Here is a 115343-nt window from a genome sequence, read left to right on the forward strand (position 1 = left end):
AGGCACTCTTGTTTTACATTGATCATCTTTTTCATAAAGAAAACATGATTCCCTTTTCAACATGCCATCAAAGGTATAGGTGTTAAAATCTTTTGTTTTAATATTTACTTTCCCGCCATTCTCAATGGGACCTGGATCCGGCAGATAGGGTTTGATCTTATTCAGGTCACTCAACTGGATGGAGGTTTCATTGCTCTCATTGGTAAGTTTCATAGAGAGCTTGGGTATCTTGATATGGATATTTTTCTCATAGTTGAGTGTAAAAGGCAGTGTTTTATTCTCTAAGTTAAAAAATGTCTCTTTTTCATCTCCAAGCGTGATACGCTTGGCATCAAAGATGAAATCTGCTTTTTTCTTTTGCATATCCAACGTACCATCGAGCTTGCCTTCATAGAACGTATCTTCCAAATAGATATTTTTAAATGTGATCAGGCCTTTGTGATACTGTACATTCCCTCTTACGATAGGAAGTTTGACTTTTTCCAGTAATACATCGCCTCTATCAAAATCCACATTGACAAAATAATCCTGATAACTGTTCTTCAAGGCCAGATCTGCCATGAACAACACATTGACTTTCCCGCTTTGCTGATCCAGGGGCAACACAATATCATAGGCTTTAAGTAAGTTCTGCATGGTGACGTCAAACCGGTGATCGGCTTTTATTTTCAGTTTTAGGTTCGTGTCTGCATTAAGTAGATTGAGTATGCTTACCTTGCTGCCATCTAAACTGATGCCTTCATAGGTCGGCTCCTTCAGGTCAAAATAGAGTCCGCCATTGTGATAGGTCAATAGTAAACTTGGGGCTAAAACCGGCGGCAGGTTCTCTTTAAAATGTATGTGCGTATCTGAAAAGAGCACTTCGCCGTTCAGTGCATCAAAGTCCATTTTAAAGGTGCCGTTTTCCAAGCTTCCTTTACCCGTCAAGGAGCGCAGTGTATAATGGTCTGCTTTGACCTTATCGACGATCCAGCTTCGCACACTTTCCCTAAGATCAAACATATCAACGATACTTTTCAGATCACGGAAACTGTCACTCTCCAGTCCAAAATCGATCTTATTGCCATCTTTGATCGCGTGAAATCTTCCCAATGCATCATAAAGTTTAAAAAAGCCTTCTGTTGACAATATCTTTTCATGCAGATCGTAGGTCAGTTTTCCACTCATCGTTACATTATGTTTTTTCAAAAAAAGCAGAGGGATCGTTGCTTTTAACATCTTCCCTTCACGTTTTGCTGAGCCTATGATCTCATACTCTTTACTTGAAAGCCCTAAGAAATCATCCTTAAATCTAATACTCATGGTGTTATTATTGAAGGTGATATTTTTCACTACGATGGATTCGAAAAAGGTTAGTAGATATTTGATACGCTCAAATGTCTCATGTACACTGCTAAAAGAAGGTTTGGCTTTACTCTGGGGGAGAATGACATGATCCGCTTTTACTATAAGCTTTTTATCGAGTTTAATGTATAATCCCTCTACATTGTAACCAGCGACTTTAATGGTATCCAATTTGATACCTACCATTAGCCACATAAAAAAAGCGATAAAAAGGACCACCAGGAAGATGAGTGTATTACGTAAAAGCACATGGATAGCATGGGCAGAAAACATTATACTGGTTTTGATCATCTCTTTCGCCTTTTATACAACACTGCCCATTCAAACAACGCGGACACTTTTAGTACCGCAGGGATCTATTACGCACATTATATCACAGCTGACACAAAAAGGGTATGCCTTAAGCCCTATAGATACATATATTTTGGTCTTTCTGGGGAAACCTCAAAGCGGTTGGGTCGATATAGGTGCAACCCGTTTGAACCGTATCGATTTTTTATATAGACTGACCACGGCCAAAGCCAAAATGGAAGAGATCACACTGATCCCGGGTGAAACCACGGAACTCTTCTTCACTTCCGTAGCGGCTGACCTGAATCTTGATAAAACAAAACTGGACGCCTATTATCAAGAGTTTTCGCACTACCCTGAAGCGGGTATCTATGCAGATACCTATTATGTACCTTACGGTATCAGTGAAAAACATTTTATCCATTTTCTTCTTTCTGCCTCTGAAAAAAAATATAAAGAGATCTCTGAAAAGATCTATGGAACCTATAATAAAAAACAGTGGTTAAATGTACTCATTGTTGCGTCTATCATCCAAAAAGAAGCGGCCAATACAGAAGAGATGCCCGTCGTTTCATCTGTGATCTATAACCGTCTTAAGAAAGGTATGCCTCTGCAAATGGACGGGACACTGAATTACGGTAAATATTCTCATGTCAAAGTCACTCCGGAACGCATTAAAAATGACACAAGCAGATTTAACACGTACAAATATAAAGGGCTGCCTCACATGCCTATAGGTGCCGTCTCTTTTAATGCGATCATCGCAGCGATCAAGCCGGCAAAGACCGACTACCTTTACTTTATGAAAAATGACAAAGGGGTACACGACTTTACGCACAGCTATAAAACGCATCGTAAAAATATTCAAAAAGCACGCTGATCTAGAACCACAGAAACTGAACGATATTCAACACGATCATGCCTATAAATCCTATACGGCATACAAGAAGCGGATTTCTCTCCAGAATAGATGTACTTTTATCAAAGTAGGGTTTGACTTTCAAGGGATTACTGACTTCGTACTGCATTTCTGAGTAGTTTCTGTAACGTTGATCCGTATCGGTATCCAGCGCTCTCAGGATCACACTCTCAAACCATGCAGGGATTTTAGGGTTGAGTTTACCTGGTGCTTTGATACGCTTTTCAAAAGAGGGATTTTGAAAAGGCTCTATCTCTCCGAACGGAAACTTGTGTGTCAGTACTTCATACAGTGTCACACCTATGGCATAGATCTCTGTCTGTTCATTGACCGGTGCTTGTTTAAAACGCTCCGGTGCCAGGTATGAAGGTGTACCTGCCCGTGTCACATTGGAGTAGGCTTCAGTGATACTTCCAAAGTCCACCATTTTAAATACCAATTTGCCTTTACGTTCTGTCACAATGATATTTTCAGGCTTGATATCCCCATGGACCAGGTCGTATTTCATAAGGAAATTCGACATCTTGAGCAAAAAGATGGCCAATGCAACACTCAAATCCACTGAGAGCGGTTTTTTGGCACTGTACGCTTTAAGTGTCTGACCTTCTATGAAACTCATAATGTAGTAACGGTGTGTACGATTTTTAGGGATCACTGCTTTTGGGAAAAAACCTGCTTTGAGTCTCTTTGCCATCCAAGCTTCTTTTACAAACAGGTCGAGTATCATCTCATCATCCATCGCTTCATACGGTATGAACTTGATCACATACTTGAATCCCCGTTTTTCACAAAGCCAGGTACGTTCGTTTTGGATCAATGGCTTGATGAGTGTGTAGCCATCGATCACTTCACCCGCTTTATAATGCTCACGTACCATAAGGTCACTTTGTTTCAGTCTGAACCGGGGATCCACCTCTTTGATCTCAAGTACAATGGCTGTAGTATCGTCAGGAAGATCATCATGATAGAGTTTACTTGCTTTTTTTACCAAAAAAGAGGCACCCATTTTCATATCTGCTCTCAGTTCATCTTCCGAAAGTTCATGATAGAGTCCATCACTGCAAAGCAGTATCATATCGCCTGCTAAAAGGTTATTTTCAAAATAGTAGGGTGAAACACTCTCCTCCAGTCCCATCGCTGCCATCAGTACATTTTCCATACCCTCTTCATCCATGATATGATCTTCAGAGAGTTGGGTCAGTTGCGCATCACCATCAATATTTCTATGTAAATAGATACGGCTGTCCCCAACATTTGCACCGTAGAGTCTGTCACCCTCTATTACGACAAGTGCGAGTGTCGTAACAAGTTCTTCACGGTCATATTCTGCCATCGAATCAAGATAGAGTACTCTGTTGATATTTTCTATAAAGTGTTTAATGGACTTTTCCATCGTCCAGCTTTTGGGTCTGTTCTTCAGCGCATTGATCAAAAAATTGGTCGTGTGTTTGGCTGCCTGTGCTCCCTGCAGCGCAGACCCCACACCATCACAGACCACGGCGACAGTAATGTTCTCCATTACTTTCACTTCAAAGAAATCATCCCCTTTGAGCTGTGTACCTTTAGCAAGTGTGAGTCCCGATGTTTCGATGCTTTGTTTTGACATAGGCTGCCTTTATGATTATTCTAAATTATATAATAGAAGTTATGACATAATTTAAAATAATATCGAAGAAAAAATAATCTCACTTGATGTGATAGATGCATGAACGTAATGTTCATGCTTGAGTTTAGAGTGTTTGCTAAAAATTTGAGGTTAGCTATAAGCTAATCAATGATTTTTTGTAAATGCCCTAGACTCAATGATGTATATTAATTTTATGATTTCTATTACATCAATTGAGATTCAGATCATACCGCCTGCTTTCAATCCCCACGTCGTTCTCCATCTGGTCTTCACAAGTGAGATGCCTGCGATCGCGACTAGAACCACTGCTGCAAATATCATAAATCCTGCAGTATACCCGTCAAAAGCACCTTTTGACCAACCCAGGGTCTTGATCAGTGCAGTACCGCCGAGACCGCCGGCTGCACCGATGATCCCAGTCATAATACCGATATCTTTACCAAACCTTTGCGGGACCAGCTGGAAGACTGCTCCATTTGCCATACCCAAGTTTGCCATGATAAGAAAAAGCACCACGATGGCCAAGCCAAACGGCAATGCAATGGTAGCATTTACCACAGCCAGTGCTGCAACCGTACCAAAGAAGATATAGAGTGATTTTACTCCACCCATTTTATCTGCAATGGCACCGCCTACTGGCCGAAGTACGGCACCTGAAAAAATACACAATGCACCAAAATAACCTGCAACGACTTTCACATTGTCCTCATCCAATATATCCAGTCCAAATGCGCTCATCTCTACCTGATAGGTGTTCATCAAATAGACTTTCATGTACCCTGCAAAACCTACAAACCCGCCAAAACTCACTGCATAGAAAAGATTGAACCACCAGGTATCCTTATCTTTAAGCAGTTTCCCGTAATCAGAGAGTTTTTTAGGTCTGGCTTTATAGACAGATTCCGGTGCATTTTTAGCTATGAATGCATAGGCTATCCATACTACGATAGCCATAACCGCACCCACCAGAAATACGGATTCCCAACCCCATTTTTCTGCGATCTTAGGCGCAAATAAGAAGTCAATGACCACACCGATGTTACCCGCTCCGGCAAGCCCAAGTACAACGCCTTGTAACTTAGGCGGATACCACTGACCCGCCTGAGGAAGTGCCACAGCAAATGATGCTCCCGCAAAACCAAGCCCCAACGCTACGATAAGCAGGGCATTGTACGTAATGGTCTCACCCATAAAATATGCCATGAGAAGTGCTGCGATCACTACAGACTGTGCCATGAGCGCTGTCAGTTTTGCACCGAGCTTATCCACCCCGAAACCAAGTAGGATCCTTAACAGTGCACCAGATAAAATAGGAAGTGAAAGCAGTGTGGCTTTTTCGCCCGCTGTTATCATATAACCTGTCGCAGCCAATGCCTCACTGATCTCTGTAGAGAGCGGACCTAACATGGTCCAAACCATAAAACTCATATCAAAATATAAAAAAGCCATGAACAACGTAGGTGTATGTCCCTGCCCTTTCAACGCCTTAAATCCTGCCATTTTTTCTCCTCTCAGATGAATGATTCGTGAAGTATACAATGATAAGAGAGTCATATTTATTGATTTATGATTAATTTTTAACCATTTATTTTTTACATAAATATGGGCCAAAACCTACATTAAAATTATATATTCAAAACATATTGATTAAAAAATATACAATTATATGAATATGTAACCATCTTTTCAGAGATATAATGACATCAATTACAGCGAGGATGATCATAAAGATGAAACAGAGACAAACTTTACCCATATTACTGAAAGAACAGCATATTCTTTTGATCGGTGGTGGGAATGTAGCATTGCAAAAAGCAGAAGTACTGGCAGAGAACCATATCTCTTTTTCTGTGATATCCCAAGAAGTGCACCCTAAGATACAAACATTGTGTTCTGACATACAGATCAAAAAATTCAAAACGAAAGATATTCAAAAGCATCTCATTGTGATAGATGCTACTGGGAATGAAAAAGTCACACAAAAACTTTTAAAGTATAAACAGAAACACCCTCTTTTACTCAATGTGGTAGATCAACCTAAAGTCTGTGATTTCTACTTTATGGCACTGACAAAAAATGCACCGCTTCAGATAGCCGTGTCAAGTTCCGGTGCAAGTCCTACTGTGGCTAAATACTTCAGAGATAAGTGTCAGGCACTCATGCCCGATAATATGGAAACATTTTTGGAAGCGTTGCAGTCACAAAGGGACAAAGGGATCATAAAGATAGAAAAAACGCTTGAAAAGATCGAACAAATGACAGCCAAGGCGTATCTGGTAGGCTGCGGTCTGGGAGATCCTGAACTGCTTACACTCAAAGCCTATAACATTATCAAAGAGGTGGATGTCGTCCTCTATGATCACCTCATCAGTGACGAGATCATGGCTATCGTACCAAAACGTACAAAGAAGGTCTTTGTAGGTAAAGAAAAAGGATTTCATACTAAACCCCAAGAAGAGATCAATAAACTCATACGCACATATATTAAAAAAGGGTACTCCGTTGCACGATTGAAAAGCGGTGACCCCTTCATCTTTGGCCGTGGTGCCGAAGAGTTACTTTACCTTTCACAAAAAGGTATCAGAACTGAAGTGATACCGGGTATCTCTTCAGCAGTATCAGGACCGCTGATGGCAAATATCCCTGTCACAGCAAGGGATTACAGTAATGCCTTTACTGTCGTCTCAGCCCACTTAAAAGGGAATGCCATCAATCTCAACTGGGTACCGATGTTGGAAAACAGAGATCATACGGTCGTCGTATTGATGGGGCTTACACGGATCAAAGAGATCGTACAGCAGGCAAAAGCATTACATATAGAGTTGGACACACCTTGTGCCATTGTCTCCAATGCAAGCCGGAAGAACCAGACCGTACTTACCACGACACTTGAGAACCTTGAAGAGGTTTCCCTTGGGGCATCAAGACCTTCTATTTTGGTCTTTGGAGACGTCATACACTATACAAACACACTGAAAGAGAGTCTAACATGAGCATTTTAGAAAAAGCCTCACAGGCAAGAAATACCAAACTCAACAAAGTCGAGACAACCAAAGCACTGAAGATGCCGATGGATGTATATACCAAGTTAGAAGAGATCGCTGCAGCCGGATATGAAGGTCTAGCCAAAGAGGACAGTGCCTATTTTTTAAAATGTTTTGGACTCTTTGACAAAGGGGAAGACTTTATGCTTCGCGTGCGTATACCTGCTGGACAATTGAACTATGAACAAGCGTTACGTATCGGTGAAGTGGCGCAAAAGTACGGGAATGACTATATCGATCTGACGACACGTATGCAGGTCGAACTGCGTTACTTGCAGATAGCAGACATTGCCAAAGTGTTACAGGAACTCAAAGAGGTCGGTATCTCTACGTTTCAGACCGGTGTGGACAACCCTCGGAATATCGTGACCGATCCACTCGACGGCATCGCATACGATAACATCATTGAGACCAAACCCATCATTGATGCACTCCAAACTATCTTTGGAGAAGATCCGGACTGGATCTCCGTATTGCCACGTAAATTCAATACAGGTATCTTAGGTTCTCTTTCGAACTCCTGTAACATCTTTGGACATGACTGCTGTTTTGTCTTAGCCCAAAAAGATGGGGTATTTGGATTTAACATCTATTTGGGTGCGTGTGTAGGTGTACAGGCACAAGATGCCAACCTTTTTGTGCAGATAGACGAAGTGGGTCTCTTCTACAAATCACTTCTGACTGTATTTAAAACGTACGGATACCGTGATAACCGTAACAAAAACCGTTTGGTGTTCCTTATCAATGATGTCGGTATAGAAAACCTTGTCAATGCGATCAAAGAAGAGGCCGATGCCCAATTTGCTCCTGCAGGTACGACGATGGTACAGTCTCAAAATATCGCACTGGGGTCCAACAAAGTACTGGGACGTAATGGTAAATATAATTACAAGATCATCGTACCCTCTGGTATATTCAGCGGTACAGACATGATCGCTGCGGCCCAGGCAGCAAAAGTATTTGGTACAGGGGATATAAGATTGACCTATGACCAGAATGTCTATATCGTAAATATTGCAAAAGATCTACTGGAAGATTTTGAGGCGACAGAACTGATCACGAACTATGCGAAGTTCAATAATCTCTACTTTAATGACATGATAGCCTGTGCCGGGACAGCTACCTGTAGCTTTGGTGTCATACCGAACAAGCCTGATGCCATAGAAATGGCACATTTCCTGAGCTCTGAAGTAGCCATTACAAATGCCAATGTACGTATGAACTGGTCTGCCTGTCCTAAAGGATGTGGCGTACATGGTATCGCTGATATAGGATTTGAAGGGTGTAAAGCCAAAGATGAAGAAGGTAACCGTGTGGACGGTGTACACATTTTCGTCGGTGGTAAGATCACGCGTATGGCAAAAGAAGCACATACCTTACATAAAGCCCTGCCGTTAACAGAAGCCAAACATCATGTGAAATATCTGCTTAAGACCTATGCAGCGTATAAACAAAGAGGTGAAACCTATGAAACTTTTGATGACAGGTTTTTATCGGCAAACTACTCTTTTCAAGCCCTTGGTTTTTACACAAAGATAAACTATATCCTCAATGAAAAACTGGGATTGGATCTTTGGTTTGAACTTGAGAGTGCACCAAAAACATTTAAAAAAGAAGAGTTTGAGATTTTTGCTTTTGGATTGAAACTCTTTAAACTGCTTACGGGTGAAAAACGTTATGAGTCGGTTGAAAACTTTGAACCTGTACTGGCCAAACCCAGAAACATTACAAGAGATGAAGTCACCAAACTCAATCCGAAAGTCCCCCCAAAGCTCTCAGAGGTCATCTACACTATGACCCATCAAGAAAAAAGAGAACGTGCACAGGTCTTCTCTGAGCTGATCGTAGCACTTAAAGAAGTTCACTAGATGAGTCAAACAGTGTGTGCATACTGTGGTGTGGGATGCAAATTAGAACATATCAATGATACACTTAAAGGCGTAAAGGAGTATCCTTCAAACCAGGGGATGTCATGTGCCAAAGGTATCTCACAATCAAAAACCGTCCATACCAATAGACTATTGGAGGTACACTGTAGAGATTCTATACAAGAGAGTTACAGACCTTCCACTTATGCGGATAGCTTCCAATTGATTGCTGAAAAAATCAAACAGACTGCCAACCCTGACAGAATCGGATTTTATCTTTCCGGGCAAATGCTCAATGAAGACTATTATGTAGCCAATAAACTTGCAAAAGGTTTTGTCGGAACGGCCAATTGTGATACCAATTCAAGAACATGCATGGCAAGTGCTGTCGTGGGATATAAAAAATCTTTCGGAATGGATTATGTTCCCGTAAGAATGGAAGATATCGAACATTGTAATTTAATGATACTCATTGGTGCCAATACTGCTGAAGCACATGTTGTATTGCACAACAAGATCAAAAAAGCACAAAAAAAAGGCTTAAAAGTTGTCGTCATTGATCCAAGATTTACACTGACTGCTAAAAATGCTGACCTCTACATACCCCTTAAAGTCGGTACAGATATCGATCTTTTGAATCTACTTGCTATAAAATTGATAAAAGACGACCATATTGCGTATGATTTTATAAAGGAGCACAGTAACAATTTCAATAGCTACAAAGAGAAGCTCTTGGCACTTGATGAAAAAATGCTCTTAGAGCGCACACAACTTTCAGAAGATATTTTTGAAGCTTTGTACAGACTTTTTAGACAGAGTAAAAATATCATCACTGCATGGACCATGGGGATCAATCAATCCGTTCAGGGGGTAGATAAAAATCTTGCTATCAACAATCTACATATACTAACAGGACAGATCAATAAAAAAGGTTCCGGCCCATTATCTCTCACAGGACAACCCAATGCAATGGGTGGAAGAGAAGTAGGAGGTTTGAGTACAACGTTGGCCGTCCATTTGGACTATAGTGAAGAGAACTGCCAAAAAGTATCTGATTTTTGGCAGAGTGACACGCTACCAAAAGAAAATGGTCTCACAGCTTTTGAAATGATCGAGAAAGCAGATAAAAATGAACTGGATATCCTCATTATCTGTCATACGGACCCTGTCTATCATCTTCCTCATCGGACATTTGTTGAAAAAGCATTCAAGAAGATACCTCTGGTGGTTGAGATCAATGCCTATCAGGGAAGTGAAACTTCCAAATTCGCGCATATCCTCATACCAGCAGTACCGTTTGGACAAAAAGAAGGCACACAGACAAACCTCGACAGGACCTTGACACGTGTAGTAGCTTTTGAAGATAAACATGGTTTACTTCAAGATTGGGAAGTATTCGCCCAAATAGGAAAACATTTGGGTCATAAAAAAGCATTTGGTTTTCAATCGTCCAAAGAGGTCTTTGAAGAGTATCAGGAAATGACAAGATTGAGTTATAAAAGTCACCTTGATATCTATAAAGCAAACTATGATGCCCTTGAACATACGCCTTTTATATGGGGAGAAGCACTCTATGATAAAAATGAATTTCTCACGCCAGACAATAAAGCAAATCTTTTGTTTGTAGAAAACCAAAATCTATCAGAACAACCATCCCCAGCGTATCCTTTTATCCTGCTCACAGGACGAACAAGAGATCAATGGCATACAGGCAGTAAAACTCTCTATACAGACAATCTTTTAAAATATAAAGCGTTAGAGTTTGTAGAAATACATCCAAAGGATGCCGCAGCACTTGGTATCAATGAGGATGAAACAGTAAAAATAATCTCTGTCAGAGGAGCACTCAAAGCAAAAGTTGTTTTCGCAGATATCAATCCAAAAACCATTTTCATTCCTATTTCACATAGAGACATCAATTATCTTACAGATGATAGACTCGATCCACTTTCAAAAGAGCCTGATTATAACCATAGTGCAGTCAGAATAGAAAAAATAGAAGAGTGTACATTGTAGTGTATTCAGGTATACACTACAACAAGTGCTCCAGATCATTCAGATCAAACAAAAGCAGATCATCATCCTGTGCTTGCAAGAGTTCATTTGAAAATCCGCTCTTGGAAAAGAGGGCATAGACATCCACTTTAATGCCTGACTCTGCTGCTTTTGCTTTGAGCTTGGTCAATTCGTTCTTGCATACTTTTCGGTCTTTGTACTTGCACTCTCCCAGGATGACCTTTTTATCCTGACTCACAGCCAAAATATCGAATTCACTGTGAATATTCCAAAAACTTCCACTATCCACGATACTCTTATGCTCTGCATAATGCTGTATCAAAAGTGCATCACAAAGCTGTTCATAGACCAAAGAACGTAAACGCTCATAGTGTTTTTCAAAGTTCTTTAAAAATGCATCCCCTTTCCCTGCAGCCAGATCTTTTTTATAATATGTCACAAAGCCGAACCAGAAACGCATAAAGGGCTGTACAAAACGGAGTTTATCCTGTACACGGTAAGAGCGTTGCTCTTTTTTGAGTTTATGTTTGGGGTGGCTGCGCAACGGAGATTCTCTTGAAGCTTCGACTTTCAGTACATTTAAATCGACCAGTTCCCCGACGATCTTCTCTCCCAGGGCCTCACTCACTTTTGCCTTTCTAAGTACGGAATAGAGTTTTCCGTCTCCTCTGGCTACTGCCATCAGTATTTCACGATAGGGACTTTCCAAAAGGTATGAGGGAGAGACAAGTGCTTGAAATTTTGAGAAATTTTGCACAAAATTTGACTCGACCATAGAAAAGACATCATCAAAATAGTCTAATTCTATATTTTTGCCAATACCGCCCAAAATAGAGAAATACTCAACAGCCTGCTCAAGTTCCAAGTAAGAAAAATGTCGGTAAAACCTTTGAAATGATGCTTTGATGAAATCCCTTTGTCCATAGATTTAATTATTTTAACATATTTTTATTTTAATTTTTGTATTATAAATGATTAATTATTAAACAACACCAAAGAGTATTATGGAAACATTTTTTAGCAAATCAGATAAAATACAACATATCATCAAGAGTTTTACCCTCACCAAAACACTTTTTGTTTCATCTATCATCATTGGTGAAGCACATACCGGTAAAAAGTCACTTGCACGTTACCTTTTCCCGGATACACCTTTGGTTTCAGGTAACGATCAACAAGAAGTTGAGGAAGCACTTGAGCAAAATGATGAGCTTATCATCACCAATTTTGAAAAGCTCAGTAATCAGAATTCTCTTGATTTTACCAATAAACGTATTATAGCTACAGCAGATTATATGGGTAATCCAGAGCTCATTGATGACCTTTTTGCTTTTATTTATACCATGCCGTCACTCCAAGAGCGTCCTGAAGATATCGATTATTTAAAAGAACTCTTCATCAAAGAGGCATGTTCCACTTTAATGCTAGAAGGGAATACATTTGAATCTGAGTACATCCCTCTCAATCTCACGAAAAACAGTAAAAGTCTCAAAAGGTCTGTCTATATACACCTGATGAAACAGACTATGAACGCGCAGGATATAGAAGAGATACTCTATCACTATCTACTGAAGCACCTTGATGGTAACGATGCATACAGGGAACATCTTAGTTTATATGAGAGGCCTCTTATAGAAGCGGGGCTTCACAAATTTGGTTCACAACTGCAGCTTTCACAGGTTTTGGGGATCAACAGAAACACACTTAGAAAGAAGATACATGAGCACAACATCGATTGATTTTAAATCCTTTATAGAATGGGACAACAACCCTTTCATCCTTTTTAATGATCAGGGGAAAATACTCTATCTAAATAACGCTGCAGAAATTTTATTCGGGTATGTCACCAAAAAGGAACTTTATGATATCGCTTTATCTTATGCGCCTCAAACCTTCGGCTATAAGACCACCTCTCTGGGACTCAATTATGACACCTATAACTTTCATGCTATTGCAGTAGGATATGAGAATGAAGAGCAGATCTCCTTACGTCTATACAACACGCCACGTATAAAACCCACACGTAAAATAGAAAAAGACAAACTTTTCACCACAGATATTAACATCCTGCTTGAAGCCAACATAGCACTTTTTAGAACAAAGAATTCCAATCCTCTGAAGCTTCTGACCGATCAGGATCTGCCTGCATTTAAAATAGACCAAAATAATTTCTCCAAACTATTAAGAAAAACACTGAATGCATTTAGATCTTCAGACTCCATTGATATTTCTCTTACACTACTGGTTGGTCAGCATGTCATGATAGACAATCAAAGAGTCCCTATCGCTCAACTTTCCATACTTGCCAATGGGCGCTATGCAGATACTGATGATGAGATATGCAGCCATGCAGAGATGAGCCAGATCAAATGTGTTCTTAAAGAACACTCTATTAAGCTTGAAATTCCTCTGATTCAATAAGCAGCCATATTGATTAAAAATTAATCAACAGGCTATGGTAAAAAAATATCATTCATGTTACTATTGTCTTGTAAAAAATTAATTTAAAAGGAAATAGCATGAAACTAAAACTTTCGGCTCTAATGGCAATGTTTTTGCCTATCTTCGCTTTCGCAGAAGATAAACTGGACACAGGTGATACAGCATGGATGATGGTATCAACAGCATTTGTACTTCTTATGACACCAGCAGGACTGGCACTTTTCTATGGAGGTATGACAAGAGCTAAAAACGTACTCAATACCTATGCAATGGTAATGGGTGCATTTGTAGTTGCATTTGTTGTATGGATCATTGCAGGTTATTCTATTGCATTTGGAACCAATGAGAGCGCAATGCTTCAAAATGTGTTTGGCGGATTCGGTAATGTAATGCTTGACGGTATTAAGTGGACTGATCTTTCCGGTACATATCCTTCTTATGTATTTATTGCATTCCAAGGGACATTTGCTGCTATTACTGTAGCGATCGCTGCAGGTTCTGTGATCGAACGTATGAAGTTTTCAACTTGGATGGTCGTTGTAATCCTTTGGGGTCTTCTTGTGTATGCTCCTGTAACACACATGGTATGGGGTGGTGACGGTGCGCTTCTTTTTGATGCTGGTGCCCTTGATTTTGCCGGTGGTACTGTTGTACACATGAATGGTGGTTTAGCTGGACTTGTACTCGCACTATTGGTTGGTAAAAGAGCTGGTTACCCTAAAGTAGCTATGAAACCATATAGTATCCTTCTTACTGCTGTAGGTGCTGCATTATTATGGTTCGGTTGGTATGGATTTAATGGTGGTTCAGCATTCGGTGCAAATGCTATCGCTGGTCTTGCTGTCATGACAACAACTGTTGCAACTGCTGCAGCTGCTGTAACTTGGATGCTTCTTGAGTGGTTTGTCTTTAAAAAGCCAACACTTCTTGGCATTGCTTCAGGTATCATTGCCGGTCTGGTTGCGATCACACCTGCTGCTGGTTTTGTAAGCGTTGGTGGAGCATTCATCGTAGGTATCGTTGGGTCTATCATTGCATTCTTCGGTGTGGTAACATTGAAGAAAAAACTTGGTTATGATGATTCTCTTGATGCATTTGGTATCCACTTCCTAGCAGGTCTATGGGGTGCTCTTGCAACAGGTCTTCTTGCACTTGATGACAAAGATCTTCTCTGGGATGGTCCACTTAAAGAAAGCGGTGACAGAATGGGACAATTCATGGTACAACTTGAGTCAGTCGTAGTGGTTGGTCTCTTTACACTTATTGGAACTGTGATCGTTTACTATATCGCTTCAGCGGTCACAGGTGGGGCAAGAGTAGATGAAGAAACTGAGTCAACTGGTCTTGATGAGATAGTTCACGGTGAAAATGTAGTGAATGCCTAAGGCATTGACTACACTATAATTATAAAGGATTACATAATGAAAAAAATTGAAGCAATAATCAAACCATTTAAACTGGAAGACGTCAAAGACGCTCTTGTAGAAGCTGGTATTGAAGGTATGACCGTATCTGAAGTAAAAGGGTACGGAAGACAGCAAGGTCATTCAGAGCTTTACAGAGGGGCTGAATATGTGGTTGAATTTATCCCAAAAATTAAAATTGAAATCGTCGTAAGTACGGATGCCTATGCAGAGACTGCGATCAAGATCATCAATGAATCCGCTAAAACAGGTAAGATCGGTGATGGTAAGATCTTCGTAAGTACGATCGACCATGTTGTACGTATCAGAACAGACGAAACTGACGCTGACGCACTTTAATCTTTAGAGAAAAGGAAACCATGCCTTACCAACTCTCATTTTTAAGAGGGAAGGGAGAAGCTCTTCTCCCTCTTCTTTTGATTAATTTTTAATCACTTTTCTCCTTTTTGACCCATTATCATTTTTAAACTGCTTTATTTTCGAGCAATACAGACTTCCAATAGATTCCAATAATCGATACAATACCAACATTAGAATATAAGGAAATCAATATGGAAATTAATTACGTCATAGATACCTTCTTCGCACTTTTTGCCATGACTCTTATTATCTTCATGGTACCGGGTTTTGCCATGCTCGAAGCAGGATTGGTACGAACAAAAAATGTCACATCTGTACTGACGGTCAATGTCATGATCTATGCCATAGCTTCTCTGGCTTTTTTACTGATAGGGTATGAGCTGGCATTTGGAAGCTGGGATCATCAGGACGGTATGAGCAAATGGGCATTTTTTATGTTTCAAATGGCATTTGTAGGTAAAGTGGTCAATATTATGAGCGGCGGGGTAAGTGAACGTTCCCGTATACTGCCTTTGGCCATCTTCACCCTTCTTGTCGGGGCATTGATCTACCCGGTCATTGTAAACCTTACCTGGGGAGCGAACTTTTTAGCCGGCACCGCGTTGGATATCTCATCACTTTCTGACCTGGCAGGTTCAACGGTGATCCACTCTACCGGAGGGTGGGCACTGCTTGCAGCTATCCTCATTATGGGACCCAGACGAGGAAGATACAAAGATAATATCGTCCGTGTCATTCCTGCGTCCAACATTCCTTTGGTCACATTGGGAGCACTTTTACTCTGGATCGGTTGGTTTGGATTTAACGGTGGTTCTGTGGGAACGATCTCATCAAAAGAGAATGCGGATGCCGTTGCACTGACTATCATGAACACCAATACAGCTGGTCTTGCCGGTGCAATTGCAGGATGGCTACTAACATACTTTAGATATAAAAAATTCGATATCACCGTGATACTCAATGGTGCATTGGGTGGGCTTGTCGCCGTCACAGCCGGACCTGACCAATATGATATTCATACCCCTATACTGATCGGTGCGATAGGTGGCGCTTTGGTTGTCCTGTTCGTACCTATTTTCGATAAATTCAGAATGGATGATCCGGTGGGTGCATTGTCCGTTCACTTGATCAATGGTATCTGGGGTACACTTGCCGTAGGTATTTTTGTAGCAGATGTAAGCATTTGGACACAATTAAAAGGTATACTTGTTGTAGGTATGATTGTTTTTCCACTTTCATGGATTACAATATATAGTATCAACAAGATCTTTGTACTTCGTGCAAATGATGAAGAACAACTTGAGGGAATCGATGCGACAGAGTGTGGTATAGAATCATACCCTGAATTTAAACGCAGTATATAAGGAGATAACGAATGAAAAAAATTGAAGCGATCATCAAGCCATTCAAACTGGAAGATGTCAAGGATGCTCTTGTAGAACAAGGTATTGAAGGTATGACCGTATCTGAAGTAAAAGGGTATGGACGACAGCAGGGTCACCCTGAACTTTACAGAGGTGCAGAGTATGTAGTAGAGTTCATTCCCAAAGTAAAAATTGAGATCGTTGTCAGTAACGATGACTATCTAAACAAAGCGATTGAAGCCATTAAAGAACATGCCAAGACAGGGAAGATCGGTGATGGTAAGATCTTTGTATCGGATATCTCTAAAACGATCCGTATTAGAACCGGTGAAGAGGACGAAGAAGCACTTTAAAGCACTGAATTGTGCTTTTAAATGCAACATAGAGGGCGTTATCGTCCTTCTTCTTTCAGCTGTTCGATCTTCTTCTCACTCCCCACTAACTTCCAGATCACTTTATCTGCGCCAAAATCACGTTCATAGTTCACAAGACCTAACTGTTTAAGTCTATAGAGTGTTTTATCTACGTCTGAATAACATGTTTCAAACACATACGTTATCTGCTTTTCATAGGGCACCAAAGTTGCCTCATTCAATACATTTTTGACCGATTCTGCATAAGCCCTGGCCATACCGCCTGTACCAAGCTTAATACCCCCAAAATAGCGTACTATGAGTACGGCACAGTTGATCAGTGCTTCGCCACGTAAAACATTCAGAGCCGGTACCCCTGCACATCCCTTGGGTTCTCCATCATCCGAAGCATTTTCAACAATTTGTCCAAACTCATTGAAATGACGTACGGCATAGACCACATGATTTGCTTTGGGATGCTCAGATTTCAGTTCAGCCTGTAACCCTTCATACGCTGAAATAGGTACAAGATGCGCAATGAATTTCGAACGATTGACTTCAGTCTTATAAACGATAGGTGAAGTAACTGTAATCATCAATGGATTATAAATGCTGTCCCGCCCCACAGCAAAGACAGATACTGCAATCAGCACAAGGGTAGATAGGTGTTGGTTCTTTCGACACATATTTCACAATGAGATCCACAAAGGCATCACTGTCATTCATACATGCTGCTACAATATAATCATCAAATTTTATTTTATCAGCGATTTCACGATGTTCTATATCCAGTTCGAACAGTGTTTCAGAGTTATCAATGGTAAATGCCAACGGATAGATGAGCACTTTACGATTGACAGGATTACGCAGCACATCCACCAGGTTAGGTTCCAACCAAGCTGCAGACCCTACTTTAGATTGATAGACCAACTTTACGTCTTTAAAGACAATACCTTTCACGGCTAACAGTGTTTTAATGGCACTGACATTCGATTCAACCTGACGTTGGTAAGGATCTCCCGCTTTAATAATGCTCATAGGTAATCCATGTGCAGACAGGAGCAGATCATATTCACTGCTCTCCTTACCCCCTATCGCTTTTTCTATCTGAGCTACACAAGCTTGAATATAATCCATATCATCAAAATATTGACAGGTTGACATCGTGATCTTTGGATGATAATCCAGGGCTTTACATCTTCCGATGATATCCTCATAAGAGGAGAGTGTGGTCGTGGTTGAGTATTGTGGATACATCGGAAACAATATAAGCTCTTCCACACCCTCTTCTTTGCATTGCTTTAATGCATCTCCGGCAAAAGGAGGAACGTAACGCATAGCAGCATAAATAGGCATATCCAACTTACATTTCAGTTTATCAATCAGTTTCTGCGTTAACTCAGATAAAGGAGATTTCCCACCCAGATGTGTATAGCTCTCTTTAGCATCATCCAGACGTTTGGTTATAATGATTTTACGAATCAATGCACGTGTCATGGGATTTGTTGGTAAAATGTTTTTATCTGAGAACATATTATGTAAAAAAAGTTCTACTTCATCCAAATCATTGGGTCCACCCATATTGAGAAGAAAGAGTGCTTTGTTCATTGACATCCTTTAAAGTCTTGTATCTTAGCATATAAAGTGTAAAATTCATTAAAGTTATAACATATAAAGGTTAAATTATGATTATTATCCCTGCCCGCATAGGATCAAGCCGCTTCCCCAATAAAGTCTTAGCAGATATTGGTGGCGTACCGATGGTTGTCAGAACAGCAAAAGCTGTTGAAGGTATCGATAAGGTTGTCATTGCTACAGACGCACAGGAAGTTATAGATATCGCACGTACACATGGAATTCAAGCTGTCCTCACATCCGATACACATCAGAGCGGTACGGATCGTATCTACGAAGCAGCACAAAAATTGGAGTTGGATGAAAATGAGATCATTATCAATGTGCAGGGAGATGAACCGTTTATCGAAACTGATGTCGTGCAGGCTATCTACGATCTGACAAAAAAGAACAAAGAAGATGCACGTATCTTGATGAACTCCTGTTACAAAACCATTTCAAATCCGGAAGCAGATGATCCAAATATCGTAAAAGTTGTGACCGATACCAATAGCCTGGCCCTCTATTTTTCAAGAGCAAAGATCCCCTACCCTAGAGACCATCATTTTGATGCATACAAAGGACATTTGGGTATCTATGGCTTTACTTTCAAGTCATTGCATCAATTTTGTATGCTTGAACCTGCACCGCTGGAAGAAATAGAAAAACTGGAACAGCTTAGAGCCCTTTATCATAGCTATGAAATTGCTATGATAGAGGTGACTACAGAGAGTTTTGGCATAGACACCATGGAGGATTTAGAAAGAGCTATTAAACATCATAGATTATGATGTTTAAAACAAGAGAGAAATTTCTCTTTTGTCTTTCGATCTAGCCTTTCACCGCTTTTCCGAGGTCCCACATTGGCATAAAGATACCTAAAGCCATCAGAAGTACCAGTCCTGCAATAAAGAACAACATGATCGGTTCTATATAGGCAGCAAGGTTATCGATCAAATCCTGGAATCTCATATCATAATAGTCTGTGACTTTATCCATCATTGCATCTAATTGACCACCCGCTTCACCTGCTTTTATCATTTGAAGCAACATATTTTCATAGAGACCGGTCAACTGGAAAGCTTCAGCCAAACTCATACCACGACCAATATTTGCATTCACAGTTAATAACTTTTCTTTGATCGCAGCATTATCGACCATACCAACAGCCGTCTCCAATGCTTCAGAAACAGGAATACCAGATTTAACCAACTGGCCAAAGACCAAATTGTATTTATGCATCGTAGAGAGAAAGATCGCTTTATTGATCAAATAAAATTTTGGATGGATCATCATCTTGTCCATCTGATATTTAAAATCTTTATTAGTTTTATAGAGATATTTTACGGCAACGACAGACGCAAACAGGACAAAAAGAATGAGCAACCCGTAATTACTGAATGCCCATTCCAGTTTAAGAAGTATTTGCGTAGGTACTGGAAGTTCTGTTTTGAATTTGGAGAATATATCTTTAAATTTCGGTACAACTACCATGATCAAAATAGTAAATGCAATGGCCATTGCAGCCAATGTGATCAAGGGGGTTCTAATGGCTTTTTTAAATTTTGCCGTATTATCCCTGATCGTTTCAAGTATATCGGCAAGTTTATGATAAGACTCGGAAATATTACCCGTTCTCTCTCCGAGATTCGTCATTGCAATAGCAACATGCCCAAACTCATTCGTATAAGGTTCGATCGCATTTGAAATACTGTTACCTGAATTAATATCCTTATTGATCGTTGTGTAGATCTCTTTAAGCTGTTTATTTTCAGTATTTTCTGCAACTTCCATCAATGTATCATTGATCGGAATACCAGCATCGGTCATGACGGCGATTTGTCGTATGGTTGATATTTTATCGTTGATCGGTATTTTGGATTTGAATGATTTTTGAAAGCCTGACAAGAGTGCAGATAAACTATCTTCAAGAGGCGCTGATGTTTCCATCGCTTTCATCACCATTGTCATAGGAAATTTTTGTTTGGCAAGGTTGATGGCTGCCATTTTATTGACTGCTTTCACTAGCTCTTGTCTTTTCTTACCCTTTTCCATTACTGTTACATTAAAATATTTCATCTTATAACCTCGCTACTCTATAAATTTCTGCAATGGTCGTTTTACCTTCCAGTGCTTTATGGACACCATCCTCAAACATCGTAATGAATCCTTCTTCCTCAGCCTGTTTTGTCAGTTCTTCTTTAGATGCATTGCTTGCGATCATACGTGACATCGTTTCACTGACAGTGAGTACTTCAGATATCATCTCCCTTCCCGCATAGCCGCTATGTCCACACTCTTTGCACCCTTCTCCTATATAGAAAGTAGGGTTTTCAGGAAGGTATTCTTCTACTGATTTTCGCAGTGTTATATCAAGTACCGTCTCTTTCTTACAATGCACACATATTTTACGGACAAGTCTTTGTGCCTGTATAGCGACCAATGCGCCACTTACCAGATACTCTTCAATCCCCATATCCAAAATCCTGGTAACAGCTGAGATCGCATCATTTGTATGCAGTGTAGAGAGAACCAGGTGACCCGTCAGTGCTGCTTGAATGGCAATTCGCAATGTCTCCTTATCCCTGATCTCCCCGATCATAATTTTGTCCGGATCCTGTCTAAGTATAGATCTCAGTGCATCTGCAAAACTTAATCCTATATTGGCATTCACATGCACTTGTTGCAAACCAGCCATCTGGTATTCCACCGGGTCTTCCACTGTGATGATCTTATCTTTTACATCTTTGATCGCATTGAGTGCACCGTAAAGTGTAGTCGTTTTACCAGATCCGGTAGGCCCTGTAACCAATACAATACCATAGGGAACCTTGATCGATTCAGAAAATCTGTCATAACAAAACTTACTCATACCTGCGTCTTCAAGCCTGATCATCGCTTTAGACTTATCCAGGATACGAAGAACGATCGACTCACCAAATATCGTAGGTAACGTCGAAACCCTAAAGTCAAAATCTTTTTTTGATACGGTTGCAGAAAATCTACCATCCTGCGGTTTTCTTTTTTCTGCAATATCCAGGTTTGAAAGTAGCTTCATTCTTGAAGCCAATGGATTAAAAATATCTCTATCGAATGTGAAACTTTGGCGTAATATACCATCAACACGTACTCTAACGATACAACTTTTTTCCAGCGCTTCAATATGAATATCACTCGCACCTGTAAAAATTGCTGATTTCAAAATCACATCGATCAATTTTAAAACGGCAGGTGATTCATCCGCTTTCTCATCAGCCTTTCCCTCTTGTGCCAGATCTTTACGGATATCAGCAACCAACCCTTTAATACTCTCATTGATCTCCAGACGCTGCAAATGCTGGTGTATCTGCGATGGTTTAGAAATAGCAATACGTATAGGTTTCTTCGGAAAAAGTCTTTGTATGGCATCTTGCGCAGCCATATCAAGAGGATCATCAAATACAATAAGTACATTCAGATCACTCTCTTCTATAGGAATAATATTATATTTGAGCAATTGACTGTATGAAATTTTTGAAAAGAGTTTCATGTCAATTTCAATATCATCCAGATCCACATACTCTACATGCAGTGTTTTTGCCACCTCTTCAATGATGGGTACAATATTTATTCCTTCTATCTTTTCAAGATGCGACAAGGTGATCACACCTTGCCTTATCTTCTTAGCCAGAAAGATTTCTACTGTATGCAGATCTGTCATCTCTTCAGCTAAAAGGTTTGCAAAGGAAATCTTTTTGGGAGGTCTGCTTTTTACCAGTGTAGAAATTGCCTCTTTTGTGATAAGATTTTCTTTAAGCATGATTTCAATGAGTTTTACCATTTACCACTCCCTACAATACTCATAAAGTATACCATAATACTCAATTTAGTTTTATAATTTATCATTTTCGATCCGATATAATAATTTTTTTGCTTCTTGCGAATCTGACTGTTTCAAATAAGTGTTGAGTATGGATAAGGCTTCATTTTTATGACCTAATTTAACTTTTGATTTGACAAAAATGAGTAAACTCTCTTCTTTACTCTCATCAAGTTTATTGGTCTCCAATGCCCAATATTCTGCTTTTTCATAATTTCCATTTTTATAATAACTTTTCGCTAGGAATAAGGCATCATCTATGTCGTGTGATTCAAAAAAACGCTTTTCTACATCTTTATACCCTGAAACACTTGTTGAATCTATGATCTCTAGATGAATTTTCTTCCTTGTTTCGATCTCTTCATCAGCAGGAGCTTCATTGGTGTCATCAAGTATAGGGATATCAACCAGTATACTATCGTGTACTTTCACGACCTTATCTTCCATCTCTATCAAATTCTCTTTTACTTCCAACTTCCCCAATGCCTCATCAAGGAGTAGAGTCTCTTTAACTTTCATCTTATCAGATGTTGCACTATCTTTAAACGATTCATCTTTTTCAGGAGACTGGATCTCTTTTGAAGTCTCAAAATAGCTTTTCAATGCACCGACATCTATTTTACTATTTGTTTGAAAGAAAAGAATAACAAGAGCTAAAACAACAAGAATTCCAGCACCTATATACCAAGGTTTTAATTTTTTCTTCCTGTATCGTTTCCACTCATCTTCTAATTGTTTAATATCATACATGAATGTATCCTAACTTCAGTGCTGCCATTTCAATAATTCTGTCAGATATCTTCGTATAATTCACTTTTGAGGGTTCATTTTTATCATAATATTCACAAATTTCAAAAATAGTGAATAAAAGCTTATTACACTCCCGGTAATTACCTTTTGTATATTTGTGAATGCGTTTTATATTCTTTGCTTTAATACTATTTGCTATTTCAAAAAGATTCTTCTTTAAAAGTTTTTTATGTATATAAGCAGTTTGATCTTCTTTTGTAGCATTTTTAAGCTCGATCACTTCCCAAATACGAGATTGAAAATGTTCTTTAGCGATCAAGTCTTCATCTTCCGTTTTATGTAAAGAGACGACAAATTTGACAGCACGGCTGTCAGAAAGAAGCCGAATCTTTTCCATCATCTCAGGGCTATACATTTGCGCTTCATCCAGTAGGATAATGATCTCTCTTTTACCTCTGAGGTTTTTACAGAAATCAACCAATGAGGCAAAATTCACTTCAGTGTTGCTCGGTAGATCTTTTTTTGTCAAAACTTTGAATAATTTATGAAAAAACTCTTTTTCATTGATCGCAGGTGTATCAAAATAGTGAATCTCTTTTTGGTGTTTCAGTTTTTCCTGGACACGGGTGAGTAAAATGCTTTTACCCGTACCAGGTCTTCCAAAAAGCAGGATCATCTTCAACGGCTTATTCATGCTATGCTGCAGTTGTTGAAAAGCCGTGACAGAAGAGTCTAGATCAATGTAATCATCAATATCTACAGAATCAACGAATACATTTTTAGCAGCTTCATATCTACTTTTCATTTAACTTTGAATATCCCAAATCTTTCAATGAAACAGACTTGGAATTTTTAACGATATGTGGCGTAATAATAAATACCAACTCTTCTACTGTATTGATTCTCTCTTGACGTTTGAACAAAGCACCTAATCCCGGAATATCCCCCAACAGTGGTATATGATTGTCTTTAAACCCTGTTTGAGTTGATATAAGTCCTCCAAGGATAGCATGTTCTCCATCTTTCACCTTGATGACAGAAGCGATCTGCTGTTTGATCAAATCCGGCGGGATGGTTCTTGCTCCAGCGCCTGTTGTCACAGTATCTATCGTATCTGAAATCGATGGGTTGATCTTTAAGGTGATCATGCCGTTACTGTCGATTTCCGGAGTAATATCCAGTAAAACGCCGGCAAAAACAGAATCAACTACCTCACCTTCAGCTGCAACTGCTCCACCACCGCTACTTGCAGTGCTGGAAGACTTGATTTTATAGAAAAGCTCTTGCCCTACACTGATCAGTGCAGGCTGATTATTGAGTGCCATCACCCGAGGACTCGAGACAGATTTAACATCTCCCTGTGTTGATAAGAATTTCACGACTTCACTTACATCAGTACTACCGGTTAAACTTAATATTTTGGCTGACGATGGCATTGCAGTACTTACAGCATCAGCCACTGTACTTGCTCCTGTAAAATTCGTTATACCTTCTGTAGTATCAAAGGTATAAGTTGCCACATTTGTCTGAGCTGAAAGTAATGTATTGGCGGTAAGGTTTTGTAAACTATAAAGTTGAGACCAGTCAACACCAGTTGTTGTACTGTCATCAAATGATACACTGAGAATACGTATATCGATCAATACTTGTGATTTGATCTGTTTTGTCAGTTCATGTACATATCTGGCTACCCTGTTGATCTGTCTATCGGTACCTGTAACTGTTACCATACCTGCTTCTGGATTCACTATAGGTGATAAAGGATTATACTCCCACACTTTACCATCCGGACCCGTCCATGAATCACCTGATCTTGTGTAATGAGTACTTCCATCAGCAGCACCGATCAAGATACGCTGTATTTCTGCTTCGACCGTCTTCCAAAACTGAAACTCATCTGTACTTTCTATCTCTATACCTGTTTTCGATGTGGATTGGTTCCCGTTAGCACCTCCTCCTCCTGCTACACCATTAGTAGAATCTTCACTACCGGCAATCGTTACATTCGCAGTACTTACACCTTTTCTATGCCCGGAAATATAATGGATACGGAATGTACGTGTGATCAAATATGAGATCGTCAATTTATTTCCATTGAGTGTATAATTCAAGTCGTTATCTTTAAGAACTGTATTTAAAAAACCTTTTAATGTACTGTTTTTTAACTTCACATAATAAAGATTATTATTCATTCGTAACTTTGCAGCGTCATCTTTTACGATCACACTTAATCCACAGGTATCAGCAAGATTGTCAATAACATCCCTGATCGTCAATTTACTGTCTATCGTCACACTAAATAACTTTGTAGAACAATTTCCTGCTGAGAGATTCTGAGTAACCCCTAATAGCATTGCAAGTACTATAAGAAACTTAACTCCTGATGTATGTATTTTTTTCATTCTATTACCTTTCTTCCAACTTTATGAAATTATCTCTTTTATCATGAAGAAATAATTTTTTAATGTGATTTTCATTGCGAAGTACCACACCTCTTTCACCTATATATTTTAATGTATAGCCCATAATACTATCATCAAGATTTTTCCATGAATCATTAATATAAGCTTTGCCATTTACAATAGCATGCAGTACTAATTTTTCTTCGTTTTTAGCAGGCAGTGCAACTGTCGTCACATTATTCTCTTCTTCCAGTCGTACAAATGGGTCTTTTGTACTTTCTAAAGTGTTTAAGCCTACACCTTCACGTTTTTCATGTATTTTTAGGATCATATCCTGGATCTGTTTAACAGATAGATCTGCATGTAAGAGCATTGTCAGTGGTAATAGTAATACAAATATCTTTTTCATTAGTGATTTATCCCCCATACTGAAATATGAATATCTGCTATCGTGTCCGATGAATTAGTATCTGCAGTCAACTCAGATTCAAAGATATCTGTAACCAAAACATTTTGTTCAAGTTCATTCATAAATTTCACAATATTCTTATAAGGTCCTTTACAACCTATACCTATTTCCAAAACATGACCAAAGTTTCCTGTATTTTCATTGATATATTTATTCGTAATATACGTCAGGTCAACATTTTGTATCTCCGCTTTATGTGTCACCGAATTTAAGAATTTAGACCAACTTTTTTGATTGAACAACATATCAGACAGTTTTTCCAAATTAGAGTCTATGAATTTGATCTTATTTGTGATATCGACGATCTTTTTCTTTTTGACAACGATATCATTATCAAATTTTTTCACATAGTATTCACGATCACCGCCAACGGTGATTGAGTTGAGATAGATGTTGTTATCTGTGATACTTTTTTGTATGCTTTTCTTACTTCGTTCACTTTTTTTGTAGAGATCTTCTGTATAAGGCAATAAGTAGGCATACCCTAAATATGCTATAATACCGGCTATACCAAGAATGACTACCCATTTCTCACTCTCTTTTTTAGGAGCAAAATAGATATCTAATGCTTCTAATTTATCTTCTAAATATTTCATCATCTTAATACCACCTTTAACATACCAGCATAGTAGTTACTATTAGGATCTTTTTGGATTCTTTCGATATCTATTTCAATGATTTCATCAAAATGGTTATCAGACATATATTTGATCACTTCTGTAAATTTTCTGTCATCTGAACTGAGCATGGACAACCATAATGCATCCTTCTCACTTTTTATCATCTCTACATGCACGTCAAACTGATCAAGTTCTTTGGCAAGTGTATGATAGATTCCTGACTTCAGACGGTAATTTACTTTTTTATCATAGATAGAAGTAAGCATCTTTGATTTTCCATCATAAGTATCTGATAAGACTTTTATCTTGTCATCCAACACTTTGATCTGGCTTTTCTTCTCACTAAGTATTTTTTTATACTTATTTGATTCAGCTGTGAGTTTATTATTCTCGATCGTCAATGCATAAATTTTTGCATCATTCACATAGGAACCTACCAGGTAGACCAAAGGATATGCCAAACTCAGTGCAATAGCTGCAGCAGTTGAAATAATGAACTGACCGCTTGCTCTGTTAACAAAAGACGGTGCACGTGGATACGTAGATAAATTGACTATAGAAGATTCATCTTCCATATAATCAAATGAAGTTAAAAGCATCAAATATTGTAATTGATCCGTATACCATTCATCACTTGAGACATTATAATTGAAATTAAAATCTGATGAGTGTAGGCCTAAATAGTTTTGACTATAATCATCTAACCCGATAATAGGACCTTTTTCACTTCCTATAAATAATTGATCGATACTATCTAGATCAAATGCTCTTTTTACATAAATAATAATGTCATTAATGGTGATAAAGACTTCAGCAAAAATTTTCATAAAACTTTGTTGATAGTCACTATTTGTTGTTTTAAGGCCTTCTGATTCTAATACAGTGTAAAACTCTTTTTCATCGACTTTTTCACCTATAGACTCACAATATTTATCATAGATCTGTTCTAAAGAGAACTCTATGGATTTCGAATAGAGATATTGACCATTCTCATACACTGTCACAAACGCATCATTTTGCGTAAAGTAAACAAAACAGTGTGCTTTATTATCTTGCAGTATCTCTTTTTTATAAAGTGGTTTATAAAGAAGCGGTGCAGGGACAATGAGGTCTATATACTTCGTTTGCTCTTTTAGAGGTAGATAGAGCTCATCAAGCGACTCCGGTTCAGCCACAAAAACATGATACTCTCTCTCTTCTCCTGAACTTTCAACTTCAACAGAAGAGATAGTATACGTATTAGCCTGATCCAGACCTAACTCTTCATATGCTTTGATATCGAGTATATCTGCAATATCTTCTTCGGGAATATTTCTACTTATATTTACTTTTGTAGTAATAATATCTCTATTATTCACATACGAGGTAATAAAGTTTGAAGTATTGTAAGTGAGTTTATCTAAAGGTTTAAATAAATCATTTTTAAATGCATAACTTTTACCTGTGTATGCATTAAGCGTGACAACATTTTTTACAGCCGATTCTGACGAACTTTTTTTCAAAAACATTTTAAACTTCCTTCCTTGTTGACCAATTATATATGTTATAATATTAAAACAATCTTACAAAATGTAAAACTTTCTAAAAATATAACTTTTTTTAATTACTGATCTTTCATTTAACAGAAAGTGCCCGCTATATAGGCTATTTAGCCAGCTTATGAATATGGTTCTTTCTCAATTTTAAATGATATAACCAAACTCTTCCAAGCCATCTTTGTTTTTACTCCACCCTTTTTTCACCGCAACATGAAGGTCTAAAAATATTTTTTTACCTGAAAAGAGTTCCATCTGTTCGCGTGCAAGTTTTCCAACACGCTTGATCCCTGCACCTTTTTGACCTACGATCATTCCCTTTTGTGTCTCTTTTTCAACCACGATAGTGGCATACACTTTATCCATACTGTCACCCTCGTCGATCTTTTCTATAGTTACATCGCTCTCGTAAGGTATTTCATCACTAAGATTCTCAAAAATAGACTCACGGATAAGTTCTTTATAGATATCACGTATATGTTCTGTGGTAAGGATCTCAGGGTCATAGAGGAAAGGAGAGGTTGGCAGATGCTTGCATATCTCATCAAGCAGTTGTTTTTTACCTACTTTTCTATTGACAGAAAAAGGAATGATCGCTTCAAAAGAATCTTGATATTTCTGATACTCACCCAACTTGGCCAATATATCACCCTGCTTGACATGATCTATCTTGGTAAGCACAACAATGTGCTTGACACCTTTGGCTTGAGTAAGTTTTAAAAACTTTTCATACTCTGTAAGCTTGTCCGTGACAGGTGCAAGAAAAATGATAAGATCACTGTCTCCCATCGCCTTGAGTGCTTCATCCAACATGAATTGATTCAAGAGTCTCTCTTTTTCATGAATCCCCGGGGTGTCCACAAAAATGATCTGTGCATCCTCATGCATGACGATAATATTCATACGTTTACGTGTTGCCTGTGCTTTCTTTGAAACCATGGCAAGCTTTTCGCCAACTATATGGTTGAGCAGCGTGCTTTTCCCTGCATTGGGTCTTCCTACCACTGCCACAAAGCCGGCTTTTGTATCGACTTCCTCTTTCTCATGATCAAACATTTCATTTTCCTTTTAAGTGACTCGTTACTTGCGCCTACTTCTAAAATCATCTATAGTATATATATCAGTAAGGCAGAATACAAACATTATCATTGGTGGTTGTATTCTTATACAGTCCTATCTATAATATATAACGGGTTGCATCTTCATCTTCAACCACTTTGCTTATCTTCTCTTCTACCAATGCTTTATCCACACGGATCGTTTCACCTTTGTGTTCATCCGCAGAGAAACTGATCTCTTCGAGGATCTTCTCCATCACTGTATGTAAACGTCTCGCACCTATATCTTCGGTCTTTTCATTGGCAAGCAGTGAATAGTGTGCAATAGCTCTCAGTGCTTCCTCCTCAAAGACCAATTCCACACCTTCAACCTTCATCAAAGCTTCATACTGTTTAATGAGTGCATTTTTCGGTTCAGTCAAGATACGATATAAAGTCTCTTCATCTAAGCTGTTAAGTTCAACACGTAAGGGAAAACGTCCCTGGAGCTCTGGCATCAGATCACTGGGTTTACTCACATGAAATGCACCTGCAGCTATGAAGAGAATATGGTCCGTATTGACCATACCCAATTTCGTATTTACCGCGGATCCTTCCACAATAGGAAGTAGATCTCTTTGTACACCCTCTTTACTAGGATCTTGCCTGCTCTGTGAGTTCGCGGCTACAGCGATTTTATCTATCTCATCAAGAAATACGATACCGCCCTTCTCTACCTTTTCAAGTGCCAGAGATTTAAGCTCTTCTTCATCAAGAAGTTTTTCACTTGCTTCAGCTTCCAGTATCTTCCTGGCATCTTTTACAGTGACCTCTTTCTCCGGACCTTTCTTACCCATACCTCCTAGGACTTTTACAATGGACTCCTGCACCTGTATCATCTGTGGAGGAAGTCCCTCTTCGGGCATGGTGGGTGTATTCGGTACTTCTACTTTTATCTTGAGATGATCAAGTTCACCTTTGGCATACTTCTCCTGCATACGCATAAAAGAGGCATCATACTCTGCTTTTTTCTGTTCACTGGCACCGGATGGAAGAGGAGGAAGAAGTTTTTCTATAATTTTGTTTTCAATATAGTTTTCTATCTTCTCTCTGTTTTTTTCATTTTCACTCTCACGTACCAAAGTCATAGAGGTTGCGGCCAGATCACGTATCATTGACTCGACATCTCGCCCGACAAATCCTACTTCCGTATATTTACTCGCTTCTACTTTGATGAACGGAAGATTCATCATCTTGGCCAAACGTCTGGCGATCTCTGTTTTACCAACCCCTGTACTGCCTATCATCAAGATATTTTTAGGTGTCACATCCTGCTGCATCTCCAGACTGAGCTGCATACGTCTAAAACGGTTTCTCAGTGCTACGGCGATCGTCTTTTTGGCTTCATGTTGTCCTATGACATATTTATCCAGGTAAGTGACTATCTCTTTAGGTGTTAAATTATCCACTACACTTCCTTACAGTTCTAATATTTTAATATTCTTGTTCGTATAGATACAAAGTTCACCGGCAACCTCCAGAGACTCCTGTACCAAAGTTCTTGGATCAAGATCTGTATGTTTATCCAAAGCACGCGCTGCGGAAATGGCATAGTTACCACCAGATCCTATCGCTGCTATTTTCCCGTCCTCAGGTTCTACGACATCACCGGTACCCGAAAGGATAAAAATATGCTCCTGGTTCAGTACGATCATCATCGCTTCGAGCTGACGCAGATGTTTATCTTTTCTCCACATTTTGGAAAAGCCTATGACAGACTTGAAAAGATCGCCTCTTTTTTCGGCCAATATCCCTTCGAACATATCAAAAAGGTTAAATGCATCAGCCGTACTTCCGGCGAATCCGGCCAATACTTTTCCTTCATGCAGTGTACGTATCTTCGTAGCATTACCTTTAAGTACGGTATCCCCGAAGGTCACTTGACCATCACCGCCTATCACTGCCTTTCCGTTACTTTTATACCCCAGTATCGTAGTTGCGTCAAACATGACTATACACCTACTACTTCTACTTTAATTGTCGCGTGTATCGCATGTCCAAGTTTGGCATCTACTTCATGTGTACCCGTCGACTTAAGTGCTTTTTTAAGATTAATGTTTTTTTTGTCAAGTTCTATATTGAGTTGTGATTCGATAGCGTTTGAGATATCGGCATTCCCTACTGAACCTTTGATACCCACCGGTGCCAATGGTTTTTCGACTCTAATGGTTGCCGCTTCAAGTGTAATTTTTTCAGCTTCAAGTCTGGCCAATTCATCTCTAAGGTTTCTTGCCATCTCTTCTTGTTCGGCCTTCCAGTTTTCTACCACCTCAGGTGTAGCCAGTTTTGCCAAACCCTTTCCTATAAGGAAGTTCTGTCCATAGCCATCTTTTACTTCTTTAATTTCACCTGCTTTACCAAGTGTTTTCACATCTTTGATCAATAATACTTTCATTTACTTATTCCTTCTTATGCCATATGTACTTCTAATTTTAACAAACTTTTACTAGACATCTGTTAAAAGTACTATACATCGCGTACTTTAAAGTATAGCTTTAGCCTGATGATAGTATTATATATGGTATATAAATTATGTCAAAGGGGGGGGGATCTTTCTATGAAGCTTGTTTACATCTTTATTGGTATCACATTTTTTACATTTCAAGGATGTACGACAAAAGAAGCGGCCCCCGAGTTACAGTATCAACAGAGTAAAACAGATTCTATCAAAACAGTCACTTCTGATGAACCAATAAAAGACGATCAATTAGAAGGATTTGCTGAAGAGTTTGAAGAGGAGTTTTCGGAACAGGAGACAACAACTGTCAGTGATCCCTTAAGTGGTTATAATAGAGCGATGACCTCCTTCAATGATACATTTATCCTCTATGCATTGACCCCTGTTTCCGAAGCCTATGCAGCGGTTATACCTCAACCTTTACGATTAGGTCTATCCAATGCTGTCGAGAACATACAGTTTCCTATTCGCTTTGCCAATAACCTCTTGCAAGGAAAGTTCCAAAATTCTTCGGACGAGCTGGGAAGATTTATTATCAACTCCACTGTAGGACTGGGTGGGCTTATAGATGTTGCAACCAACCATATGACAACACCGATACCCGCACATGATGAAGACTTCGGTCAAACTCTGGGATACTATGGTATGGGATCCGGATTCCATATTGTCCTACCATTCATCGGACCATCGAACATAAGAGATATCATAGGCATTACTGCAGATAGCTATCTCTCTCCACTTGTGCATGTAAACGGATTGGAAGAGTATAAAATACCTCAAAACTTTGGCCAATCTGTCGGTATCTATACGGTTCATACCATTAACAAAACATCTCTGCATTTAGGAGAATATGAAAACCTTAGAAAGGATGCTATAGATCTCTATCCTTTCTTTAGAGACACTTATGAACAAAAACGAAATTCTGATATAGAAGAATAAATCAAATAAGGTAAAAAATATGTTAAAAAAAGTCATTCTACTCTTGTTTCTGTCTGTGCTCTCTCTTTATGCACTGGAAGAGCAAAATATTCAAAAAGTCACAGACACGAAGGTAAGAGAAGTCTTGAATATCTTGAAAGACAAAAGCTTGTCCCAGAAACAAAAAGATGAAATGAATGTTCGCATTATAGACAATATTTTTGATTTTGATATCATGGCACAAATAAGTTTGGGTAAGCGATGGAAAACACTTTCTAAAGATGAACAAAGACGGTTTTCGAAGGCGTTTGAGAAAAAAATAAAACATTCCTATCTGGATAAACTAAGACTCTACAACAATGAAAAAGTGATCATTAAAGATTTGGAAAAGATCAAATCTAACCGCATTACCTTGGAAACTCAGGTCATAGGTCTTGATGACACCTATAAAGTCATCTATCTTTTTTACAAGAAGAGACAAACCGATCAATGGTATATCTATGATGTGGAATTGGTGGGTGTAAGTATTATTCAAACCTATAGAAAACAGTTTGCAGAGTTCTTAACAACAAAAACGGTCAAAGAACTTATAGAATCGCTTTAAGTCATTCTGTGGCAAAAATCCTTATATTAAGAAGATAATCAATGCTATATACTTTTTATCAAAAACTGATACTCAAATACCCCTTATCGGTTTTGATCATCCTTGTAAGCAGCATACTCATTTTTGGTATCAATGTTCTCAAATTAGAGATTGATGCTTCGGCAGAAACGCTTCTTTTAAATGATGATAAAGACTTGGCATTTTCCAGAACTGTAGCCAAAAGGTTCCAAACCAATGATGTACTGATTCTTGCCTATAAACCAAAGCAGGATCTACTCTCTCCCAAAAGTCTGCAAACCCTAACACGTATCACTAAAGATCTGGAGAAATTACCCCGTGTCGAATCCGTTGATTCACTCATCAATGTTCCCCTGTTTTTTTCACCTGTACGAGAGATGGATGATCTGATCAATGAAACCAGAACTCTAAAGAGTCCCGACATCAATCTCTCCATGGTCAAACACGAGTTTTTGACCAGTCCTCTTTATAAGGACAGCCTTGTCAATAAAGAGTTTACGATATCTTCGATCATCATCCATTTATATCAGGACCCCGAATATTTCACACTTCTGGAAAAAAGAAATCATCTACTGGACAAAGAGAAGAGCGCTTCACTGACAAAGGCAGAGAAACAGACCCTCCACGATGTCACAGAAGCATTTAAAGCACATAGAGATGCACAACGTGACATTGACAATCAGAATATTAAAGCGATCCGCTCTCTGATCTCAAAATATCACAATGAAGCTACGTTCTTTTTGGGCGGTGTGCAAATGATCTCCAACGATATCGTTGGATTCATTAAAAACGATCTACTGATTTATGGAAGTACACTGATACTTCTCATTATCCTTGTTTTGGGCATTGTTTTCAAAAAGGCAAGATGGGTGATGCTGCCTATACTGATCTGTACGCTCTCTGTTATTGCGATCACAAGCAGTCTGGGATATTTTGAATGGGAGATCACTGTCATCTCTTCGAATTTTATTGCCTTGCAACTGATCATTACCATTTCTATCGTTCTGCATTTGATTGTAAGGTATGAAGAACTTTTAACACTCTATCCTCATGCTTCATCCAAAAGACTTATCTTAGTTACGATGCTTACAAAAGCCACACCTACTTTCTTTGCTATTCTTACGACGATTGCAGGGTTCTCCACACTGCTCTATTCTCATATCTATCCTGTCATAAATCTGGGTTGGATGATGAGTGCAGGAATTTCGATGTCACTCATTATTGCATTTATTGTGTTTCCTGCTGTACTGATGTTACTCAAAAAAACACCTCCTGTAAAGCAGAAGAAGTCCATGGCCTTTATACCTTCTCTTACTGCCAAGATCGTACTGCATGATAAAAAAGCGATCTATATCGTCACCTTTCTCTCTATTGTCTTTAGTGTTACAGGGGCTTCGCAGCTTATTGTAGAGAACAGTTTTATCAACTACTTTAAAAAAGATACGGAGATCTACAAAGGTATGAGCATCATAGACCGGGAGCTGGGTGGAACCACTCCTTTAGACATCATACTCACTTTATCGGACAAAAACAGTACTTTCTCATCCACTGCTGCAACACAAGAGAATACGGATGAAGAGGCAGATTCCTTCGAAGATGAATTTTCGGCTGTAGAGGACCAGGAGCAATACTGGTTTACGAACGAGAAGATCAAGATCATCAAAAAAGTCCATGACTATTTAACACATCTGGCACAGGTAGGTGAGGTACAGTCTTTTGCCACGCTTCTTGATACAGGAAAGATACTCAATAAAAACAAAGATCTGGACAGTATAGATCTCGCTTTGATCTATAAAAAACTGCCCCAGAAATATAGAGATGTGATACTGACACCTTACGTCAATATTGAACATAACCAGCTCAGGTTTTCTACACGTATCATAGACTCCAATGAAGGATTACGCAGAGATGCTTTACTCAAAAAGATCAAAGATGACCTGACACAACTCATAGATCCTGATGTCGCAACTGTTCAGCTCTCAAATCTTATGGTACTTTACAACAATATGCTGCAATCCCTGTTCCATTCACAGATCACGATGGTCGGTCTCGTATTGCTCATCGTTTTTCTCATGTTCCTTGTATTGTTCAGGTCTCTCAAACTTACATTGATCGCTTTGATCGTCAATATCATTCCAATAGCGCTTGTTTTTGGCTTTATGGGCTGGCTGCATATTCCACTGGACATTATGACGATCACCATAGCTGCCATAGCCATGGGAATAGGTATCGATGATACGATACACTATATCCACCGGTTTCAAATTGAATTTGAAAAAGACAATCGTTACTACTTTACCATGCATAGAACAAGCACCAGCATTGGAAATGCTTTATACTTTACCACACTGGTCATCGTGATAGGTTTTTCCATCCTGACGTTGTCAAATTTGATCCCGACCATTTATTTTGGCCTACTTACGATGGTGGTAATGGTCGCTGCACTTACTTCGGACCTGATACTTTTACCCAAACTTTTAATCCACTTCAAGCCCTTTAAGAGAGTAAAATAGTTTACAATTTACTATGATCCCATAAGAATTAATATCTCATTTTATAAAATATGTTACAATCAAAAAAAATAAAATAATGGACCGATCATTTATGTTTCAAGAATTCAAAATAGACAATTTAGACCAGTTTCCCAAAGCGTTAGACACCCTTTTAGACAAGCAACGAGAGATGATCGATGAGATCACGGCAAATGCCGAGACCAGTTATGACAAAGTCCTTAAACCCCTACAAGACCTGGACGAGGAGCTAGGGCTTTTCTTCACACCGCTTTCTCATCTTAATGCTGTGATGAACTCTGAAGAGACACAAAAAGCGTATGAAGCATCTATCCCTCTACTCTCCAAGTTTAGTTCTGAAATGGCACAGAATGAAGCTCTGTTTAAAAAGATAGAGGCGATCAAAGCAGATTCAAAAGAAGCGAACAAAGTGCTGGAACATGAAATCAGAGGCTTTGTACTCTCCGGGGTCAATCTTCCCGCAGATAAGAAAAAACGCATGGAAGAGATCAATCTCAAACTCTCTGAACTCTCTAACCAGTTTTCACAAAATCTGCTTGATGCGACCAACGCCTATGAACTCATTATCGAAGAGGTAAAAGATGTTGAAGGCATGCCTCAGTCCGACATCGATGCAGCACAAGAAGAGATCGATGGAAGGATCGTATACAAATTCACACTTCAAATTCCCAGTTATATGGCCTACATGACTTACGGACCTAACCGTGAGCACAGAAAAGAACTCTCCAAAGCCTATGCGACCAGAGCACCTGAAAACGCAGAGGTCATAGACCAGATCCTCGCACTCAAACATGAAAAGTCACAGCTTCTTGGCTTTAGCTCTTATGCAGAGTATGCATTGGAGACACGCGATGCGAGCCATGAAGATGATGTCATCACATTCTTGAATGAACTGGCCGATGCTGCCTTGCCTCAAGCCAAAAACGAACTGGCTGAACTGAAGGCATTTGCACTTCAAACAGATGGTATAGAAGACTTGGCAGGTTATGATGTAGGCTACTATTCAGAGAAACTGAAAAAAGAAAAGTTTGACTTTGATGATACGATGACCAAACCCTACTTCAAACAAGAAAAAGTTTTAGAGGGATTATTGTACATTGTCTCAGAACTTTTTGGTGTCACCTTTGAACCTGCGGATGTACCTACCTGGCACGCATGTGTCAAACCTTTTGACATTTTCGAAGAGGGCAAACTCTCCGGACGTATCTACTTTGACCTTGAAGCGCGTAAAGAGAAACGCGGTGGTGCATGGATGAATGACTGGGAGACACACTATGTGGACTCTAAAGGAGAATTACATCTTCCATCCGCTTTCATCGTCTGTAACTTCTCACCAACAACCCCAAAGACGCCCTCTTTACTCAGACATGATGATGTAGTGACACTTTTCCATGAAATGGGACATGCCATCCATCACCTTTTTGGAAAATGCAAAGAGCGCTCCGTCTCGGGTATTAACGGTGTGGCATGGGATGTGGTAGAGTTTCCTTCACAATTTTTGGAGAACTTTGCTTATGAAGCTGCTATCTTAAAACGTTTTGGTTTTCATTATGAAACAGGAGAGCCTATTTCAAATGAACTGATGTCAAAGATCAAAGAGACCAAAAACTTCCAGGCAGCCCTTGGCATCTTGCGCCAGGTAGAGTTCTCATTGTTTGATTTTGTGCTGCATCAGGACCTTTACCAGGGTGAGGAAGTACAGAGATTACTCGATGGTATTCGAGAAAAGACCTCTTTGCTCACACCGCCGAGTTATAACAAATTCCAACATGGATTTGCCCATATCTTTGCAGGTGGCTATGCTGCAGGATACTACAGCTATAAATGGGCTGAAGTACTCTCTGCGGATGCTTTTTTCTCCTGTTTGGATAATGAATCAGGATTTAACAAGGAACGTGCCAAAGGGTATAAAGAGTATATACTGGCAAGCGGTGGTGCGATTGAGATGTCTGAACTCTATGAAGAGTGGCTTGGACGGAAAGCAGATGTTCAAAGTCTGATCAAACTGTATGAAATAGCATAATGATCTTCTCTCACTCTTAGGCCAGATCTCCGAAGAGTGAGAGGATAGAAAGGAGTCTTTCGTGAGCGAATACCGTTCTCTTGCACTAACCGTGATCGCTATCTTTACCATCACTTTAGTGGCTGCCTACTTCAGTCCCTCATTCGCAGAACAAAAAACCTACCTGGAACTTTTCATCCTTTTTGGAAGCCTGCTTTTCATTTTTGCCGTGGTAGTGATCTTTGCAACGCTGGGATTTCACTCTTTTGCACTCTTTTTGAGTCTCTTTCTTGCTGCAGTGATCGCAATGTACGGGGTATTGGGGGCCTTGCTTATCACGGCTGTCACCTATTTTCTGTGGGGTTCCATTTTCGCGATGGAACTACTGTTGTTCTATAATGGCAGTGAAAGTGCCAAAGAGTGGTTCCTGTCCCGGTATGATTTCAAAACATTCAAGATGGAATATGTTGCTTTTTATCCGCTGATGGGAATGCTCTATATTTTGTTGGAGTTTATACCCTATCTCTTTTCTAAAGAGAAGTTGTTGAAGTTCACCCCTTCAAAAGTTTTGAAGGAGATGGAGATGTTACTGGAGTAGTTTGATCTACTCTTCAGTATTCTTGATGAGAGAAGCGATACGTTCAGGCTGTTTTTTACCTTCAATGATGAATCTCAATGCATTCAGACGGATAAAGCCTTCTGCATCCGCCTGGTTATAGACTTCATCCTCTTCAAATGTAGAGTGTGCTTCTGAATAGAGTGATTCATCTGAACTTCTACCCACTACGATCACATTCCCTTTGTAAAGTTTGAGTTTTACTTCACCGTTGACTGTCTCTTGTGTTGTATCGATCGCTGCTTGCAACATCTTACGCTCCGGTGACCACCAGTATCCGTTATAGATCAGTTTTGCATACTTAGGCATAAGCTCATCTTTAAGGTGTGCTTCTTCTCTATCCAGTGTGATAGATTCGATCGCTCTGTGTGCTTTGAGCATGATCGTACCACCCGGCGTCTCATAGCATCCGCGTGCTTTCATCCCTACATAACGGTTCTCTACGATATCGATACGTCCGATACCATGATTGTTGCCATAGTCATTCAGTGTTTTAAGAAGTGTTGCAGGGCTCATTGTTTCACCGTTGATCGCTATCGGGTCACCTTTTTTATACGTAATGGTGATATACTCCGCCTCATCCGGAGCCTCTTCAGGAGAATTTGTCCATAGCCACATATCCTCTTCAGGTTCAGCTGCAGGATTTTCAAGGTGAAGCCCTTCATATGAGATATGAAGCAGGTTTGCGTCCATAGAGTATGGGCTTGCTTTAGGGTTACCGTGCTCATCCATATGTTTTTTAGAGATCTCTATACCGTGTTCCTTTGCATAAGCAAGAAGCTTCTCACGTGAATTGAGGTCCCACTCTCTCCACGGTGCGATCACTGCGATATCCGGATTAAGACCCAGATAACCAAGCTCGAAACGTACCTGGTCATTTCCTTTACCCGTTGCCCCGTGACTTACCGCATCAGCGCCGGTCTGTTGTGCGATCTCGATCTGCTTTTTAGCAATAAGCGGTCTTGCAATAGATGTTCCTAGCAGGTACTCACCCTCATAGATGGCATTGGCTCTGAACATAGGAAAGACAAAATCTTTTACAAACTCTTCTCTAAGATCCAGAATAAAAATATTCTCAGGCTTGATACCCATATCCAATGCTTTCTGACGTGCAGGTTCTACCTCTTCACCCTGACCAAGATCAGCCGTGAAAGTCACTACTTCACACTCATACTCGTCTTGGAGCCATTTTAAGATAATACTCGTATCCAGTCCACCAGAATACGCCAATACTGCTTTTTTAATTTTTCTTTTTGCCATGCTATAAGCCTTTAATTAATATTGTTGCAATTTTAGCGTAAATTTAGTTACGGATGGTTTTATTATTCTATGAATTTGAAGACAATCTATTCACTGACATAGGCTCCTCTTGCTCCACTCACAGAATTTTTAGACTTGTCTTTTTTACTTTTTTCAACCATTTTTAGGTTCATTTCATACTCTTTGGCAACCATATAACTGCCAAATGTGTCAAATTCATCCTCTCCTTTTGCATTGAGTTGTTTTTCAAGAAGTCTAAGATGTTGCTTCATTTTATCGCTTAAAGTGATGATCTCCTGGTAATGTACGGCAGATATTTTGATCGCTCCGTCACTTAACGGTTTTTTTCTACCAAATAAACTACTTTTATGCTTTGAGACACAGACTTCATAAATCTGCATAAAATGGTTATGTATGCCTTTCCATAATGCTTCGATTTCATATAAAGTATCCACACAGGTGCTATCCCTGAACAGCATGGCCTCCTGCTCCAGCCACTTTCCGAAATCAATGTCAGACATATTCAACTCAATGTCTTGTTTGTTTGTATCCAAAAGTCCCGCAGATAATAATTTTATCATGCCTACCCATCTGGTATGTTCTACTCTTGCTTGATGAAGATGATGTAGATATGTCTCTTTATTTGTCATTTAGTATTCCTTGTCAATAGTATCACTATATGACATGACACAGGTCACATCCCAATGCTATATAGTGATTTTAATAATTTCCTTCAGAAATATTTTATCCCAAAGGAATACTTATATTTTTTATAACTTGATTAATTTTTAACCAAATAAATATAGATACTGTTTTCTTAGAAATCAAATCCGTATTTCTTCAAAATGATCTCCAACACCGCTTTCTTATAGGCTCCCGTATGACGAAATATTTCTTTCCCGGATGCATCAAAAAATATCTGCGTAGGCATCTCTTTGAGTTTATAGATATCACGACTGACCAAACGTTCTTTTTGACCGTCAATGGAATAGATCTGAAACTCCGGATGCACCTCTAAGACTTCAGCAAATACTTTGGACATCGCTAAACAGCTGTAACAGTGTGACATGCCAAACGCTAAAATAGTAGGTTTACCGTTGCCGATATTATGTTTGATGTATCTATATTCGTTCACTGGTAATGGCTTCTTTTCTGACATTTTTGCTCCAAGCGTGTAATTAGGGTGATTATACAAATCCTATCTTAAAAACTTTTGCTATAATCAAACTCATATTATTCAAGGAAATCAACCATGTTATTGGGCGTAAACATAGACCATATTGCCGTACTGAGGGAAGCAAGAAAAGTAACAGACCCTGATCCGATCGATGCACTGAGCATCTGTAAACGTGCAGGAGCAGACCAGATCACGATCCATCTTCGTGAAGACCGGCGTCATATGCAGGATATGGATGCCAAAAATATTATAGAGCTTTCTTCTTTACCCGTGAACCTCGAATGTGCCATCTCTTCTGAAATGATAGATATCGCTTGTGAGCTAAAACCGCATCGTGTCACGCTTGTACCTGAAAAGCGTGAAGAGGTCACTACGGAAGGCGGTCTCGCAGTAACTGGCGAACAACCGAAACTCAAAGAGGCTATCCAAAGACTGCACAAAGAAGAGATAGAAGTATCCCTTTTTATAGACCCTACCCTGGATGCCGTCAATGCATCACTTGAACTGGATGTAGAGTGGATAGAGTTTCATACGGGAAAATATGCCAACATCTATGCGATGCTCTACACGAACCTCTCCAAAACACACCACACTATCCCTGAACTTGAACTTCCGCGAAAGGTACTCAAAAAGATGCTCAAAGATGAACTCTGCAACCTGCGTCTGCTCTCCTGTGATGCAATGGAGCTTGGATTACGTGTGGCAGCGGGACATGGCCTTAATATGCAAAATGTCAAAGAGATCGCCGAAATAGAGACAATAGAAGAGCTGAACATCGGCCAAAGTATTATCGCGCGTTCTGTGTATACCGGGCTTGAGCAAGCTATCATAGATATGAAATCTATGCTAATAAGATAACATGTCAAGAAAAAAAGTAGCCATATCCGTCGGTGATCTAAACGGTATAGGTATACAGCTTGCCCTTGAGAACCATGACATCATTTCTCAAGAGATAGAGGCTGTTTACTGCATAGACAGAAACATGCTGGAACAAGCAGCCCATAAATTAAACCTCACCATACCTTCTAATTTTCAAACGGTGGAAGATCTTGAAGGATACTTTGAGATAGAACCAGGAGTAGTCCGTAAAGAGAGCGGTGCCTATGCTTATGCTTCATTTGTCAGGGCAGTTGCACTTGCACGCAACAAAAAGGTCGATGCCATCACTACACTGCCCATACATAAAAAAGCATGGGAATTGGCGGGCGTAGCCTATAAAGGCCATACCGATGCCCTGAGAGATTTTTTCGATGCCGAAGCCATTATGATGTTAGGTTCACCTCAGATGTATGTCGCTCTTTTCACCGAACATATACCGCTTAGAGAGGTAGCCGGAAGCATCAATGAAAAAGCGTTAACAAGATTTCTCATAGACTTTTACCAGACAGCCAAACCTAGTACACAGGTAGGTGTGCTAGGTCTGAACCCACATGCCGGAGATGATGGGGTGCTGGGGGATGAAGAACGTATCATACAAAAAGCGATAGAGAATGCCCACAGAGAAATAGGCACTAAAATATTCAGTGCTCCGCTTGTACCGGATGTCGCCTTTACCCCCAGAGTACGTGCGAACTATACACACTACATTGCCATGTACCATGACCAGGGCCTGGCCCCTCTCAAAGCCTTGTACTTTGATGAAGGGATCAATGTATCATTGAACCTGCCGATACTAAGAACTTCCGTAGACCACGGCACGGCATTTGACATCGCCTATAAAGGTGTTAAAATAAGTAGTCTAAGTTACTTGAACGCAGTAAAATATATTGTGGATCACACCATACGTTAACAAAAAAGCGTTGGTGTTTCATCCTCAACCACTTCACAGTTCTCATTCATCTGTGCACAAAGTCTTTCTTGACAGGATTTACATAAGTAGCGGTAATTTTGCATATCGTAATGGATCGTATCACCTTCTTTAATATCATCATAACACTCCGCACATACATTGGTTACCCGTAAAAGTATCTCTTTTGTTGCTTCTTGTGTTACAAAACATGGACTACTCATTATCACTCCCTAATTCTTTGATCATTTTTTTTGCTTCTTCCAATGTATCATCTAATGCGTAGGCTTTCGTATACCCTACCAGTGCTTCTTTTTTTCGTCCCTGGTCATATAAAGTATTCGCATAGTTGAAGTGATGCGGTGCGTATTCAGGATCCAACTCAATGGCACGTTCATGGTGCTTTTCCGCACCCTCATCCTCTCCAAGTTTATGTAAGACGTTGGCAAGTGACACATGGGCCATGTCATCAGACTCATCGAGCAATAAAAGTTTTTCAAAACTCTCTTTCGCTTCTTCATATTCACCTGTCTGCATACAGACATAACCCATTTTTTGAAGTACTTCAGGATTCTTCTCGTCAATGATAAATGCCGATCCCAATGCTTTTTTTGCTTCTTCGAAATCTTCTTTTTCCACTGCATCATCTGTCATTTGTAACAGTTGTTCCATCCGTGTAGGCTCTACTTCTGGTGTAGAAAATGTTTTATCGGGACGGTTAATACCCCCTATTTGATCATCTCCTACTTTCGCTTCGAAATCCACACCTCTTTTAGGGTGATTTCCTGAAAAAAGTTGTTTAAAAAAAAGATAAAATACTCCTCCTGCAATAATAAGAAGTAATAGTTGAAATGTTGTCATAGCTTCTCCAATATAGTTATCGAATGATAAGATAAACTAACTTAAATCCAAAGAAAAACTGCTATCATGATAAAAAAGAACCAAAGGATCATTATGTCTTATAAAATCACATTAGATAAAGAGAAATTACAAAAAAAGTTAACACCGCTGGAATATAATGTATGCTTGAACCACGGCACGGAAGCACCGTTTCAAAATGAGTTCTGGGACTCAAAAAAAGAGGGGATTTACAGCTGCAAATGCTGTGGTACACCACTCTTCTCTTCAGAAGCAAAATTTGATTCAGGCACAGGCTGGCCAAGCTACTTTCAACCCATCAATGAAGACGATATAGAAGAGATCGAAGATAGCAGCCACGGTATGGTCCGTGTAGAAGTACGTTGTGGTGCATGCGGTTGCCATTTGGGACATGTATTCCCTGATGGTCCGGCCCCTACCTATAAGAGATACTGTATCAATTCAGCATCTTTGGATTTTAAAGAAAAGGAATAAGCTATGATGACTGTAGCTGTGCGGCGATACGCCCGGCAGCTTCATCCATCTCTTCCTTTGTATCAAAAACAAAAGAGTATTTTTCCTCTTCTCCAAGATTGACAAAAATACCAAACCCCACGACTTCGACCTTGCCTTTGGACTCAATATCTAACCATTCAAGACTGACCTGCGTGGTTTCATCTTCATATCCTGTCTTGACTACCGCGGCTGGATAGAGCTGTGTGATCTTTGCAGTGTCAAATTGTTTATCTTCTATTGTGATTATCATAGAGGGATTATAGTATAATCACTTTAAATCTAGAATGGAGCCCAAAAGATGAGTTTAAAAGAACAGATAAAAAATGATATTAAAGAAGCCATGCGTGCAAAAGAGACCATCAAAAGAGATACACTTAGAAATATTCAAGCATCTATCAAGCAGATAGAAGTAGACGAACGCAGAGACGTAACAGACAGTGATGTGGAAGCTGTATTGATGAAATATTTAAAACAAAGAGAAGATGCCAAAGCACAATTTGCAGAGGCTGGGAGAAATGACCTTGTCGAAAAAGAAGATGCAGAGATAGCCATAGTCAAATCCTACCTTCCGGAGCCGATGGACGATGCGGAGTTGGAATCTGTACTGAAAGAGGTCATTGCATCTGTGGGCGCCGAAAGTATGAAAGATATGGGTAAAGTCATGGGTGGTGCCAAAGCTGCCATAGGAAGCCGAGCAGACGGCGGACGCATTAACCAAATGGTCAAAAAACTACTTAGTTAATAAAACGCTTTTATATATAAAATAATGTCGACCTGAACGCCCTTGTAAGCGAGGCGATTCGAGAAGGTCGACGCTTTTTTACTTCGTTTTTTCTCTTGTGAAGCGAAGCGGTGACAAAGTCATCACTCTCTTTGAGAAAAAAATCAAAAGAGAAACAACGCCCCAATCTAAAGTATATAGGCAATTAGGGAAAAATTAATATAATAAATCAATTCCCATACTTCAAGGCTTTAATAGCCGCAGTAATATCATCCTGTCTCATAAAATGCTCACCGACCAAAAATGCATCTGCTCCTATTTTGGAAAGTTCTACCACTGTCTCATGGTCATTGATCCCGGACTCAGCCACAATGATCTTACCATTGGGGATGAGCGGTATCAGCTTTTCACTCAAGCGCATGTCCATCTCAAATGTTTCAAGGTTACGATGGTTAATACCGATGATATCTGCTCCAGCGAAGATCGCCTTCACAAGGTCCGTTTTGTTATGCACTTCCACCAATACATCCAGACCTAAATGACGCGCATAGTCATGCAACTCTTTGAGCTCTTTACGGCTGAGTGCCATTGCGATAAGCAAGATATAATCCGCACCAAATGCCAACGCTTCAAGGACCTGGTATTTATCCACAATGAAATCTTTTCTGAGCAACGGGAGATTGACATAACGGCGTACCATTCCGAGATACTCTTTGTCCCCTTTGAAAAAGTGTGGTTCGGTCAGTATAGAGAGTGAATCTGCTCCACCCTTTTCATAGGCTTGTGCTATCTCAACCGGATCAAAGTCTTCACGAATGATCCCTTTACTGGGGCTCGCTTTTTTGACTTCCGCAATGATACGGTAAGGGTTTTCCTCCGTAGCGCGTAAAGCACTTTTCACATCTTTAGGGATAAATGGGTTAAAAGCAAGAGAACGTCCTAACCACTCTTCTGGGTACTCTACTTTTCTTTTTTCTAGATCTGATTTTGTTTTTTTAATGATTTCATCTAATATCTGAGCCATATATCACTTTCCATATTTCTATAAATTTCGCGTATTATATCTAAAAGAAGCCCGAAATTATTTACACTGTCTGATAGCATCCCAGTGTTCTATGATCTCAGGTTCTTCCAGTCCCTCTTCATCGACGACTCTTTTCATCAGTTTATAGGCTTTATCACACTTGCGCTGTTTATAGTATCCCCATGCCAAAGAGTCTAGATAATACATGTTGTCAGGCTGCTGGATCAATGCATTCTCTATCACATCGATACCCTTTTTGACATTGACCTCTTTGTCTATCAGTGTATAGCCATAATAATTGAGGTAGATACTGTCATCATTCCCCAATGCAATCGCTTTTTCAAACTGAGAGATCACATCCTGTATCATTTTTTTATCATTTTTATCTTCTGAGTTCTCAAAAATAAGTACACCCTTCTCTGCGATCCACTTTGAATTTTTATCTTCCTCATACAGTTTATCTACAAGGGTCAATGCTTTGGAAAAATATTTTTTTGTTTTATAGAGTTCATAGAGTATGTCATTTCTACTTTGATCTGCTTCCAAAAAAGCAATCGCACCGTCAAGATCTCTTTTGTATATATAGGCATCTATGATCTTTGTCAGATACTCTTGGTCATTGTCCTGTTGATACAATGCTTTATAGGTCTCTAATATACCGTTGATATCTTTTTCTTTTTGATAAAGCGAAAGCAATTTCACGTAGACATCATGACTCACGATATTCATACGGCGATGTGTTTCAAGTAGCTGTATCGCCCTTTTACGTTCACCTGTGAACTCATCCATAATATCAGCCATCCGTAGCAATATCTCTTCTCTAGGTACCGTTTCATAAACCCTGCTTAAAAGGTCTAATGCTCTTTTAAATTTTCCGGCATATAAAAATGAATTGGATGCCAGATCCAGATCCATAGGTTCTTTTGACTGTTCAAGCAGGTTTTCTGCTTCTATGGTTGCATTTTTCACTTGTCTTGCCGTGAGATACAGAGGAATGAGAAGACGTCTTACTTCGATTCTGTTCGGATTGACCTTATCCCATCTTTTTAAACGTGTGATACTTTCCAGGATGTGATTTCTGCTCATCAATGCGGCAGTGGCTTCTTTAAAGAGATAGATCTCTGCACCGGTATCATCATAGAGTTTCTTATAGACCTGATAACTGTTTTCATAGGCTTTATATTCATCATATAAAAGTCCTCTCATGATGAGTTCATCTTCACTGATCTTCATGATTTCTTTGGCAGAGCCCATCACAGTGCTCAAGATCAATACTGTCAATAAGCTAAAAGCTATACGATACCAGGACACTCTTTGCGTACCTCTTCTTCATCATTTTTAAACTGTTCCCAAAATGGGAAAGTACGGCATTGTAAAGGCCGTACAGGGTAAATGGAACAACGCTTTAGCGACGCATCAAAAAATATACAGGCATAGTTGTCTTCTGCCAATTTTTTTTCTATCAAAGAGTAGCGATGCTTCACTTTTCTTAAATACATTGTAGCAAAATCTTCTACACTAAGGTTAACGAACGCTGCCATTTTCTCTATCTCGCTGTATTTAGCCCAGATATAGCCGCTCTCTCCCGTACAACAGTGCCCTCCACATGCTTCACATGCATTGGGGTTGAATTTAAAATTATACTGTTCGTGTGTCATGAATTCCATGATCAAAAATCACCTTTTATACTGTTTGTATTGGCACGTTCAAATGCTTTTGCTGCCTTTTCTCTATAAACACTCTTTTCATCAAAGACCACAAATGGAGGCAGTATCTTTGTCATCGATTTAGATCCCAGACGCGCTGCGATCATCACCAGTTTGGATTCTCTGTCTATTTTAGAATGTACAAACTGCATCGTTTCGACAGTTATACCATAGGAAGTTAAATGATGTAATAACAGATCCACCTGCTTGGCATCATAACAGAAGATAAAATACCCTCTGGGCTTCAAAAGTTTTTTTACCTTGGCGATGAAAGCATCTATAGGCAAATGGTGTGCATACCGTGCAATGTTCAAATGCGTATTGTCACTTTGTTGCACATTTGAGTCATAAAAAGGCGGGTTTGAGATGATATAGTCGAACTTCTCATCCGTCATCCACTCTGTAAAATCCCCCAGATGACTTTGCGCTTCCAGATTATTGAGTGCATAATTATGTTTTGCATACTCTAGCATCTTTTCCTGTTTGTCTATAATGCTGGTCTGAATGTTAAAATCCCTGGTCAATAAAAGTGAGATGATCCCTACACCACAGCCTACATCCAAGAGTCTGCCTTTAGGCTTAAACGAAGAGATAAAGTCATACAAGAAAATGGAATCACTGTTATAACAGTAGCCGCTTGTAGGTTGATAGAGAAACAAATGATGCCTTTTTTTATGAATTTTACTATATTTTCAGTATAATCGCGATTATGAATGAAGAACTAGACCTACTCAACCCGCCATCAACAGATTTTTCCATGCTGGACTACGATTGTGCATACATCCCCGGAAATAAGGTACGTATGAACTATAAGTATGTCTCTCATGCGAGTAAGAAATTTGCCACAGCAGTGATCGCCAGAGGATGGAGACGTTTTGGAAAATACTTCTTCCATCCTATCTGTAACGGGTGTAATGAGTGTAAAAGTATACGTATCGATGTCAACAACTATCACTATACCAAATCACAAAAAAAAGCCATCAAACGGAATGCCGATACGCAGATCATTGTACAAAAACCCAGTCTTACCGATGCACATATTCATCTCTACAACAAATACCACTCTTTCAAGCATGAAAAAGACCAATGGCAGCACCGCAATATTTCACACCGGGAATACCATGAAAACTTTGTAGATGGGTCACATGAGTATGGGAAAGAGGTACTCTATATCAGGGATGGTAAACTCATCGGTGTTGACCTCATCGATATACTCGATGACGGTATCAGCTCCATATACTTCTACTATGACCCTGATTATGCCAGACTCTCACTGGGTACCTATTCACTGCTCTATCAGATACAGTTGGCCCATATACTTGAATTGCCTTGGATCTACTTAGGGTACTGGGTAGAAGGGTGTAAAGCGTTTGCCTACAAACCGAAGTTTCAACCCCAGGAGATATTGGATAGTTTTCCTCATGTTACAGAAGAACCTGATTGGGAAAAGTGGGATCTAGCGTAAAGCGTCCAGCTCCGGACTCTTACGGCACCATTTTAAAAAAAGTCTGTCAGGATCTACTCTGGGATCTACCTCTTTCTCTTCAACGATACATTCAGTCAATATCTTTGCCATAAGCGGTGCGAAGACAAATCCTCTCCCCCCTAGACCATTACACACAAATAAGTTATCTATATACTTCATCTCAGGTTTGGCACCACGTATCACAGCAGGATATGTTTCCAACATAAAAGGCACATCTATTACCTTCCCTACCAAAGGAAAGTAGTCTTTAGACCCTGCTCTCATACCGCAAAATACTTCTTTGAGTTCCAGGTCTGAAGTATCGATGAGAGAAGAAGCTTTTTCTTTGAGAAGTAAGGCTTGTCCTTCCTGGCAAGGTACAGGTTCTTTTACCTCTTTTTCATGTGTCGCACCCAGTTTGATGATGCCATCTATGTTGGCACCCACAGACATAGATTGATGCATACTGACCTCTAAAGAAAGTGTGGAAGTGAAGTCTCCTCTAGTCCCCCATGTACCTTTGATACCCATATAACGCAAGTCAACCAGTTCACTCTCATAACCCGTCGCCAATACAAGATGCTTAGCGCTGTAGTCACCTACACACCACAACCCATCTTCTTGTATGATCTCTGTTACCTCATACACCAAAACATCTATCTCTGAGAGCAAATCTTCGCACATCTCTTTTGCATCACAAACCCCTGCTTCAGGAAAGAAAAAACTGTCAAACCCAACACCTATACCTTGTGCTTGAAGTTGCTCAGAGGTGTAGTTTTCATACCTGGTTTCATTAAAAGGTGCATACTCGGAAAATTTTTGTGCATCCGCTTCATCTTTGGGGATGCGTATCACACCGGTTTGATGGAAAAATAAAGGACAGGTCGTGAGATAAAAATCTTTGGCAAACGAGAACGCTTTATTCGTAAGTGTTTGAAGAGCCGACCCTTTGCCTATCTTGGGAGAGACAAAAGCACCTGCTGCTCCGGAACCTCCTAAGGCGATACCTCTTTTGTCAAGAACAAGTACTTTTTGGCCTTTTTGTGTCAATGCATAGGCTGTAGATGCGCCTGCGATACCTGCACCGATGATGATAGTATCATAGGTTTTGGACATACTATCTAAACCGATATCTCTTTGATATCCGCAATATTTCTAAACGTTTTATAGATAGAGCCTATCGTATGGAGTCTATTTTGCTGCAACGCTTCATCTTCAGTGTTTACCAGGACATCATCAAAATATCCGTCAAGTTCACGTTTGAGCCCAAAAAGTGCTTCGAGTTCTTCCTTATAGTCACTGTAGGTAGCGTTGATCACTTTTTCATACGCATTATAGAGTGTGACTTCCGCATCTTCTTTAAATAATGTGATATCTATCTCCATACTCGACTCAAGGTCTATCTCTTTAGAGATATTCGCCACACGTTTAAAGGTAGTGAATTGTTCTTTAAATGCATCACTGCTTACGATCTCATTGAGTGCAGCCACTTTTTTAGCGATCTCATTGATATCTCTTTCCCCTGATGCAAGTACTGAAGCGATGACCGACGGATTGGCATCGAGTGACTTGTTGATACGTTCTATCATGAATTCACTTAAAAGATCCGTATCAAAGTCATCATAATTGCCTTTGAGCAACGCGATGATATCATCTATGTTGAATGTCAGATCATACGCTGTCACAATTCTTACAATACCGTTGACCGCACGACGCAGGGCGAAAGGATCTTTGGAACCTGTAGGTATCTTTCCTACACTGAAGAGTCCAAAGAGTGTATCGAGTTTAACACTCATCGCTACAATGGAGGAGAATACAGAACTTGGAAGTTCCGCACCCTCACCCACCGGCATATACTGCTCTTTGATGGCATGATATACCAACTCTTCTTCACCCAGTGCCTTGGCATAATAATACCCCATGAGCCCCTGCAGTTCTGTAAACTCGTACACCATCTCACTCATAAGATCCGCTTTTGCAAGGTTGACTGCTCTGTCCATGGCTTTTTCAAGTACAGTAGAACTTTTCTCAGTGTCTGATTCTACTCTATCCATGTAGAGGGCAAGCAGTCTGATCGCGATATTATTTTCCCTTTTGATCTTATCTGCGAGTGTCCCCAGGCCATCAATGAACTGTACCTTCTCAAGGCCATCCGTACTCAGGCCGTTTTTAAGGTCATTTTTGTAGAAGAAGAGTCCATCAGCCAAACGCGGTTTCAGTACACGTTCATTTCCTGCGATTACTTTACTATAATCATCTGTATAGGCATTGGAAACCACCACGAACTTGTTTGCTATTTTCCCATGTTCAAATACAGGGAAATAACGCTGGTGCTCTTTCATAGAGGTAATGATCACTTCAGGTGGGAGTTCCAGGAAAAGTTCATCAAAGGTCCCTACAAGTGCTTTAGGGTTCTCTGTGATCGCTACCACTTCAGCCAAAAGTGCTCTATCTCTCTCTATGATGATATTATGCGTCGACTCCAAAGCATCAAATTCAGCTAAGATCTTCGCTTCACGCTCTTTAGGATGCAGCATCACCGCACACTCGTCCAGTATACTTTCATAGGAATCTATCGTAGGGATCTCAACTGCATCATAGGTTACCATACGATGTACATAGGTTTTCGTGTCTGACTTTATACCAAAAAGTTCTACCGGTACAGAGCTCTCACCCAGTCTTACCTGCAGCCATCTAAGCGGTCGGATGAATTCATCCGATCTTGATCCCCAACGCATCATCTTTCCAAAGGACATAGAAGCCAGCCATTGACTCAACATCTCTTGAAGAAGAGAAACCGTTTCGGCGCCTTTCTCCTCTTTTTTGAAATAGAGTACTTCTTTCCCGTTCTTTTCTGCACGACCAAGTGCATCAAAGCTCACACCACATTTACGGGCAAATCCCTGGGCTGCCTGCGTAGGCTCACCATCTTTGATCGCTGCTTGCACAGGAGGCCCCATAAGTTCTAGTGTACTGTCTGCCTGACGTAATGCCATCGCAGCATGTTTTAGCACAAGTCTTCTGGGGGTATAGATAAATTCAAAGTCACAAGAAAGCTTATACTCTTCAAGTATATTTTTCCAAGATTTCTCTATATCAGATACAATTTTCAGTAGTGGTATAGCCGGAAGTTCTTCTACACCGATTTCGATAAGTAATGCTTGTGTCATTTAGATGGTCCTAGTGAAATTATAATGGCTATTATTTTACCTAAATATTCGTTAAGAGTGAGATGGGCACCTATAGTGTTGCCTGCCAGCTGTCAAAATATCTGAGCTCACTCTCCTCATTGTATGGTTTTTACACAAAACCTCATAAAAATATCTTAAATCGTCATACGTTTAAAAATAGCCGCACATTTTTTGTATACTGCAAACATAAATAACCCGGATAGGTTAACACAGCAAAGAAAAGCAATGAAACTCCGTGATCGGTTATTTGATTGCCCATTCTAATATGAGGGAAAATGGTATGAAGCATTACTTTTTACGTATGAAAACAAAGGGGCATTGTCCTCCAAGAAAACCGATCAGAAAGATCATATGGTCATGGATAGGGGCATTTTTAGGGATACTCTCCATTGCGTATTTAGGAGAAGTATGGAACAGCCATGACAAAGCTTCTTTATTTTTGATAGGCTCTTTCGGGGCATCCGCAGTTTTGATCTACGGGGCTCCTTTGGTAGAGTTTTCACAGCCAAGAAATTTGATCGGGGGACATGTATTTTCAGCACTGGTTGGTGTCACGATAGCTTTACTATGTAAAGAACATATGATTCTTGCCAGTGCATTGGCCGTATCATTGGCTGTTGCGGTGATGCATTTGACAAGAACCCTACATCCTCCCGGAGGTGCAACCGCTTTGATCGCCGTGATTGGTGGGGACAGTATACAGGATTTGGGATATTGGTATGCAGTAAGCCCGGTATTGATCGGTGCTTTTCTTATGTTACTGGTAGCTTTATTTGTCAACAATATGTCCATTGATCCCAAAAGGCATTATCCTGTCTACTGGGTATAAAATGCTGACCAATAGCTCCAGCTAACCAAATAGGTCTGTCATTGTGGTAGGTGAAGAGGGATCAGTGTTCCCCGCTCTCATCATCCTGCATATCTATACGTCTGCCTTCATCATCAAATTTACTTTTATAATAATTTTTCACGATGCCAAATGTTATAAATACAAATAAAAATACAGCAATGATATAAAGGATATCTCCAAACAGCATGTTATTGCTCTAGCGTATTGGCTATGGTGATCTTTTCAAACCCTTCATAGTTTTGACGGAGTGCATCATAGATGACGATACCCACACTCACACCAAGGTTCAAACTTCTGCCTTTTCCACCCATTGGTATGGTGATACACTGCTCCGGGTTGTCAAGTAGTACTTGTTCATTGATCCCTCTGGTCTCAGAACCAAAGAGAATGTGATCACCCTTTTTAAATGGTGCGTTAAAGTAGAGATTATCCGTTTTCGTTGTAGCCATATAACTGTTTTGGGTGATAGGATGTGCTTTAAGGTATTCCTCAAAGCTCTCCCATACTACCAGATCAAGATGTTTCCAATAATCAAGTCCGGCACGCTTTACCGCTTTATCATCAATATCAAATCCGAGTGGTTTGATAAGATGCAGTGTCGCACCGAGATTGACACATAGACGGCCTATGGTACCCGTGTTTTGGGGAATTTTTGGTTCAACTAAAACGATATTAAACATGGAGTAACTTACCTTTCTCTATCATTAAATCACACATCGTGTGTCTTGTCGTGGCGAACGCCCTTGAAAGCGAAGCGATTCGAGAGCCACGACGCTTTTTTGCTTCGTTTTTTCTAAAAAAATGAAGGGAGAAACAATACCTCAGTCCAAATATGAGGAAATGTATCAAAAATTTCAATTTATTATTAAAAGACTACCGTCTTATTACCGTTGACAAACACTCTGTCATGAAGTACCAGTGCCAAAGCGCGTGAAAGTACTATCTTTTCCACATCACGTCCTGCTCTTTGCATATCTTTCCATGAAAGGCGATGATTGACCGGGATCACATCTTGCGCGATGATCGGTCCTTCATCCAGGTCATCCGTTACAAAGTGTGCTGTAGCCCCTATGATCTTTACACCTCTTTCAAACGCCTGCTTATAGGGATTGGCACCTATGAACGCAGGAAGGAAAGAGTGGTGAATATTAATGATCTTTTCCGGATAGGCCTTGACAAACTCAGATGTAAGTATACGCATATACTTTGCAAGCACGATATAGTCAAAGTCAAATTCGCTTATCAGTTTCATTACATGTTCTTCATGCTCTTCTCTGCTCATACCCTCTGCCGGGACATGAAAAAACGGGATATCAAATCTGCGTACGAAGTTCTCAAGCGTATCATGGTTGGCAATAACACACTCAATCTGTGCATCCAGTTCACCATTTGCATGACGTACAAGAATATCACCAAGGGCATGGGACTCTTTGGTAGCCATAAGAATGATTTTCTTGTCTTTTGGTTCCGCGACCCTGATATGTGCATCCTCAGGTGCAACCGTTTTTAGTTCTTCAAGTAACTCCTGAATATCAAACATGCCTGAAACAACTGTACGCATAAAAAAACGTCCCTGTTCTTTGTCAACAAATTCACGGTTATTATCGATATTTAAATCTCTGTCATAGAATACTTTGGAAATCTTATATACTAACCCTTTTGAATCTTCACAGTCAATTAAAACTCTTGCTTTTTTTACCATATTTACCCTAGTTGCTATTGAATTGTAAAATTATACCTATTTTTCTTTCAAACTCATGATTTTCTCTTCAGTCCGCCTCTGAAGTTCATCACCTAAAGCTTTACCCGAAAACCCTTCAGCCATCAACTGAGCGGGGATGACACCTCTGTCAAAAGGTTTATCCCATACATCCAGTTTCTTTGCTACAGCTATGACGTCTTTATGATAGTTCCCTACATACTCTATGATGCCCTCTTTGAGTGAAAGATGTGCTATGAAAGAGACGGTAACATCTGTAGGCAATGGTGGTGCTGCCACTTTTTTATAGTAAACGGCGGGTGCGCCCAATCTTTCCAAGATTTCTGTGATATCCAATGAGAAATATGATTTGCAGATAAAAAGAAAATAATAGGGTCTTAGGGCTTCTACAAAGTTTTTTTGACTCCTTTGCAGTATCCTGCTTAATACGATAAAGGATCTCTTTCCCATATCTTCGTTAAAAAGCTGTTTGCCTATACCCAGAGCCAGTAGATAATAAAGGCCATAGTGCAAGTAGCTTCCCATGAACATTTTCTCAAACTCTTTAAAAAGACGTTCCTTAGGCAGATCATCCAAAGAGATACCCTGACAAAGCCTACAGCTCTCTTCTTCCACTTTAAACCCAAAACGTGCAGCAAACTGCATGGCACGCAGAACACGCAGACTGTCCTCTACAAATGATCTTTTATCGACAACACGCAGTATTTTATCTTCAAGGTCTTTCAACCCGTCCCAAAAGTCAAGTATACGTTCATTTTGAATGTCATACATCAATGCATTGATCGTAAAATCCCTTCTTCTGGATGCTTCTTTCTCTTCTGTGGCCAAAGAGACTTCAAAACCGCGATGTCCTTTGGACACTTTTTGTTCCGTCCGGGGCAAGGAAATATCCAGATCATGGTACTTATAGACAAAAAAACTTTTTCCTACCCCCTGTGCACCCAAATGCTCCATCGCAGTTTCAAAATCCTCTATACTGATCCCAAAACACTCGATGTCATAATCTTTACACGTATCTCCCAACATACGATCACGTACAGCACCACCGACAATGTAACATTTCGCATGATAATATTGTGTCAAATGCTCTGTCACTGTTTTGATGTTTTGAAGTATATGGGGATCGGTTTGAGAGAAAAAATTCGGAAAAGATTTGATAGTGGGCATGGTATCCCTTTTAAAATCATTGGAAGTTAGAAGAGCCAACTCTCAAAGTCGGCTCGATAGCAGCGTTTAAGTCCTATTTGGATGCATAGTCAGCGATAATATCACCGATCTCACTACACGTACAGATCTCTTTCGCATCATAATCACCGATGTCACCTGTACGATACCCTTCGCTCAATGCTTTTTTGATCGCATTGTCTATTTTATCTGCGGCTTCATTTTCACCTAAAGCATAACGAAGCATCATACTTGCAGATGAAATGGTTGCCAACGGATTGGCGATGCCCTGTCCGGCGATATCCGGTGCAGAACCGTGAATAGGTTCAAACAATCCTACACCTGTACCTGTACTGGCACTAGGAAGAAGTCCGATAGATCCGCTTAACATACTCGCAGCATCTGAAAGAATATCACCAAAGATATTTCCCGTCAAGATCACATCAAACTGCTTAGGATCACGGATAAGCTGCATCGCTGCATTGTCTACATACATATGAGAAAGTTCCACTTCCGGGTAATCTTTAGAGACCTCTTCTACGATCTCTCTCCAGAACTGGCTGACTTCAAGTACATTGGCTTTATCTACTGAACAGATACGTTTTTTACGTTTCATAGCGATGTCAAATGCCACGATAGCGATACGTTTGACCTCTTCTCTTGTATAGATCATGGTATTGAATGCATTGTCTTTATTCAGTTCTCTTGGCTGACCGAAATAGATACCACCAGTCAGTTCACGTACGACCATGATATCTACACCTTTAATGATCTTAGGCTTAAGACTGGATGCATTCACCAGCTCATCATAGACCATAGCCGGTCTCAGGTTTGCAAATGTTCCCATCTCTTTACGAAGTCCCAAAAGCCCTGTTTCAGGACGTAAATGTCTCTCAAGTGTGTCCCATTTCGGTCCGCCTATCGCACCGAATAGCACAGCGTCACATTTCTTTACACCCTGGATCGTCTCTTCAGGGAGTGGAACACCCGTTTCATCGATCGCGGCACCGCCAAGCAGCATCTCTTCATACTTCAGGTTAAACCCTTGTGTGACAGAGACCGCATCCAATACTTTGATGGCTTCATCAATAATTTCAGGACCGATCCCGTCACCTTTAATTACACCGATTTTATAACTTTTACCCATATGATTATGCCTTCGCTTCTTTTTTATTTTCAATCTCTTTTTTCGCAAATGCTATCAGTCCGCCTGCATCTACCAACTCTTGCATGAATTCAGGAATCGGAGAGAACTTATAGGTTTTAGCCTGTGTGACATTGATCACTTCTCCCGCATCCATATCGATTCTCACAACATCACCTTCATTGATCTCAGATGCCTCTTTGAGTTCAAAAATAGGCAGTCCCATATTAAATGCATTTCTGTAAAAGATACGTGCAAATGTAGGCGCGATCACAGCACTTACACCGGCTGCTTTTAATGCGATAGGTGCATGCTCACGGCTTGAACCGCAACCAAAGTTCTCACCGGCAACGATAATGTCGCCCTCTTTCATTTTCGAAACAAACTCAGGGTCTGCATCTTCCATTACATATTTTGCCAATTCCGATGGCTCACTTGTATTAAGATATCTTGCTGCGATGATCAAATCAGTATCGATATTGTCACCAAATTTCCAAACTTTACCTTGCAAAGTATTATCCTTTTTACTACTATCTCCTTACAAAACAGACTGATGTCTCTTTGTAATTCCTCTCACCAAAATGACCTTAAAACAGTTTAACATTTTAGATATTGATACGATAAAAATTTTCGCGATTATAACCAAAAAAAGGAAAATTAACAAATTCCGTGCCAAAAACTAATAAAATTTCGGTATAATACATTTTAATATCTCCAAGAGGTTTTCACCTCACACATCAAAGGTTTTCAATGGCACCAAAAGACAGTATGAAGAGTATAGAAACGTTAATTCAGTCTAAGAAAAAAGGTGATGTGGTCACACTAGAGAACATCGCAAAAGAATTTATCAAACAACCGACTGCAGCGCAAGCTAAAAAGATCCATAAACTTGCCTCCGATACCAATATAGAAATCGTTTCTGCATCAGAATATGCAAAGTTTGTCACAACAAAAGAGAAAAAAAGAAAAGAAGATGCAAGAAAAAAACTTGTAGAAGGCAATGCAGAAGATGAGTTTGATCTTCATAAAGAAAAAGAACTTCTTGAGTGGAGCCGTTCCGACAGCCCTGTCAGAATGTACCTACGTGAAATGGGAAAGATCCCTCTACTGACCAAAGAGGAAGAGGTTGATCTCTCCAAGCGTATCGAAGAGGGAGAAGATATCATCATCGATGCGATCTGTTCCGTCCCTTACCTTATAGGCTACATCATCAACTATAAAGAACCTTTATTGAATCGTGAAAGACGTGTAAAAGAACTTTTCAAAAGCTTTGAAGACGACAAATCAGATAAAGATGATTCTGATGATGATGATAATGACGATAATGACGATAATGAAACAACAAGTGCACCTAAAGATGATAAAAGGGTCAAACAGGTAGTTGACAGCTTTAAGCGCCTTGAAAAAGCAAAAAAAGAGTGGATGAAGGCACGTGAAGACCTCGATACTTTTTTGGAAACGGAAACAGATGAAGTCAAGATCCTTCATGAACGTCTTAAGATCGCCTTTAAAAAAGAGGCCCTCAAAGCGGCACTTTTAAATCTTGGGCCAACCTCTAAACTGATCAATGAACTTGTAAAAGCCATGGAAACGGCACTGAAGAGTGATGACAGTTTTGAGAAAGAGCTTAAACGTTTAGAGTATAAACTGCCACTTTTCAATGATACACTCAAAGCCAATCATAAAAAACTGCTTGACAATATCATCAAGATGGATAAAGACGATATCATTGATGCCGTACCAGAGACGACCATGGTAAGCACTTATGTTGAGATCAAAAAACTTTTTGAGACCAGAGAAGCAAGTAAAGGCGGATTTGATCTTTCTGAAGAGAAACTCCAGGAGATTTTGGAACAGATCCGTCAAGGTAAAGCGAAAAGTGAAGTAGCCAAGACAAGAATGGCAAAATCCAACCTTAGATTGGTTGTTTCTATCGCTAAACGTTATACGAACCGAGGGCTTCCGTTCCTTGACCTCATCCAGGAAGGGAACATCGGTCTGATGAAGGCTGTTGATAAATTTGAATATGAAAAAGGGTACAAATTTTCAACCTATGCAACATGGTGGATACGCCAGGCGATCTCCAGAGCCATTGCAGATCAGGCAAGAACGATCCGTATCCCTATTCACATGATAGAGACGATCAACCGTATCAACAAGATCATCAGGAAACACCTTCAGGAGACAGGAAAAGAGCCGGATCTTGACACGATCGCTGAAGAAGTGGGACTCTCTGTGGATAAAGTGAAAAATGTCATCAAGATCACTAAAGAGCCTGTCAGCCTTGAAACACCGGTAGGGGATGAAGATGATGGTAGATTTGGTGACTTCATTGAAGATAAAACGACACTCAGCCCAACCGATGTGGTACTCAAAGATGACCTGAACAACCAGATAGATGACGTACTTGATCAGCTGAATGAAAGAGAAAAAGCCGTGATCCGTATGCGTTTTGGTCTGCTTGAAGATGAGAGTGACAGAACACTTGAAGAGATCGGTAAAGAGCTTAGTGTGACACGTGAGAGAGTAAGACAGATAGAATCTTCTGCGATCAAGAAACTTAAGCACCCTAAAGTGGGAAGAAAACTTAAAAATTACATTGAAGAATAATTCTTCAACCAACTGTTAACATGTCTGAACCTAGATTTTTTGCCCTTATTATAGGTACAGAGATCCTAAACCGTCGAAGGGCTGATAGGCATTTTGACTTTGTCACCAGAGCTCTAGCCGAAAAGGGTCACAAACTCACCGGTTCTTTTATTATAGAGGATGACCCTGCGCTTATTGTTCAAACGATCCAATTTATCGCTTCACAGGAAAATCCTCTGCTCTTCTCTTTTGGCGGTATAGGCTCAACACCTGATGACCATACCAGAAAATGTGCGGCTATAGCACTGAGAGATGGACTTCTTCACGTACATGAAGAAGCCAAAGCGATCATCGTCAACAAACTGGGTGAGAAGGCCTACCCCTACTCTGTACGTATGGCAGAACTCCCCGAAGGTGCAACACTCCTGGAGAACCCGATCAATCAAATGCCTGCTTTTGCAGTGGATGAACGCTATTTCTTTATGCCTGGTTTTCCGGAGATGAGCCATCCTATGGTGACTGAAATTTTAGAAAAGATCATACCGTATAAAAAAGAAACATTCCGACATACTCTCACCGCACACTGCAAAGAAAATATTTTTATAGAATTAATGGAAAGTATGCCTAAGGGTGTGGAATTCTCTTCTCTACCAAAACGCTACAGTGATAGCTGGAGGGTTACGATCTCCGTAGCATCAGAGGATAAAGTATTAGCGAAAGCATCATTTGATAAGTATGTCAATCTCCTTGAAAATAAAGATATTATCTATACACTGAATGATGGTGAATAGAACTTATGACCTATTTAGACACCTTGAAACATCCTGTTATAAGACGGCTCTCACTCATCCAGTTTATCTCATACTTTGGTACATGGTTTTCTCAAGTAGCTATCTTCTCCATGATAGTCTCTTTTGGTGCAAGTGAAGTCACCATCGCTCTCACTGCAGCAATGGCCATGCTGCCTGCAGTAATACTTGCACCGATCATAGGACTCATTGTAGATCGTATAGAGTTTAAAAAACTGATGAGTGTTCTACTGCTTATTGAAATTTCAATGACGCTTGGATTTATATTTATAAACTCATTAGCATATGTATGGATCTTGATGATACTTATTTTTATCCGCTCAGCTGCAGCCTCTCTGCTCTTCTCGGCAGAGATGGCACTCTTCCCCAAACTGGTATCCGGAAAGATGCTGAAAAATACGAATGAGATACACTCGGTGATCTGGTCACTTTGTTATGCATTAGGTATGGCCGCTGGAGGGATCGTCACCCATTATGTAGGTTTTGACCTAGCTTTTATCATAGATGCGATGCTCTACACTGTAGCGGTACTTTTACTGATAGGGTTACATATTTCCATAGAAAAAATTACCCATGTTGAATCAAATATGCAGATGCTTAAAGATGGATTCAACTACATCCTATCACAAAAAAAGATACAACATCTCATACTTTTACATGCTGCCATAGGTCTTACCTCTTTTGATGCACTCGTCACCTTGCTTGCAGATTTTCAATACAAAGAGTTTATAGCTGTACCACTTGCTATCGGTTGGATGAATGCCACAAGAGCTTTAGGTTTAATGATCGGTCCTTTTATCATCGGCAGGATCATCTCCAAAAACAATTTACATTACATTTTCATACTGCAGGGACTGGCTATTATGCTTTGGTCCTTTTTAGAATTTAATTTTTATCTGGCACTGATAGGACTTTTTATTACTGGTCTGTTCATTACGACATTATGGTCCTATACCTATTTACTCATTCAAGAAGAGACAGAAAGGAGATACATGGGAAGGGTCATCTCTTACAATGACATGATCTTTATGCTTTCAAATGTCATAACAGCACTCTTCATTGGATATGCAGCAAAATGGGGGTTATCGCTTGAAAGTATTACATTTACTTTAGGTTTTGGCTTTATTGTTTTTGCAACGTATTATCATTGGTTTAAAAAGCGATACATTGATGAAAACAACCAATAGACCTGTCTGCTACAACTGCTACAGACCTCAAACCTCATGCATGTGCAGGTACATTACACCTATAGAAACCAACACACGGTTTGTCATCTTGATGCATCCAAAAGAGTTCAGAAAGACCAAAAACGGTACAGGTCACTTTACCAACCTCTCTTTGAAGCATTGTGAGATCCATGTGGGCATAGATTTTACAAAGCATGCGGCTATCAATACTATCATCAATGACCCTTCAAATATCTGCTATACGCTCTACCCGCATGAGAACAGTATCAATCTCAATGAAGAACCGATAGGAGAAAAACAAAAAAATACGGTCATTTTCCTTATAGACTCTACCTGGCCCTGCTCGAGAGCCATCTTAACGGCAAGTCCCAATATCGATGCGTTGCCAAAAATCAGTTTCACCCATACGGAAGTGTCAAAATTTACTTTTAAAGAGCAGCCTGAAGCGTATTGTCTCAGTACCATGGAATCTGCCTTATGTGTATTAAAACGTTTGAACAGTCATCAGATTGAAGCTATTGAGCGTCAAAAACTCGATCGTTTTTTGCTGCCCTTTGAGAAAATGGTGGCATATCAACTCTCTTGTGTCTGAAAACCAGGCTTCATCCTACAGGAGTTTGAATAGGAGTGCCGTACTCAAAAAAGAGAGCAGTATGCCATAACCGACAATGGCAGAACTGAGTCTTGGGGCCAGCCCTGACAATGATGCCATCGCACCTGCTGTGACCATCGGTGCCATCCCTGCTTCCATCACAGAGACATTTGCCGCCAAATTTGTCCACCCTGCCAGTGCTACTATACCTAGTGCGATCAGAGGAGCAATGATCAATTTGATAAAGAGTGCTATAGCAAAAGGCTGTACTTCATGTCCAGGAAGTTTCAGCTGTAACTGCAGTCCCACAGCGACCAAAGCAATGGGTACGATCGTATTGGCCAGTGATGCCAATACTTTTGAGATCGCCTCTGGAAAAGGAGTACTTATGAAAAACAGTGCAATGATCAGGGAAACAAACGGCGGGAATGTGAGCACTTTGACTGCCATGGCCCCAATACTCATTTCACTCTTATTCGAATAATAGGCAGCTACAAATATACCATAGGTTGCCAGTGCCAAAAACGTACCCATCTGATCATAGACCAAAATAAAAGGGAGTGCCTCATCACCTAGGTAGGCACTAATGACAGGAATACCCAGGAAAGAGGAGTTAGTCAATACGGCTACCAGCATGAGTGCGCCTGTCACTTCTTGACTAAAATGAAGTTTATGGGATACAAACAGCGTAAGAAGCGCTGACACTGTCATAACGACCCAGGCAATGATCACAGGAATCATGATATCCATAGAGAGCGTCAGCTTAGGTATTTGCAACAGTATCATCGCCGGAAGAGAAATAAATATAACAAATTGATTTAAGATGGCTGCTGACTCTTCCGGAAAGATACGTAATCTGCTGAAGAGATAGCCAATGAAAATAGCCAGTACGATTAAAATAAAATTTTCCATCAATGATATTCCTCTTACGTATTCTGCATCGGCCTTCTTTACCAAAAAAGAAGGCCGGTTATATTACCTTTTAAGCGGCGTTAACACGTCCTTCTATCAGACCTACAATAGTTGGATCTTCAAGTGTAGAGGTATCTTGTGTGATCTTTTCACCTTTTGCCAATGCTCTGAGTATCCTTCTCATGATCTTTCCTGATCTGGTTTTTGGAAGGTCAGGGACAAAGACCATATCGTCACACAGTGCGATGTTACCGATCTCGGTTTTAATGATCGTATTGATCTCTTTCATGGTCTCAAGCTCATTGGCCATATCATCCTTGACAGATTTAAGTACGATATAGGCGAAGATCCCTTCTCCTTTCAACTCATGCGGTTTACCGACCACAGCCACGGCAGCTACATTGTCATGCTTTTTGATCGCTGCTTCTACCTCGGCTGTACCCATACGGTGACCGGAAACATTGATCACGTCATCTGTACGACCGGTGATCGTGATATAACCGTTTTCACCATAGATCGCACCGTCACCTGTAAAGTATACCGGTTTACCTTCTTTTGTCACGTCACCATAATAAGACTTTTTGAAACGCTCATCATCCCCCCATACACCACGGATCTGTGACGGCCAGGGGCGTGTGACACACATATATCCGCTTTCACCTTCACCGACTTTCTCACCCGTTTCAGGGTCAAGTATCTCAGCCATGATACCCGGTAATGGCAAGGTAGCACAGGCCGGTTTGATAGGCGTCGCCCCAGGAAGCGGAGAAACGATGTGACCCCCTGTTTCAGTCTGCCAGTAGGTATCTACGATCGCACACTTGCTTTGCCCTACTTCTTCATAGTACCATTTCCATGCCGGAGGATCGATCGGCTCTCCAACCGTCCCAAGAACTTTAAGCGATGAAAGATCATATTTGGCCGGTTCGTTTTCACCTGTTTTATGGAGTACACGGATCGCTGTGGGTGCTGTATAGAACTGGTTGATCTTGTGCTCTTCCACCATTTTCCAAGGACGACCTGCATCTGGGAAGGTAATGACCCCCTCGAACATGACTGTGGTTGCACCCATAGCAAGCGGTCCATAGACGATATAAGTATGTCCGGTGATCCAACCGATATCTGCCGTACACCAGTAGGTATCATTTGCCTTCACATCAAAGACCCATTCCATTGTCATTTGTGCCCAGAGAATATATCCGGCCGTATTGTGCTGCACCCCTTTTGGTTTTCCCGTACTACCCGAAGTATAGAGCAGGAAAAGGGGATCTTCACTCTCCATAGGTTCAGCGTCACATTGACCCGACTTACTTTTGATCAGTTCATTGTACGAATAGTCACGGCCTGCTACCCAGTTAACCTCTTCATTGTTTCTCTCAACAACCAATACTTTTTCAACCGGTGTTTCACCTGTCAGTGCTGCATCTACTACAGGTTTCAGCATATAGGGTTTCGTTTTTCTATACGCACCGTCTGCAGTGATCACTACTTTTGCCTCAGCATCTTCTATCCTGTCACGCAGTGCTTCTGAGGAGAATCCGCCAAATACGATAGAGTGGATCGCACCGATACGTGCACAGGCAAGCATCGCATAGGCCGCTTCAGGAATCATTGGCATATAGATAACCACCCTGTCACCTTTTTGTACACCAAAATCTTCCTTCAGAAGATTGGCAAATTTATTGACTTCTTCATAAAGTTCAAGATACGTGATCACCTGCTTGTCGCCTCTGTCACCTTCAAAAATGATCGCTGCTTTATTTTTCTGTGTCTCTAAATGACGGTCGATGCACTGGTGTGCAACATTGAGCTTTCCACCGTCAAACCACTTTACAAAAGGCGCATTGGATTCATCTAGTACTCTGTCGTACGGTTCAAACCAATCGATCTTCTCATCTGCATAATCTTTCCAGAATCCTTCATAGTCCTCTGTTGCTTTTTTGACCAGAGCATGGTATTCATCCATACTTTTTATTCTTGCATCTTTGACAAATTCCGGGTTTGGTTGATAAAGTTCTTGTAACATTGTTTCTCCTGTAGAATAATTTATTTTAGTTTCGTTGTATTTTTTAATTTAAGATAGATCAACGCCGTCATAATGGCATCATTCAATGCATCATGGGCCTGAAGTTTTGGTAGATCCAAATCTTCCAAGATCGTATCGAACCGCAGATCTATATTCCCTTGAGGTATGGTGGGGATCTTTTTGTCATAATAGATCGCTGATACCTCTTCTTGTCTATTGGGCAGGGTAATACCATACATCGGTTTGATATATTTGTTTACCATAGCCACATCAAATTCCAGGTAATAACCTGCCAAAGGTCTATTCCCGATATAATAAAGAAACTTTTCAATGGCCTCTTTAAGTGGGATCGCTCCGTGAAGATCACAATTCCTTATCTGATGTATCGTGATACTTTTAGGATCGAGCGCTTTCTTCTGATCGATATAGATATGTATCGCTTCGTCAGTAAGGATCTTATTTCCCTTGATCTTTACAGCCCCAATGGAGACAATATCATCTATTTTAGGATCAATCCCCGTCGTCTCACAGTCAAAAACAACTATTTCATCGATAGAGGGGGCATCAAACAAAAAGGTAAAGCGTTCATCCTTTAGATTCTTGAGATTCCATCTCTTTCTTAATGACTTGAACATTTAACCTACTATAGAAAGATGAAAGTGATAACTTACGATCTTTTTAAACTTGTTCACTGTTTTAAGTGCCTCTTTTAAAAGATCTCGTTCAAGTTTTCCCAGCTTGGCCACTGAGATATAGTTATCTATTGGCTTCCCTTTTGCCAGCTTCTCAAGCTGGGAATGAAGCCTTAATGTATGGAAAACCTCTAATGCCTCCATCAACTCTGTGGCATCTTCTTTACTCAAAAAACCACTATTATTCAGCGCTTTGATACGCAGTGTTGTATTGGTCTCCCTGATCTGATGTTCCAGTGCCAATGCACGTACACCATGGATCAATGCAAAAAGTGCACCTTTTTTAATGTCTATTTCATTTTTATGTTCTTTATCATGAACAAATTGGGAAAAAAGTCCCAGGGGAGACTCAAAAGTCTCAATAGCCCGTGCAAAATGCATCAGTATCGACGGTGTCTGTTCCACTTTACTAAAGAGATAATCAATGAGTTCTGTATGCAGTGATACTTTCCCCGCAACAGCTGTCGAATCAAAGAAAATAGCCATATCCAAAAACTTTTCATAATTTGGCGCTTCGATCCAATCATAGATATCTTCCTTGTATGCTTCGATCGGTTTGCACCACTTTGGGTTGATCATCATGATCTCACCTTCGCAGCGCGGGAAACCTATCTCATCAAGTACTTCGATAAATTGCTGTGTGACAGATGTGACATCCTCAGGCATGAAACCCTCTTCAAAGACAAGTGCGTTGTCCTGATCTGTTCTGAGTATCTGTGAAGCACGACCTTCACTGCCGAGAAGTATCAGTGTACATTTATCCTGCCAGGCATGCGGGATGATCATTGCAAAGAGCTTGATATACATTTTTCTGTTGATCTCAGAGACCAACTTGGCTATATACCGACTTTTCACACCTTTTGCATGCAATGCGCTGATCATGACATCCAGACGTTTGGCTGCAGCCACCACATCCTCAAGGTTTTTTGCTCTCTCCATCTGCACCGTAATGAGATGAGACTGATTGGAAAAGAAGCTCAGCAGATCGACCAGTTCAAGTATGCCTATAACATGGTTCTCTTCATCCAATACAGGGAGGTGTTTGATACTGTGTTCTGTCATTAAAAGTAAAATGTTAAAAAGCAGTTCACCCTTATTGGCGGAAATGGCAGGATAGGTTTGTATCTGTGAGATCTTTTCTAAACCTTTGTCTTCTTTGTGAAGAATATAGTATCTAAAATCTGCATCGGTCACGATCCCGTATCCCTCATCATTTTCAACCAATAGGCAGCTTGCACCCGCTTCATCCATATGATGAAGTGCTTCAACGATAGGCATATTTGGAGCGACTACCACTCCTTTGTGTAAAATAGATTTATCCAGCCTTGCTATCATCAAGTCGCTCATAGAAGCATATTCTTTCTTCTCTTTAAGCATATCCATACGTTCTATGATACTGGAAAAGAAATAATGCTTGAAATACTTATTGCATTCGCAAATATCCAGAAATACCGTTTTAGGGATCTCAAAACATATCAATTCTTCTGTCACGATATAACTGTAGGCAGATGGTTGCCCTTCAATGATCTCTATACCACCAAAAATATCATGGGTCTGATAGATATCAATAGGTTCTTCATTCTCATCAAATACTTCTACGGCACCTTTGATAATAATATAGAGGTTTAGTGGGATACTGTCCTTATCGATAAGCAGAGTCTCGTTTGGATAATATGCGATCTGTGCATGCTTTTCCATACGATCAAACTCATTTTTATTCAAAAACGTAAAAGGAGGATGTGTTTTTAAGTTTTCTAAGAGTGTTATCATTGACTTTCCTATGCCCTATGTCCAAGGCCAAAGCCCTGGAAAACCTTTCTAGTGAGCAACTGCTCCATCCGATCCGATACCCGTTTGACATCTAATGTCCTGAGCCTCAAATTCATCCATACATCTTTGTGCATCCTCACTCTTGTCCGTGATCGAGAAGAACCAGATCGCTACGAATGCCATTGGCACTGAGAAGACTGCCGGGAATTTGTATGGAACGATCGCAGTTTCATTGCCCAAGATCTGTGTCCATACCACAGGGCCAAGAATAACCAGTACCAGTGCCGAGACCAATCCTATATACCCACCGATCACCGCACCTCTTGTCGTGAGTTTCTTCCAGAAGATCGACATAAAGAGCACAGGGAAGTTGGCAGACGCTGCAATGGTAAATGCCAGTGCCACAACGAATGCGATATTTTGCTTTTCAAAGGCAATACCAAAGAAGATAGCAGCAATACCAATGGCAATCGTCGCCATTTTAGAAACATTCATCTCTTTGTTCTCATCCACTTTACCTTTTGCAAATGCATTGGCATAAAGGTCATGAGATATCGCTGACGCACCCGCAAGTGTAAGACCTGAAACAACCGCCAGGATCGTAGCAAATGCAACGGCCGAGATAAACCCGAGGAAGTAGTCCCCGCCCACTGCGTGAGCCAGCCATACTGCTGCCATGTTGTTCATACCCTTCAGTGTCACACCATCGGCTGCCAGATAAGAACCTGCCGGATCTCCAAGTACAAGTACGATCGCACCGAATCCCATGATGAATGTCAGTACATAGAAGTACCCGATCAATCCTGTTGCAACAAATACAGACTTTCTAGCCTCTTTTGCATCTGCAACCGTAAAGAATCTCATCAAAATATGCGGCAGACCCGCTGTACCGAACATCAGGGCAATACCCAGTGAAATGGCTGAAACAGGATCAGAAACAAGACCCCCAGGGCTCATGATCGCTACACCTTGTGAATGGATCTCTGTTGCCTGTGTAAAGAGTGCATCAAAACTGAACCCGAACTTTGCCATAACCATGATCGACATGAACGTAGTACCCGCAAGTAACAAGACCGCTTTAATGATCTGTACCCACGTAGTCGCAAGCATACCGCCAAACGCAACATAAAGGATCATCAGAATACCCACAAGTACCACGGCAAATTCATAATCCAATCCAAATAAAATCTCGATCAATTTACCAGCACCCACCATTTGGGCGATAAGGTAAAGAATCACCACCGAGATCGAACCCAGTGCAGCCAAGATCCTTACAGGTTTTTGCTTTAATCTATAAGCAGTTACATCTGCAAAGGTATATTTACCCAGGTTTCTAAGCTGCTCGGAGATCATAAAAAGAATGATCGGCCAACCTACCAGGAAACCGATAGAGAAGATAAGACCATCATACCCTTTAAGGTAGACCATACCGGTAATACCGAGGAAAGATGCCGCTGACATGTAGTCACCTGCAATGGCTGTACCGTTCTGCGTACCGGTGATCCCACCGCCTGCCGTATAGAAATCACTGGCAGATTTTGTTCTTTTTGAAGCCCAGTATGTAATACCAAGTGTTGCAGCCACAAAAATAAAGAACATGACAATAGCCGGAACATTCAGTTCTTCCGCTTTTGTACCTGCTCCCAGATCCGCTCCCGCTGCAAATGCAACGGTTAAAGAAACCATCATAAATAGAGATAAAATTCTACCTGTCATTAGTGCATCCCCTTTTCAATATCATTTTTCAGGTCGTTTAAGAGGCCATCAAATTCACTGTTGGCTCTTCTTACATAAATTCCCGTCATTGCAAATGCAAAAACGATAATAGCAATACCCACAGGTATACCCCATGTAGCCATACCCTCAGGGCTGATTTTAGTTCCCAATGTTTCTGGGCTGAATGCAATAAATAAAATAAATGCATAATAGACCACCAGCATGATCACTGTCAATGTCCAGGCGAACCTGCTTCTTGTGCTTACAAGTTTTTGGTACTTAGGATTGTTCTTGATCTGTTGTACTTGTTCTTGTGTCATCTTTTCTCCTTTTTATTATCATATGGTATATTGATTCATATACCATAATGTTTAAACTTTACTAAAAGTTATAATTTACAATAAGTCTATACTCATCCCAGTCTAAACCATTTTTGAAGTCTTTTGGGTAATTTGCTCTTGCTCTTAGGTTAAGTCCTTCAACCGATGCCACATCGTATTGAATATCCCAACCGGATTCTGAGGCTGTCCATGCTGTACCGTAATCGTAGCTGTTGGTTGCACCGATATCAAATTCTGTATAAAAGACAGAAGCTTTTACATCTGCACCGAGCAGTTCATTCAGAGTATAGGTTCCAGCTACTTTCCACGCATCGGTATCAGAGAAGAACTGGTGTCTTGTTACCATACCTTGTGTGAATGCCGGCATACCACCCCAAGGCGTAATAATTCCACCCGATGTTGTACCATCACTCTCACCCGTTTGAGAATACGCTACGTAAGCACTGAATGCACCTGAACTTGCACCTAGTTTGACACCCCAGTAATCACTGTCAACTTTACCTGCCAATGAACCACCTACATCACTTTGTCCAATATACTGTGCCGAAGCATTCATCTTCACATTCTCATTTAAAAGACACTTCCAGCCATAATCTGCCTGAAGGTAGACTGCATTGAGAATATCATGAGCGTAGTAATCCCACGCCTGCAGGGTCAGACCATCAAACCCTGTATAGGTCGCAGCTACTGCAGTGATACCATCTGTACTGTTATCCGTACTGCCATCGTTATTAAAATCATTGTAACCTAAGGCCACAGTTCCCACATTGACAAAATCACCGCTTTGTGCCAATGTCGTACCTGCACCGTAACCACTTGCAAAACCTAATCCGTAGCCATCATCATAAATATTACTGAATGTACCTGTAGTCTCTCTGGTAATATGTGCCAATGTTAAAGTGGTATCTTCAATATCAGTGTTCGTAAGCACCGCTGCTTCAAAAAGGTTTGGAAGCATTCTTGCATCATCAGCTCCTGCCAATGGTGTATCAAGTCTTTGACGACCTACTTTAATATTTGTATTTTCAAATTGATAGTTCAGGTATGCTTGTCCTATAAATACATAATTGTCACCGTCACGCCCCATCAAGGCAGGATCATAACTCGCAGTATCACCGCTGTCACTGTCTACCTCATGAATATTGAACCCATACACACCGTATGCTGCCACAACTGCTGTCAATCCATTAAAGTCTGGTGACTTATAGCCTATATACCCACCTGTTGCAAGTGAATTACGGTTATTATTGACAATGCCGGCATAGGTTCTGTCAATATAGTATGTTCTAAATTGTCCAAACACTTCACCGTAATCTACTTCTGCTGTTTCCACAGCTACAACCGGTTCAACTGGTGCAATATCTCCTCCCGCCATGAGCAGCGTTGATGCTATGACAGATAATGCTAAATGTTTTCTCATTGTATCTCCTTATATTTATACGTTGGCAGTATGAAGGGTCAACGTAGCATTAACATAGCATTCGATCAAAGAGAGGAAAAGTTGTATTAAAAAAAATTATATGTGTGTATATTGGTTACAATCAAAGCGATAAAAATGTATCCAGAAGATCATATTTGTCTAGAAAGTGTATATCCTATACCCTTCAGTGTGGTGATGAGATCTTCTTTTAGTACTTGACGAAGTCTATGTATCTCTGCCCGTATTATGGCATTATCTACAGGACTGTCATCCCAGGCATAGTGTCTAAGCATTTCAAAGTCAACCACTTTGTTGATATTTTTTGCGAACAGATCCATGATCTGTAATTGTTTTTGTGTAAGTAACTGTGCTTCTCCATCAAACACTAGAGATTGATTCTCTGCATCATAGCTGTACATTTTTGATATCTTTATAAGATCTTTTGCCCTTATGTCTGCCATTTTCAACAATCTGTCAATGTGCAAACTTAATTCTTTGAGATGAAAAGGTTTTTTCAGATAGTCATAGCAACCCAAGGCATAGGCCTGACTTATCTGCTCTATCTCTGTGATCGCAGAGATAAAGATCGTAGGCACATAGATCTTCTCTTTTTGCAGTCTATCAAGTAATGAGAGGCCATCCATACTTGGTGTGTTGATATCAAAGATAAAAAGGTCATAACTGTTCGAAGCTATATTCGCATAGGCTTCCTGCCCGTCTTCGAATGCTGTCACTTCAAAACCGCTATCTGACAAATACTCTTTGATAGCACCCTGGAGCATCAGCTCATCTTCAAGTAGTAATACTTTCATCCTGCTCCTTCTTTTTGAACCTGTAAGAGAATCGTGTCATCTCATCATCAGATCGTACTTCTATTTTAACATGTTCTTTTTGACATATCGTATAGACGATCTCCAGTCCCAATCCAAAGCCACCCCGAACATCATTCTCCCGTTCGAATGGTTTGAAGATACGTTCCGTGTCTTCTATTTTGGGGGAACTGCCTATAAACTCTAAAATAACCTCTTCCTGTTCTTCTTTCAGTACCACCTTTACCTCTGTACCCCGGTTGGCATACTTGATGGCGTTGGATAGATTGTTATCTACAATGCGTTGCAGTTCTTCCGGACTAAAATGGACCCAAAGATCATGATCTATTTCTGTGATGATCCTATGTTGATTTCCCCATGCAATTTCAGAAAAAAAGTCCACTCTCTCTTCAAGAAATTCAGACATGTTCAAATGTTTTTTTCTATAGCTCACACGGTTTTTTTTGACCATATAACTCAAATCATCATAGATATTGGAGATGATCTTGCTTGCTGCTTCTATTTTGCTCAGATACCTGTTCGCCCCTTCTTTCATTTTAAACAGATCAATATGGGTCATGATCACTGCCAAAGGTGTATTGATCTCATGAATAGAGTGTTTGATGAAACTGTCTTGCGCTTTTACCAGTGAAGCATTGAAATCTTTCTCCTGTTCCAGTAGGATATTCTGTTCAATCAGGTCTTTTGTTTTTTGTTCGACCTTTGATTCGAGTGTCAGGTTCAACTCTTTGAGTTTCTGTTTTCTTTCTTGAATAGCAGTGATCATGGTGTTGATATAATGCACCATCTTTTTAAACTCAAAGAGCCGTATATTTTCTTCATCTATCTTTTCATACGTCGATGCGGCTTTTTCAAAATAACGGTTGAACAGTGAGATCTCTTTGTTCAATATATGATTGGTGATGCGTATTCCTACCATCCCTACGATAAATAAAATAACGAGCAGGAGTACCATTTGAAGGGAATAGTGATTGAGTCTGTTCTTGAGTGTTTCCCTTTGGGTTTGAATCAGTTTTTCTACTTCATCGAGATAGACACCGGTTCCGACCATCCAACCCCAGGGTTCGAATGATTTCGCATAAGAGATCTTAGGGCTCAAAAGACCTGTAGTAGGCTTCAACCATTGATACTCAACAAATCCACCCTCTTTGGTCCGTGAGATATCTATAAGGTCTTTGATCACCATCACACCATTGGTATCTTTAGTCTCATAGAGGTTTTTACCTACGTTTTGTCTTTGGATAGGGTCAGAAAGTACCACACCGTTAAAATCATAAACAAATATGTATCCTGTACCATCTTGACGTCCGTAAAGCTCTTCGATGGCATGAAGAATTTGTTTTTTTACCGTTGCTTCATCTTGTGCTTTATCTCTATAGTCATAGGCATCATTGATAAAGTTGAGTACACGTGTGGTATCGAAAACGATCGTATCTTTTTGTTTTTGAATAAATTCGGCATGCATATTTTGCGCTTCCATTTCAAAATTCTGATACTCTTTATAGACAACGATAGCCGAAAAGACGACGATGACCATAAGCATCATAAGCATACCGGCCACATGGATACTTGCAATGGTTTTATTTTTTAAAAAATTGATCATACGCTCCATCTGCAGTAGCAGCATGCATCAGTCTGTCCGACTTCACTGCCATACTGCTTTCAAATCATAACAAAAACCGGAAAACCTTTTTTTGACACAGGACCCGGTATATTAAGTTTTATTATAGATAAGATAATACCATGATTTGATAAACTCTTTATGATATTTATGATAGAATCACCAAAATTTAACCTATGGAGATGTTCAAATGGATATTACTAAGATCGGACCTGGCGAAAACCCAGATGCTGTAAAAGCAATTATAGAAGTACCACTTAACTCAGCGATCAAATATGAAATAGACAAAGATTCAGGTGCTATTGAAGTAGATAGAGTACTTTACTCTGCTATGCACTACCCTGCAAACTACGGGTTTGTAGCCAATACATTGTCAGATGATGGTGACCCGGCTGATATTCTTGTAATGTGCGACTATCCGCTTCAAGCAGGTTCATACATCAAATGCAGACTTGTAGGTGTACTTATGACAGAAGATGAGAGTGGTGGAGATGAAAAACTTATCGCTGTCCCTACAGAAAAGATAGACCCGACATATAAAAACATTCAAGACCTGGGCGATGTTCCTGAGCATACACTGAACCGTATCAAAAATTTCTTTGAAACATACAAAATGCTTGAGCCTAACAAATGGGTAAAAGTTTCCGGTTTTCAAGACAAGGCAGCGGCAACAGCTATCCTGGAAAAAGCGATCAAAAACTACAAATAATATATTTTCATTCTCGGGATCTCCCCGGGAATCTAAAATCCAATCTCTTTTTTTCTATTGTCCAAATACCTGTTCACCCCTTCAACAATACCCTCAGCGATCTCTTCCTGATAATCAGATGTAAAAAGTCTTTCACGCTCTTTGGGATTTGTAAGATAACCAACTTCAACAAGTATAGAAGGTCTGCTGGCACCAACAAGTACATAAAATGGTGCGGGTCTGACACCGCCATCTTTCACGCCATCATACTCACTCTTTAAATGTTTCATAATATGATTTTGGACATCTATGGCAAGTTTATGCGACTGTATGATCTTCGGACCGTTCAATACAGCATCGATGATCACCTCTTGACTTAACATATCCGTACCTTTTAGGACAGAAGCATTTTCTCTCGCAGCAATGCGTTGGGACTTTTTATCTCTTGTTTTTTGTAAAAAGTATGTCTCTACCCCTTCAACTTCATCAAAACGGCTTTTATCGCTAATGGCATTGGCATGGATGGAGATAAAGACCTTCGCATCTTTCCTGTCTGCGATTTTTGTCCGCTGTCCCAATGTCAAGAACCTGTCACGGTTTCTTGTAAGATAGACCTTGTACCCTTCACTTTTAAATTCTCTTTTAAGTTTTTTTGTGATTTGAAGTACTAGATCTTTTTCTTTCTTGCTATCACACAATGCTCCACAATCATGCCCGCCATGTCCTGCATCTATGACGACAAGACTGTCTGACCTGTCAACATTGGGACCACCACAGCCCACTAATAAAAGCAGCATAACCGATCCAACTATACGTTTTATCATCTCTTATCCTCTTTTAAACTCATTATAAGTCGATCTCTTTTTTTCGATTGTGTAAATAGATATCTACGCCCTCGGCAATACCTTTGGCGATCAGTTCCTGATAACGTGGCGTAAAGAGTCTTTTTCGCTCTGTAGGATGTGAAATATACCCAACTTCGACAAGTATGGAAGGTCTACTGGCACCCACAAGTACCCAGAAAGGTGCATGCCTCACGCCACCATCTCTTACACCTTTATACCTTGTGTGCAGATTGGTCATGATCCTTCGCTGCACATCAATCGCAAGCTTATTGGATTCAACGATCTTCGGTCCACAAAGTACCGAATCGATGACCACATTACGACTCAGTTGGTTCATCCCTTTCAGTACGGCTTTATTCTCACGTTCTGCAATACGCTGAGATTTCGCATCTCTTGTATTTTGCAAGAAAAAGGTCTCAACGCCATGTATCTTGTTGCGTTTTCTTTTTGGCACAGAGTTCGCATGGATGGAGATGAACACCGCTGCATTATTCTTATCCGCGATTTTTGTACGCTGTGGAAGTTTTAAAAAATGATCCTTCCTGCGTGTCAGATGTACAGAGTAACCCTCTTTTTTCAATTGTCTTTCGAGTCTTTCTGATATTTGAAGCACAAGGTCTTTTTCCCTTTTCCCTCCCCCTATGGCACCAGTATCATGTCCACCGTGTCCTGCATCTATCACAATCAGTTTATCCCTGTTTGACCGGACCCATGTAGACTTTTTTGTCACTTTTTTATGAGGTTTCTTATACCGTTTGGCAGGAAGTACACTGCTATCTTTAGGCAAGGAAATATGATAACTGTTATTTGAAAAAAACGGTTGATAAGCTATAGGTTTCGAAGCCCCATACCCTGTGATCACCACACGTACGGTATCGGTCTTGTTTTGAGCCAGTCGTACATGTGGTCCCAGTCCCAGCGGTACACGGCTATGCGCAATACGTGTATTTGTAAAGTCGTAGATTTCTCGAGGGGGATTGCTGAGTGTAAAATGTTTGACACTCTTTTTATTAAAATTTTTAGAAAACAAAAGACGCAGTTCATCTTTTTTTACTATAGCCTTCTGTAACATGTTCCCACCGGAGAACAGTAGTGTATTCAGTAGCAGCAGTAAAAGAAAAACCCTACTAAACTTAGGCATAATTTTACTTATCTTCTCCATTCATCAATTTATCCATCAGCTCTTTCACTGTAATGATCTCTGTAAGACGATACCCGTTGGCACCTGTAAAAAAGAGTCCGGTCTCTTTGATACCGTCATATGCATCGGTCAGTCTGTCTGCTATACAATACCCTACAATTTTCGCTTCTACACCACGATGACACGGGGCAACACAGTTTGAAATACAGGCTACTTTTGGTGCTGTTCCTTTTTCTATATCTTCATGAAGCTGTGTTTTTACACCACGGGCAGGATACCCTACCGGTGATTTAAAGAGTTTGATATCCTCTTCTTTGGCATTGATGATAATATCTTTCATCACTTGACTTGCATCACATTCCACTGTACCTATGAAACGTGTACCCATTTGTACGCCATCTGCACCCAGTTCCATCATTTTGACAATATCATCATGGTCCCAAACACCACCCGCAGCGATAATAGGCATAGAACCCCAGTTCTTGGCTTCCTCAACGACAGGAGGCAGGATCGCTTCCAATTGATTTTCAGGCATGAAGCACTCTTCATACTTAAAGCCCTGGTGCCCGCCGCTAAGCGGTCCTTCAACAATGACAGCATCAGGAAGTCTGTCATGTGTTTTTTTCCAACGGCGACATAATATACGCAGTGCTTTGGCCGTAGAAACAATGGGGACCAAAGCCACATCAGGATAATTCTTCGTTGCTTCAGGCATCGTGAGAGGCAAACCTGCACCGGTGATGATAATATTTGCACCAGCCTTACATGCATCTTCGACCACACGGTTGTATTCACTTTGTGCATAGAGTACATTCGCCGCCAAAGGTTTATCCCCACAGATCTTTCTTGCATTCTCAAATATTTTTTTCAGTGCAGTATAAGAGTAAAAGTTGATCGCTTCAAGTGGTCTGTGCTCTTTACCTACCATCTCTTTATCATCAAGATATTTTCTATTTTTATAGACACCTGTTCCCACAGCAGAGATGACACCCAGACCACCCTCTTTTGAAACAGTTCCGGCTAACTGATCCCATGATATACCCACACCCATACCACCTTGCACGATAGGTTTTTCAATGGTATATTTTCCGATTTTCAAAGATTTAAATGCCACTACTTCACCTTCACTTTTGCAAACTTTCTTTTTCCTACCTGTAGGATATACTCTCCTACTGCAAGATTTAACTTGTCGTCAGATATCTTTTTCTGATCAATGCTCACTGCATTTTGTTTAATATCTCTTCTTGCTTGAGAGGTAGAAGGTTCAATACCCGCATCTACCAATGCTTTGCATATCCAGATACCCTCTTCTACTTCTACTTCAATCATATCTGTTGGGAGTTGGTTCGATTTAAAGACATTATCAAACTCTCCTTTGGCTAGTGTAGCCAACTCTTCATTATAAAACCTTGTAACCAGTTCAAGTGCCAGATTTTCCTTCACTGTTTTAGGGTGAAGTGTGCCCTTTTGGACATCCTCATTCATCGTAGATATCTCTTCAAGTGATCTTTCACTTAAAAGTTCATAATAGCGCCACATCAATTCATCTGATACGGAAAGTGTTTTGGCATAGATATCTTTCGGCTCTTCAGTAATACCAATGTAGTTGTTCAAAGACTTGCTCATCTTCTGTACACCATCCAGTCCTTCCAGGATCGGCATCATAAGCACCGCTTGTTCTTTTCCTACATTGTAAACACGCTGAAGGTGTCTTCCCATTAAAAGGTTGAACTTCTGATCTGTTCCGCCAATCTCAATATCGCTCTTAAGTTCCACAGAATCATACCCCTGAAGCAGTGGGTATAAAAATTCTGAGATAGAGATACTCTGTTCATTTTTAAAACGTTTGGTAAAATCATCACGCTCAAGCATACGTGCTACACTAAATGTTGTTGTCAATGCAACCATCCCTGCAGCACCCAATTGATTGAGCCAGGTAGAGTTAAATACGACTTCTGTCCTGCTCTCATCAAGAATATTAAACACCTGTTCCTGGTACGTTTTTGCATTGGCCATGATCGTCTCGTTATCGAGTACTTTTCTTGTTTCACTCTTACCGGTAGGATCCCCTATCGTTGCCGTAAAGTCACCGATGAGAAGCTGTACCCTTCCACCGTGGTTTTGAAATGTTCTAAGCTTTTGAAGAAGGACAGTATGCCCCAAGTGCAAATCGGCACCGGTAGGGTCAAATCCTGCCTTGACGGTATAGGTACTGCCATCCTCATAATATTTTGAAACCAATTTCTCAATACGTTCCATATCTATCACTTCTGCAGTACCTCTGCTGATCTCTTCTAATGCCTTTTGTACCATTTTTACTTACCCTTGTTTATTTATTATATGCGTCATCTAAACTAATGATCTCTATCAATTTAAACTGATGTGAAATTTTTTCTGCAAGAAGCTGCTTTTTAGACTCATTGCTTTCAACTTCTATCTGACAGAACTCTGCCTGTTCTGAATTTCTGATCCCCAACTCTATACTCAAAATATTGAGATTAAGATCAGAAAGTTTTGACAGTAAATCTGCCAAAATACCTTTTTTGTTTTGAAGACTGATGGTGAGTCTGTATCTGGAGAGTTTGGAACCACTCCAACTCACATAGACCATCTCCTGCCCCTCTGACATTTTCCCGTAGGCTTTCTTGCATAATTTGTGGTGTATAATAGCTTTACTACCCTTATAAAATGCAACGATCTCGTCACCAACTTTAGGATGGCAGCAATAATCAAACTCTACGCCGTCTATAGGCTTGTTCGTAAAGAATCTAAAGTGCTCTAACTCTTTGATATAGGGCTTTTTATATCCTTTTTTAAGCAGTTCCCAAAAACGCACGACTCTGGTACCCATATAATCTGCCACTTTATGTATGGTCTCTTTGTAATAGTCAAGCTGAACCGGCAGTTTATAAATGGCCTCCGTATGCTCCATACTTTCTAAAAGCTCTTTCATCGCACTGCTCTCTTGTGAGAACAGTGTTCCCAAGATATTGTATGCACTGAGGGTATCTGCCTCTTTTATTCTGGCTCTGCATGAGCTTCTTATACCCTCTTTGGCTCTGGATGTTTTTACGGTGTCAAGCCATGAACAGTACAAATGCACATCATTGTCTTTGATAATATTCACAATGTCACCATTTTTTAAAATGGTCAGCAGTGGCACTTTTTGCTTATTGACCAATGCTTCCGCTGCATTGGCACCGACCTGTGAGTGAACGGCATAGGCAAAATCAAGGGCCACTGATCCTTTCGGTAAAGTATAATAATCCCCTTTAGGTGAAAAGACGGTAATATCTTCAGAAAAAAGATCGGATTTTGCCAACTCATAGAACTCTTCGATGGACTCATTTTGATAATGCAGACTCTCTAGCCATGCCAGGTTCACACCCATATCTCCATCTTTGTATTTCCAGTGTGCTGCAACACCATACTCTGCAAGTCTATGCATCTCTACGGTTCGTATCTGCGCTTCTACGATCCCCTCTTCGGAGAACAGTGTCGTATGAATGGTCTTATAGCCATTTTCTTTAGGTACGGCGATATAATCTTTAAACCTGGATATCAGAGGCGTGAACCTCAAATGCACGAGTCCCAGGACCCTGTAGCAGTCTATGGGGTTTTTCACAATGATACGGACCGCCAGCAGGTCCAATACCTCTTCTATGCTCACACCCTTACGGTGCATCTTTAAATAGATGGAATAATAGTGTTTAACCCTTCCGATGATCTCAAAATCATCTTCATTAAAGCCGTCTTTTAGCATCGTATCTTTTACATTCTGAATAAAAGCATTGAGTTTGAACTTCAAATTTTGTGCATTGGACTTCATATAGGTATCTATGCCCTTGTAATCTTCAGGATAGATATAACGGAAACTCAGATCTTCCAAATGGTTTTTAAGTCTTGAGATGCCCAGTCTATGTGCAATAGGTGCGTATACGACAAGGGTCTCTTCAGAGATACGTTTTTGTTTTGCATAACTCAGTGCATCCAGTGTGATCATATTGTGCAATCTGTCACAAAGTTTGATCACAAGTACACGCACATCTTTGATGGAAGCAATAAGCATTTTTCGAAATGAAAGCGCGGAGTTGATCAATCTTTCATCGGAGCCTGAAGGGACCAGTTCTTCATCACGTATCTCGACGATCTTTGTGAGTCCCTCGACCATATGTGCCACATCATACCCGAATTCATGTTCCAGCTCTTCGATCGTATACTGTGTATCTTCGACCACATCGTGTAAGAGGGCGGCCTGTACCATCATTTCATCATTGGAGAACTTTGCAGTGATCGCTGCAACTAAGATGGGATGAACGATATAGGGCTCTCCGCTTTTACGTGTCTGTCCTTTATGTGCTTCGAGTGAATGTTCCAGTGCTTTGGTTGTTGCAGGTAGAGGATTTGGGATTTCTTCCCAAAGAAGGGCACTTGCCTCTTCTATAGTATGGATATTTTTAGCTTTATCTAGAAAAGCATCCAAAAGAGTTTACCCTTCTAGGCTGACAGTGATCTTACCTTCAGCTATTTCTTGGAGTGCAATGTCTGAATATTTCATACCTGATGTATCGATATCTAAGAGTACTTCAGCACCTCTAGCGATGGCTTCTGCTCTTTTTCCTACTGCATTTGCAAGAAGGTATTTATCAAAATCTACTTTTTCAAGTGCTTTTGCTGTTAATTGTTCTGTTCTCATCATATTCTTTCCTTTATTATTTCATTCTCTATTTTACTACTGAACAAAGGCTCATATCACCTTTGACTATCGCAAGAAGGTTACCTTTTTCAAACATGTTACACACCACAATAGGTAATCCATTCTCTTTCGCCAAAGCAATAGCAGTATCATCCATGACCTTAATGTTATCTGCCAATGCCTCATCATACGATAACATATCAAGTTTCACAGCATCATCGAACTTATTTGGATCTTTGTCATAGACACCATCGACTTTGGTCGCTTTGATAAGAAGATCAGATTCTATCTCTGAAGCTCTTAATGTCGCAGCGGTATCTGTTGTAAAATATGGGTTACCTGTACCACCGGCAAATATAACCACACGTCCCTTTTCCAAATGCCTTCTTGCACGACGTACGATGAATGCTTCACCTATCTCTTGCATATTGATAGCAGACTGAAGTCTTGCTTCAAGCCCTGCATGCTCCAGTGCTTCTTGAATGGCTACACCATTGATGACAGTCGCCAGCATCCCCATATAGTCACCGGATGTTCTTTTAATGATACCATCTGCAGCAGCCGTCACACCACGAATGATATTGCCACCGCCTACAACGATACCGACTTCCACACCATTGTCTACAAGGTCTTTGATCTCACCTGCAATAAAATTAAGAATCTGAGTATCAATACCATACCCTTCTTCACCCGCTAATGCTTCACCAGAAAATTTTACCAAAACTCTTTTAGTCACAGATGCACCTTTATATAATTTCGCGATTATATCCAATTGTGGTTTAGGAGGCGTTTAAACTCTTGGATACCTATATCGTTATCAGCTTCAACGGGTTAATATGCTTAGAGTCTTTGGTTGCCTGAAAAATGAGTTTTTCATTCACTTTTCCTACCACATATCCCTTTTGTATCTTCGCCCCGACATGTATCGTAGGAGCAATTTTAGAAAGTCCTGCATAGACCGTATGTATCTTGCTGCTGTGGGAGACCACCACTACATTGCCCAGCATACTGCTTTTCCCTGCAAATACTACTTTCCCGTTCAAGATATTTTTTACTTTTGAGTTCGCTACAGGCGACTTGAGCGTAATAGATTCATTAAAGATCTTGATCTTGTAAATAGGATCCACATAGGTACCGAACTTTTTGATAAGCTTTGCTCCCGGTAATGGAGATATCGTTTTTCCGCCTCTGTATGCATAGGTTTTAGACTTTTGATAGGAAGAGTTTACCTGTCGTACCTTTTCACTCTCTTTGTACGTTTGTTGCTCAGCTTTTCTTGCTTCAGCTGCAGCCAGGCGCGCTTGCTTTTTCTCTTGCTCTGTCTTTGCTTGTTGCAAGGCCTCTTGGGCTTTTCTTGCATTGATACGTGCCAAGGCTTTTGCTTGACGTACCTCTCTTTGTCTCTGTTTTTCAAGACGCATTGCCTCTTTCTCGGCTTCTGCTCTCTTGCGTGCTTCATTGACCTCTTGTGTATGGAGGATGTTCAGTTTTGCCAATGTGGACCGAAGAGAGTTCTGTTTGTCCACGATCTTTGCAAGTTTTTCATTGTATTTTTCCTCATCGGCAGCAAGCTTTTGACGCAATTTCTCTTTGGCTGACTTTTGTTGCGCATACTCCTCTCTCTTTTTGACAATACGTGCAATCTCATTTTTTGTTTTGTTGCGCAAATAGACCTTATCCTCTTTCTGCTTCTTAAGCTTCTCCAGATCTCCCTTGAGCGCAGCTAACATTTTGGTATTATGGTTTTTATAGGCAACATAGACTTCATGCGAAATTATAGATTCTTTTGTGGGTTCATGGGCTTTTTCCATGGCAAAAACGATAGAAAACTGTTCCGAAAGCAAAGAGACGAACTTTTGATGTTTTTCTTCCAGTGCCTGACTTGTAGCAGCCAACTCTTTTTCAGATCTGGCTAATTCGGTTTTTAATGCTTCATACTTTTCTTCTGATCTTTTTTGATCGATTTCAAGTTCGCCTATTTTCTTTTCAAGATAGACGATATCCTTCTCTGCAGCCTGTATGTCTTGAGCAATGTTGTGAAGCTGTCTGCTTGTCTTTTTTTTGGCAGCCGATGCAGCAGAGAGATTTTCTTTAGACTGTTCGATCTTTGCAGTGGTCGACGCACTGTGAAGCACCCCTATCGCTACAAAACATATCAGAAGAAAGGATCTCACTCCTGTACTCCCTTACTGCTAAATACCACCGTATAGACAGCAATAATAACGATCAGAATAGAAGCGCCCAATAAAATACCGATATCGCTAACCCTGAACAGTGCTTCCCTGTTTTGCACCATGATATCAATCCCACTTTGCGCAGCCCAGTAAAATTTGGTATAAAAGAAGATCGCCGAGACCAAAAGTGTTGAAAAGATCGCATCCAGAAAAGCAACCTTGAAAAGTACCCCTGATCTGAGCATCAATGGTGCACCGAATATCTCCATCACCTGCATACGCTCTTTATGTGCATATTTCCAGATCTCCATCTGTTTGATGATAAGGAACAGACTTACCACAGCCATAAAAACGATAAATATTTTCAGTATGAACTTGATAAATGCAAAAAGCCTGTAATTGGACTGATAGCTGCTGCCGAATGTCTCAACCTGTTTAATGTTGGCATCCGCTTCAAGATCTTTTTTGATCGCTTCCAGTCCTGAAGTGTGAAGATAAGAGTCTAACCCAAGATTATAAAAATAAGGCAGTGTAGCCAATATCTCTTTGCTGCTGCTTTGACTGATCCCCTTTGCCACTTCTGAGACGATGCTCTCACGTTGGATCTTTTCTGCCGTACTGATATGATCATTGAGTGCCTGAAAGTCAGAAAGCTCCATAGGCTTTTTGGTCACAGCAAGCATAAAATAGCCCTCCTGGAGCCCTTTTTCATAAGTATTTGTTGTACGTTCAAATACCAGATAAAATTCAATCCCTAATAAAATTGCCATCAGCGGCAAAATGAACATCAAATGGTTTTTAATGAACTTCATATACACCCTTGCTCTCTATAATAAAATGTCTGTAAGGCAAAGAGAAGATCGTTGGGATTTTGTGTGTGACGACCAAAACGGTTGTATCGAGCTGCTGACACGCATTCTCCATCAGGTCCCAGATCACATTGGAGGAATAATCATCAAGGTTACCCGTAGGTTCATCTGCCAATATCACCACCGGATTCTTCGCCAATGCTCTTGCCACACCCACACGCTGCTGTTCCCCACCGCTTAATTCCAACGGATACTTGTCTGCATGTTCAGGGAGTTTTACATGTTTAAGCAGTCTTCGTGCCTGTGTGTCCTGTATCTCACTGTCGTATCCTGCAATCATTAAGGGCAGAACAACATTTTTTTTCACGGTCCATTCATTCACCAGTTTATAGTCCTGAAAAATGATACCCATATGGGTTCTGAGTTCCTGGAGTTTACGCTGACTGACATTGGCCAGATCAAGCCCACCCACTACAAGGTTGCCTTCGCTCGGTCTCAACTTTCCGTACAATGCTTTAAGCAGTGTAGATTTACCCGAACCACTCGGTCCTGTAATAAAGACGAACTCACCTTTTTTAATGCTGAAGTTGGCATCTTTAATGACCTCTTTTCCTGCTTTTCCATACGTAAGGGTAAGATGTGAAGCGTGGATCACATTGGACATGTGCTACTCTCCTTTAACGAGCATCATCTGCTCAGCTAGTTTTTGGTGTGCTTGAAAGTTGACTGTCGTCTTCACAGGCGGAGAGACAAAATATCTGCAACTCTCTTTTTCTAATAAAATATATTTATGTTCTGGTCTGTCAAAACTTCCAAAGGCACATTTGATAAGTAGACTCTCTTCAGATATTTTGTACACCCGTTCAAAGTGTATGAAATACCCGTCAAATACCAATGCGTTTTTCGGTAAACATTCTTCTATCCCTGACGTATATTTTACATCATTAAAATTAAAATCTATAGTCAACGTTTTAGGTGCTGATTCCTGGGTGCATTTGACATACACATCATAGATATCTTTTTCCTGTCTCAGCCATCTGGCTTCATACTTGCTTGTCACTTCCAACGCTTCATTTTTACGTACTTCTACTTCAACCTTAGGTACAGAAAAGAAAGTTTCCAACGCATACCAAAAGTATTTGTCACTGTCTGTACGAAGCTCCAGTCGTCCGCCTTTTCTCAGTACTCTCATGGACTCGTCTAAAAAACTGGGGCTGATCACCCTTCTGTGTGGTTTCTTGTCCCAGGGTACAGGGAAATGGACAAAGATCTGTTCACATACATTGGATGGCAACATCTCCAAAAAAAGTCTTGCATCGTAATTCACAACCCAGATATTGTCAAGCTTTTGAAGTTCTATCTGCTTGAGGACCTGTTGTGCCGAAGGTGTATGGATCTCTAACCCTATAAAAAGCGTGTCGGGGTTCTTTTTTGCCTGATGAAGCAAATGCCGGCCACTTCCAAATCCTACCTCAACAGAGATCTTCTCTTTAGGATAGGTGATATTTTCAAAATCTTCTATCTTTTTAAAATGTTCTGAAGAGAGTGGACTCTTTGTATTGGATAGTGCGATATTTGAAGTGAGTACATCCAGGTTCAACGCTTTTGATACACTCTCCAATGCCTCTTTAAGCAGGTTCACTTTAAGGGGTCTGGTCACTTTGTCATATTTGAGTAAGTAGTCTTTTTCATCCGGTTTGAGTTGAAGCAAGAACTCTTCTCCTGCATGCTCAATACCAATGAGCATATCATTACGGTTCAGTGCAGTGGCGCAAAAAGTCATCATAGGACTGTTTTTTATCTGTGCTTCTATTATGGATGTATCAAAGGGGGTAACTTTTAAGTGTGGCATTGTTCCTGCTTATAATGTAATTTTTGTTGCTTCGCTGGGATAAGCGCGTATTTTGTCATAACTTTGTGCGATGATCCGGTAGCTGTATGTATGTCCGCTTCTTACAAAAGTGTCAATGTATTCAACCATCAACTGTCCTTGTACCTGTGAGATGAATTTCCATCCAGAGCCATCCACGGATCGCTCTACGATATAGGTATCGATGCTTGGATCAGCATGCGGTTTCCACAAAAGTTTGACCACAGAGGGTGCTACCCTATAGGCTTTCACGAAAGAAACTGCCGAAAATGCAGGCAAGGTTCTTACATCGATCGGCTCACTGTGTTCAGACTCTTGTCCAAAAGCAAAGGTGCTGAATCTATAACGATAGGTGCTGTCTGCCTTAACATGTCTGTCCACAAAGTGCGTCGCATAAGGGTTGCCCACAGTACCTATACGTTGAAAACTCTGTGACGACTGCGAAACATCGCTTCTGTAAATATTGACACCCTGTATACGATGGTCATCTATCTTCTTCCATTCAAAACCTACAGAGTTCATTCTGGGTAAAGCATGTACCTGTTCGATCGTTTCTAATGAAGGGTCTGTACCATAGGTCATCAATCCCTTGACAGCACCACACCCGTTAAAGGTGATCAAAGAGAGTGCCCAGAGTATGAGGGTCGATTTTTTCATCTACTTCACCTTGGTCGAAATTTTTAGATATATACATTTTCATATCATCAAAAAGTGGGGCGACAAACTCCATTCTTTCACCGCTTACAGGGTGGACAAGATACAGTAGATATGCATGCAAGTTAACTCTGGAAATTTTATCTCTTTTGCTCTTAAATCCATATAAATCATCGCCTAAAATGTGGCGCCCAAGCGTATTTAAATGGACCCGTATCTGATGGGTTCTTCCTGTAAACAGTTTTGCCGCGATGAGTTCAATATTCTGTTTGCTTGTCAGCAGTTTTACGAAGGCTGTTTTAGCATTTCTCCCATCCGGGACGACATCCATTTTGAGTCGGTTCTTAGGGTTACGTCCTATGGGTTTATCTACAATGATATTCTCTTTCAGCGGACAATCGATCAATGCCAGATAGTAACGGCCCATACTCTTGTCCTGGAGCTGTAAGCTCAGCGCTTCATGTACTTTGTTGTCCTTGGCCACGACCAGTGCACCCGTTGTCTCTTTGTCTATACGGTGCACGATGCCATAACGCTCTTCTCCGCTGATCGTGGAAAGAGAGATGCCTTTCTGGATCAGCCAATCTACCAGTGTAGGCTCTTTGACGGAAGGTGCAGGATGGACCACAAGGCCTGCCGGTTTGTTCACCACCAAAAGATACGCATCTTCATAGATCACCTCGACATCAAAGTCCACAGGTGCTACCTCTCGTTTTTCAGCCTCTTTGAATTCATAGGCTATCTCATCACCCTCTTCTACTTTAAAACTGGTTTTTTTGATCGTTTTGCTATTGACGGATACCAGTCCATCTTTGATAAGTTTTTCGATCTGGTTACGGCTTACGTCCAATTGGTTTGCAAGTATCTTGTCCAAACGGCCTGATGCTGTAGCGGTAAATTGAGTCATACTTTTTTCGTCAAAGATCAGTCTGTCTGCTTACACGGTTCATCAGAGAGAAACTGCTTACGTACCCAGCCCCGTTGGCCCTCAGCATCCACTTTACACCATACCGGGTATTTCCATGCCATATGGCTCCTTTGGGTTGCATTCATCTCCTCAAGCCCTTTTTGAGTGACTTCTCTTAAGCAGCCGAGGTTTTGGACACACTCCTCCGTCCAGACACGGGTATAGATCTTTTTTGCTTTGCGGTTGGGTTCCACACTCAATGCAAGGGATTCACATCTTTTGATAAGTTTCACGGTAAATTCCCGTGGTTGTATGTTCTCTTCTGCAATCACATATGCAAACAGTAAGTTTAGTAGCAATAGGAGTCTCACAGCGCTTCCTCTATATCATCTCTGTGCCAGCGTGCAGGATCGAAGAAAGTATCATCATGGATATGTTTAAAGGAAGCCCTGAACATTTTAAAGACATCTTTATTCTCTTTTTCAAGCCCAGCCAACCACGCTTTCGTCGCAGCTCTGGCATAAGGCATCTTTACCTCTTTCAGCATGGCAGGGCAGGCTTCATCACCTATGACATTCAAATGGTTATCTTCTGCAAAGGCACGCAGTTGTGTCTCTCTGGCTTGGATCAGCGGACGTATCAGGTGAAACCCTCTGCTTGTCTTATAGATGGGTGCCAAAGCTCTCATGGTTCCATTATAGAACATATTCATAAAAAAGCTTTCTACGGTGTCATCAAAGTGATGCCCAAGTGCTACCTTGGTGAAACCGCCTTTCTCTGCAAAACTATAGAGTGCCCCTCTTCTCATACGTGAGAAATAGGAACAGAATGAAGAGTTCTCCCTTATTGTGTCATTTGAGATCTCATAAATATTGGTGTCAAAAACAGTGTGTTTGATACCAAACTCTTCACAATGCTTGCTCAAGAATTCATAATGTTCATCAGGCATACCATATTTGACCGTACAGGCTTCAAATTCAAAGTGAAAAGGAGCATGCCGCTGCATATGTTTCAAGATATGTACAAGTGCTAGAGAGTCTTTACCTCCACTCAGCCCAACCAGTACTTTATCCCCCTCACCTATCAGTTTGAACTCCGCATTGGTCTTACCTGCCAACTTAAGCAGTTTTTTGCTTATGGGGATGCTTTTTGAAGCAGCACGTCTTTGTTTATCGTCCAATTGCATCCACCATACTCAGAATGAAATCAGCAGAGATCTTTGCTGAGCTTTCCAAAAATTCATCAAAATTAAAACTTGCATCCATATCGGCACTGTCCGAGATCGCACGTAAAACAAAGAAAGGTACATTTAAAGCATTACAGACCACGGCAACACTGGCCCCTTCCATCTCTAAAGCATCTGCTTTAAAAGTATTCTTTATCCACTCCTTACGTTCAGGGTCTGCGATGAACTGATCTCCCGTTGCGATGATACCTTCCTGAATGGTCAAACCTTTTTGCTGCGCCACATTTTTAGCAATATCACGTAACACGGCATCTGTATGAATACAGATAGTTCCCTCTGGTACATACCCGAACGGATGTCCAAAAGCGGTGATATCCAGATCATGTTGACACAGACCGTTTGCGATGATCAGGTCACCGATCTTCAGTTCATCACTGATAGCGCCAGCAACACCTGAAAAAAGGAGCAGATCACAGCCGAATTTTTCTATGAGCGTTGTTGCCGTTAATGCAGCAAACACTTTACCTATTTTGGAATATGCCACAACCACTTCTTGCCCATGGTAGGTACCTTCATAATATTTATTATCTCCATACACATCCGTCTGTACATTCTCAAGTTTATCGATAATAGGTTCTATCTCTTCAGGCATGGCACCCATGATGGCAATTTTTTGACTTGTCATGATTATCCTAGTTTACTGATCTCTTCGATCGCTGCTTCCAACGATGCCATATCTGAAACCACAAAGTGTGGCTTTGTCGTTGCTTTACGGTTCAATCCTTTAAGTACACCGCCATGCCCAAACTCTACATAGCAATCCACGGCATCATCAAAAGCGGCAATAGACTGCTTATAAAGCACCGGAGAGACCAACTGTTTAGGAAGGAGATCCAATGCCTCTGCTTTGGTACTGTATGCTTTTGCCGTGACGTTCGAGATCACAGGGGCGATGAATTCGTCTTTCAACATCTCAGTCAACTTTGCAGACAAAGGTGCTGTAGCACTCTCCAATAGTGGACAGTGACTCGCGACCGACATATTCAGCAACATCGCTCTTTTTGCTTTGGCTGCTTTTAAGATAGGTGCCAAAACTTCAAGGTCAGATTTCACACCCGCGATCACGATCTGTCCTTCAGCATTATAATTGACAGGCCATACTTTTAATCCCGCTTCTCTCTGTGCATCACAGATCTCTTCGACCACCTTATCTTCAAGACCGAGAGATACCATCATCCCCACATCCTGACCGGCACATGCTTCAGCCATCAGCTTACCGCGAAGATTCACAAGTTCCACTGCATCAATGGCATCTATGGCACCTACGGAGACCAGTGCAGAAAATTCACCCAGCGAGTGTCCCAATGCGTAGACGGGTTTGATAGGCATTTCATTTTCAAACAGCTTATGCGCAATAGCAGACACAAGCAAAATAGCCGGTTGTGTAAACTCTGTTTTTTCAAGCTTGTCATTCTCTTCAAAAAGCAGGTTTTCAAAGTCGATACCTGTTCTTTCAGTGGCATCAGCCACCATCTGTTTTGCTACATCAGAATTGTTAAAAAAGTCTTGTCCCATCCCTACAGCCTGTGAACCTTGGCCCGGAAATAAAAATGCACATTTGATTGACATACGTGTCCTTTAGAAGAATTAAAATATTTTATGTATTTTACCATCTTTAAATTATGATATGATAGTAATAGAAAACTAACAGGAGTATGATCATGAGTAAAAAGTATATTTGTACCGTCTGTGACTACATTTATGACCCTGAGATCGGAGACCCTGACTCAGGTATAGAGCCGGGTACCGCATTTGAAGATATCCCTGAAGATTGGGTCTGCCCGGATTGTAATGTCGGTAAAAGTGATTTTGAAGTGCTTTCAGAAACATAGTCCATAAGACTATTTGAACTGCAGCTCTTTCTTGATGGCTTCGATCAGTTTTTGGAGTTCTATGTGGTACTTTCCAGGATAGATAGGGAGCATATCAAGTTTATCATAGACAAAAATAAGACCGAGCGTTTCAGCGAGCTTGAACATACTCTCAGCCCCGATAAGCTTTGCATGTCTTTCAAGATCTATACAGAACTCTTTGATTTTATGGATCGATTTTTGATTGACTATCTCTCGAAAATAAAGATCTGAGCGATCAAAAGTATCTAAAAAGATTTTTAATTCATGGGGATAGGTCAACCCCGCGTTTTTTGTGTTTGCTTCGCCTATTGACTTGTCCAAGATAGGCAGATCCATCCCTCTTCTTTTTTCGATCATGGCCTCAATGCTCTCTTGTATCTTGCTACTTTGATCTTCACACTTTTCATGATCTTTGTTGGATTGAAGGTATTTTTCAAGGTCTATCACATTTATCTTTGAATGTGACCGCACCTCTCTACGGGCCGTTTGCGTTTTAAAAAGCGATATGATCAACTCATAGACACTCTCTTCGGTCACAGGTTTGATCAAATTGGTAGAGACACTGATCATTTTACGCTCTACGATATGCGCATCTTTAAGCAATACATACTTAAGAGGTATGTTCTGCTGTACACGAGCGATCATATGTTCAAACTCTTCAGTATTAAGATGATCATCCACAATCAAAATATCATAAGGCGTGAGATCATTTCCCTGTGCTTTAAAGGCATCAAACCCCACATCCACATCATACAGAAAATACTTGAACATTTTTTCAATGCTGTGTGCAATGGCTTCATTCTCACAGATCAATAAAACCTTTTTACCAAGCATGGATATATCCGGTAATCTATAATGCCTTCTATGTCCCAATTCACTGATCTTGAACGGTAAATCTAACTGTATATCCGCATCGCTCTCATACACAATCTTTCCTTCAAGCATCTCAAGAGCATCATGTAAACCTGTCTCTAAAAATTGCCGGATCTTCTCTTTCTCGATATGTGTATCTTTGATCGTAAAAGAAATAAACTCTTCATAGACAAAATCCTCAGGTGCATCCAAAGAGAGCACGATCTCTTTTTGATCGGTATTCTCACAGACAAAGGTGAGTACTTTGTTGAGTACATGTAACAATACATCAGGATTACCCCTCAATTCTCTTGGTATGCTTGCTTCCATATCATAAATCAGTTCGATATTTTTTTCCTCTCTGAACGTTTCTACAGAAGAGAACAGAGTCATCAGAACAATATTAATATCAAAAATCTTTTCTATCTTATGCATGCCACCCCTTCAAAAATCCTAAGAATTATCATATCCAAATATCTTATAAATGACATTGATTTAAAATATATTTTACTCTGTAAGTGGTTAATTCTGTATAAAAAAATTTGGAGTGAAAAAGCAGGTCTACGCTGTCTGAGCGAAGTAGCGCCTATCTTTGCTTCAAAGATGGCGCTGAAAAAAATGAAGGATTAGTGACAACCACATCCTGTACCACAGCTACCACCAGCTGCTTTTGTACCGCCAACTACACCAGATGTTACTTCATCTGCAGTTGCTTCTCTTGCACTTAGAACAGTGACTGAGAACATAAGGTCTTTACCAGCCAATGGGTGGTTGAAATCCACATTCACTTCTTTATCATCAAAAGATTTTACTGTGACTTGTACAGTCTGACCATCTTGTCCTTGACCATAAAGTGTCATACCCTCTACAAGATCCACACCTTCGAACTGTTCGATAGGAAGTGTTTGGATTGCTTCGGGATTTACATCACCGTATGCCTCTGCAGCAGCGACCATAATGTCTCCGCTTTCACCTTGAGACATACCTACAAGTGCGTTCTCAAGACCTGGAATGATCTGTCCTTTTCCAATAATGAACTCTAGTGGTGCACCACCTTTGTTGCTGTCTACAACTTCAGTTGTACCTGCTTGTTTTACTTCGTATTCGATACCGACTACACAATTTTCATTAGTTACTGTCATAATGTTTCCTATATATTAGATTTGTGCTATTCTAACCAATCAAACTTTAGCGAGCCTTAGGCAAGAGATATTTTTTCTCTTATTTGCCCTGAACAGAAGATCTTGAATATATGGGGTTGATAATCCTACCAACCATGTCAGAACAACCTGTATCAATGCCATAGAAGAAGCACAAGGGCATCATAGTATAATGCTTTTACCTATTCCCGTAAATTTTGACCAGGTCCTCTTTGGCAAAAGGCATATAGGTATGTCGGGTGATGACCACTTTTGTGTTATAGTTGGACCAGTGATAGACCACAGGTACATCTTTGGGATCGATGTGTATACAACCATGGGACATCCAGTCCACACTCCCCTTATGCAAAGCATGTCCCCGTTTTGTAAACTTCATCATATAATCCATGTTATTCACACCGCTCTCATCAGGAAAATCCTTAGACATATGATAACGCTTTTTTTGGAAAATCGTGAAAATACCCGAAGGGCTTCTAAACTCTGGAGCACCGGAAGTCACAGGACCACTCCACCATACCGTACCGTCACGGTCCACTGCATAAAAACGCCCGTCACTTCCACGTTCACGCACAGAGACCAGAATAAAATCTTTTCCGGTAAGGTCGACGATCTTTTCACTGTCCTCTTTGATCAGTTTAAAGACTGTTTTAGCGACAGGCATCGTTTCTGTCCCTGTGGGCGGAAGTATTTCAAACTCTTCACTTGCCATGCCTTCAGTAAAAAGAGTCATAGCGATGAAAAGGATTTTAAACATCAAGTGGTCCTAAAGTTTTTTCAATCTTTCTTGAGCGATCTTTGCCGTTTTCTTGCCTTTGTAGTTCTCTATGATATTCTCATAAAATGCTTTCGCCTGACCTTTATCGCCTGTCTCTTCAAGTGAAACCGCAGTATGCAGTAGCAGCGTATCTATATAGGAAGCCTTGTCGTAAATACCTGCACTCTTTTTAAAATAAAATATCGCATCTTCATACTTCTTGGTGTAATAGGCTATTTCTCCCAGGTAATAGTTGGATGCTGCAGGCTTATAGCCTTTTGTATCGGCTATCGTAAATCTTTTTGCTGCTTCATCATAGCGTTTTTTTACAAAATACCGGACAGCTTCACTGTAGAGTTGTGCATTGGTTTTACCTTCAATGGAGTCACTCTTTTCAGGGAGCGTTTTTGCAGCACTTACCACCTGCTTTTTATCTCCCAAGGCATTTTGCAACTCTTCTTTACTGACATAGTTCGCATTGATCTCGTCGATCATAGCGGCTAACTTTTGAAGCAAAGCAGTATTGGATGTATCATTCGTCTCCATAGCGGAGGCCTTAGCCCCTCCAGCCTGCTGCAGCTCACGGATAGAGGCACTCAGCCCCTCTATGATCGTGGTCAGTCCCTCTATTCTTTCATTTTGCTGGTCTATTTGCTGCTGCAAGGAAGCCGAACTTGCGTTCCTGCTTCCTGTAGTTTGTTCATTGACCATAGATTCATCCGTCCCAAACCCGTAAACAGAAGGTTCGGCATAGCTAGATACAGTGCTTGCGAAGAGCATACAAACACACGGTATTGCAACCCTATTGAGTATACTTCTCATCTCTAGCCTACTTTATTAAACGAATATCAACTCTTCTGTTTCTCTGATAACAACTCTCACTCGTCTCAGTACATACAGCATTACTCTCACCAAAACTCACCAGCACCATTCTACTTGGATCGATCCCTTGTGCTGCAATACTGTCTTTTACTGCTTTGGCACGCTTGAGGCCCAGAGCATAATTGTACTCGTCCGTACCAAATTCATCACAGTTACCTTCTATTTTTATTTTAGAAGCTGCTGTATTGGCGACCTCTATATTATGATTCATATTGTTTTCCATATCCGGAGAGATCGAATAATCTGCAAAACCGAAATAGATACTTTTGAAACCATCGCTGCTACTGTTATAATTTGCAGTAGATCCCGTGCCATATGTATTTTCATCTATGCTGACCGTATCACCTTCGATATGGTTGGCATCAGAAATATTGTTTTTACCTGCTAGACCGGGTGCAGGTTGTGCACATCCGATCAAAAGTAATGAAATAAGTGATGTAGTTAAAAGTAGTTTATGTGTCATTGTGTATCCTTTTTTATTAAAATAGTCTCAGAGTAGTCACGACATAACTTTCTGAAAAAATGTATTACCAATCAATGGATTGAACTTTTCTGTCGTTAAACGGGAAAAGTAAACTCTGATGACTTGACAAATTCGTATATCCTATGGAAGTGCTGCGACCACTCTGTTTAAGGAAGAGTATCACAGATCCATCCGTAGAAAAACGGGGAAACTGGTTTGAACCGGTTGTTGTGATCGGTCTTGTGTCTGAACTTCCTGTAGAGGTAAGGTAAAGATTAAAGGTATTATCCCCAAATGCATTACTGCTTTCCCGACTTGAGTAGACTATTTTATCTTCATAGGCATCACAGGCATTATTGTTACGTCCGTGATACACCACTTGAGAGGTCGGTCCACCCGCTATAGACTTTTTAAATACATTGGCATAGCCCAACCGGTTAGAGACAAAGACGATACGACTCTCGTCATCAACATACCTCCCGTTCACATCAATACCTTTAAAGGTCGTTATCCTTCTCTTCGATTGTGATGCGAGATCAAATTCATAGATATCTGCCTGTCCTTCAGGTGCCATGGTAAGTAAAAGTTTGGAACCATCACTGTTGACATCAGAACAGACCAGCATCCCCGCAGAACTGGCTATCTTCGTTTTTGTTCCATTATAGATATTGAGCTTATAGAGTGCAGGAAGTGTCCCTTTATAAGAGGTATAATAAATATTTCTTTGTGCTCTGTCCGCCCATTTAGGGAAGAGGTTCAATCCGCCTTTGATAATGGTCTTTTTATAACTGAAGGTATAATCGGCCAAACGTATTTCACTGCGCCCAGGGGTTGTATAGACAGCATAGGCAACATAGCGATTGATCCAAGCAATACTTGGATATTGTAAAACATTGTTCATATCGCTTATCGCTTTGTGTATCAGAAACGGCATTTTTTCTTTGGAGGGAATCGCATAGCTTTTTTTAAAGATCTCTGTGCCGTTGGATGCTTTTAAAAGTCGTACCAGAAGTTTTGCGCCTGAGCGTTGCTCCATGGCATACTTAATGACATACTCCTGGCTTTTCAGGGCCGGTATGATATAGTCCGAAGAGAGCTCACCTATATGATGTGTAGTGTCCGGTAGGAAATGTCCGGAGATCTTAAGGTCTGAAAGTAATATATTAAACACTTTACTGCTCTGTTCAGGTGAACCGTCCATAAGCGCTATACGTGCCCGCTGCTCGACATCTTTTTCTATTTTAAGTGTTGCATCTACCCCATAAACGTTGAATGTAAGAAAGGTCAATGATGCAAAAATGACTAATAAATATCTCAAGAATATTCCTCTATTTTAGTGTTTGTTTTAGTCTGTATTGTATCCTTGCTCTCTTAAAATATTCATTAATTAATATCAAAATATTTTTTAGTGGTAGAATTTATGATAAAATAAAAAATAAAGGAGAATACTTTGAATGACATAGTGATAGCCTTAGCCAAAGCTGCTATTGCAGCAGCACTGAATCAACCTGAAGATTTTGATCTGGAACATGCTTTAAAAATCTATCCCGAGCTTAAAGAGAACGGTGCTGCTTTTGTCACCATTAACACAAAACCCCATGAACAACTTCGTGGATGTATAGGTTCACTGCATGCCCATCGTCCACTCTATCAAGACATTATACAAAATGCTCAGTCTGCTGCCCTGTGTGATCCCCGATTTTTACCGCTAAGTGTAGAAGAATTGGCTCATGTGACACTGGAAGTCTCTATTCTTTCAGAGCCTCAAGTAGTAAATTATACGGATAGTGAGGATCTCAAAAGTAAAATTGTTCCTTTCAAAGATGGAGTCGTACTAACACTGGACGGCAGACAAGCCACCTACTTACCTCAGGTCTGGGAACAATTGCCTCACTTTGATGATTTCTTCTCCAGCCTGTGTCTAAAAGCCAATCTTGGTATGGACTGTCTCTCTCAGCATCCTGAGATCTCTACCTATAGGGTCACAAAGTATAAGGAGGGCTCATAGATCTGCCCTCCTCCAAAATTCCTCCTATATCCAAAAGGTTATAAAATAGGGTAACCTTGTGACTGCTCTGATGAAATAGACCCTCGATACAGCGAAAATAAATAAAACAAAAGATATCATATTAAATAACATGATATCTGGTCATGGGAGGGGAGTCCTTTTGACTTTATCATTAGTCAATTCACCGTTAAAAGGGCAAGGATATATTTTCTATGAATTATCTCAAAGAACTGTTTCAATTAAAAGAGCATAGGGTTGTGGATCAAAACACACTTGACAATGTCTACCATTTCGCAAGAAAATCCCTCATCAGTCTTGTACTGCTTGAAACGATCTTTCTTTATTTACTGACGCCTTATGTTGGGAACCATGCATTTGTCTGGTATGGTATTACTGTAGTCTTTACATTGTGGAGACTGCATGATGCCTATGACTATAAGAACCATATTGAGAGGTATTCACTCGCAAGATGGCATAAAAGATTTGTGATCCGTTCCTGGATGACCGCATTGATGTATGCTGTTCTGATCCTCTTTATCACTCCTCAGCTCAATGATTATTATCAAATGCTTGTCTTTGTCATTATACTCGGGATGAGCAGTGCTGAAGCAAATACCTTATCGTATGACTACCGTACTGCGATAGGTTTTCTGCTCATACTCTATATCCCTCTTTTTGTGACGATGCTGCTCATTACAAAAGTGGAAACCATTATCCTTGCCTTTTTATTGCTGATCTATTTCTTTGCTCAGGCAAATATTATTTTACACTCTTACAGACAGAAAAAAACACTTGACAGTAAAGAAGAGCTTATCTCCGAAATGGAAGTCATGCTTCAGGAAAAACAGGAACTGCTGCACAGTTTATTTAAGGAAGCCCCTATCGGTATCTTCTCCTGTGATACAGACTGCAGTATCATCAACTGTAATGATAAACTGAGTGCACTTTTCCAACGCCCACAGGAAGAGATCATTGGACAAACTGCCTATAAGGTCTTTAAAAACAGTACCTCCGGAGATCTTCATAGGGTACTTAGAGGCAACGCTCTTGTCTCTAAAGATGCACATATACTTCCAAATAATGAAGAGCTGCTGGTAGAGATAAAATATTTCCCATATACTGACAGTGACAATAAAAGCATTGGTCTCATAGGTCTGGTGGACGATAAAACACAAGAACATAAAGCCCAAGAACAGTTAAGTATTCTTGCATCTCAGGATGCATTGACCTCTCTTCTTAATAGACGTGGATTTGAAGCATACATGCAGAATCTTACAAAAGATATCCGATATCCTACCTACTACTCACTGCTTTACTACCTTGATTTAGATGATTTTAAAAATATCAATGACACATTGGGACACAGTAAAGGTGATATTGTTCTGATTGACATATCAAGACGACTGAGCAAAGCATTAACTTTTTCTTGTGAGATCTGCCGGCTGGGTGGTGATGAGTTTATCATCATGATACCTTTTATCTCTACAAACATGGAGGTCATGCAAGAAAGAATGCACCATTTTGCAGAGAAGATCCTTCATATCTTTAAAGAACCATTCGTAATACATAACTCCACACATCTGCTATCTGCAAGTATGGGTATGCTCATAGTTGATCCCGGTTTTAAAAATATTGAAGAGCTTATACGTAGAGCGGATATCGCTATGTACCAGGCAAAAGGGTCGGGAGAAGTCACCTCTTTTTACAATGTCACCATCGATCAAAAACAACAAGAGGAATTTGCACTGCTATCCGATCTCCATCATGCCTTAAGAAATAAAGAGTTCATACTTCTTCTCCAACCGATCGTCTCTATGACAGAGGATACGGTTATTGCAGCAGAAACACTTCTACGTTGGCGACATCCGGCAAAAGGTGTTCTCACTCCGGATAGATTCATACCGCTTCTCATGAAAAGTGGCTTACTTTGGGAGACGACATGGTGGATCATCGAACAGACATGTATACAGATAGGCACATGGAAAAAACAGAACCGATGGAGTCTGGAATATATATCCATCAATATCGATATACTGCAGCTCCTGGAAGACAATTTTGCTCCGCGTTATCTTAGTATCATAGAACGTCATGGATTAAAATGTTCAGATATAACCTTGGAGATCACAGAGCAAACACTGGTAGAGAACTTTAAAAGCACCAAAGAGGTCATCTCTACTTTACAACAGTATGGCGTACGATTTGCCATAGATGACTTCGGTGTAGGGTACTCTTCACTCTCCTATATTCAAAATCTCTCTCTGGACACGATCAAGATAGATAAATCATTCGTCCTAAATATAGAAAATGAAATGTCAGATATTTTACTCATCAAAACCATATTTCACATCGCAGAACAGTTCAATTATACACTGGTGATCGAAGGGGTTGAAAATGAAAAGCAGAAAAGGATACTCTATGATCTAGATAACGATCTTGTTTATCAGGGTTTCCATTTTTCTCAACCTATCACAAAAGAAGAGTTTGGCATCAGATATTTATATAGTAAAAATATGTTAGTGTCTTAATATAGCTTATGACGCTAAAGCATAGCACCTATACCTATTCGGTAGCAATGAATTCAACATCCAACTCATAGGCTCTGTTCCCCTTATGCGGGCCAAAACCTATCTTCTGCAGCTGCCCCAAGTAAGCCATGAGACCTGCATTGAAAGCTTCATTTCCAGATGCTGTGACCACTTTAAATTGAAATGTACCATTAGGCTCGACTCTAAGCCATACTTTTGCCTTCTCGCCTGCATAGTCACTTTGTGCCGGCCAACCCTTGAGTTTCTCTTCTATTTTGGCTAAATAGGCATTCTCTATACCAGCATCGCTCTTTTTTTCTATCTTCAATGAATCAGAGACCAGATCACTTGCACTGGGTTTATTTGAAGCTTTGGCAATTTCAACTTTTTTAGGCTTTACAGGTGTTGTCTTCACAGGCTTAGGCTTGTCAATTTCCTTTTTAGAACTAATATTGGTAAACAGGTCTTTTGGTTTGTTTACCTTTTTTGGCGTGGTTGTATTGACATCTATTTTCTTTTTGACAACCTTTGCTTTTTTCACCACTTTTTCTTTAATAACCTTTTTCTCAACAATTTTCTTCTTCACCGTTTGTTTAGGCTTTGGCTTTGGTTTAGGCTTGGGCTTTGGTTTCACTATTTTCTTAGGTGCTGGTTTGATCTCTTTTTTAACCTGAGTTTTGGGTTCACTCATTGAAACACGTATACGTTCTTCATTTTTCTTCACAAAATGTACAGGTTTTTTTTGATCACGAGTATTGAAATAAAAGAGAAGCAGAGCGATGACACCGATGTAAATACCAACAGCCAACAATCCTGAAATAAATGTAGAAGACTTTTTGATCATAATGTTATCAGTGAGACCTTCTCGAAACCTGCTGCTTTCACACTTTTGAGAAGATACATAATGTTTTTATATTGTAAACTTTCATCCGCACGTATATAGACTTCAGAGTTTTTATCATGCTTTACAGACTGATTGACAAAATCGTCAGCAAAAGTATCTAAGGCATAGGTATCTTTACCCAAATAGATCTTTTGATCCTTGTCCATACGGATCGTAAGGGTTTTTGGTTTTTCTACTTGAACCGTTTTAGATCCTTGAGGCAACGTTATCTGTTCTTGAAAAGTGATCGTAGGTGCAGTGACCATAAGAATAGCCATCAACACCAGCATCACATCCACAAGCGGCGTAATGTTCAAGTCTGGATCATCATCCCAACTAAACATTATTCGTCCCCGCTGACCTGAGAAAGGATCACTTCTGATTGAGAAGAGAGCAGTGAACTTAGCTCATACGCCTTACGCTTGAGTATCAGATGAAATGAATAGGCAAATATAGCGACAGCAATACCCGCGGCAGTCGCGATAAGTGCTTCAGATATCGCCGGGGCAACGACACCCAAAGATGCGCTTGACTGTGTCCCTAGTTTCGTAAATGTTTCAAGTATCCCAACGACCGTACCAAAAAGACCTATGAAAGGTGAAGTGGATGCTATAATAGAGAGCCAGGTAAGGCCTTTTGTGGATACGCGTATCGCATCAGAAGATGCTGCTTGGAGTATCGCCTTATTGGGTACATTGACACGAGACAGATAAGTAAAAATAAGTGAATTACTGGCCACTGATTTTGACTGACCTGTATAGAGAGCTTTGAGTGATTTGGCTTCAGATGCAATACGTGCATTCAAGATATAGAATCTGTCAAGAAATACCCAAAATGTAGCGATAAAATATCCTGACAGCAAAAGCAGTACAAATATCGTGATTGCACTGCTTTCAAAGAAATAAGTAGCCAGAGAGTTCAAATTATAAAGACTTTCCGATTTGTTCTACTTTGCTTACTGCTGATGCAATAGCTGTACTAGAAGATTCTGCACTCTTCAGTAGCTCTTTTGCTGCTTCAAGTGCTTGTGCAAGATCACTATCTGCACCAGAAAGCGCAACTGCACCATCTACGATACAAGTTGTCTTCTCTTCATCGACTTTCACATACCCGGAATTAATAGCAACCGCTACTTCGCTCCCGTCTGCTTTATCGATCACAATAACACCTGTATCAAGTAATGATACCAGGGTAGCGTGATGTGCTAAAACACCAAATTCACCCTCAGTCCCTGGCAATGTGACCTGTTTTACTTCAGCGTCAAAAATCACACCGTTCGGTGTGACTATTTCTAGCTTCATAAGTTCCATAATTATCCTTTATAAGACAAGAACTAAGATTACTTAGCGTTAATCTTATCGTTTTTAGCAATAGCTTCAGCCATGTTACCTACCATGTAGAACGCAGCTTCATTCATATCGTCATATTTACCTTCGATAAGACCTTTAAATCCTTCAAGTGTATCTTCAAGTGTAACATATACACCTGGAGAACCTGTAAATACTTCAGCAACGTGGAACGGCTGAGAAAGATATTTTTCGATCTTTCTTGCTCTTTCAACCACAAGTTTATCATCTTCAGAAAGCTCATCCATACCAAGGATCGCAATAATATCCTGAAGGTCTTTATATTTTTGAAGAATCTGCTGTACGCCTCTAGCGATATTGTAGTGTTCTTCACCGATGATCTGCGGATCAAGCATTCTTGAAGTTGAATCCAATGGATCAACTGCAGGGTAGATACCTTTTTCAGCAATAGATCTGTTCAATACTGTTGTTGCATCCAAGTGAGCAAATACAGAAGCTGGAGCCGGGTCAGTCAAGTCATCCGCAGGTACATATACTGCTTGAACAGAAGTGATCGAACCTTTTGTTGTTGATGTAATTCTCTCTTGAAGTGCACCCATCTCTCTGCTCAATGTCGGCTGGTAACCAACTGCTGAAGGGATACGACCAAGAAGTGCAGACATTTCCGAACCTGATTGTGCGAATCTAAAGATGTTATCGATAAACATCAATACATCAAGACCCATTTCATCTCTAAAGTACTCAGCCATAGTAAGACCAGTCAATGCAATACGGTTACGTGCTCCCGGAGGCTCTGACATTTGACCGTAGCACAGTGCAACTTTGTCAAGTACGTTCGATTCTTTCATTTCGTAGTAAAGGTCATTACCTTCACGTGTTCTTTCACCAACACCGGCAAATACAGAATAACCACTGTGTTTCATTGCAACGTTGTTGATAAGTTCCATAATAATAACGGTTTTACCAACACCGGCACCACCGAATAGCCCGACTTTACCACCTTTGTTATAAGGTGCTAGAAGGTCAACAACTTTGATACCTGTTTCAAATACTTCTGTTTTTGTACTTTGCTCTTCAAATGGTGGTGGAGCTCTGTGGATAGACCAGTACTCTTTTGCGTTTACCTCACCAGCCTCATCGATAGGGTCACCGATAACGTTGAAGATACGTCCAAGCACTTCTTCACCTACAGGCACTTTGATAGAGTCACCAGTTGCTTTCACTTCCTGACCTCTCACACACCCTTCACTCATATCCATAGCAATGGTTCTCACTCTGTGATCACCTAGTTGCGCTGCTACTTCTAAAACCAATTTCTGCTCTTTACCGTCAACCATAAACGTAGTTTCTAACGCTTCATTAATCTCCGGCAGATAGTCTGTAAAATCCACATCTATAACGGGACCTAAGACTTGTACTATTTTACCTGTCATTACTTCTCCTCTAATTATTTCATTGATTCCATACCACTGATGATCTCTATAAGTTCAGTAGTAATCGCTTCTTGTCTTGCTTTGTTATACTTCACAGTAAGGTCTTTTACCATCTGTTTAGCATTGCTTGTTGCTGCATCCATCGCTTGCATACGAGCAGAGTGTTCTGCTGCCAATGAATCGATAAGTGAGTAATACATTGTATACTCAATATAACGCTTCACCAATGCATCAAGTAGTGTATCATCATCATCCGGCTCTACTTCCAATTCTGAAGTTGAAACCGCATCAAGTACCAGTTTTGACGAATCAACCGGTAAAACCTGATCTTCTCTTACCTCTTGAGTGATCATGTTTACATAACCGTTATGTACCAAAATGATCTTATCAGTCTCACCGTTCACATAAGACTCAGACACTTCAGAGACAAACTCTGCAGCCTGCTTAAAGTCAGGTGCAGCAGAAAGTCCTACGATCTCATTGTTCAATTCAAAATTATTGAATTTAAAATAATCGATACCTTTTCTACCCACTGCTCTAAGACGTACTTTTACGTTCTGTGCTTTATACTCAGCAATCAATTTGTTAACTCTTTTGATCGTCTGTGAATTAAAACCACCACAAAGACCTTTATCTGCTGTGATAAATACTATATCTACCATTTTAGGATTCTGTACATCCCTAAAATAGATATTGTCTATACCGTCAGCATTGGACTGCTGCATTTTTTGAGCGATCTCATTCAGGAGACCCGTCAATTTTTCAGCATAGACTCTAGATCTTTTAGCAAGCTCTTCTGTTCTTTTCAATTTAGCAGAAGAGACAAGCTTCATAGCGTTAGTGGTCTTTTGTGTGTTTTTAACACTTCCGATCTTACGCTTTATCTCTTTTAAATTAGCCATAATAAGCCTTTCTTATCCAGCGAATGAAGCTTTGAAATCTTCGATAGCTTTACGTAATTCTCCATCTGTATCATCAGAGATCTTTTTCTCATTTCTGATAGCATCAAGGATATTCGCATATTTTGCTTCCATAAATGGCATAAGGTCTGCTTCAAACTTTGTTACAGAAGATGCAGGAATATCATCAAGGTATCCATTTGCACCAGCAAAAATAATGACAACTTGTTTTTCAATAGGAACCGGTTGATAAGGCCCTTGTTTAAGTACCTCTACCATTCTCTGACCACGTTCAAGCTGACCTCTTGTATAGTCATCAAGATCTGATGCGAATTGTGCGAATGCCTGAAGTTCTCTAAATGAAGCAAGGTCAAGTCTCAATGTACCAGAGACTTGTTTCGTTGCTTTGATCTGCGCAGCACCACCAACTCTCGATACAGAAAGACCTACGTTGATCGCCGGTCTGATACCTGAGTTGAACAGGTCAGTTTCAAGGAAGATCTGACCATCCGTAATAGAGATAACGTTTGTCGGAATATACGCCGCAACGTCACCTGCCTGTGTTTCAATGATAGGGAATGCAGTAATGGAACCGGCACCTAACTCATCAGAAAGCTTTGCAGCTCTTTCAAGAAGTCTTGAGTGAAGATAGAAAACGTCACCAGGGTATGCCTCTCTACCCGGAGGTCTTCTAAGGATCAATGACATCTCTCTATAAGCAACAGCGTGCTTCGAAAGGTCATCATAGAAGATCACTGCATGTCTACCGTTATCTCTGAAGTACTCAGCCATAGTTACACCTGCATATGGAGCAAGGAACTGAAGTGCTGAAGAATCAGCTGCACCGGCAGTTACAACGATCGTGTAATCCATTGCACCGTGCTCTTCAAGCTTTTTCACTGTCGCAGCTACTGTTGATTGCTTTTGACCGATCGCAACATAGATACATACAACATCTTGACCTTTTTGGTTGATGATCGTATCGATAGCCAATGTTGTTTTACCTGTTTGTCTATCACCGATGATAAGCTCTCTTTGTCCTCTACCGACCGGTACAAGTGCATCGATCGCTTTGATACCTGTTTGAAGTGGCTCATGCACTGATTTTCTAGCCATGATACCAGGTGCTTTTTCTTCAATAAATCTATGCTCAGCTGCTTCAACTGCACCTTTACCGTCGATCGGCTCACCAAGTGGGTTCACTACTCTACCCATCATACCGTCACCTACTGGTGTTTTAAGAAGATCTCCTGCTCTTTTAACGCTCATACCTTCTTTGATACCTGCACTAGAACCAAGAACTACAACACCAACGTTTGCCTCTTCAAGGTTTAATACAAGTCCTTTAGCACCATTATCAAACTCTACAACTTCACCGGCCATAACATTGTTAAGACCATATACTGTTGAAATACCGTCTGCGATACCTACTACTTTTCCTACTTCATTGATGTCCACATCAATTTCAAAATTCTCAATTCTTTCTTTGATGATAGAACTTATCTCATCTGCTTGCAATTTAACTGCCACTGATACTCCTTTCTTTTAGATAACTACAAAGATTTCTTAATAAAATCAATTAACTGTTCTTTAACTCTCTGTTTAGAGAAGTTTACCTCTATACCCAAATCATCGACTGAAACACGTACCCCGTCAAAGTCACTTTTTTCTTGTGTCAATTTGATCATTGAACCTGTATACTTTTTAAGTGTTGCTTCAAGATCAGCGACTGCTGCTTCATCAAGTGATGATGCACTTTTCAATACACCTTCATACTCATTTGAAGCCCTTTGCTGATCTGAATTCAATACTTTTGTGATAGCAGGAATAAGATCAAGTCTTCCGTTTTCACCTAAAATCTTAATGAAGTTCACAAGCGTTGCATCCGTATCATTCAGTGCAGACAAGATCATTCCTGTCTTATCTTCACTTGAAATGATCGGAGATGTCAATGTTGACTTGATCTCCGTGCTGCTTACGACTTCACTAAGTACATTAAGTACTTCTAAAACACCTGAAAGGTCTTTAGTTACTGAAGAAAGTGCTTTAGCATATCTTTTAGCAATTAACTCTTCCATTACGCCACCTTCTTAGAAATAATTTCAACAACTTTAGCTTCATCTAACATGATATCTTCTGTAGTGATATTCTCACTTAATACCTCATCAATGGCTTCTCTTGCTGCTTTTCTTTCTTCTAGAGACATTTTCTCTTCAAGTTGTTTATCTAAAAGTGCTAACTCATTTTGATTTGCAGTTGCGATCTTTTCTGCCAGGAGAATCGCTTCAGCTTTTGCATCCGCAAGAATTTCTTCTGCTCTCTTTTTGCTTTCGTCTAAACGATTCTGCGCCTCTTTTTTTTCATCTTTCGCTGCTTGAAGTTTCTTTTCGATCTCATTCAATTGCGTTGCAATACCTTCGCTTCTCCCTTTAAAGAAGTTTTTGATCGGATTTGCGATCAAATAATATAGCAAAGCTGCAAAGATCGTAAAGTTAATGACTCTTGGCCAAAAGTCTGACTCCCTACCAGTTTGAGCAAAGTAACGGCTTGATTCTGCATCACCGCTACTAGCCAAAACTACAGCAGGTATCACAAGTAAAGACCATAGTACTATTTTTTTCATCTCCATCCCTTCCTATAATTTGCTAAATTTAGCTTTTAGGCTCTCTTTAAAAAGAGGCATTTGAGAAAGAAGAGAGTTTTTAAGGTTCTCTTTGTCAGAGTTTAGCTTTTCTACGAATTTGTTGTACTCAGTTTCTAATTCATTTTGTCTAGTCTCAATTCTACTTGCAGCCAATGTTTTTTCATCATCAATTGCTTTCTGTCTGATCCCCGCAGCTTCATTTTTAGCGTTGCTAATAATTTCATCTGCCTTTGCATTTAGTTCGTCACTGTTACCACTAAGACCTTTTGCAGCTTCCAAATCTTTTGCTATAGAGTGATCTCTATCATCCATGAATTTTACCAATGGCTGAAATAGCATATTATTTAAAAGAACAAGCAGGGTTAGGAACAATGCCAATACGAACAACATCAATGGTAAATGTATGTCAAGCATTAAAACTCCTCATGTAATTTCGCGTAATATTAACATTATTGACATGAGGATATGATTAAAATCTGTGAGTATTTTAAATATAAAGAGGAATTATAGGTTTTGTGTCATAAAGTGTTTATCTTCTACTCATTACTTTGCTTGTAACTGTGCCAGAAAGTTTTCAACCTCTTTTTCATTATCAAAACTGATCTCAATACTTTTTGCTTTGAGTTTATGTTTAAAAGGCAAACTCTCTGCTAGAAGATCAGCGTATTTTTCCAGTAGTTTCACACTGGCAGGTTTAGATGCAGTACCAGAAACATTCTCTTTATCTTTATGACTCTTGACCATATTTTCTGTGTCACGTACACTCAGTTTCTGACCAATGACACTGTCTATCACAATTTTTTGTTTCTTTTCATCAAGTCCGACCAGGACCTTTGCATGCCCCTGTGATATTTTTCCCTCCACAAGCTGCTCCTGGGCATAAGAGGAGAGGCTGAGAAGACGCATGGTATTGGTGATCTGTGATCGGCTTTTATGCACAATAGAAGAGAGGTCGTCATGTGTGATATTATGGACCTCTATCAATTCGGCATAAGAGTTTGCCAGTTCAATGGCATTAAGGTTCTCTCTTTGTATATTTTCGATCAGTGCAAGCTCACGGAGCCTTATTTCATCTATGTCTACATTGGCTATAATTGCTTTGATCGTGGTTAGTTTTGCAAGCTTGTGTGCTCTCAGACGACGCTCACCGGCGATAAGAAGATACCCGTCTTCTTTTTCTATCACAACGATGGGCTGAAGCAGTCCATGCTCGACAATAGAGTGGCTTAACTCTTTGAGGGCCTGTTCATCAAAATGTTTACGCGGCTGAAAAGGGTTTGCCGCAATGCTTTCAACAACGACCTCTTCTACCCTGGCACCTTGAGATTCAAGCTCAAAACTGTCAATATCGCTTAAGTCTCTTTCATACGCCTCTTCGACCTCAGAAAGGATCTCTCCCAGTCCCCTGCCTAATGCCATACCTAACCTCTTGCGATGACTGTTGCCAAGTCTCTATAAGCAACAGAACCTTTTGAACTGCCAGCATACGAAGTCACTGGTTTACCAAAACTCGGACTCTCAGCGATCTTGACATTTCGTGGTACAACGATACACCCTTTCCCTTTTTTTACGTGGAAAAGTTTATCTTTGAAGTGATGGCTTAAATCAGCAAGCACCTGTTTAGAAAGATTATTCTGACCTGAATACATCGTTGGTAAAAACCCTTTGATCTTGAGTTTTGGATTGATCGTCTTTTTCAAAAGGCCTACCGTATTGAGAAGTTGTGCCAATCCTTCCAGTGCAAAAAACTCGCACTGGATCGGTATGATCACGGAATCAGATGCACTCAAAGCATTAATAGTAATAGGGCCCAATGCCGGTGGTGAATCTATAATAATAAAATCAAATTTAGAAGCGACCTCTTGAATTTTTCCTTTCAGGAACAACTCTCTGTTTTTTGCCTTAGGGTTATAAAACTCTTTTTCTATACCGACCAACCCAATGTTAGAAGGCACAAGTTTAAGATTTTTAACATCTGTTTTAAGTATCACTTCCGAAAGCTTTTTACTGCCGATAAGTACATGATAGATATTATATTCGTAATCCCCTCTGCTAAAGCCTAAACTTGTGGTAGCATTGGACTGTGGATCAATGTCAAGAAGAAGGACTTTCTTCCCCTTTTCAGCCAAAGAAGCTGCCAGATTGACTGCTGTTGTTGTTTTTCCTACACCACCCTTTTGGTTGGCTATACTAATTATTTCGCTCATCGTAAACTATACACCCTCTTCCCCTCTATAATTAAAGAGCCATCTTCACATAAAGTCGCATCTGACAGGCTCTTTTTATCATTTTCAATATGCACTGAAAACTTTCTACTTAGCTCAAATTCTATCTCATACTCTCTAAAGATTTGCTTCCATGTTGGAAATTTTTCCATTTTCTCAAGGTAGGTTTCCAGTAGATTTTGGGCTGAAATATCGCATTCCAAGGCTCTATAGCCATTTTGAGAATTTTTTAAATTTATCCCCATTCCACATACTAACGTATTTTTGAATTTATTTGTAATGGTTCCGCCTATTTTTTCATCATTTATATAAAAGTCATTGGGCCATTTTAACCAGATATTTTTATCAAGTGCTTCAAGTGTTTGTTTCATGATAAAAGAGAAATAAATGGAGGCAGATTCAAGCGGCAGATCTTCAGGCAGATCATCCAAATCAACTGCGATGGAAGCAAAAAAGTTCCCTTCTCCCCCTGACCAGGTATTGTCACGGCTTCCGATACCTGAATGCTGTTGATTTGCGATCACAGCCAAAGGGGCCTGCAGGCTTTGCCTCTTTAATTGTTCCAAAAGATACTTTTGTGTAGAAGCAAGCGTATCAAATGATACTATCTCCAACTTTCAGCCCCCTTCCTACACAATATGCTTTGGCTGACATTGCCTTTTTTGATGCAGGCTGGATCGTTCCGATCTGTAAAGATCCTTTCAGACAGCCGACTACGACACTTTCATCTATAAAAGAGAGAATCTCAAATGCCTTGTTATGTGACCCTGTATCTACCAGAGATACTGCATCAAACTTTGTGCCATTCGCCGCAAAAATACCTGGCCAACCTTCAAATGCACGGTATTTATTATAGATGACACGTGCATCTTCAAAATCCACTTCACCATCACTTTTTTTGATCTTTTTACAAAGTGTCGCCTCAGCCTCATTTTGCACTTGAGGTGTGATATGCTCATAATTTCTGATGGTGCTTAGCGTCAGTCTGCATGCATCAGACGTTAATTGTGCCATCAATGCATGAAGACGCATCTCTTCGGGTATGGCGAACTCTATTTTTTCAAGCATCGGACCCGTATCCAGCCCCTCTTCCATCAGCATGGAAGTGACACCGGTTTTTGCATCACCGTGAAGTAAAGATTGCTGTACAGGAGAGGCACCTCTATACTGAGGTAAAAGTGAAGCATGCAAATTAATGCAAGGTGCAATATCCAATATACTTTTAGGCAATATCTGTCCAAATGCTGCCACCACGATAAAATCAGGCTTCAATGCTTTGATCGTATCTTCAATACCTTTATCACTTAGCCGATCAGGCTGTAGAACATCAATCCCGTGCTGTAATGCCAATTCCTTTACCGGAGGTGCAGTCAAAATTTTCTTACGTCCGACAGGACGGTCTGGTTGTGTCAGAACCAAAGAGACTTCCATATCTTCAGCCTCTATCAGTGTCTCGAGTATCTCTTTTGCATAGTGGGGCGTTCCCATATAGACTATTTTGTATTTCATTCTCTCTTCTTATTCTAAATTCTGATCAGGCTTTAAACAGTGTTCCGCCCTTATGCTCACCCTCTACAAGAAAAGCTTTCACATCACTCAGATCAAATCCGCTTGCCAAAAACATCTCTCTGTCATGTCGCATTAAAAAATCTGCAGATTGCAGTTTGGTCACTATACCACCTGTAGCAAATTCATTGTTCGGTGTATGTTCAGCGTTGAGTTCATCCTCTTCCAGCCTATTGACCACCACCCTTCTTTTGGCATCGCTATATTTATTTGGATCTTTGTCATAAAAGGCATCGATGTCCGAGAGTATGACAAGCAGTGCTGCATCAAAATAGTGTGCGACATGCGCAGAGAGCCTGTCATTGTCCCCGAAGACCAACTCTTCAATACTTACCGTATCATTTTCATTGATGATCGGCACCACATTGTTTTTTAACAATGTATCTATCGCATTTTTGGCATGTGCAATATGCTCAGGTTCCCCAAACACATCTGCACTCAAAAGGACTTGGGAACAGAGTAGATCAAATCTGGCAAACTTCTCCTGATACATTTTCAGAAGCAAAGGCTGACCTATCGCAGCCAGTGCCTGCTTATTTGCAACTTGACTCCTATCCAGTGGCAACTGTGTATATCCTGCCGATACCGCACCCGAACTTACCAAGATCACATCATAGTGATGTGTTTTCAGTTCAGCTATCAATTGCACCAATGCCAACATGCGTGGTTTGGCTATAGCACCATTTTCTGTTAAAACGTGAGAACCCACTTTAATGACTATTCTTTTCATAAAACCTACTTACTCAGATTCCTGTTCAGCTTTAACCATTTTGACAAAATCACCGATCGCATAACGCAGTGCCTCCGTATTCAAATGTGCGACAGATGAGATAGGAAGTACAAAAAACGGTTTCTCTTCTGGCAGTTGTACACCAAAATCTGTCTTAAATCCATAACTTAGATAGTTTTTATCTGCTTTATATTTATGTAATATCTCATTCGCTTCCAAACCTATATCGGCCAAGAATGTTTCTGTCAAAACATTCACTTCATCTTGTGACAGTGAATCGATTTTGGTAATGGCGATCGCATGCTTTCGTGTGGCAAGTGTTTCAGAATAACGTTTTAACTCAACTAAAAGCGTCTCATACTGATACTTCATCTCTCTGTAATTTGCCGCATCGATCATCAAAAGTAAGGTTTTTGTTCTCTCAATATGTTTCAAAAATTCCAATCCAAGACCTCTACCGTCACTGGCACCCTCGATAATTCCAGGTATATCTGCCATCATAAAAGAATCAAAGTCTCCTACATGCACCACACCGAGTTTCGGTGTCAGCGTTGTAAACTCATAGTTGGCTACTTGCGGTCTCGCGTTGGAAAGTGTAGAGATAAGTGTGGATTTTCCTACATTCGGATACCCCACTAAACCTACATCTGCAATGAGTTTCATTTCAAGTCTTACATGCTTGGAGATCCCTGGAAGTCCGGGCTGCGCATAGGTTGGTCTTTGGTTACTTGAGCTTTTAAAGTGCATATTTCCCAAACCGCCCTTGCCTCCTTCAAGAAAGAGTACTACTTCTCCTTCATTGACCAGATCAAGCAACTCTTCACCTGTATCAACATCTACGACTGTTGTACCCGGAGGTACCGTGATAATAGTGTCATGCCCCTTACGACCATAACACTTACGCCCTTCTCCCGGACGACCATTTTCTGCTTTGATATGGTTTCGGCCACGAAGTGCCGAAAGGGTATCTGTATTGTTATCTATTTTAAAATATACAGAACCTCCACGGCCACCGTCACCGCCATCAGGTCCGCCTTTAGAAACAAATTTTTCTGTCCAAAAAGAGATGGCACCTGCACCACCTTTACCAGAACTAATTGTTAGTTCTACACTATCTACAAACATTTATAACCTTTAATTTTGTGAAAAAAACTACTGTATATACTCTTACATATATGATCATAGTATATGAATTACGAAATTATATCTAAATTAGGGGAAGAATCGCTATAATTTTCATATTTGATCTAAAAGGCGAATATATGTCTCATCGAACAACGCTATCATTTTTCATCATAGGCAGTGTATTATCCTATCTCACAGGATGCAGCTCAGAAAAAGAACCTGTACATCAAAATGGATATTATCATAGCGGTATCTATTTTGGTAAAAACTTTCCTCCAAGCTATAAAAAAGGCATTACAGATGGGTGTACCACATCCAAAGGTAGATATACCAAATCACATACACTCTTTAATAATGATCTAAATTATAATCATGGCTGGTTTTTAGGCCGTAACAAATGTAGACATCTACTGGTTATAGAAGATGAAAAAAATGAGGAAACATAAGTCCGAACTAGCCGGACTTATAAAGGGATTATGCAGGGACTACTGAAACTTTCTTTTGAGTAGCAGATTTATTGTCAAACTTCACTACACCTTCAACAAGTGCAAATATAGTATGGTCTTTACCCATTCCTACACCTGTACCTGGGTGAACTTTAGTTCCTCTTTGTCTGATGATGATGTTACCAGGGATAACAGCTTCACCACCAAATTTTTTAACGCCTAAACGACGTCCAGCTGAATCACGGTTATTTTGAGTGGATCCTTGTCCTTTCTTGTGTGCCATCTGAGCTCCTTATGCTATTTTAGTAATTCTAACTCTTGTAAAGTCTCTTCTGAAACCTCTTTTAAGTTTTGAATCTTTTCTTCTTCTTTTTTTGTAGATGATAACTTTTTTATCTCTACCTTCATTGATTACTTCACCTTTAACTACAGCACCCTCTACGAAAGGAGCTCCTACAGTTAATTCACCGTTGTCTAGTGCTAGAACTTCTTTAAATTCTACCGCTGCTTTTGGCTCAAGATTCATGTTGTCAAAACAGATGATATCACCCTCTTGAACTTTAAATTGTTGGCCACTTGCTTTAATGATTGCGTACATTGCAAAACCCTTTATATCTATTGTTTTTTAAAAAGTTCGTGATTATACCCAAAGTTGTTTTAATATTTTTTTAAACTAAACCACTTTCCTTGAGTATTCATTACTTTTCTCTTTAATACGTATAATCCACGCCAGAAAGTGCGATGCAGTCTATCTCAACCAGTGCATTTTTTGGAAGTGTTTTCACAGCTACTGTACTACGTACCGGTTTATGTGTACCAAAATAATGTGCATAGATCGCATTGACTTTTTCGAAGTCATTCATATCTGCCAAGAATATCGTTGTCTTGATCACATCATTGAAGTGTGCACCGGCTGCTTCAAGTACATAAAAAAGGTTTTTCATGACCTGATGTGTTTGGTTCTCTACATCATCTGCAGCCATCACACCTTCCGGTGTCAATGCGATCTGTCCTGAAGTGTAGATAAATCCATTTGCCTCAACCGCTTGTGAGTATGGTCCTATTGCTGCGGGTGCTTCATTTGTCGAAATAAATTTCATTTACATGTTCTCCTTAATTTCTTTCATAAAATATATACGATGTTGAGTAATCAGAAAATTCAAAATAAACCTTCTTCTCTCCTTCATCTTGTTTACCGTTAAAGTTCAGGTCATCAATGCCGTATCCGTAACGATACGGTCTTTGCTTACTGTCATTACTTCCATACGCCGTTGAGATTTTATCTATTTTGATAAATTTATGTACCAGTTTATCCCCGGCATAGATGTCAAGAACGCCGTTGGTACCCGTCCAGTTTTGCAGTGAGCGGCTAAGAGTGTTCTGAGTCTCTTGGGTACATCCCGAAAAGAACAAAATGATTCCTGATAAAAGCAAACTGTCTAATTTCATAGTATTCCTTTATTCTTTATCGTATTTTAGCACTAATTGATTTAGTTTTACGCCTCTGGCATACCGAATTTTTGTGTCATTAACTCACCTTCATCGTTGAAATAAAGATAATAGAGTTTATCTTTGGTCACGGAGAGCCCGGCAAGATAGCGTAATGCCAGATTTGCCTGCAGAGATCCGATGTGCATTACAATAGGTGCAGTGATACCGCCGGGTTTGTGGTCAGAAATATTGAACACTTGAAAATTTGCCTGATCAAAGAAACAGACCTGCCCGTTAAACTCTTCAACACTTGCATAGATCCAAGGTGTCTGTGTTGCTTTGGCATGTTTGTCTATTTCACTTCTTACAGGAAGATTATCTGTGGCATCCAGTATGAGATCATACGTGTTTCCCAACGCTTTGAACGCATCAAAAGCCATATCAAACGCGCGTGCTTTGACAAAAGGATTTTTAGACTCTATCAGTGTAGCTATAGTCTTGGCTTTGTTTTTTCCTTCATCTTCAAGTGTAAATGCTATTTGTCTATGGATATTATGATTTGAAACCGTATCGAAATCCACCATATGTATCTCACCGATACCTGAAGTACCCAGCGCCATCGCCAAAGTAGATCCCAAACCGCCAGAACCGATGATAGCTATCTTTTTATTTTGCAGTGATTTTTGTGTCGCCTCGCCCCATAACTGTATCTGTCTGTTAAAGTATTGTTCCGGTGTCATATCAAATCCTTTTTATACATTTTTATCAAACTGTTTCTCTTGGCAAGAAAGAACTACTTCATTCTTAATTGCAACTCTTTCTCAAAGGCCCATGCTTTTCTATGTTCCAGCACTTCCCTTTTATCTATCATCTCAACCAGCATGGACTCTTTGTCTTCCAGCATCATCTCTATTTCACCCTCTGGAGAGACGAGCATGGTGTCACCATAAAATTTCCATTTGACTTCATTGTCACTGTATTCACCTAAACGGTTTGCCCTAAGGATGTAACATCCGTGTAAAAAGGCTTTGGTTTTGATGATCTCTCTCCAACGGTTATGAGAACCGAATGTTGAAGCGGTAGGAAGCAGTACAAGATCGATCTTTTTTTCAGTCGCTCTTTGCCAGAAATGGTCAAAGTGTAGTTCAAATCCGGCCATCATCATCACTCTGAATCCTTTGATATTGAATGTCATAGGATCTTTCAGTGAGTCGACAGGGTTGGAAAAAAACTTCTTTTCATTCCAATGTGCATAAGGAAGAAGGATCTGCTGCTCATAATATCGTGTGGTCTTGGGCGTGATCTTCACAATGGTTTTATGATATCCATCTTTTTTCGTGACAATGATAGGTGCGACAAAAACAATATCATATTTTTCTGCAAGACTTTTAAGAAGTTCTGTATGTTTACGCGTCTGTTCTTTCACCATATTGGGTGACATTGTGGCAAACTCTTTAAAAAAATGGTTCAGCACATACTCACCAAGAAGCATCAC

121 protein-coding genes (2 of these 121 only partly in view) are annotated in these 115343 nt (G+C 40.2%); 31 read left to right on the forward strand and 90 right to left on the reverse strand.

From position 1 onward, the window contains the following. A protein-coding gene (locus tag LDM98_RS05025) for an AsmA-like C-terminal domain-containing protein (protein ID WP_223898249.1) crosses the window boundary here: on the reverse strand, positions 1 to 1635 show its 5' portion. 957 nt of this gene lie to the left of the window's left edge; 1635 of the gene's 2592 nt are visible here — the first part of the coding sequence; its start codon is at positions 1633 to 1635; its stop codon lies off the left edge, out of view. Between LDM98_RS05025 and mltG the strand changes: the two genes are divergently transcribed. Then, on the forward strand, positions 1571 to 2515 hold the full coding sequence (mltG, locus tag LDM98_RS05030) for an endolytic transglycosylase MltG (protein ID WP_223898250.1): 945 nt from the start codon (positions 1571 to 1573) through the stop codon (positions 2513 to 2515). The two genes, LDM98_RS05025 and mltG, sit on opposite strands and share 65 nt — an antisense overlap. A gap of 1 nt (position 2516) precedes the next feature. Here mltG and LDM98_RS05035 read toward each other — a convergent pair whose 3' ends face one another. Beyond that, positions 2517 to 4160, reverse strand: a complete 1644-nt coding sequence (locus tag LDM98_RS05035) for a bifunctional protein-serine/threonine kinase/phosphatase (protein WP_223898251.1) — start codon at positions 4158 to 4160, stop codon at positions 2517 to 2519. Positions 4161 to 4400: 240 nt separating this feature from the next. Then, positions 4401 to 5681, reverse strand: a complete 1281-nt coding sequence (locus LDM98_RS05040) for a nitrate/nitrite transporter (protein WP_223898252.1) — start codon at positions 5679 to 5681, stop codon at positions 4401 to 4403. A gap of 230 nt (positions 5682 to 5911) precedes the next feature. Between LDM98_RS05040 and cobA the strand changes: the two genes are divergently transcribed. From cobA to LDM98_RS05055, 3 genes are read left to right on the forward strand one after another with little or no spacing between them, the layout of a single operon-like run. Then, positions 5912 to 7174, forward strand: coding sequence for a uroporphyrinogen-III C-methyltransferase (gene cobA / locus LDM98_RS05045; protein ID WP_223898253.1), 1263 nt, complete (start codon positions 5912 to 5914; stop codon positions 7172 to 7174). Further along, positions 7171 to 9093, forward strand: coding sequence for a ferredoxin--nitrite reductase (locus tag LDM98_RS05050; RefSeq protein WP_223898254.1), 1923 nt, complete (start codon positions 7171 to 7173; stop codon positions 9091 to 9093). Before cobA ends, LDM98_RS05050 begins: the two co-directional genes overlap by 4 nt. Then, positions 9094 to 11109: a molybdopterin oxidoreductase family protein gene (locus LDM98_RS05055; RefSeq protein ID WP_223898255.1), complete on the forward strand. Its 2016-nt coding sequence runs from the start codon at positions 9094 to 9096 to the stop codon at positions 11107 to 11109. It abuts the gene before it with no gap. A 16-nt stretch (positions 11110 to 11125) separates the two neighbouring features. Here the strand turns inward: LDM98_RS05055 and LDM98_RS05060 are convergent, their stop codons facing one another. After that, entirely contained in the window at positions 11126 to 11974 is an 849-nt protein-coding gene (locus LDM98_RS05060) for a DUF234 domain-containing protein (protein ID WP_223898256.1), read from the reverse strand. Positions 11975 to 12113: 139 nt separating this feature from the next. Between LDM98_RS05060 and LDM98_RS05065 the strand changes: the two genes are divergently transcribed. The 6 genes from LDM98_RS05065 to LDM98_RS05090 all read left to right on the forward strand — a co-directional run bounded on the left by LDM98_RS05065 (position 12114) and on the right by LDM98_RS05090 (position 17052). Beyond that, entirely contained in the window at positions 12114 to 12848 is a 735-nt protein-coding gene (locus tag LDM98_RS05065) for a helix-turn-helix domain-containing protein (RefSeq protein ID WP_223898257.1), read from the forward strand. Further along, the gene (locus LDM98_RS05070; protein WP_223898258.1) at positions 12829 to 13530 is read left to right on the forward strand and encodes a hypothetical protein; all 702 of its coding nucleotides are present in this window, start codon (positions 12829 to 12831) and stop codon (positions 13528 to 13530) included. The genes LDM98_RS05065 and LDM98_RS05070 overlap by 20 nt, the downstream gene beginning before the upstream one ends. 98 nt (positions 13531 to 13628) lie before the next feature. After that, positions 13629 to 14936, forward strand: a complete 1308-nt coding sequence (locus LDM98_RS05075; protein WP_223898259.1) for an ammonium transporter — start codon at positions 13629 to 13631, stop codon at positions 14934 to 14936. Positions 14937 to 14972: 36 nt separating this feature from the next. Continuing rightward, positions 14973 to 15314 (forward strand): P-II family nitrogen regulator, encoded by a 342-nt coding sequence (locus LDM98_RS05080; RefSeq protein ID WP_008243759.1) that lies wholly within the window; start codon positions 14973 to 14975, stop codon positions 15312 to 15314. A 212-nt stretch (positions 15315 to 15526) separates the two neighbouring features. Continuing rightward, positions 15527 to 16699, forward strand: coding sequence for an ammonium transporter (locus LDM98_RS05085; RefSeq protein ID WP_223898260.1), 1173 nt, complete (start codon positions 15527 to 15529; stop codon positions 16697 to 16699). Between the two features lie 11 nt (positions 16700 to 16710). Then, complete coding sequence (locus LDM98_RS05090; RefSeq protein WP_008243763.1) at positions 16711 to 17052, forward strand: P-II family nitrogen regulator; 342 nt, start codon at positions 16711 to 16713, stop codon at positions 17050 to 17052. 38 nt (positions 17053 to 17090) lie between these two features. On the opposite strand, the gene LDM98_RS05095 is transcribed toward LDM98_RS05090, so the two are convergent. Together LDM98_RS05095 and hemH are read right to left on the reverse strand one after the other, a co-directional pair. Next, entirely contained in the window at positions 17091 to 17648 is a 558-nt protein-coding gene (locus LDM98_RS05095) for a YigZ family protein (protein ID WP_223898261.1), read from the reverse strand. A 7-nt stretch (positions 17649 to 17655) separates the two neighbouring features. Further along, positions 17656 to 18660 carry a ferrochelatase gene (hemH, locus tag LDM98_RS05100; protein ID WP_223898262.1) on the reverse strand — a complete coding sequence of 335 codons (1005 nt, stop codon included), beginning with the start codon at positions 18658 to 18660 and terminating at the stop codon, positions 17656 to 17658. 77 nt (positions 18661 to 18737) lie between these two features. On the opposite strand from hemH, the gene kdsB reads away from it, so the two are divergent. Next, positions 18738 to 19457: a 3-deoxy-manno-octulosonate cytidylyltransferase gene (kdsB, locus tag LDM98_RS05105; RefSeq protein ID WP_223898263.1), complete on the forward strand. Its 720-nt coding sequence runs from the start codon at positions 18738 to 18740 to the stop codon at positions 19455 to 19457. Positions 19458 to 19497: 40 nt separating this feature from the next. On the opposite strand, the gene LDM98_RS05110 is transcribed toward kdsB, so the two are convergent. The 12 genes from LDM98_RS05110 to rplI form a co-directional block, all read right to left on the reverse strand. Next, positions 19498 to 20745: a type II secretion system F family protein gene (locus LDM98_RS05110; RefSeq protein ID WP_223898264.1), complete on the reverse strand. Its 1248-nt coding sequence runs from the start codon at positions 20743 to 20745 to the stop codon at positions 19498 to 19500. Position 20746: 1 nt separating this feature from the next. Further along, the gene (locus LDM98_RS05115) at positions 20747 to 22486 is read right to left on the reverse strand and encodes a GspE/PulE family protein (RefSeq protein WP_223898265.1); all 1740 of its coding nucleotides are present in this window, start codon (positions 22484 to 22486) and stop codon (positions 20747 to 20749) included. A 51-nt stretch (positions 22487 to 22537) separates the two neighbouring features. Then, complete coding sequence (locus LDM98_RS05120) at positions 22538 to 23275, reverse strand: CDC27 family protein (RefSeq protein WP_223898266.1); 738 nt, start codon at positions 23273 to 23275, stop codon at positions 22538 to 22540. Then, on the reverse strand, positions 23268 to 24080 hold the full coding sequence (locus tag LDM98_RS05125; RefSeq protein WP_223898267.1) for an ATP-binding protein: 813 nt from the start codon (positions 24078 to 24080) through the stop codon (positions 23268 to 23270). Before LDM98_RS05125 ends, LDM98_RS05120 begins: the two co-directional genes overlap by 8 nt. Further along, positions 24070 to 25677, reverse strand: a complete 1608-nt coding sequence (gene mshL, locus LDM98_RS05130) for a pilus (MSHA type) biogenesis protein MshL (protein ID WP_223898268.1) — start codon at positions 25675 to 25677, stop codon at positions 24070 to 24072. The genes LDM98_RS05125 and mshL overlap by 11 nt, the downstream gene beginning before the upstream one ends. Before the next feature lie 4 nt (positions 25678 to 25681). Then, a complete protein-coding gene (locus tag LDM98_RS05135) occupies positions 25682 to 26086 on the reverse strand; it encodes a hypothetical protein (RefSeq protein ID WP_223898269.1) in 405 nt (134 codons plus the stop codon). After that, positions 26086 to 26745 carry a hypothetical protein gene (locus LDM98_RS05140; protein WP_223898270.1) on the reverse strand — a complete coding sequence of 220 codons (660 nt, stop codon included), beginning with the start codon at positions 26743 to 26745 and terminating at the stop codon, positions 26086 to 26088. The genes LDM98_RS05135 and LDM98_RS05140 overlap by 1 nt, the downstream gene beginning before the upstream one ends. Then, on the reverse strand, positions 26742 to 28274 hold the full coding sequence (locus LDM98_RS05145) for a hypothetical protein (RefSeq protein WP_223898271.1): 1533 nt from the start codon (positions 28272 to 28274) through the stop codon (positions 26742 to 26744). Before LDM98_RS05145 ends, LDM98_RS05140 begins: the two co-directional genes overlap by 4 nt. A 174-nt stretch (positions 28275 to 28448) precedes the next feature. Next, a complete protein-coding gene (gene era, locus LDM98_RS05150) occupies positions 28449 to 29357 on the reverse strand; it encodes a GTPase Era (RefSeq protein WP_223898272.1) in 909 nt (302 codons plus the stop codon). Between the two features lie 121 nt (positions 29358 to 29478). Next, the gene (hslU, locus tag LDM98_RS05155; RefSeq protein WP_223898273.1) at positions 29479 to 30807 is read right to left on the reverse strand and encodes an HslU--HslV peptidase ATPase subunit; all 1329 of its coding nucleotides are present in this window, start codon (positions 30805 to 30807) and stop codon (positions 29479 to 29481) included. 9 nt (positions 30808 to 30816) lie between these two features. Then, positions 30817 to 31347 (reverse strand): ATP-dependent protease subunit HslV, encoded by a 531-nt coding sequence (gene hslV / locus LDM98_RS05160; RefSeq protein WP_008243785.1) that lies wholly within the window; start codon positions 31345 to 31347, stop codon positions 30817 to 30819. Between the two features lie 2 nt (positions 31348 to 31349). Next, positions 31350 to 31793 (reverse strand): 50S ribosomal protein L9, encoded by a 444-nt coding sequence (gene rplI, locus LDM98_RS05165; protein WP_223898274.1) that lies wholly within the window; start codon positions 31791 to 31793, stop codon positions 31350 to 31352. Positions 31794 to 31955: 162 nt separating this feature from the next. Here rplI and LDM98_RS05170 point away from each other — a divergent pair, with 162 nt between their 5' ends. The 5 genes from LDM98_RS05170 (at position 31956) to LDM98_RS05190 (ending at position 38527) form a co-directional block, all read left to right on the forward strand. Beyond that, positions 31956 to 32795, forward strand: a complete 840-nt coding sequence (locus LDM98_RS05170; RefSeq protein WP_223898275.1) for a VacJ family lipoprotein — start codon at positions 31956 to 31958, stop codon at positions 32793 to 32795. A gap of 19 nt (positions 32796 to 32814) precedes the next feature. Next, positions 32815 to 33378: an ABC transporter substrate-binding protein gene (locus LDM98_RS05175; RefSeq protein ID WP_223898276.1), complete on the forward strand. Its 564-nt coding sequence runs from the start codon at positions 32815 to 32817 to the stop codon at positions 33376 to 33378. Between the two features lie 41 nt (positions 33379 to 33419). After that, the gene (locus LDM98_RS05180; RefSeq protein ID WP_223898277.1) at positions 33420 to 35909 is read left to right on the forward strand and encodes an RND family transporter; all 2490 of its coding nucleotides are present in this window, start codon (positions 33420 to 33422) and stop codon (positions 35907 to 35909) included. 91 nt (positions 35910 to 36000) lie between these two features. Then, positions 36001 to 37950 (forward strand): M3 family metallopeptidase, encoded by a 1950-nt coding sequence (locus tag LDM98_RS05185; RefSeq protein ID WP_223899066.1) that lies wholly within the window; start codon positions 36001 to 36003, stop codon positions 37948 to 37950. 61 nt (positions 37951 to 38011) lie between these two features. Further along, entirely contained in the window at positions 38012 to 38527 is a 516-nt protein-coding gene (locus LDM98_RS05190; protein WP_223898278.1) for a hypothetical protein, read from the forward strand. A 6-nt stretch (positions 38528 to 38533) separates the two neighbouring features. On the opposite strand, the gene LDM98_RS05195 is transcribed toward LDM98_RS05190, so the two are convergent. The 3 genes from LDM98_RS05195 to LDM98_RS05205 form a co-directional block, all read right to left on the reverse strand. Beyond that, on the reverse strand, positions 38534 to 39805 hold the full coding sequence (locus LDM98_RS05195; RefSeq protein ID WP_223898279.1) for an argininosuccinate synthase: 1272 nt from the start codon (positions 39803 to 39805) through the stop codon (positions 38534 to 38536). 86 nt (positions 39806 to 39891) lie between these two features. Beyond that, positions 39892 to 40455, reverse strand: coding sequence for a hypothetical protein (locus LDM98_RS05200; protein WP_223898280.1), 564 nt, complete (start codon positions 40453 to 40455; stop codon positions 39892 to 39894). A gap of 167 nt (positions 40456 to 40622) precedes the next feature. Then, complete coding sequence (locus LDM98_RS05205) at positions 40623 to 40964, reverse strand: thioredoxin family protein (RefSeq protein ID WP_223898281.1); 342 nt, start codon at positions 40962 to 40964, stop codon at positions 40623 to 40625. Positions 40965 to 41057: 93 nt separating this feature from the next. Between LDM98_RS05205 and LDM98_RS05210 the strand changes: the two genes are divergently transcribed. After that, a complete protein-coding gene (locus tag LDM98_RS05210) occupies positions 41058 to 41840 on the forward strand; it encodes a pyridoxine 5'-phosphate synthase (RefSeq protein WP_223898282.1) in 783 nt (260 codons plus the stop codon). 1 nt (position 41841) lies between these two features. Then, positions 41842 to 42771 (forward strand): 4-hydroxythreonine-4-phosphate dehydrogenase, encoded by a 930-nt coding sequence (gene pdxA / locus LDM98_RS05215; protein WP_223898283.1) that lies wholly within the window; start codon positions 41842 to 41844, stop codon positions 42769 to 42771. Here pdxA and LDM98_RS05220 read toward each other — a convergent pair. Together LDM98_RS05220 and LDM98_RS05225 are read right to left on the reverse strand one after the other, a co-directional pair. After that, positions 42768 to 42992 (reverse strand): hypothetical protein, encoded by a 225-nt coding sequence (locus LDM98_RS05220; protein ID WP_223898284.1) that lies wholly within the window; start codon positions 42990 to 42992, stop codon positions 42768 to 42770. The two genes, pdxA and LDM98_RS05220, sit on opposite strands and share 4 nt — an antisense overlap. Then, positions 42985 to 43629, reverse strand: a complete 645-nt coding sequence (locus LDM98_RS05225) for a tetratricopeptide repeat protein (RefSeq protein WP_223898285.1) — start codon at positions 43627 to 43629, stop codon at positions 42985 to 42987. Before LDM98_RS05225 ends, LDM98_RS05220 begins: the two co-directional genes overlap by 8 nt. Positions 43630 to 43722: 93 nt before the next feature. Here LDM98_RS05225 and msrB point away from each other — a divergent pair, with 93 nt between their 5' ends. Then, positions 43723 to 44121 carry a peptide-methionine (R)-S-oxide reductase MsrB gene (msrB, locus tag LDM98_RS05230; protein ID WP_223898286.1) on the forward strand — a complete coding sequence of 133 codons (399 nt, stop codon included), beginning with the start codon at positions 43723 to 43725 and terminating at the stop codon, positions 44119 to 44121. Position 44122: 1 nt separating this feature from the next. Here the strand turns inward: msrB and LDM98_RS05235 are convergent, their stop codons facing one another. Then, complete coding sequence (locus LDM98_RS05235) at positions 44123 to 44392, reverse strand: phosphomannomutase (protein ID WP_223898287.1); 270 nt, start codon at positions 44390 to 44392, stop codon at positions 44123 to 44125. A 48-nt stretch (positions 44393 to 44440) separates the two neighbouring features. On the opposite strand from LDM98_RS05235, the gene LDM98_RS05240 reads away from it, so the two are divergent. Then, positions 44441 to 44884, forward strand: a complete 444-nt coding sequence (locus LDM98_RS05240) for a GatB/YqeY domain-containing protein (protein WP_223898288.1) — start codon at positions 44441 to 44443, stop codon at positions 44882 to 44884. 208 nt (positions 44885 to 45092) lie between these two features. On the opposite strand, the gene trpC is transcribed toward LDM98_RS05240, so the two are convergent. The 4 genes from trpC to LDM98_RS05260 are packed head-to-tail and all read right to left on the reverse strand — an operon-like array spanning position 45093 to position 48252. Next, positions 45093 to 45887, reverse strand: a complete 795-nt coding sequence (gene trpC / locus LDM98_RS05245; RefSeq protein WP_223898289.1) for an indole-3-glycerol phosphate synthase TrpC — start codon at positions 45885 to 45887, stop codon at positions 45093 to 45095. A 57-nt stretch (positions 45888 to 45944) separates the two neighbouring features. Then, complete coding sequence (locus tag LDM98_RS05250) at positions 45945 to 47144, reverse strand: lipopolysaccharide assembly protein LapB (protein ID WP_223899067.1); 1200 nt, start codon at positions 47142 to 47144, stop codon at positions 45945 to 45947. 35 nt (positions 47145 to 47179) lie between these two features. Beyond that, positions 47180 to 47554 (reverse strand): YkgJ family cysteine cluster protein, encoded by a 375-nt coding sequence (locus LDM98_RS05255; protein ID WP_223898290.1) that lies wholly within the window; start codon positions 47552 to 47554, stop codon positions 47180 to 47182. 2 nt (positions 47555 to 47556) lie between these two features. Beyond that, on the reverse strand, positions 47557 to 48252 hold the full coding sequence (locus LDM98_RS05260) for a tRNA1(Val) (adenine(37)-N6)-methyltransferase (protein WP_223898291.1): 696 nt from the start codon (positions 48250 to 48252) through the stop codon (positions 47557 to 47559). Between the two features lie 50 nt (positions 48253 to 48302). Between LDM98_RS05260 and LDM98_RS05265 the strand changes: the two genes are divergently transcribed. After that, the gene (locus LDM98_RS05265) at positions 48303 to 49058 is read left to right on the forward strand and encodes an arginyltransferase (protein WP_223898292.1); all 756 of its coding nucleotides are present in this window, start codon (positions 48303 to 48305) and stop codon (positions 49056 to 49058) included. Here LDM98_RS05265 and LDM98_RS05270 read toward each other — a convergent pair. Continuing rightward, a complete protein-coding gene (locus LDM98_RS05270) occupies positions 49050 to 50174 on the reverse strand; it encodes an FAD-dependent oxidoreductase (RefSeq protein WP_223898293.1) in 1125 nt (374 codons plus the stop codon). The genes LDM98_RS05265 and LDM98_RS05270 overlap by 9 nt on opposite strands. A gap of 5 nt (positions 50175 to 50179) precedes the next feature. Then, complete coding sequence (glyS, locus tag LDM98_RS05275) at positions 50180 to 52228, reverse strand: glycine--tRNA ligase subunit beta (RefSeq protein ID WP_223898294.1); 2049 nt, start codon at positions 52226 to 52228, stop codon at positions 50180 to 50182. Positions 52229 to 52529: 301 nt separating this feature from the next. Between glyS and LDM98_RS05280 the strand changes: the two genes are divergently transcribed. Next, positions 52530 to 53078: an HPP family protein gene (locus tag LDM98_RS05280; RefSeq protein WP_223898295.1), complete on the forward strand. Its 549-nt coding sequence runs from the start codon at positions 52530 to 52532 to the stop codon at positions 53076 to 53078. A gap of 61 nt (positions 53079 to 53139) precedes the next feature. Here LDM98_RS05280 and LDM98_RS05285 read toward each other — a convergent pair whose 3' ends face one another. From LDM98_RS05285 to LDM98_RS05310, 6 genes are all read right to left on the reverse strand, one after another. Next, positions 53140 to 53286 carry a hypothetical protein gene (locus LDM98_RS05285; RefSeq protein WP_223898296.1) on the reverse strand — a complete coding sequence of 49 codons (147 nt, stop codon included), beginning with the start codon at positions 53284 to 53286 and terminating at the stop codon, positions 53140 to 53142. Between the two features lies 1 nt (position 53287). Then, complete coding sequence (locus LDM98_RS05290; RefSeq protein ID WP_223898297.1) at positions 53288 to 53779, reverse strand: tRNA (cytidine(34)-2'-O)-methyltransferase; 492 nt, start codon at positions 53777 to 53779, stop codon at positions 53288 to 53290. Positions 53780 to 53964: 185 nt separating this feature from the next. Further along, on the reverse strand, positions 53965 to 54801 hold the full coding sequence (gene purU / locus LDM98_RS05295) for a formyltetrahydrofolate deformylase (RefSeq protein ID WP_223898298.1): 837 nt from the start codon (positions 54799 to 54801) through the stop codon (positions 53965 to 53967). Positions 54802 to 54837: 36 nt separating this feature from the next. After that, on the reverse strand, positions 54838 to 55986 hold the full coding sequence (locus LDM98_RS05300) for a CCA tRNA nucleotidyltransferase (protein ID WP_223898299.1): 1149 nt from the start codon (positions 55984 to 55986) through the stop codon (positions 54838 to 54840). Positions 55987 to 56059: 73 nt separating this feature from the next. Beyond that, positions 56060 to 57130, reverse strand: a complete 1071-nt coding sequence (gene leuB / locus LDM98_RS05305) for a 3-isopropylmalate dehydrogenase (RefSeq protein WP_223898300.1) — start codon at positions 57128 to 57130, stop codon at positions 56060 to 56062. Between the two features lie 4 nt (positions 57131 to 57134). Then, positions 57135 to 57638: a 3-isopropylmalate dehydratase small subunit gene (locus LDM98_RS05310; protein ID WP_223898301.1), complete on the reverse strand. Its 504-nt coding sequence runs from the start codon at positions 57636 to 57638 to the stop codon at positions 57135 to 57137. Between the two features lie 239 nt (positions 57639 to 57877). On the opposite strand from LDM98_RS05310, the gene rpoD reads away from it, so the two are divergent. From rpoD to LDM98_RS05330, 4 genes are read left to right on the forward strand one after another with little or no spacing between them, the layout of a single operon-like run. Then, positions 57878 to 59737 (forward strand): RNA polymerase sigma factor RpoD, encoded by a 1860-nt coding sequence (gene rpoD / locus LDM98_RS05315; protein WP_223898302.1) that lies wholly within the window; start codon positions 57878 to 57880, stop codon positions 59735 to 59737. A 20-nt stretch (positions 59738 to 59757) separates the two neighbouring features. Then, positions 59758 to 60507 carry a molybdopterin-binding protein gene (locus LDM98_RS05320; protein ID WP_223898303.1) on the forward strand — a complete coding sequence of 250 codons (750 nt, stop codon included), beginning with the start codon at positions 59758 to 59760 and terminating at the stop codon, positions 60505 to 60507. A gap of 5 nt (positions 60508 to 60512) precedes the next feature. Next, complete coding sequence (locus LDM98_RS05325) at positions 60513 to 61712, forward strand: MFS transporter (RefSeq protein ID WP_223898304.1); 1200 nt, start codon at positions 60513 to 60515, stop codon at positions 61710 to 61712. After that, positions 61696 to 62304, forward strand: coding sequence for a tRNA-uridine aminocarboxypropyltransferase (locus tag LDM98_RS05330; protein ID WP_223898305.1), 609 nt, complete (start codon positions 61696 to 61698; stop codon positions 62302 to 62304). Before LDM98_RS05325 ends, LDM98_RS05330 begins: the two co-directional genes overlap by 17 nt. A 15-nt stretch (positions 62305 to 62319) precedes the next feature. Here the strand turns inward: LDM98_RS05330 and LDM98_RS05335 are convergent, their stop codons facing one another. From LDM98_RS05335 to LDM98_RS05375, 9 genes are all read right to left on the reverse strand, one after another. Next, complete coding sequence (locus LDM98_RS05335) at positions 62320 to 63216, reverse strand: AEC family transporter (RefSeq protein ID WP_223898306.1); 897 nt, start codon at positions 63214 to 63216, stop codon at positions 62320 to 62322. A gap of 70 nt (positions 63217 to 63286) precedes the next feature. After that, complete coding sequence (gene acs, locus LDM98_RS05340; protein WP_223898307.1) at positions 63287 to 65242, reverse strand: acetate--CoA ligase; 1956 nt, start codon at positions 65240 to 65242, stop codon at positions 63287 to 63289. 20 nt (positions 65243 to 65262) lie between these two features. Further along, the gene (locus tag LDM98_RS05345; protein ID WP_223898308.1) at positions 65263 to 65877 is read right to left on the reverse strand and encodes a 3'-5' exonuclease; all 615 of its coding nucleotides are present in this window, start codon (positions 65875 to 65877) and stop codon (positions 65263 to 65265) included. Further along, complete coding sequence (locus LDM98_RS05350) at positions 65878 to 67704, reverse strand: putative nucleotidyltransferase substrate binding domain-containing protein (RefSeq protein ID WP_223898309.1); 1827 nt, start codon at positions 67702 to 67704, stop codon at positions 65878 to 65880. A gap of 48 nt (positions 67705 to 67752) precedes the next feature. After that, positions 67753 to 69420 (reverse strand): cation acetate symporter, encoded by a 1668-nt coding sequence (locus LDM98_RS05355; RefSeq protein ID WP_223898310.1) that lies wholly within the window; start codon positions 69418 to 69420, stop codon positions 67753 to 67755. Further along, positions 69420 to 69740: a DUF485 domain-containing protein gene (locus LDM98_RS05360; protein WP_223898311.1), complete on the reverse strand. Its 321-nt coding sequence runs from the start codon at positions 69738 to 69740 to the stop codon at positions 69420 to 69422. The genes LDM98_RS05355 and LDM98_RS05360 overlap by 1 nt, the downstream gene beginning before the upstream one ends. Positions 69741 to 69801: 61 nt before the next feature. Further along, entirely contained in the window at positions 69802 to 71181 is a 1380-nt protein-coding gene (locus tag LDM98_RS05365) for an OprD family outer membrane porin (protein ID WP_223898312.1), read from the reverse strand. 149 nt (positions 71182 to 71330) lie between these two features. Continuing rightward, on the reverse strand, positions 71331 to 71993 hold the full coding sequence (locus LDM98_RS05370) for a response regulator transcription factor (protein ID WP_223898313.1): 663 nt from the start codon (positions 71991 to 71993) through the stop codon (positions 71331 to 71333). Next, on the reverse strand, positions 71974 to 73638 hold the full coding sequence (locus LDM98_RS05375; protein WP_223898314.1) for a cache domain-containing protein: 1665 nt from the start codon (positions 73636 to 73638) through the stop codon (positions 71974 to 71976). The genes LDM98_RS05370 and LDM98_RS05375 overlap by 20 nt, the downstream gene beginning before the upstream one ends. A gap of 184 nt (positions 73639 to 73822) precedes the next feature. Here LDM98_RS05375 and ppa point away from each other — a divergent pair, with 184 nt between their 5' ends. After that, on the forward strand, positions 73823 to 74341 hold the full coding sequence (gene ppa, locus LDM98_RS05380; protein WP_223898315.1) for an inorganic diphosphatase: 519 nt from the start codon (positions 73823 to 73825) through the stop codon (positions 74339 to 74341). A gap of 32 nt (positions 74342 to 74373) precedes the next feature. Here the strand turns inward: ppa and LDM98_RS05385 are convergent, their stop codons facing one another. From LDM98_RS05385 to fabD, 17 genes are all read right to left on the reverse strand, one after another. After that, positions 74374 to 75144, reverse strand: coding sequence for an N-acetylmuramoyl-L-alanine amidase (locus LDM98_RS05385; RefSeq protein ID WP_223898316.1), 771 nt, complete (start codon positions 75142 to 75144; stop codon positions 74374 to 74376). Between the two features lie 22 nt (positions 75145 to 75166). After that, positions 75167 to 76306: an N-acetylmuramoyl-L-alanine amidase gene (locus tag LDM98_RS05390; RefSeq protein ID WP_223898317.1), complete on the reverse strand. Its 1140-nt coding sequence runs from the start codon at positions 76304 to 76306 to the stop codon at positions 75167 to 75169. A gap of 4 nt (positions 76307 to 76310) precedes the next feature. Beyond that, positions 76311 to 77420, reverse strand: coding sequence for a nitronate monooxygenase (locus tag LDM98_RS05395; protein WP_223898318.1), 1110 nt, complete (start codon positions 77418 to 77420; stop codon positions 76311 to 76313). Next, on the reverse strand, positions 77420 to 78619 hold the full coding sequence (tyrS, locus tag LDM98_RS05400) for a tyrosine--tRNA ligase (protein WP_223898319.1): 1200 nt from the start codon (positions 78617 to 78619) through the stop codon (positions 77420 to 77422). Before tyrS ends, LDM98_RS05395 begins: the two co-directional genes overlap by 1 nt. A 16-nt stretch (positions 78620 to 78635) precedes the next feature. Continuing rightward, entirely contained in the window at positions 78636 to 80789 is a 2154-nt protein-coding gene (locus LDM98_RS05405) for a bifunctional (p)ppGpp synthetase/guanosine-3',5'-bis(diphosphate) 3'-pyrophosphohydrolase (RefSeq protein WP_223898320.1), read from the reverse strand. Between the two features lie 6 nt (positions 80790 to 80795). Further along, entirely contained in the window at positions 80796 to 81002 is a 207-nt protein-coding gene (locus LDM98_RS05410; RefSeq protein ID WP_223899068.1) for a DNA-directed RNA polymerase subunit omega, read from the reverse strand. A gap of 28 nt (positions 81003 to 81030) precedes the next feature. Continuing rightward, a complete protein-coding gene (pyrH, locus tag LDM98_RS05415) occupies positions 81031 to 81738 on the reverse strand; it encodes a UMP kinase (RefSeq protein WP_223898321.1) in 708 nt (235 codons plus the stop codon). Positions 81739 to 81808: 70 nt separating this feature from the next. Then, positions 81809 to 83176: a murein hydrolase activator EnvC gene (locus tag LDM98_RS05420; RefSeq protein ID WP_223898322.1), complete on the reverse strand. Its 1368-nt coding sequence runs from the start codon at positions 83174 to 83176 to the stop codon at positions 81809 to 81811. Next, positions 83173 to 83988, reverse strand: a complete 816-nt coding sequence (locus tag LDM98_RS05425; protein WP_223898323.1) for a cell division protein FtsX — start codon at positions 83986 to 83988, stop codon at positions 83173 to 83175. The genes LDM98_RS05420 and LDM98_RS05425 overlap by 4 nt, the downstream gene beginning before the upstream one ends. Next, entirely contained in the window at positions 83975 to 84649 is a 675-nt protein-coding gene (locus tag LDM98_RS05430) for a cell division ATP-binding protein FtsE (RefSeq protein WP_223898324.1), read from the reverse strand. Before LDM98_RS05430 ends, LDM98_RS05425 begins: the two co-directional genes overlap by 14 nt. Before the next feature lie 3 nt (positions 84650 to 84652). After that, positions 84653 to 85837, reverse strand: coding sequence for a tRNA (guanosine(46)-N7)-methyltransferase TrmB (gene trmB, locus LDM98_RS05435; protein ID WP_223898325.1), 1185 nt, complete (start codon positions 85835 to 85837; stop codon positions 84653 to 84655). A 9-nt stretch (positions 85838 to 85846) separates the two neighbouring features. Further along, entirely contained in the window at positions 85847 to 86512 is a 666-nt protein-coding gene (locus LDM98_RS05440; RefSeq protein ID WP_223898326.1) for a fibronectin type III domain-containing protein, read from the reverse strand. Continuing rightward, a complete protein-coding gene (locus LDM98_RS05445) occupies positions 86463 to 87416 on the reverse strand; it encodes an RluA family pseudouridine synthase (protein WP_223898327.1) in 954 nt (317 codons plus the stop codon). The genes LDM98_RS05440 and LDM98_RS05445 overlap by 50 nt, the downstream gene beginning before the upstream one ends. A 17-nt stretch (positions 87417 to 87433) precedes the next feature. After that, on the reverse strand, positions 87434 to 87787 hold the full coding sequence (locus LDM98_RS05450; protein ID WP_223898328.1) for a hypothetical protein: 354 nt from the start codon (positions 87785 to 87787) through the stop codon (positions 87434 to 87436). Then, positions 87784 to 88602, reverse strand: a complete 819-nt coding sequence (locus tag LDM98_RS05455) for an ATP-binding protein (RefSeq protein ID WP_223898329.1) — start codon at positions 88600 to 88602, stop codon at positions 87784 to 87786. The genes LDM98_RS05450 and LDM98_RS05455 overlap by 4 nt, the downstream gene beginning before the upstream one ends. Then, positions 88586 to 89287, reverse strand: a complete 702-nt coding sequence (locus LDM98_RS05460) for a 5'-methylthioadenosine/adenosylhomocysteine nucleosidase (RefSeq protein WP_223898330.1) — start codon at positions 89285 to 89287, stop codon at positions 88586 to 88588. The genes LDM98_RS05455 and LDM98_RS05460 overlap by 17 nt, the downstream gene beginning before the upstream one ends. Before the next feature lie 2 nt (positions 89288 to 89289). After that, positions 89290 to 90231 (reverse strand): ACP S-malonyltransferase, encoded by a 942-nt coding sequence (gene fabD, locus LDM98_RS05465; protein ID WP_223898331.1) that lies wholly within the window; start codon positions 90229 to 90231, stop codon positions 89290 to 89292. Positions 90232 to 90323: 92 nt separating this feature from the next. Between fabD and rd the strand changes: the two genes are divergently transcribed. Then, positions 90324 to 90494, forward strand: a complete 171-nt coding sequence (gene rd, locus LDM98_RS05470) for a rubredoxin (RefSeq protein WP_223898332.1) — start codon at positions 90324 to 90326, stop codon at positions 90492 to 90494. Between the two features lie 9 nt (positions 90495 to 90503). On the opposite strand, the gene LDM98_RS05475 is transcribed toward rd, so the two are convergent. The 6 genes from LDM98_RS05475 to tolB form a co-directional block, all read right to left on the reverse strand. Continuing rightward, entirely contained in the window at positions 90504 to 91802 is a 1299-nt protein-coding gene (locus LDM98_RS05475; RefSeq protein WP_223898333.1) for a hypothetical protein, read from the reverse strand. Positions 91803 to 91993: 191 nt separating this feature from the next. Beyond that, positions 91994 to 92509 (reverse strand): peptidylprolyl isomerase, encoded by a 516-nt coding sequence (locus tag LDM98_RS05480; RefSeq protein WP_223898334.1) that lies wholly within the window; start codon positions 92507 to 92509, stop codon positions 91994 to 91996. 196 nt (positions 92510 to 92705) lie between these two features. Next, the gene (locus LDM98_RS05485; protein WP_223898335.1) at positions 92706 to 93281 is read right to left on the reverse strand and encodes a L,D-transpeptidase; all 576 of its coding nucleotides are present in this window, start codon (positions 93279 to 93281) and stop codon (positions 92706 to 92708) included. A gap of 9 nt (positions 93282 to 93290) precedes the next feature. Further along, positions 93291 to 94103 (reverse strand): tetratricopeptide repeat protein, encoded by an 813-nt coding sequence (locus LDM98_RS05490; protein ID WP_223898336.1) that lies wholly within the window; start codon positions 94101 to 94103, stop codon positions 93291 to 93293. Positions 94104 to 94110: 7 nt separating this feature from the next. Further along, positions 94111 to 94626 (reverse strand): OmpA family protein, encoded by a 516-nt coding sequence (locus LDM98_RS05495; RefSeq protein ID WP_223898337.1) that lies wholly within the window; start codon positions 94624 to 94626, stop codon positions 94111 to 94113. A 64-nt stretch (positions 94627 to 94690) separates the two neighbouring features. After that, positions 94691 to 95944 carry a Tol-Pal system protein TolB gene (gene tolB / locus LDM98_RS05500; protein WP_223898338.1) on the reverse strand — a complete coding sequence of 418 codons (1254 nt, stop codon included), beginning with the start codon at positions 95942 to 95944 and terminating at the stop codon, positions 94691 to 94693. A 132-nt stretch (positions 95945 to 96076) separates the two neighbouring features. Here tolB and amrA point away from each other — a divergent pair, with 132 nt between their 5' ends. Beyond that, positions 96077 to 96634, forward strand: coding sequence for an AmmeMemoRadiSam system protein A (gene amrA, locus LDM98_RS05505; protein ID WP_223898339.1), 558 nt, complete (start codon positions 96077 to 96079; stop codon positions 96632 to 96634). Between the two features lie 212 nt (positions 96635 to 96846). Continuing rightward, positions 96847 to 99159 carry a bifunctional diguanylate cyclase/phosphodiesterase gene (locus LDM98_RS05510; RefSeq protein ID WP_223898340.1) on the forward strand — a complete coding sequence of 771 codons (2313 nt, stop codon included), beginning with the start codon at positions 96847 to 96849 and terminating at the stop codon, positions 99157 to 99159. Between the two features lie 34 nt (positions 99160 to 99193). On the opposite strand, the gene LDM98_RS05515 is transcribed toward LDM98_RS05510, so the two are convergent. From LDM98_RS05515 to obgE, 16 genes are all read right to left on the reverse strand, one after another. Further along, positions 99194 to 100003: a TonB C-terminal domain-containing protein gene (locus tag LDM98_RS05515; RefSeq protein WP_223898341.1), complete on the reverse strand. Its 810-nt coding sequence runs from the start codon at positions 100001 to 100003 to the stop codon at positions 99194 to 99196. After that, on the reverse strand, positions 100000 to 100386 hold the full coding sequence (locus tag LDM98_RS05520) for a biopolymer transporter ExbD (protein ID WP_223898342.1): 387 nt from the start codon (positions 100384 to 100386) through the stop codon (positions 100000 to 100002). The genes LDM98_RS05515 and LDM98_RS05520 overlap by 4 nt, the downstream gene beginning before the upstream one ends. Continuing rightward, positions 100386 to 100964, reverse strand: coding sequence for a MotA/TolQ/ExbB proton channel family protein (locus LDM98_RS05525; RefSeq protein WP_223898343.1), 579 nt, complete (start codon positions 100962 to 100964; stop codon positions 100386 to 100388). Before LDM98_RS05525 ends, LDM98_RS05520 begins: the two co-directional genes overlap by 1 nt. A gap of 1 nt (position 100965) precedes the next feature. Beyond that, positions 100966 to 101352: an ATP synthase F1 subunit epsilon gene (atpC, locus tag LDM98_RS05530; protein WP_223898344.1), complete on the reverse strand. Its 387-nt coding sequence runs from the start codon at positions 101350 to 101352 to the stop codon at positions 100966 to 100968. Positions 101353 to 101381: 29 nt separating this feature from the next. Further along, on the reverse strand, positions 101382 to 102782 hold the full coding sequence (gene atpD / locus LDM98_RS05535) for a F0F1 ATP synthase subunit beta (RefSeq protein WP_223898345.1): 1401 nt from the start codon (positions 102780 to 102782) through the stop codon (positions 101382 to 101384). A 14-nt stretch (positions 102783 to 102796) separates the two neighbouring features. Next, positions 102797 to 103684 carry an ATP synthase F1 subunit gamma gene (gene atpG / locus LDM98_RS05540; protein ID WP_223898346.1) on the reverse strand — a complete coding sequence of 296 codons (888 nt, stop codon included), beginning with the start codon at positions 103682 to 103684 and terminating at the stop codon, positions 102797 to 102799. 12 nt (positions 103685 to 103696) lie between these two features. Beyond that, entirely contained in the window at positions 103697 to 105211 is a 1515-nt protein-coding gene (gene atpA / locus LDM98_RS05545) for a F0F1 ATP synthase subunit alpha (RefSeq protein ID WP_223898347.1), read from the reverse strand. Positions 105212 to 105234: 23 nt separating this feature from the next. Further along, the gene (locus tag LDM98_RS05550) at positions 105235 to 105759 is read right to left on the reverse strand and encodes a F0F1 ATP synthase subunit delta (RefSeq protein WP_223898348.1); all 525 of its coding nucleotides are present in this window, start codon (positions 105757 to 105759) and stop codon (positions 105235 to 105237) included. Beyond that, positions 105759 to 106304, reverse strand: coding sequence for a F0F1 ATP synthase subunit B (locus tag LDM98_RS05555; protein ID WP_223898349.1), 546 nt, complete (start codon positions 106302 to 106304; stop codon positions 105759 to 105761). The genes LDM98_RS05550 and LDM98_RS05555 overlap by 1 nt, the downstream gene beginning before the upstream one ends. Before the next feature lie 12 nt (positions 106305 to 106316). Next, positions 106317 to 106739 (reverse strand): F0F1 ATP synthase subunit B', encoded by a 423-nt coding sequence (locus LDM98_RS05560; protein ID WP_223898350.1) that lies wholly within the window; start codon positions 106737 to 106739, stop codon positions 106317 to 106319. A gap of 129 nt (positions 106740 to 106868) precedes the next feature. Continuing rightward, positions 106869 to 107744: a ParB/RepB/Spo0J family partition protein gene (locus LDM98_RS05565; RefSeq protein ID WP_223898351.1), complete on the reverse strand. Its 876-nt coding sequence runs from the start codon at positions 107742 to 107744 to the stop codon at positions 106869 to 106871. Between the two features lie 2 nt (positions 107745 to 107746). Next, positions 107747 to 108532 carry a ParA family protein gene (locus LDM98_RS05570; protein ID WP_223898352.1) on the reverse strand — a complete coding sequence of 262 codons (786 nt, stop codon included), beginning with the start codon at positions 108530 to 108532 and terminating at the stop codon, positions 107747 to 107749. Then, positions 108529 to 109164, reverse strand: coding sequence for a biotin--[acetyl-CoA-carboxylase] ligase (locus LDM98_RS05575; protein WP_223898353.1), 636 nt, complete (start codon positions 109162 to 109164; stop codon positions 108529 to 108531). Before LDM98_RS05575 ends, LDM98_RS05570 begins: the two co-directional genes overlap by 4 nt. Continuing rightward, positions 109145 to 110059 (reverse strand): methionyl-tRNA formyltransferase, encoded by a 915-nt coding sequence (fmt, locus tag LDM98_RS05580; protein ID WP_223898354.1) that lies wholly within the window; start codon positions 110057 to 110059, stop codon positions 109145 to 109147. Before fmt ends, LDM98_RS05575 begins: the two co-directional genes overlap by 20 nt. Before the next feature lie 25 nt (positions 110060 to 110084). Further along, entirely contained in the window at positions 110085 to 110846 is a 762-nt protein-coding gene (gene proB / locus LDM98_RS05585) for a glutamate 5-kinase (RefSeq protein ID WP_223898355.1), read from the reverse strand. A gap of 9 nt (positions 110847 to 110855) precedes the next feature. Further along, entirely contained in the window at positions 110856 to 111971 is a 1116-nt protein-coding gene (gene obgE / locus LDM98_RS05590; protein WP_223898356.1) for a GTPase ObgE, read from the reverse strand. Between the two features lie 137 nt (positions 111972 to 112108). Here obgE and LDM98_RS05595 point away from each other — a divergent pair, with 137 nt between their 5' ends. Then, a complete protein-coding gene (locus LDM98_RS05595) occupies positions 112109 to 112417 on the forward strand; it encodes a hypothetical protein (RefSeq protein WP_223898357.1) in 309 nt (102 codons plus the stop codon). A gap of 28 nt (positions 112418 to 112445) precedes the next feature. Here the strand turns inward: LDM98_RS05595 and rpmA are convergent, their stop codons facing one another. The 6 genes from rpmA to LDM98_RS05625 form a co-directional block, all read right to left on the reverse strand. Further along, the gene (rpmA, locus tag LDM98_RS05600; RefSeq protein WP_223898358.1) at positions 112446 to 112700 is read right to left on the reverse strand and encodes a 50S ribosomal protein L27; all 255 of its coding nucleotides are present in this window, start codon (positions 112698 to 112700) and stop codon (positions 112446 to 112448) included. Positions 112701 to 112709: 9 nt separating this feature from the next. Then, positions 112710 to 113015, reverse strand: a complete 306-nt coding sequence (gene rplU / locus LDM98_RS05605) for a 50S ribosomal protein L21 (RefSeq protein WP_008243937.1) — start codon at positions 113013 to 113015, stop codon at positions 112710 to 112712. Positions 113016 to 113127: 112 nt separating this feature from the next. After that, positions 113128 to 113517 carry a RidA family protein gene (locus tag LDM98_RS05610; RefSeq protein WP_223898359.1) on the reverse strand — a complete coding sequence of 130 codons (390 nt, stop codon included), beginning with the start codon at positions 113515 to 113517 and terminating at the stop codon, positions 113128 to 113130. A gap of 13 nt (positions 113518 to 113530) precedes the next feature. Then, positions 113531 to 113866 (reverse strand): hypothetical protein, encoded by a 336-nt coding sequence (locus tag LDM98_RS05615; RefSeq protein WP_223898360.1) that lies wholly within the window; start codon positions 113864 to 113866, stop codon positions 113531 to 113533. Between the two features lie 47 nt (positions 113867 to 113913). After that, positions 113914 to 114588 carry a HesA/MoeB/ThiF family protein gene (locus tag LDM98_RS05620; RefSeq protein WP_223898361.1) on the reverse strand — a complete coding sequence of 225 codons (675 nt, stop codon included), beginning with the start codon at positions 114586 to 114588 and terminating at the stop codon, positions 113914 to 113916. A 53-nt stretch (positions 114589 to 114641) separates the two neighbouring features. Further along, positions 114642 to 115343: the 3' portion of a carbon-nitrogen hydrolase family protein gene (locus LDM98_RS05625; RefSeq protein ID WP_223898362.1), read on the reverse strand. 102 nt of this gene lie beyond the right edge of the window; 702 of the gene's 804 nt are visible here — the last part of the coding sequence; the start codon falls outside the window, past its right edge; the stop codon is at positions 114642 to 114644.

This window comes from Sulfurovum sp. TSL1, from assembly GCF_019972135.1.
Taxonomy (GTDB): domain Bacteria; phylum Campylobacterota; class Campylobacteria; order Campylobacterales; family Sulfurovaceae; genus Sulfurovum.

Excerpts from the sequence above, each read along its gene's own strand:
- LDM98_RS05335 (WP_223898306.1), bottom strand. The coding sequence starts at position 63,216 with ATGGAAAATTTTATTTTAATCGTACTGGCTATTTTCATTGGCTATCTC.
- ppa (WP_223898315.1), top strand. The coding sequence starts at position 73,823 with ATGGATATTACTAAGATCGGACCTGGCGAAAACCCAGATGCTGTAAAA.
- LDM98_RS05270 (WP_223898293.1), bottom strand. The coding sequence starts at position 50,174 with ATGTCCAAAACCTATGATACTATCATCATCGGTGCAGGTATCGCAGGC.
- LDM98_RS05115 (WP_223898265.1), bottom strand. The coding sequence starts at position 22,486 with ATGGTAAAACTCATTGAAATCATGCTTAAAGAAAATCTTATCACAAAA.
- LDM98_RS05365 (WP_223898312.1), bottom strand. The coding sequence starts at position 71,181 with ATGAGAAAACATTTAGCATTATCTGTCATAGCATCAACGCTGCTCATG.
- fabD (WP_223898331.1), bottom strand. The coding sequence starts at position 90,231 with ATGTCAATCAAATGTGCATTTTTATTTCCGGGCCAAGGTTCACAGGCT.
- proB (WP_223898355.1), bottom strand. The coding sequence starts at position 110,846 with ATGAAAAGAATAGTCATTAAAGTGGGTTCTCACGTTTTAACAGAAAAT.
- LDM98_RS05385 (WP_223898316.1), bottom strand. The coding sequence starts at position 75,144 with ATGATAAAACGTATAGTTGGATCGGTTATGCTGCTTTTATTAGTGGGC.
- glyS (WP_223898294.1), bottom strand. The coding sequence starts at position 52,228 with ATGACACAAGCATTACTTATCGAAATCGGTGTAGAAGAACTTCCGGCT.
- LDM98_RS05490 (WP_223898336.1), bottom strand. The coding sequence starts at position 94,103 with ATGAGAAGTATACTCAATAGGGTTGCAATACCGTGTGTTTGTATGCTC.
- LDM98_RS05370 (WP_223898313.1), bottom strand. The coding sequence starts at position 71,993 with ATGAAAGTATTACTACTTGAAGATGAGCTGATGCTCCAGGGTGCTATC.
- LDM98_RS05290 (WP_223898297.1), bottom strand. The coding sequence starts at position 53,779 with ATGTTTAATATCGTTTTAGTTGAACCAAAAATTCCCCAAAACACGGGT.
- LDM98_RS05035 (WP_223898251.1), bottom strand. The coding sequence starts at position 4,160 with ATGTCAAAACAAAGCATCGAAACATCGGGACTCACACTTGCTAAAGGT.
- LDM98_RS05080 (WP_008243759.1), top strand. The coding sequence starts at position 14,973 with ATGAAAAAAATTGAAGCAATAATCAAACCATTTAAACTGGAAGACGTC.
- LDM98_RS05205 (WP_223898281.1), bottom strand. The coding sequence starts at position 40,964 with ATGTCAGAAAAGAAGCCATTACCAGTGAACGAATATAGATACATCAAA.
- atpD (WP_223898345.1), bottom strand. The coding sequence starts at position 102,782 with ATGACAGGTAAAATAGTACAAGTCTTAGGTCCCGTTATAGATGTGGAT.
- msrB (WP_223898286.1), top strand. The coding sequence starts at position 43,723 with ATGTCTTATAAAATCACATTAGATAAAGAGAAATTACAAAAAAAGTTA.
- LDM98_RS05495 (WP_223898337.1), bottom strand. The coding sequence starts at position 94,626 with ATGACACATAAACTACTTTTAACTACATCACTTATTTCATTACTTTTG.
- LDM98_RS05445 (WP_223898327.1), bottom strand. The coding sequence starts at position 87,416 with ATGACTCAATTTACCGCTACAGCATCAGGCCGTTTGGACAAGATACTT.
- LDM98_RS05175 (WP_223898276.1), top strand. The coding sequence starts at position 32,815 with ATGTTAAAAAAAGTCATTCTACTCTTGTTTCTGTCTGTGCTCTCTCTT.
- LDM98_RS05515 (WP_223898341.1), bottom strand. The coding sequence starts at position 100,003 with ATGATCAAAAAGTCTTCTACATTTATTTCAGGATTGTTGGCTGTTGGT.
- LDM98_RS05510 (WP_223898340.1), top strand. The coding sequence starts at position 96,847 with ATGAATTATCTCAAAGAACTGTTTCAATTAAAAGAGCATAGGGTTGTG.
- LDM98_RS05200 (WP_223898280.1), bottom strand. The coding sequence starts at position 40,455 with ATGACAAATAAAGAGACATATCTACATCATCTTCATCAAGCAAGAGTA.
- LDM98_RS05170 (WP_223898275.1), top strand. The coding sequence starts at position 31,956 with ATGAAGCTTGTTTACATCTTTATTGGTATCACATTTTTTACATTTCAA.
- LDM98_RS05475 (WP_223898333.1), bottom strand. The coding sequence starts at position 91,802 with ATGCATAAGATAGAAAAGATTTTTGATATTAATATTGTTCTGATGACT.
- LDM98_RS05375 (WP_223898314.1), bottom strand. The coding sequence starts at position 73,638 with ATGCTGCTACTGCAGATGGAGCGTATGATCAATTTTTTAAAAAATAAA.
- kdsB (WP_223898263.1), top strand. The coding sequence starts at position 18,738 with ATGATTATTATCCCTGCCCGCATAGGATCAAGCCGCTTCCCCAATAAA.
- LDM98_RS05410 (WP_223899068.1), bottom strand. The coding sequence starts at position 81,002 with ATGAGAACAGAACAATTAACAGCAAAAGCACTTGAAAAAGTAGATTTT.
- rplI (WP_223898274.1), bottom strand. The coding sequence starts at position 31,793 with ATGAAAGTATTATTGATCAAAGATGTGAAAACACTTGGTAAAGCAGGT.
- LDM98_RS05240 (WP_223898288.1), top strand. The coding sequence starts at position 44,441 with ATGAGTTTAAAAGAACAGATAAAAAATGATATTAAAGAAGCCATGCGT.
- LDM98_RS05610 (WP_223898359.1), bottom strand. The coding sequence starts at position 113,517 with ATGAAATTTATTTCGACAAATGAAGCACCCGCAGCAATAGGACCATAC.
- LDM98_RS05350 (WP_223898309.1), bottom strand. The coding sequence starts at position 67,704 with ATGATAACACTCTTAGAAAACTTAAAAACACATCCTCCTTTTACGTTT.
- purU (WP_223898298.1), bottom strand. The coding sequence starts at position 54,801 with ATGGTAAAAAAAGCAAGAGTTTTAATTGACTGTGAAGATTCAAAAGGG.
- LDM98_RS05195 (WP_223898279.1), bottom strand. The coding sequence starts at position 39,805 with ATGGCAAAAAGAAAAATTAAAAAAGCAGTATTGGCGTATTCTGGTGGA.
- LDM98_RS05225 (WP_223898285.1), bottom strand. The coding sequence starts at position 43,629 with ATGACAACATTTCAACTATTACTTCTTATTATTGCAGGAGGAGTATTT.
- era (WP_223898272.1), bottom strand. The coding sequence starts at position 29,357 with ATGTTTGATCATGAGAAAGAGGAAGTCGATACAAAAGCCGGCTTTGTG.
- LDM98_RS05595 (WP_223898357.1), top strand. The coding sequence starts at position 112,109 with ATGTCTCATCGAACAACGCTATCATTTTTCATCATAGGCAGTGTATTA.
- LDM98_RS05180 (WP_223898277.1), top strand. The coding sequence starts at position 33,420 with ATGCTATATACTTTTTATCAAAAACTGATACTCAAATACCCCTTATCG.
- trpC (WP_223898289.1), bottom strand. The coding sequence starts at position 45,887 with ATGGCTCAGATATTAGATGAAATCATTAAAAAAACAAAATCAGATCTA.
- rplU (WP_008243937.1), bottom strand. The coding sequence starts at position 113,015 with ATGTACGCAATCATTAAAGCAAGTGGCCAACAATTTAAAGTTCAAGAG.
- LDM98_RS05070 (WP_223898258.1), top strand. The coding sequence starts at position 12,829 with ATGAGCACAACATCGATTGATTTTAAATCCTTTATAGAATGGGACAAC.
- LDM98_RS05620 (WP_223898361.1), bottom strand. The coding sequence starts at position 114,588 with ATGACACCGGAACAATACTTTAACAGACAGATACAGTTATGGGGCGAG.
- LDM98_RS05220 (WP_223898284.1), bottom strand. The coding sequence starts at position 42,992 with ATGAGTAGTCCATGTTTTGTAACACAAGAAGCAACAAAAGAGATACTT.
- LDM98_RS05440 (WP_223898326.1), bottom strand. The coding sequence starts at position 86,512 with ATGAAAAAATCGACCCTCATACTCTGGGCACTCTCTTTGATCACCTTT.
- LDM98_RS05210 (WP_223898282.1), top strand. The coding sequence starts at position 41,058 with ATGTTATTGGGCGTAAACATAGACCATATTGCCGTACTGAGGGAAGCA.
- LDM98_RS05455 (WP_223898329.1), bottom strand. The coding sequence starts at position 88,602 with ATGCAATTGGACGATAAACAAAGACGTGCTGCTTCAAAAAGCATCCCC.
- LDM98_RS05565 (WP_223898351.1), bottom strand. The coding sequence starts at position 107,744 with ATGGCATTAGGCAGGGGACTGGGAGAGATCCTTTCTGAGGTCGAAGAG.
- hslV (WP_008243785.1), bottom strand. The coding sequence starts at position 31,347 with ATGTTTGACGCAACTACGATACTGGGGTATAAAAGTAACGGAAAGGCA.
- LDM98_RS05425 (WP_223898323.1), bottom strand. The coding sequence starts at position 83,988 with ATGAAGTTCATTAAAAACCATTTGATGTTCATTTTGCCGCTGATGGCA.
- LDM98_RS05085 (WP_223898260.1), top strand. The coding sequence starts at position 15,527 with ATGGAAATTAATTACGTCATAGATACCTTCTTCGCACTTTTTGCCATG.
- LDM98_RS05050 (WP_223898254.1), top strand. The coding sequence starts at position 7,171 with ATGAGCATTTTAGAAAAAGCCTCACAGGCAAGAAATACCAAACTCAAC.
- pdxA (WP_223898283.1), top strand. The coding sequence starts at position 41,842 with ATGTCAAGAAAAAAAGTAGCCATATCCGTCGGTGATCTAAACGGTATA.
- LDM98_RS05265 (WP_223898292.1), top strand. The coding sequence starts at position 48,303 with ATGAATGAAGAACTAGACCTACTCAACCCGCCATCAACAGATTTTTCC.
- LDM98_RS05185 (WP_223899066.1), top strand. The coding sequence starts at position 36,001 with ATGTTTCAAGAATTCAAAATAGACAATTTAGACCAGTTTCCCAAAGCG.
- acs (WP_223898307.1), bottom strand. The coding sequence starts at position 65,242 with ATGTTACAAGAACTTTATCAACCAAACCCGGAATTTGTCAAAGATGCA.
- LDM98_RS05570 (WP_223898352.1), bottom strand. The coding sequence starts at position 108,532 with ATGAGCGAAATAATTAGTATAGCCAACCAAAAGGGTGGTGTAGGAAAA.
- LDM98_RS05390 (WP_223898317.1), bottom strand. The coding sequence starts at position 76,306 with ATGCCTAAGTTTAGTAGGGTTTTTCTTTTACTGCTGCTACTGAATACA.
- LDM98_RS05480 (WP_223898334.1), bottom strand. The coding sequence starts at position 92,509 with ATGACAGTAACTAATGAAAATTGTGTAGTCGGTATCGAATACGAAGTA.
- tyrS (WP_223898319.1), bottom strand. The coding sequence starts at position 78,619 with ATGGTACAAAAGGCATTAGAAGAGATCAGCAGAGGTACTGCAGAAGTG.
- rd (WP_223898332.1), top strand. The coding sequence starts at position 90,324 with ATGAGTAAAAAGTATATTTGTACCGTCTGTGACTACATTTATGACCCT.
- LDM98_RS05135 (WP_223898269.1), bottom strand. The coding sequence starts at position 26,086 with ATGAAAAAGATATTTGTATTACTATTACCACTGACAATGCTCTTACAT.
- mshL (WP_223898268.1), bottom strand. The coding sequence starts at position 25,677 with ATGAAAAAAATACATACATCAGGAGTTAAGTTTCTTATAGTACTTGCA.
- LDM98_RS05140 (WP_223898270.1), bottom strand. The coding sequence starts at position 26,745 with ATGATGAAATATTTAGAAGATAAATTAGAAGCATTAGATATCTATTTT.
- atpG (WP_223898346.1), bottom strand. The coding sequence starts at position 103,684 with ATGGCTAATTTAAAAGAGATAAAGCGTAAGATCGGAAGTGTTAAAAAC.
- mltG (WP_223898250.1), top strand. The coding sequence starts at position 1,571 with ATGAGTGTATTACGTAAAAGCACATGGATAGCATGGGCAGAAAACATT.
- rpoD (WP_223898302.1), top strand. The coding sequence starts at position 57,878 with ATGGCACCAAAAGACAGTATGAAGAGTATAGAAACGTTAATTCAGTCT.
- trmB (WP_223898325.1), bottom strand. The coding sequence starts at position 85,837 with ATGCCACACTTAAAAGTTACCCCCTTTGATACATCCATAATAGAAGCA.
- LDM98_RS05300 (WP_223898299.1), bottom strand. The coding sequence starts at position 55,986 with ATGCCCACTATCAAATCTTTTCCGAATTTTTTCTCTCAAACCGATCCC.
- LDM98_RS05280 (WP_223898295.1), top strand. The coding sequence starts at position 52,530 with ATGAAGCATTACTTTTTACGTATGAAAACAAAGGGGCATTGTCCTCCA.
- LDM98_RS05145 (WP_223898271.1), bottom strand. The coding sequence starts at position 28,274 with ATGTTTTTGAAAAAAAGTTCGTCAGAATCGGCTGTAAAAAATGTTGTC.
- LDM98_RS05090 (WP_008243763.1), top strand. The coding sequence starts at position 16,711 with ATGAAAAAAATTGAAGCGATCATCAAGCCATTCAAACTGGAAGATGTC.
- LDM98_RS05055 (WP_223898255.1), top strand. The coding sequence starts at position 9,094 with ATGAGTCAAACAGTGTGTGCATACTGTGGTGTGGGATGCAAATTAGAA.
- LDM98_RS05320 (WP_223898303.1), top strand. The coding sequence starts at position 59,758 with ATGTCTGAACCTAGATTTTTTGCCCTTATTATAGGTACAGAGATCCTA.
- LDM98_RS05355 (WP_223898310.1), bottom strand. The coding sequence starts at position 69,420 with ATGACAGGTAGAATTTTATCTCTATTTATGATGGTTTCTTTAACCGTT.
- atpC (WP_223898344.1), bottom strand. The coding sequence starts at position 101,352 with ATGGAACTTATGAAGCTAGAAATAGTCACACCGAACGGTGTGATTTTT.
- LDM98_RS05255 (WP_223898290.1), bottom strand. The coding sequence starts at position 47,554 with ATGGAATTCATGACACACGAACAGTATAATTTTAAATTCAACCCCAAT.
- LDM98_RS05110 (WP_223898264.1), bottom strand. The coding sequence starts at position 20,745 with ATGAAATATTTTAATGTAACAGTAATGGAAAAGGGTAAGAAAAGACAA.
- LDM98_RS05615 (WP_223898360.1), bottom strand. The coding sequence starts at position 113,866 with ATGAAATTAGACAGTTTGCTTTTATCAGGAATCATTTTGTTCTTTTCG.
- LDM98_RS05330 (WP_223898305.1), top strand. The coding sequence starts at position 61,696 with ATGAAAACAACCAATAGACCTGTCTGCTACAACTGCTACAGACCTCAA.
- LDM98_RS05520 (WP_223898342.1), bottom strand. The coding sequence starts at position 100,386 with ATGTTTAGTTGGGATGATGATCCAGACTTGAACATTACGCCGCTTGTG.
- LDM98_RS05125 (WP_223898267.1), bottom strand. The coding sequence starts at position 24,080 with ATGAAAAGTAGATATGAAGCTGCTAAAAATGTATTCGTTGATTCTGTA.
- LDM98_RS05550 (WP_223898348.1), bottom strand. The coding sequence starts at position 105,759 with ATGGAAGAGTTAATTGCTAAAAGATATGCTAAAGCACTTTCTTCAGTA.
- fmt (WP_223898354.1), bottom strand. The coding sequence starts at position 110,059 with ATGAAATACAAAATAGTCTATATGGGAACGCCCCACTATGCAAAAGAG.
- LDM98_RS05345 (WP_223898308.1), bottom strand. The coding sequence starts at position 65,877 with ATGTTCAAGTCATTAAGAAAGAGATGGAATCTCAAGAATCTAAAGGAT.
- LDM98_RS05560 (WP_223898350.1), bottom strand. The coding sequence starts at position 106,739 with ATGCTTGACATACATTTACCATTGATGTTGTTCGTATTGGCATTGTTC.
- LDM98_RS05325 (WP_223898304.1), top strand. The coding sequence starts at position 60,513 with ATGACCTATTTAGACACCTTGAAACATCCTGTTATAAGACGGCTCTCA.
- LDM98_RS05075 (WP_223898259.1), top strand. The coding sequence starts at position 13,629 with ATGAAACTAAAACTTTCGGCTCTAATGGCAATGTTTTTGCCTATCTTC.
- LDM98_RS05040 (WP_223898252.1), bottom strand. The coding sequence starts at position 5,681 with ATGGCAGGATTTAAGGCGTTGAAAGGGCAGGGACATACACCTACGTTG.
- rpmA (WP_223898358.1), bottom strand. The coding sequence starts at position 112,700 with ATGGCACACAAGAAAGGACAAGGATCCACTCAAAATAACCGTGATTCA.
- LDM98_RS05360 (WP_223898311.1), bottom strand. The coding sequence starts at position 69,740 with ATGACACAAGAACAAGTACAACAGATCAAGAACAATCCTAAGTACCAA.
- LDM98_RS05555 (WP_223898349.1), bottom strand. The coding sequence starts at position 106,304 with ATGAAAAAAATAGTACTATGGTCTTTACTTGTGATACCTGCTGTAGTT.
- LDM98_RS05485 (WP_223898335.1), bottom strand. The coding sequence starts at position 93,281 with ATGTTTAAAATCCTTTTCATCGCTATGACTCTTTTTACTGAAGGCATG.
- LDM98_RS05460 (WP_223898330.1), bottom strand. The coding sequence starts at position 89,287 with ATGACAAGTCAAAAAATTGCCATCATGGGTGCCATGCCTGAAGAGATA.
- obgE (WP_223898356.1), bottom strand. The coding sequence starts at position 111,971 with ATGTTTGTAGATAGTGTAGAACTAACAATTAGTTCTGGTAAAGGTGGT.
- hemH (WP_223898262.1), bottom strand. The coding sequence starts at position 18,660 with ATGAACAAAGCACTCTTTCTTCTCAATATGGGTGGACCCAATGATTTG.
- LDM98_RS05430 (WP_223898324.1), bottom strand. The coding sequence starts at position 84,649 with ATGTCCAATGTGATCCACGCTTCACATCTTACCCTTACGTATGGAAAA.
- LDM98_RS05065 (WP_223898257.1), top strand. The coding sequence starts at position 12,114 with ATGGAAACATTTTTTAGCAAATCAGATAAAATACAACATATCATCAAG.
- leuB (WP_223898300.1), bottom strand. The coding sequence starts at position 57,130 with ATGGGTAAAAGTTATAAAATCGGTGTAATTAAAGGTGACGGGATCGGT.
- LDM98_RS05285 (WP_223898296.1), bottom strand. The coding sequence starts at position 53,286 with ATGCTGTTTGGAGATATCCTTTATATCATTGCTGTATTTTTATTTGTA.
- LDM98_RS05120 (WP_223898266.1), bottom strand. The coding sequence starts at position 23,275 with ATGTATGATATTAAACAATTAGAAGATGAGTGGAAACGATACAGGAAG.
- LDM98_RS05235 (WP_223898287.1), bottom strand. The coding sequence starts at position 44,392 with ATGATAATCACAATAGAAGATAAACAATTTGACACTGCAAAGATCACA.
- cobA (WP_223898253.1), top strand. The coding sequence starts at position 5,912 with ATGAAACAGAGACAAACTTTACCCATATTACTGAAAGAACAGCATATT.
- LDM98_RS05095 (WP_223898261.1), bottom strand. The coding sequence starts at position 17,648 with ATGATTACAGTTACTTCACCTATCGTTTATAAGACTGAAGTCAATCGT.